The organism is Nonomuraea sp. B1E8 (genome assembly GCF_039871515.1).
In the GTDB taxonomy this organism is placed as follows: Bacteria; Actinomycetota; Actinomycetes; order Streptosporangiales; family Streptosporangiaceae; genus Nonomuraea.
In genome coordinates this window covers 518202-631283 of sequence record NZ_JBDPLS010000003.1, presented here as the reverse complement: position 1 = coordinate 631283, position 113082 = coordinate 518202, and the positions used below count along the sequence as shown (strand labels likewise).

Here is a 113082-nt window from a genome sequence, read left to right as displayed (position 1 = left end):
AGGCGGCCCGAGCGGCCCGAGTGCGCTGGCTTCCCAAGGAGGCCGTCCTCGACATCGACAGCGCACTCGAACGCGGACGAGTTCTGGGAACGCTCTCGGCGGGAGACTCCACAACGGCCGCGTTCGCCGCCTCGGACCTGGTGGTGTCAGAGCGGTTCTGGAACCCCGCCGCGCAACACATCTGCCTGGAGCCGCACGCCTGCGCGGCAGTTCCGGAGGACGGTGGTATCACGCTGTGGAGCAACACCCAGTCCCCCGCTCAGATCAGGCGGCTGTGCGCGGAGATCCTGGGCCTGCCCCAAGAGCGCATCCGGCTGCGCAAAGTAGCTGAGGGCGGCGGCTTCGGCGGGCGTCAGGAACTTTACGAGGAAGCGCTGATCTGCTGGCTGGCACTCCATCTCGGCCGGCCGGTCCGGCTGACCTACAGCCGCGATGAGGAGTTGACGGCCGGCCGAGGTCGTCACGGGGCGCGGCTCGACGTGCGGATCGGCTTGAGCGACTCCGGCCGGCTCCTCGCCTCGGAGATCGACGTCGTGCTCGACTCCGGTGCCTACGCATCGCACGCCCCCTATGTCCTCGGGGCCATGGCGACGGCCGTTCCCGCCCTGTATCCGTACGCGACCCACCGGTTCATCGGTACGGCCGTGCAGACCAACACCTTGCCGGGCGGTGCCTACCGGGGCTACGGCGGCGCCCAGGTCAATTTCGGGTTCGAGCAGGTCATGGACATCGCGGGGCGCCGGCTGGGCCTCACTCCCGTTGCGATCCGGCGCATCAACGTGCACCGCCCCGGCCACGACGGCGCTCCTGCCGCGGCGGGCGGTCGCAGCCGGACGGTGCTCGATCACGGCGAGCGGTTCATGAGCGCCGCGACCGCCGGGTCCGACGGCCGGCTGCGCGGAAACGGTGTCGCCATCGCCACGAAGTCCAGTGTGACCTCACCGGAGGAGGACACCAGTGAGGCACGCGTCCGCTGGAACGGCGACGGCAGCGTGACCCTATACACAGGCACCTGCGACAGCGGGACCGGCTCGAGCACCGTGCTCGCCCAGATCGTGGCCGAGGAGATCGGACTTCCGTTCGCCTGGGTGCAGGTGGTGGAGGGAGACACGGCCGCGGGCCCGACCGACGTGGGAAGCACCGCGCAACGCAGCGTCTTCGTCGGCGGAGAGGCCGCCCGCCTGGCCGCCGCGGCTGCCCGGCGTGGGCTCCTGCAACACTTGCTCGGCCGGTTGGACGTCGAGTCGGCAGAGCTGGATCTGGTGGCGGGAAGGATCATGTGCGCCCGGACGGGTGAAGAGATCCCGGTTGATCGTGCCGACCTGGCGAACGTGGCACTCGCGGACGGCATCGCCGTCCATGCCCCGAATTCCGGTACGCCCTCGTTCGCAGCTTGCTTCGTCCGTGTCGCCGTCGATCAGAACACCGGGGTCGTCGAGGTCGAGGACTGCCTCGCGGTGGTGGACTGCGGGCAACCGATCAATCCGCAGGGCGCGGCGGGGCAGGTCCACGGCGGCACCGTCCAGGGTCTCGGGCTGGCTCGCATGGACGCATGGCAGCCGGGAGAGGACGGGCGCGGCCCGGGGACCATCCAGGCGCACGGGGTGCCCGGTGCGCTGGATGTTCCTCTGGTGAAAGTCGTGTTCTCGGTCGTGCCGGTGGACGGAGGGCCGTTCGGCGGCAACGGAGTCGGCGAGGTGCCTATCACGCCCGTCGCCGCTGCGGTCGCCAACGCTCTCGCGGACGCCACAGGCGAGCGCTTCACCCGGTTGCCCTTGCGGCCGCAGGAGGTCTGGCAGGTACTTCGCCGTAAGAACGCGGGGCAGGAGGTGAGCTGTTCATGAACATCTCCGCGATCCACCGGGTACGCAGTGTTTCCGAGCTGGCTGCTCTGCTCCGGTCACGGCCCCAGGTTGTTCTGCTCGGGGGCGGCACGCTGGCGGTGCCCGCCTGGCAGGACCGGAAGGTGGAGATCGTCCCGTTGACCGCGATCGAGGAGCTGCACCGATGCGGCACGGGAGAGATCGGAGCCGCGACCACTCTGGCCAGGATCGCAGCGGACCTGGCGCTCCCAGCCGTGCTGCGCGAAGCGGCATCAAGCGTCGCAGGCCCCGCGGTGCGGAATCTGGCAACCGCGGGTGGCAACGTCGGGTCACGGCAGCCAGCCTGCCTGGCGGTGGCGCTTCTGGCTCTGGACGCCACCGTAGGCGAACTCGCCGTGCACGAGGGCGAGGTCGCCTGGCATCCCCTGGAGGCGGTTCTGCGCCGGCCGCCGGCCCCCGTCATCGCATTGCGCTGGTCGCCCCCGCCCATCTCCGCCTTCGAGAAGGTCGGTGTCCGGGCCGCGGGAGGGCCGAACCTCGCGACCGTGGCAGCGGGCTGGTGGGGTGCGGACGACCCGGCCCGGTGCTCGATCGCCGCCGGTTCCACGGGAACCGTGCCCCATCGGCTCAGGCATGCGGAGAGGACCTGGGCTCGTCACGCCGGTGACCTTCGCAAGGCGGCCAGAGCAAGCGGCGAAACCGCGGCGCGGGAGGTGGAGGTCGGCGTGCGCGACACCGGCGAGCGGGCCTACCAGCGGCATCTCGTGGCAAACCTGGTCGAACGTGCCCTGCTCAGATGCGTCGAAGCCACCCAGGGGAAGGCATGAACGAAGAGGTGTACGTCAACGGCGAACGAGTCCCTCTCCCCGCGACGGAGCGGCGGCTGGTCGACTGGCTCAGGGACGACCTGGCGCTTACCGGTACCAAGGAGCCGTGCGGTCGCGGACACTGCGGAGGGTGTTCAGTTCTCCTCGACGGGGACGTAGTGCTGGCCTGCTGCATGCTGACGTCCGGCGTGGCCGGCCGCCGCGTGCTGACCATCGAGGGTCTGGAGACCTTGGGTGACCCATTGCCCGCCGCGTTCGTCGCCCACGGTGCCGTCCAATGCGGATTCTGCACACCGGGGATGATCGTCGCGGCGCGTGCCCTGCTCTTCGGCGCGGACCGGACTGGGCAGCCGCTCGACCACAGCACGGTTCGGCGGTCGCTGGCCGGAAATCTTTGCCGCTGCACCGGATACAGCCAGCAAGTCTCCGCGATCCTCAGCACCGCGGCCCACGAAGGGCTGTCCGTGGTTCCGCACGACGTGGAACCGCTGCTTGTCCCACCGTTCGAAGCGGCATGTGAGGAGTCGCGGTGAACTGGTTGACCCATTACCTGGAGACGCTGCGAGACAGCCCGGCGTTCCGCACGTTCTGGCTGGGCGTGACCGTCTCCCGCACCGGCGACGCCATCACCGTTGTCGCCCTCTCCTGGCTGGTGGTGAACGAGGCAGGTGCCGCCGAACTCGGGCTTGCCCTGATGTTCTTCGGGCTGCCACGCGTGGTGAGTGGCCCGCTCAACGGCATGCTCATGGACCGGTACAGCCGACGCCTCGTCATCGCCCTTGACAACGCCGGCCGCGCCATCGCCATCGGCGTGCTCGCACTCATCCAGTGGTCGGGGGATCTGCAAATGTGGCACGTGTACGGGGCCGCGCTGGCTTGCGCGCTCCTGTCACCGGCCAGCGACATCGGAGAGCGCACGCTGACTCCCCATCTGGTGCCCGACTCCCGGCTCGACAGCGCGAACGGCCTGCTCTCGATCAGCTGGGAACTCTCGACCATAGCCGGGCCGGCCCTGGCCGGCGTCCTCATCCACGCGCTCGGCGTCGCGCCGACCCTGATCGTCGACGCGGGCACCTTCCTGGTCATGGCTCTCGTGGCGCTGAAGCTGCCGCGCGAAGGCGACCTGGCCAGGGACTCCTCGTCCCCGGCGGCAGCGCTGGGAGGCTTCCGCCTGCTGGTGACCAACCGCGCGATCCTCCTGCTCACGGTGGCCACCTTCGGCGTGCTCGTCACGGGGGGAACGATGGAAGTCCTGCTTCCGGTCTACAGCACGCAGGTGCTGCACACGGGCGTCGTCGAGTACAGCGCGCTCCTCACCGTCTGCGGGGCCGGAGCGTTGCTGGGACTGCTCGTGTACGCGCCGCGGCTCCGGGGTCGGCCGCCGCATCGGGCCCTGGCGTTCGTGCTGCTGGCTACGGGGATCTCGCAGGGCTTGCTCGTGCTCGCCGACACCGTTCTCGCGGCGGCCGTCATCCTGTTCGTCGCGAGCGTCGTGGGGGCGCCCTTCTACGCCATGGAACGGACGCTGATACAACGAACCGTTCCGGATCGCCTGCTCGGCAGAGTGGCCGGAGCTCAGAGTGCTTTCAGAACGCTCGGGTTCCCACTCGGGGCCGCGTTCGGGGGGACTGCGCTGGGGCTGGTTCCGGTGGCCGCGGTGCTGATCACCGTCTCCGCGATCCTTGTCACCCTCAGCTTGGTGCTCGCCAGAGCTCGATCAATACACGGGGCCGTGACGACGCCGTCGGCCCGCTGACACCCGTACGACAACGGACACACGCCAACGGAGGACAGATGAACGACATCAGCGCCCTGCTCTACCGCGGCCGGCCGCAATGGGTCACCGACGAGCTACTCGCTGGGCTTGTCGCCGAGTCGCAGGCTCTCCGTCCGCAAGCACAGCCGGGAGAGCGCCAGTTCTACCGGCGCGGGGGGGACGCGGCTGCGGCGGTCGCGTTCTCGGCCGACTTGCGTGGCCTGGTTGAGCAGCATGTCAAACCCGCCGCGCCGACGCACTTCTGCGACTACCTCTACTACGACCGCGAAGGCGACGGCATCGACCCCCATGTCGACACCGAGGAGTTCCCGCTCAACGTCCTCATGATGCTGGTGCACGAAGGCGAGGAGCGCGGTTCGAACCTGGTCCTCTTTCCTTCCGGCGGTCCGGAAACCGCGACTCCCGTTCCTCTACGGCCTGGAGAACTGGTCCTGTTCCGCGCGAACGAGATCATCCACGCCCGGTCCCGCCTCGCCGCGGGCGAGCGGGTACACCTGCTGACCTTCGGCTTCAAACGAGCGGCTGCATGATCCACGACTACCTGCTCGACAACGGGCTGAGAGTGATCCTGTCCGCGGATCGGCGAGCGCCCGTGGTGGCGGTCTGCGTGTGGTACTCGGTCGGCTGCCGCGACGAGGAACCGGGACGGACGGGGCTGGCGCACCTCTGCGAGCACCTGATGTTCCAGGGGTCGGCCAACGTGGCGCGCAACGAGCACGTCGAGCGAATCCACATGACGGGCGGGATTGCCAACGGCACCACCCATTTCGAGCATTCGCTCTACCTGGACGTGCTGCCTGCCGAGCAGCTCGACCTGGCGCTGGAACTCGAGGCCGACCGGATGGGGACGATCGCCGGGAGTTTGACTCGAGAGAAGGTCGACACGCAGCGGGACGTGGTGGCCAACGAATGGCGTGAGCGCTACGGCGGGCACGGTGACGGAGCACGGTGGCGGGAGCTGATGGCGCGGGCGCACCCGGAAGGGCACCCCTACGGCCATGTGCCCAGTGGAGAGATCCTGGACCTGCCGGCTCTCTCCTTGGAGATCTGCCGTGATTTCTTGCTGACCCACTACACCCCTGCCAACGCCGTGCTCTCGATCGCTGGAGGTTTCTCGCCGGCCAGGGCGGCCGAAAGCATCGAGCGGCACCTCGCAGTCCTGCCCTCGGGCGGGAGACGAGGTGGACGCGCTCGCTTCCCGTCGCCGACCGCCCACAACGGTCGCGGACGGCCGGCACTGCGAAGGGCCGATGCGCATGTCCTCTGGGGTTCGGTGTTGTCAGCATTCCGCCTCGCCGCTCCGAGAAGTGACTTCTTGGCTCACGAGCTCGCGCTCACGGCTCTGGGAAAGGGACCGGTCAGCCGCCTCTGGCGGCGGCTCATCCAGGAGAATCCGGTGGCCTCGCACGTCGGCATCGGATGCAGCAGGTTCAAGCACGCGCCCTCCGTCGCCTGGCTCGAACTGAAGGCCGCACCGCACGTGAGCATGGCGGCCCTGGAACACGCGGCTGCCACCGAGCTGCTGCGGTTCGCCGGCGAAGGGCCCGATGAGGAGGAACTGGAATACGCCCGGACGCATCTGATCCGCGGCTGGATGGAGAAGCTGAGCACGGTGGAAGGTCGCGCGGAGGAGCTGTGCCGGCAGGCCGCGCTCGACGACCGGCCTGAACTCGTCGACCAGGCCGAAGAACGTATTCGCCAGGTCCCGCCCGAAGCGGTCCGCGAAGCCGCTGCCGAGTTTCACCCGGGCAACCGGACGACCATCGTCTATGAACCAGCCGCCACCGCATCGTCCGGCGAGCCGTCATGACGTCGGCGTGGACGTTCCCCCAGCCGCGGCGTACGTGGCTCGACAACGGCGCGACCGTGCTTTCCTACGTAGCGCGCGGCTATGCGCTCTCTGCCGTTCATCTCATCCTGGACGTACCCAGGGAAGCCGAACCTCCCGGCTTGGACGGCATCGCCCTGATATGTGCGAGGGCTCTTGCACTCGGGGCCTGCCATGACGACCAGCGCCACCTCCTCGCCGAACTCGCGAGATTGGGGGCCTCGATGAGCGCGCGCTGCGACGACGTCTCCATCCGCGTGACATTGGAGGCTCCCAAGGAGCACATCTCCGCGGCTCTCGCACTGGTCGCGCCTTCCCTGCGTGCCCCCGTCTTCCCAGGTACGGAGATCGAGCGGCTCGTCCATCAGCGGCTCGAGGCGATCCACCGTAGCAACAACGACCCGGCCGCGCTGGCCGCGCGTGCCATGAACGACAAGCTCTTCGCTGGAGCAGGGCGGTTGTCCCGGCCCAGGGGCGGCACCGTGTCCACCGTGTCAGAGATCTCCGCGGATCGGGTCCGCGCGTTCTACGCGTCGAACGTCCGGCCGGAGAACTCGTCGATCGTTCTCGTCGGCGACCACGACCCCGCCGGGCTCCCGTCGGTCCTCACCCCGGCACTCGCGACATGGAGAGGGAACGGCGTCTCACCTGCCGTACGAAGCCCCGAGCCTCTTCGGCCAGGCGGACCGGCCTTGGTGCACATTCCAGGCGACCACGCGCAGACGCATGTCGCGATCGCGGGTTATGTCCCGGGCCAGAACGCTCCGGAGTGGCCCGCGGTCATGGTCGGCGGGTTCTGCCTGGGTGGGACCGTGACCTCCAGGCTCGACCAGCAGCTACGCGAAACGAACGGACACTCATTCGGGTTCCGGGCTCGAACCCGGCCGCTGCGGGCACAGGGCGTTCTCACCGTCACGGGGGCGGTCGCGCCCGCGGCGGCAGAGGCCGCGCTTGAAGACGTGGTGGCGATCACCGAACGGATCCGCGAGGAGGGCCTCACCGAGACCGAGTGCGAGGCGGCGATCCGCTATCTCAGGGGCTCGGCCCGAGTGCAGTTGCAGACCACGAGGTCCATCGCCGCGGCGCTGGCGGATCAGGCGGCTTACTCGCTGGCTGACGACCACCTCGCCCGCCTCCACGAATCGCTCCGCGAGGTCCGGGCGGACGACGCGTCCAGAGTCGTGGCGAACGCGCTCGACCTTTCGCGCTGTGTTCGGGTCGTGGTCGGCGGTGGCGAGCTGCCTGCCGCGCGCGTGCGAGAGGCGTCAGGAGGGGCAAGCAGGCTCTAGCCCCGGAGAATCTCCTGGTGCAGATGGCGGAGCTCCGGTCCCGGCTCCACGCCGAGTTCCCGGGTCATGGCCTGTCTCGCCTGTTGATACGCCATCAGAGCGGATGACCGATTGCCCGACCGGGACAGCGCGATCATCCGCTGCGCCCAGAACCGTTCGTGCAGCGGGTGCGTCTCGAGATGCAGCGAGAGTTCCTCCACCACCGTCTCGTAGTGGCCGAGTCCCAGCTCGGCCTCCATGAGGCTTTCGATCAGGAGCACCTTCTGGCTTTCCAGCCGGTTGGCCGGCCCACGCCAAGCCGCGTGGCTGGGGAGATCCGCCAGGAACGGCCCTCGCCACTGCGCCATGCCGCGGCGCAGCGCTGCGCAGGCATCCTGGAAATGACCCATGGTGACCAGCCGCCGCCCCTGCCTCAACTGCTGCTCGAAGACGTCCACGTCCCGCTCGTCCGGCGCGATCTTCAACGCGTAGCCGGTGGGCCGGCGCTCGATCCGCTCTCGGCCGAGCAGCATCCGCAGATGGCAGACGTGGGTCTGGATGTTCTTGATGAAAGTGGACGGTGGATCGTCGCCCCACAGGACGTCGGCCAAGCGCTCCTGGGTGACCAGATGCTCGCCCTCCACTATCAGGTCGGCCATAAGCATCCGGCGCAGCGGCGGACCGATGGGCACGTCACCGTCGGGGCCGGTGACCTCCAAAGGGCCAAGGATCTTGAATTGCATCCAGCCGTCACCTCGTCTCCGTACTGAGCGAACCACCTTGCGGTTGGAGGGCTGAGGTGAGCGTAAATAGGACGGCTTTCGGTTTGATTTAGGCCACTTCCGCTGGCGTGTGCCTGCCGCACTGCTCGATGCACATGGTCGCCCTTTCGCGGGCAAGCCGCGAAAGGGCGACCATGCTCAAGGCTTCCCGGCATCTCGGCCTGGCCCGGGGTGTCGGTGAGCCTTCTCTTCGATCTCGACGAGGCTGAACCGCCCCTCGGAAGCACAGGGCTGGTCGGGTAGGTCAGCTGGGCGGATCAGTGCGGTCCCAGTTCCCCGACATTGCAGTTGTTGCTGGAGACATTGCGGTATTCCTGGCCGTCGCGGTTTCCGTAGACTGCGCCGTTGAAAACGGAGGGGACCCGTTCCACTCCCGGTCCGCCCCATCCGGTCTTTCCGTCGCCGTTCTTGTCGTACCAGGTCTCGAAGTGCAGGTGAGGGGTATTGCCGTTCGTCCCCGTGCCGCCGACCTGTCCCAGGACGGAACCGCGGGTGAGCCGGTCGCCGACCTTGACGCTGCGGACCCGCAGATGGATGTAAACGGTGTACCACCCGCCACCGTGAGCGATCTTGACGCTGTGCCCGGCGCCGTTGCTCCACTTCGACATGACCACGGTCCCGGCAGCCGGCGCGATGAGCTTGGATCCGTTGGTCGCTCTTTGCGGTTCCCGCACCATGTCCAGTGCCGGGGCGTGGCCCCAGGTATTCAGACGCCACTTCTGCTCGCACGGGAACGGGAGCTGCATGGCTGGACGCGGCCCTCTTGCGTGCGAAGCGTCGGCGTGGGCGAGCTGAGCTGGCCCGGCCAGCCCGACGCCGGTGAGTACGGCCAGCGTGAGTGCGGCCAGCGGCTTGCGGATTTCCCCCGTCATGTGTATTGCCTCCTGCGCTTGATCACATCCGGTGGAACCAGTGTGAGACGAGGGGGTTATCGCGCCGCTTATGCGCAGGCTTTGGATTCGCTGCGTTCGATCTGGGGCTGGACACTTGAACGACAGTTGAGTACTCTCTTCCTAGTAAAGAATGTGACTTGGAGGAAACATGCCTGAACATGACGACTTGTCAGCGGAAGCCGCCCTGCGCGAAGTGAACCGCGCGCAGGGCGCCGTACGAAGGACGGGCCGACGGGGCGCGATCTTCTTCCTGTCGGTGTGGCTGATCACCACCGCCTACTGGCTGGCCGAGCTGTTCGGCCCCGAGGCGGTCCAGGACTACAGCGGCCTAGGGCTCCTCCTCGTCGTCGGCGTGGTGCTCGGCGCTCGCCTCGTCTTCCGCGAGCGGGTCTACAGTCGGCTGATGTCCCGGATCGTCTACCCTGTCACCTGGGCATTCGTGGGGACGGTCGTGCTCGCGTCGCTCTACAACATGTTCCTGCACCCGATGGAGCCGGGGCCGGAGTGGGTGGTGCCCGACGTCGTGGTCGCGCTGATCGCGGGCGCTCCCCTGCTGTACGGCGCGGTGCGCGTGTTCCGCTCGGGGGAGTGATCGGTGAGCCACCCCCGGCACGCGCTCGACGAGATCATCCACGCGCCGGTACGGCTGTCCATCATGGCCATGCTCGCGGCGGCGGAGACGGTCGAGTTCAGCTACCTCAGGGACACGATCGAGGTCAGCGACTCGCTGCTGTCCAAGCACATCCAAACGCTGGAGAAGGCGGGCTACGTGCGGGTGACGAAAGGCTTCGTCGGCAAGCGTCCTCGAACCTGGCTGGCGCTGACCGACGTCGGGCGCGACGCCTTCCAGAGCTACATAGCCACACTCCGGCAGATCACGGATGGCACCCCTCGCGCATGAACGCAGGAAGTGACTGATCATCCCGAAAGGTGGATCGATATATGCGCGGGGCATTGAGGTGGGTTCACGTCCCCGAATCCGCGGGTGACCGACTCGCCCGAGTTCGGGCGCGCCATCCGCGTGGCGCCGGGTGACGTAAGGGATGACCCTCCCGCTGTGGACCGGCTCAGAAGGCGTAGCGGATGCGGCAGTAGGGGAGCCTGGCGGTGATCAGGTCGGTGAGGGCGGCCACGTAGCGGCCCTTGAGGCCGGTGCGGTAGCGGACGTTCCAGCCGCCCGTCTGCGACCGTTTGGCCTGCTGCACGTCCGGCCGCCACAACACCTCCTCCGCCTGGGGATGCCAGCCCAGGTTGACCTCGTGGAGGCGTTCGTTGTGGGTGAGGAACACGATCTCGGCGGCGAGCTGCCGGCGTGCCTCGGCGTTGAGGGCGTCGTCGAGTTGCTCCAGCAGTTCGGCCCAGCTCTCCAGCCAGCCGCCGCGGACCACGACCGGGCTGAGGTTGACGTGCACTTCGTACCCGGCGGCGACGAAGTCGTTGATCGCCGCGATCCTGTCGGTAAGGGGTGAGGTGCGGATGTCGAGGAGCTTGGAGTCGGCGGCGGGCATGAGGCTGAAGCGGATCCTGGTGCTCGACCGAGGGTCCCAGTCGAGCAGGTCGCGGTTGACGTACTTGGTGGCGAAGCAGGCCTTGGCGCCGGGGAGGTCGCGGAACGTCTCCACCAGGTCGCGGACGTTCCGGGAGATCGTGGCGTCGACGGAGCAGTCGGAGTTCTCGCCGATGTCGTAGACCCAGTCGTGGGGGTCGACCTGGTTGGGCTCCGACTTGACGCCCTGCCGGGCGGCGTGACGCTGGACGTAGGCGATGATCTTGTCGATGTTGGCGAAGACGGTGATCGGGTTGCTGTATCCCTTGCGGCGCGGCACGTAGCAGTAGGCGCAGGCCATCGCGCAGCCGTTGGCCGTGGAAGGGGCGATGAAGTCGGCGGAGCGGCCGTTGGGGCGGGCCGTCAGCGACTTCTTCACCCCGAGCACCAGCGCCTCGGTCTTGATGCGCACCCATCGGGCGACGTTGCGCTCGTCGCCGTAGAGCTCGGGGATGCGGTGGTGGCCGGCGATCTCGATGTGTTCGGCGTCGGGATAGCGGGCGAGGATCTCCTGGCCCCGGGGCAGCTCGGCGGCCGCGGGCTCGAGGTAGATGCGCCGGATGTCCAGCAGGTGGTCACGTGTGGTGATGCTCATGTCACTCCTGCTGCCAGGCTACCCGGGCTGGTCCACCGGGCAGGCATACGCGGTTCTGGAGGCGAGTTGCCAGGTCCGTACGGCGGCCCCGCACCGGCGGCAACGTTCACGCTTGTAGACCCAGCGCTCGTCCGGGGCGTCCGGGTCGCTGACGACCTGCCCGGCGTCCCTGCCGAGCGGCATGTACGCGGTCGCCGCCTCCCACAGGCGGGCGGCGGCGTCGGGGCCGGTGTCGCGCGCCCCCGGGTGCAGGCCCGCCAGGAACAGCAGTTCCGCCCGCCACGCGTTGCCGATGCCCGCCCACACGCCCTGGTCGAGCACGGCGGCGCCGACGGGGCCGCGGAAGGCGGTGAGCCGTTCGACCGCTTCGGCGGGCGCGGCGTCCCCGCGCAGCGGGTCGGGGCCGAGCGAGGCGCGCAGGGCGGCGAGGGCCTGCGGGCCGAGCGGCTCGCACTGGAGGGGGGCGATGAGGTCGTACGCCACCTCGTCCGTGGCCAGCCGGAGCCGGGTGCCGCGTTTCGGGACGGCCGACGGGTCGGCGTGGCGCAGGAAGAGGCCGCGCATCCCGAGGTGCACGTGGATGGTGGGGGCGCCGTCGACGTGGTAGAGGAGGTGTTTGCCCAGGGCCTCCACCCCCGTGACGGCCCGCCCGTCGTAGGGGCGGGCGTCGAAGCGGCCCTGGGGGCTCGCGGCGCGCACCACGCGGCCGGACAGCGCCGCGTGCTGCTCGTCGGCGTGGCGATGGATGAGGTGACCTTCGGGCATACCCTGCCGTCTACCCGCTGAGCCGGGCCGAAGCGCTGGACAGCAGCATGTCGAGCGCCGTCGGGTAGGCGCTGTCGTTCATGCGGGCGACCAGGAGCGGCGCGGTGGCGGCGATGTTGGGGTGGGTGGTGGCGGGCAGCCGGGCGTACGTGTCGCGCCACACCTCCTCGTCGGCCTCCCGCGCCGCCTCGGGGAGGGCCAGGGTGGCGGCGTCGAGGATGGCGAAGGCCAGGCTCTGGTCGATGAACGCGTGGTAGATCCGGACGGCGTCGTCGTCGGGGAAGCCGGCGCCGCGCAGGATGCCGAGGATCGTCTCGTCGCCCGCCACCTCGTTCGGCCGGCCGGTGACGCGGCTGGCGGTCAGCAGGGCGGCCTGCGGGTGGGCGAGGTAGGCGTGGTGGATGCGCAGGCCGATTTCGCGCAGGTCGGCCCGCCAGTCGCCGGTGGCCGCCCAGCCGGCCATGGCGTGGCCGTACAGCTCGTCCGCGATCGCGAGGACGAGGTCGTCCATGCCGCGGAAGTAGCGGTAGACGGCGCTGGCGTCGGCCCCGAGCGCGAGGCCGAGCCGGCGGGCGGTGAGTCCCGCCGCGCCGTGCTCGCGCAACATCCGCAAGGCGGTCTCGACGATGAGCCGGTGGGTCAGGACCTGCCCCTGTTTGGTGGGGCGCCGCCGCCTGCGTGACGTCTCGCCGACCATCCGTCCGGCCATGGCACGCCCCTTATGTCAACGCCATTGACGTTGTTGAGCATACCGGCGTTGGATAGACGACACACCCCTCCAATCCACTCAAAAGGGGATTTATCGTCATGCGCATCCTTCTCGTGGGATCCGGCGGTGTGGGCACCGCCATCACCAGGATCGCGGCGCGCCGCCCGTTCTTCGAGCACATGGTCGTCGCCGACTACGACCTCCCCCGCACCGAGGCGGCCATCGCCGCCCTGGGCGAGCGGGCGGCCAGGTTCACCCCGGCCAGGGTCGACGCCGGCGACACCGCCGCCGTGACCGCGCTGCTCGCGGCGCACCGCTGCGACGTCCTGCTGAACGCCACCGACCCCCGGTTCGTGCTGCCGCTGTTCGAGGCGGCGCTCGCGGCCGGAGCCGACTATCTCGACATGGCGATGTCGATGTCGCGCCCGCACCCCGACCGGCCGTACGAGGAGGTGGGGGTGAAGCTGGGCGACGAGCAGTTCGCCCGCGCGGACGCGTGGTCGGCGTCCGGGCGGCTCGCCGTGGTCGGCATGGGCGTGGAGCCGGGTCTCGCCGACGTCTTCGCCAGGTACGCCGCCGACGAGCTCTTCGACGAGATCGAGGAGATCGGCGTCAGGGACGGCGGCGACCTGACCGTCGAGGGTTACACGTTCGCGCCCTCGTTCTCCATCTGGACCACCATCGAGGAATGCCTCAACCCGCCCGTCGTCTACGAGAAGGGCCGCTGGCACACCACGGAGCCGTTCAGCGAGCCGGAGGTCTTCGACTTCCCCGAGGGCATCGGCCCGGTCGAGTGCGTGAACGTCGAGCACGAGGAGGTCGTGCTGGTCCCGCGCTGGGTGGACGCCCGCCGCGTCACCTTCAAGTACGGCCTCGGCCAGGACTTCATCGACAAGCTCAAGACCCTGCACACCCTCGGCCTGACCGGCACCGAGCCGGTCGAGGTCAGATCCGGCCAGGGCACCGCCCTGGTGGCCCCGCGCGACGTGGTCGCCGCCGTGCTGCCCGATCCGGCGGGGCTGGGCGACCGTATGCGCGGCAGGACCTGCGCCGGGACCTGGGTGAAGGGTGTCAAGGACGGGCGGCCGCGCGAGGTGTACCTGTACCACGTGGTGGACAACGCCTGGTCGATGCGCGAGTACGGCTCCCAGGCCGTGGTCTGGCAGACCGCCGTCAACCCCGTCGTCGCCCTGGAACTGCTGGCCGGCGGGGTATGGAAGGGCACGGGCGTGCTGGGGCCGGAGGCGTTCGAGCCGCGCCCGTTCCTGGACTTGCTGGCGGCGTACGGCTCACCGTGGGGTTTGCGCGAGCAGTGAGGGGGCCGGAGGGAGCCGCCGGCAGCGGGCACAGGATCATTGAGGAGCGACGACCCGTACACCGGAGGTTGACCCCTTGAGCATCGCCGACGATCCCGACCGCGCACCCGCCCGCTCCCACCTCTACGCCATGGGCCTGTCGGACGAGGACATGCGCCGCCCCGTGGTGGGCATCGCCTCCACCTGGACCGGCACCATGCCGTGCAACCTGAACCACCGCGAGCTGGCCGCGCACGTGGCCGACGGCGTGCGCGCGGCGGGCGGGCTGCCGATGGAGTTCAACACCATCGCCGTCTCCGACAACCTCACCATGCACACGCCCGGCATGCGCGCCTCGCTGATCAGCCGCGAAGTGATCGCCGACTCGATCGAGCTCATGGGCCGGGCCCACTCCTTCGACGCCCTGGTGGCCATCGTCGGCTGCGACAAGACCGTGCCGGCCGCCATCATGGCCCTGGCCCGCCTCGACGTGCCCGCGGTCGTCCTCTACAGCGGCAGCATGCTGCCCGGCCGCTGGCGCGGACGCGACGTCACCATCCAGGACATGTGGGAAGCCCTCGGCGAACGCGCCGTCGGCCGCCTCGACCAGGCCGAACTCGACGACCTGGCCCGCCACGCCTGCCCAGGGGCCGGCACCTGCGCCGCCCAGTACACCGCCAACACCATGGGCAGCGTCGCCGACTTCCTCGGCCTGGCCCCCTTCGGCATCGGCGACATCCCCGCCGTGGCCCCGGACAAGCACGCCGCCGCCCGCCGCGCCGGCCAGATCGCCATGGAGGCGCTGGCCCGCGACGCCCGCCCCTCCCGCATCCTGACCGCCGACGCCCTGCACAACGCGATCGTCTCGGTCGCGGCCATGGGCGGCTCCACCAACGCCGTCCTGCACCTGCTCGCCATCGCCCGCGAAGCCGGACTCCCCCTCGCCATCGACACGATCGGCGAGGTCTGCCGCCAGGTCCCGATCATCACCGGGCTCAAACCGAGCGGCGGCCCCCACACCGCCGCCGACCTGTGGCGGGCGGGCGGCACCTCCCTCGTCGTCCGCCGCCTGCTCGAAGCCGGCCTGCTGCGCGAGAACGTCACCCTCATCGACGGCCGCACCCTCGCCGACGTCGCCGCCCAGGCCCAGGAGACACCGGGCCAGACCGTCGTGGCCGACGCGGAGCAGCCCTTCAAGGCCCGCGGCGCCCTGGCCATCCTGCGCGGCTCACTGGCCCCCGACGGATGCGTGCTCAAACTGGGCGGCAAGGACGACTTCCGCCACGAAGGCCCCGCCAAGGTCTTCGACTCCGAGGACGCGTGCATCGCCGCCATCGAGGCGGACCTCATCGTCCCCGGCGACGTCATCGTGGTCCGCTACGAAGGCCCGGCGGGCGGACCCGGCATGCGCGAGATGCTCTCGATCACCGGCCCGCTGGTCGGCCGGGGCCTCGGCACCTCGGTCGCCCTCGTGACCGACGGCCGTTTCAGCGGAGTCTCGCACGGGCGGGTGATCGGGCACGTGGCCCCCGAGGCCTACCACGGCGGGCCGATCGCGCTGGTACGCGACGGCGACCCGATCGTCATCGACAGCGCCGCCGCGACCCTCGACCTGCTCGTGCCCGAGGCCGAACTGGAACGCCGCCGCACCACCTGGCAGCGGCCCGAACGCGAGGTCGAACGCGGCGTGCTGACCAAGTACGTGGCCACCGTCCGCTCCGCCTCCGACGGCGCGGTCACCGCCTGAGCCCGGCGGCGATCTCCTGGACTCCGGCATGGCCGGCGGGCGGCTATGCTGCCCATTGACGTGTGGCCGCCCCGGAGAAGGAGATTCGCGCGATGTACAAGGAGTTCGCTGTCGAGGCCGTGATGTGGCTTGTCCCGGTCGTGGTGCTGATCGGGCTGGCGCTCCTCGTCACCGCGTAGGCCGGAGGGCCGGCTCGCGACGCGGCCGGCCCTCCCCCGTCGTCTAGCGGTAATACCTGTAGTAGGTCGTGGTGAAGACGTGCCGGTTGTAGTCGCTCCTACCGGCGAGATACCGGCTGTAGGCGCGGGAGAGGCTCCTGGACCGCACGGTGCACGAGGCCCAGCGGGTCTTGCCGGCCCTGATGGTGCCGACGTTGTCGTAGCACGTACCCACGTGCCTGCCGTTGACCTTGAGCCGGGCCTTGAGCCTGACCTTGAAGACGGTCGTACGCGAGACGTTCTTGATCCTGACCTGGACCCGGCAGGTGTGCCCGCACCGGCCGAAGGAGATCTTGCCGCGGATGAGATGAGGCTTGGCGGCGACCGCGACCGCGGACGCGCCGGCCGAGGACGATGTCGCGCTGGCGGGCGCGGCCATGAGCGAGGTAGCCGCAGCGGCGACTAAAAACGTTCCAACCAGACTTTTGACCATGATTCCCCCAGTGATGCAGTCGCCATCCCCCTGTGGCAGCGACTGGTATCCAGTCGATTACATCAAGAATCCGGAAGTATCAACATTTCACCAAGGCGATCTGATACGAAACAGTTATTCTTTTATGCCGGGCTTATACAAGGATGCCGGAGATGCCCAGCCGCTGAGCAGGGACGACACGGCAGACGGCCCCCTGGTGGGGGCCCTTGGCGGCACTCAGCCGGTGAAAGGCGGCGGATCGCCCGCTTCGTTGAGCTCGGCGATGGCCAGCTCGGCCGTGCTGCGGATGTCGAAGAACTTGTCGAGCGCGGTGATCGCGAACAGGTGCTTGCAGCGGCCGTTGAGCCCCGACAACAGCAGCCGGCCCCCTGAGGCGGTGACGGCCTTGTGCAGGTAGACCAGCACGGACAGGCCGGAGGAGTCGCAGACGCTGACCGCCTGCATGTCGATGACGAGCAGCGGAGGCTGTGTCAGGTCGAGAGCCTTGGTGACGCGGTCGCGAACCTCCGCGGCGGAGCCGAAGTCGAAATCCCCCGTCAACCGCGCGATGACACAGGGTCCCTGGAGTCCGAGGCTTATCGACAAGGCCTGCTCCGAAGTCACCCAGCTCCACCTACTTGCGTTGCTTGCCCGATCCGACCACTCTACGAGAAGTAGCGCTTCGGGTTGAACACCAGCATCTGCTCAATCTGGCCATCGGTCACACCCGAGTCGAGCAGTGCGGCCAACACGTCGTCGTGAATGTGATCGTAGCGCCAGTTGGGCGCGAGCGTGGCGCGGGCGTCATCCCAAGCACCGCCGAAGTAGTCCATGAAACAGGCGGTGTCATGACTGAGGACCATACGGTCGGCGTATCCGCGCTGGCACAGCTCCGCGATCGTGGCCACCCGCTGCGCGGTCGAGTTGTAGACGTCCAACCCGAATCGGTCCATTCCGAGGGTCGCGCCGGTGTCGGCCATGCGCATGAGGTAGTCGAGGTCGTTGCTGTCCCCCGCGTGCCCGACGATCACCTTCTCCAGGTCGGTTCCCTCCTCGGCGAACAGGTCGAGCGCGAGAAGTCCGCTCTGGGTGAACGCGTTGGTGTGGACGGTGATCGGCGCGCCGGTGCGGGCGTGTGCCCGCGCGACGGCCCGGCAGATGCGCTCGACGCCGGGCGTCAGGCCCTTGGCCTCGACGACGCACTTCAGGAACGCCGCCCTGACCCCGGTGTCGGCGATGCCGTCGGTGAGGTCGCGGACGAAGTCGTCGATCATCGGGTCGGGCCCGTCGAGGAACAGGCCCGGGCCCCGGTGCTCGTACTGGTGCGGCAGCTCCTCGAAGGCGTAGAGGCCGGTGGCGACGATGATGTTCAGGCCCGGCACCTGCTCGGCGACCCGCTGGATGCGCGGGATGTAGCGGCCCAGCCCCCACACCGTCGGGTCGACGAGCGTCCGCACGCCCTTCGCCGCCACCGCGTTGAGCTTCCCGACCGCGTCCGCCACCCGGAACTCCTCGTCCCACCACGCGCCCCTGCCGTAGTTGTCCAGGTGTTCGGCGGCCACGACGAAGATGTGCTCGTGCATGAGGGTCTGGCCGAGATCGTCCACGTCCACGGGACCGCGCAGGGTGTCGACGGTGGGCATGCGGCGCCTCCATACCGGCGGGTCTGATGCGCGCCAACCTAGGCTGGCGACCGGCCGCCGTCAACACCGGCTCGCAGGGCGTCACGGGGCCCGGCGGTCGACACGGCCAGCCGCCGGAACAACGGCTCCGGCCGGGGCAGCCGCCCGTCACCCGCGGCGGCCACCGCGGCGGCCACGCGCGCCGCCGCCGTGGGCAGGAACGGCTCCAGCTGTACGGCCAGCGTCCGGCACGCGTGCACCAGCGTGGCCAGGGCCACCTCCTGACCGGCCCGCGAGCGCGCCCACGGCCGGGTCCGCTCGACGTACTTGTTGGCCTCCTCGACGAGCGCCTGCACGGCCGTCGCGGCCCGCCGGAAGTCGAACGCCTCCAGCGCCTCGTGCACCGCCCCTGAAGCCTCGAACGGCCACTCCTCGGGACCGGCCGCCGGGACCCGGCCGTCCAGGAACCGGTGCACCATGGTGACGACCCGGTTGACCAGGTTGCCCAGCCCGTTGGCGAGGTCCTCGTCGGCACGGGCGACCAGCCGTCCCTCGGTGAAGTCGGCGTCGCCCACGCGCGGCACCTCGCGCAGCAGCCACCACCGCACGGCGTCGACCCCGTACGCGTCCACCAGCGCCACCGGGTCGGCGGCGCCACCGGACGACTTGCTGATCTTGCGGCCGCCCGCCGTGAGGTAGTCGTGCACGAAGATCCCCGTGGGCAGCGGCTTTCCCGCGGACAACAACATGGCGGGCCAGTAGACGGCGTGGAAGCGGATCACGCCCTTACCCATGAGGTGCACCTTGCGCGGCTCGGCCACCCACCAGCGGTCGTAGTCGCCGCCTTCGAGCGCGGTGACGTAGTTGGCGAGGGCGTCCCACCACACGTAGACGACCTGGCCGGGGTCGCCGGGAACCGGGATGCCCCACCCCCGGGCGCGGGCGGCGGACCGCGAGACGCTGATGTCGTCCAGCCCTGCCTCGACGAACGCCAGCACCTCGTTGCGCCGGGCCGCCGGCTCGATCCTGAGCCGCCCGCCGCGGAGGAGGTCGAGCAGGGCGTCCTGATAGCGGGAGAGCCGGAAGAACCAGTTCTGCTCGGAGACGAGCTGCAGCGGTGCCTCGTGGCCGTCGGGACAGGGCCCTGCCGGGTAGAACTGCTCGCAGCCCACGCAGTAGAGCCCCTCGTAGTGCCGCTGGTAGAGGTCGTGCCGGGTGGCCTCCCAGATCCGCTCGACGCCGGCGCGGTGCCCGGGGTGGCTGCTCGTCCTGATGAACGCGTCGAAGGACAGGTCCAGCGGCCCCCGCAGCGCCTCGAACGCGGCGGCGTTCCTGTCCACCAGCTCCCGCACCGGCACGCCCTCCGCCTCGGCGGCCAGCACGTTCTTCAAGGAGTTGTCGTCGGTGCCGGTCTGGAACCGCACGGGCTCGCCACGCCGCCGGTGGTGCCGGGCCAGCACGTCGGCCTGAACCAGCTCCAGGGCGTGCCCGAGATGGGGGCGGGCGTTGACGTAGGGGATGGTCGTCGTGATGTACATCGGATGCCTCCAAGGGGCCCCGGACACGACGAGAGGCCCCGCTCGCAGGGCCTCAACAAGACGTCGCCGATGAGCAGCCCCTAGGGGCTCATCATCACCAGGCACGTCGTCATGGCCCTCATGCTACAGGACCGTAGGCGAACGCACGGCCGCTCAGTCCTTCCGCTCCGGAGCGGGCACCACCAGCACCGGCCTGCCCGCGTGGTGCAGCACCCGGTCCGACGTGCTGCCGAGCAGCAGCGAGCGCACCCCGCCGTGCCCGCGCGTTCCGGTCACGACGAGCTCGGCGTCGATCTCGGTCGCGACGTCCACGATCGTCGACCAGACGGCCACGCTGTCCACGTCGCACTGGGGGACGGCGTTCAGCCCGCACTCCTTCGCCATGTCCGCACCGCGCCCCGCCAGCTCGCGCATCGCCTTGGCGATCGCCTCGTCCTCAAGGCCGGACTGGTCCATGGCCATCATCAGCCCGGCGGAGGCCCTGGCCGAGGTCACCGCCAGCCGCTCCCACACCGTCAGCACGACCGCGTCCGCGCCGCGGAACATCTCGGCCGCGAACGCGATCGCGGCCTTGGCGTCGTCGGAACCGTCGTACGCGATCAGAATCGTCATTCCAGCCACTCCTCAGGTGAATGCGGAACTCCCCCCTTTCCCGGGAGACGGCTTTCACTCCAACGGCTAGGCCATGATCGGCGAGACCTCGGAGCGCCGGGCCGAGGGCTTGAGCATCGACAGGCCGGCCAGCGCCAGCACACCCAGCTCCGTGATGACCACGACCCGCTGGGTCAGGCCGGCCGGGATGTCCTCGTTGGTCAGCGGGATGCCAAGCATGCGGACCACGTACGGGATCACGACCAGCAGCAGCGCGCCCAGCGCCACTCCGCTGAGGACCCGCACCACCCTGGCGAAGCGCACGTTCGCCCGGGCGAGCAACAGTCCTGCCGCGGGCATCACCAGGAAGGCGGCGAAGGCGGCGTAACGGTGGATGCCTCCCGACAGGGAGAGCGGCACTCCCGGCCGGTCCGTGGGGAAGGCGCCGACCAGGAACATGCTCACCCCCCACACCAGCAGCAGCGCGACGACCCAGCGGTTCGTCCCGGACCGGCGCAGTGCCTCGGCGATCAGCGCGGAGCCTGCCGCGAACAACGTCAGCGAGGCGGGCAGCAGCCATCCGGCGGACTGCCACGCGTACTCGCTGATCACGCTGTGCAGCGGGTCCAGGTCGGATCCCGCGTGCAAGGTGAGCATGGCGCCGCTTCCGGCGCCGATGGCTGCGAATCCCGTGGCGAGCAATCCCTTCATGCCTCCAAGCTCGTGGAACACGAGCTTGGCGACTATCGGAGATGGGCCCGAACCGGCCCTGAAGGATCCCCTAATACCTTGGTCGCGGCAGGGCCCGGCCGACCCCGGTGACCTGCCTGGACGTGACCCTGGGTAGGGCTTGCCCCCTCAGGGTGGGTGGAGCCGGCCGCAGTCCGGTGTGCGCGGCACGCGCTGTCCCAGCATGGCGGAGGTCGAAAGCTCTGACGCCGCCGTTCAGCGCTGCCGGGGGGCGTCGAAATAGGCCCGGATCGTGGTGCCCTCCGGCGTCGAGTGCACGCGTACGAGGTCGCTGAGCAGGTTGACGATGAGCAGCCCGCGCGAGCCCGCCTGGCGCGGGTCGACCGGGCTGCGCCCGGCCAGCGGGTCGGTGATGTGGCCGGCGTCGCTGACCTCGCACACCAGCCGCCCGTCCGCGAACCACACCTTGATCCTGCCGGAGCCGCCGCCGTGGTCGAGACTGTTGGCGCCCAGCTCGGCCACGACCAGCCGCACGTCGTCGAGCCGGTCGCCGGCGAAGCCCAGCGTGGCGGCCTCGCGTGCGGCCAGTGCCCGCGCCGCCGACAGGTTGCCGCTGTCGAACCGCAGCGAGGGGCACCCCGGGGGCTCGTCCAGCGGCCGGTTGTGCGCGTCGATCACCAGCTGGGGCGCGTAGGCGGGGCTGCGCCGTTCGCCGGAGGCGTCGCGCAGCACGGGATGGGTGCGCGACGCCTCCTCGATCACCGCCGGGGCCAGGGCTGCGACGTCGTAGGGGCACAGGATCGTGACGTGCCGGCCCGCGAACGACAGGTTGATCAGCGCCTCGTGCTGGGCGCACGCGGGATATTCCGTCGTGGTGCGGCCCGGCCAGACGGGCTCGCCGATGATGCGTACGTGGTCGTCGGCGTGCTGGTCGGCGAAGTCGCGCAGCACGGCCGGGATGATGCGGCCGGGGTTGCGCCCCGCCTCGCCCATGTCGAGCAGGCGGACCGCCTTGGCCTCCGGCCCCAGCGCGGCCTCGATGAGCGCGAGATTGCGGGCGGGGACGGCGACGGCGACGGGCTCGCCGGCCGCCAGGCCCGCACGGACGAAGGCGGTCGTGGCAGCGACGTATTCCGGCTCGCCTCGGTAGAGGAGAGCCGGATGCGAGAACGGTTCTGCCGACATCAGCCTTCACGCTACCCAAGGATCGCGACTTCACGGCGACCCGCTGGGTACCCAATAGATGTGAAGAGAATACAGGTCAGCCACCGCCCCCGGCCTGTGCGCCCGTCGCCGCCCCTCGATCTGCGCACCCCTTCCGGCCGACGTCTCCCGTTCTGAGCGTTGCGAACCTATGCTCAGGACATGTCGGAAATGCAGATGCGGGTCTCCGACGAAGATCGGGAACGCACCGCCCAGCAGCTTCAACGCGCGTTCACCGAGGGTCGTCTCACCCAGATGGAGCTCGAAGACCGGCTCGAGATCGCCCTGAGTGCGAAGACCTACGGCGACCTGCTGAGTCTGATCAACGATCTCCCCGTCGACCAGCCCCGGGTCAACGACGTGGTCGAGCTGGAGGCGAAGCACGGCCATCTCAAGCGCTCGGGCGACTGGGCCGTCCCCCGGCGCCTGCGGGTGTCCTCCAAGTACGGCAGCGCCGAGCTCGACCTCTCCCAGGCCGTCATCCCGCACCCGGTCGTCGACGTCGAGCTCGACCTCACCTACGGCTCCGCCAAGATCATCTTGCCCGAGGGCGCGGTGGTGAACGTGGACGCCTTCCAGAGCGACTGGGGCAACACCTCGACGAACCACGTCCCGAGCCGGCCCCGCCCGGGCGCCCTCCAGGTGGTGATCAGCGGCAGGGCGAAGTACGGAGGGCTGACCGTGCGCTATCCCCGCAAGCGCTGGTTCACCCACTGATGGAAGAGGGCGATGTGGTGCTCGCTCGGCACGAGCACCCCGCCCTCCACGTACGCCCTTGACGACATGCCGGGCTGGGTCCGCTCGCAGGCGTCGAAGTCCTGCTCGTTGACCCGGTGGAACAACTCGACGGACGTCGACAGGTCCGCCCCCGAGGCGATCACGTCGGGATGGTAGAGCCAGTCGCACTCGACGACCGTCCTGTCGGCGGCCATCGGGTACATCCGGTGCATGATCACGTGGTCGGGCACCAGGTTGACGAACACCTGCGGCCTGACGGTGATCGCGTAGTAGCGCCGGTCCTGTTCCTGTGACAACTCGGGCAACCGGCCGAAACCGGGGCCGCCGTCCACGGTGAAGCCCTCGGCCCTGGAGGCGAACTCGGCGCCGTGGCCCACGTAGTACTGGGCCGCGTAGCCGCCGGCGAACTCCGGCAGCACGGCCGTCAGCTCGGGATGGATGGTGGCGCAGTGGTAGCACTCCATGAAGTTCTCGACGATGAGCTTCCAGTTGGCCTTCACGTCGTAGCGGATCCTGCGGCCGAGCGCGAGATCCTCGACGTGGTAGCGGTCGATGGCGGCCGGGTCGCCGAGCCGTTCGGTGGCGGCGTTCAGCACCGTCTCCTCGAACGAGGGCGGCTCGGCGGCCAGGCACACCCACGCGTACCCCAGCCATTCCCGCAGGTGCACGGGCACCAGCCCGTACGCCACGCGGTCGATGTCGGGCATCTTCACCAGGTTGGGCGCGGCGGCGAGCCGGCCGTCGAGGTCGTAGGACCAGGCGTGGTAGGCGCACCTGATCGTCCGGCGCACCTCGCCCTGCTCCTCCACGCACAACCGGGCGCCGCGGTGCCTGCAGACGTTGAGGAAGGCGCGTAGCCGGTCGTCCCGGCCGCGGACCACGATCACGTTCTCCCTGCCGACCTGGACCGTCCTGAACGCGCCCGGCTTGGGCAGGTCCCCCGCCCTGACGGCGCAGAACCAGAGGTTCTCGAAGATCCTTGCCTGCTCGTGCGCGAACACCTCAGGGTCCGTGTAGGAGCTCCCCTGAAGGGTCGCGATCAAGCTTGACGTCGTCGCCAACCGTCACCTCTTGTTGCGTATTACGCACCGAGTTGCTCTATATGCGACATCGTCAGGTCGCGCTCACGACGCTGTCAAGAGGTAGGTGCTGACTCTCCGCAACCACTTGACATACAGCCAGGTCGCGAGCCGGTCGGGGATCAATCCGGCGAACGAGCCCTGCCTGTCGGTGATCTCCGTGGCGGCCAGCCGGGCGGGCAGGCGTACGACCTTCGACCTCGCCCGCTCGTACGCGCGCAGCGCGCCGGCCAGTTCCTCGCGACCGGACCCGGACCCCAGGCCGCCGATCGCCGTACTCAGCAGCCAGGCGTCCTCCAACGCCTGGTTGGCGCCCTGGGCCATGGTGGGCGGCATGGTGTGGGCGGAGTCGCCGGCCAGTGTGGTCGGCCCCTTGCCCCAGGCCGCGGTGAACGGCTGCTTGTGGTGCGGGAAGAAGTCGATCTCGGTGATCGTCTCCAGAATGTCCGGCACCGGGTCCGCCCATCCGCGGAACCGCTCGCGCAGCCGTCCGGCCACGTCGGGGTCGCCGTCCCAGAAGGGCCCGCCCGGCTCGGCCTTGACGTCGAACCACCACAGCAGCCGGCCCTCGGCCGCCGGGATCAGCCCGCACAACTCCCGCGCACCGGCGATCATCACGGCCCTGCGCTGCTCGGTGAGCGTGGTGGGCCTGGTGGTGAACCCCTGCCAGGTCACCCAGCCGCTCAGCGTCGCGCGGTCGCCGCCCCACAGGGCCTCGCGCACCGCCGAGCGCCGCCCGTCGGCCCCCACGAGCACGTCGCCGCGGACCGTGCGGCCGTCGGACAGGCGCACCTCGGCCCGCTCGGGCACCACGTGCTCGGCGGCCACCCCGTAGGTCACCGGCATGCCGTCGGCCAGCAGCTCGACCAGGTCGCGGCGGGCCACGTGCACGCTCGGGTGGCCGTAGCGGCGTTCGGCCTCGGTCAGGTCGACGGTGAACAGCCTGCGCCCGTCGACGGCCCAGGACTCCATGGTCTCCAGGCGCCGCCCGGTCCCGGAGTAGTCGACCTTGAGCTCGCGGAGGATGGCCGTAGCGGCCGGCCAGAGCGAGACCGAGCCGCCGGCCGTACGCAGCTCGGGGGCCTCCTCGTAGATCTCGACCTCGTGACCGGCGTTGAGCAGTCCGTGCGCCACGGCGAGCCCCGCGACGCCCGCTCCGACCACGATTACCCTCATAGCAACCCCTGATTTGTGAGACCGTTGATATCAGATACTTGGAGTATCATTATGTCTGCGCGTGGACGCAAGCCCGATCCCACGGTCGATCACCGCATCAGGCAGGCCGCGGCCGGGCTGGTGCTCTCCCGCGGCCTCGACTTCACCATGGACGACGTCGCGGCGGCGGCGGGCGTGGGCCGGGCCAGCGTGTTCCGCCGGTACGCCACCAAGCGCGACATGGTGCTCGAAACCATCGCCGGCATCATGAACGCGCACGTCGCCATCCCCGACACCGGCTCGTTCGAAGGCGACCTGCGCGTGGTGGTCTCCGACACCCTCGCCCTCTGGCACCAGCCCGACGTCGCGCGCATGGCCAGGCAGGTCTTCGGCGAGGCGGGCCGGGACCCGGCGGTCGCCGAGATCATCCGTACCGGGATGCGCACCCGGATGGAGCGCTCGTGGATCGTGTACGAGCGCGCGATCGAACGCGGCGAGCTGCCGCCGAATGCTGACCTTTGGATGCTTACTGAGATGTTTGTCGGTTTCGTCACTTACCGGGGGCTCCTGGATCTTCCCCTGCCCGAGCCGGAGCAGATCGTGCAGGTCCTGCTGCACGGCTTTACGCCCGCCTGACGCCCGTGGTGTTAGTGGGGTGCAAGTGACGGTCAAGTCGTGCTCCATAATGTTCCCTTCGTTCGCAAACCTACGAAGGGCACGGAAATGACTCCCCCACGCCGTCGTCTGGCCGTCGCGGCCGCGACGCTTACTCTTGCCGTCCTCACCACCGCCTGTGGTGCCCTGGGCAACGCCGTAGACTGCAACACCGCGGCCGGCGAGGCCAGCAAGATCGCCAGTGAGTGGAGCACCGCGGTCACGAAGAACGCCACCGACACCGACGCCATCGGCACCGCGTCGCAGACCGCGGCCGACAAGACCAAGGAGCTCGCGGGCAAGTACGACGGTGAGGTCGCCGCCGCGCTCAACGACCTCGCGGCCGGGTTCGACTCCATGAAGGGCGGCGACCTGAGCTCGGTCTCCGAGTTCAGCGGCAAGGTGAACGGCTTCACCAGCAAGATCACGGCCGCCTGCTCCTAGCCGGGCGCACGGTCGCCGCTCCGCCCGTGGGGGGCGGTAAGGGGCGGCGGCCGTGTCCGGGTTCGGGCTGATCCGTTCTAGTCTTGCTCCCCGTGACGGGACAGACGCTTGAGACGCCGGTGGGGGCCGGTGGCGCCGGCGTCCCGTCATGGAAGAGCCGGCTGCCGGGCCACCGCGTGCGGGTGGGCGCCGTCGCGCTCGTCGCCGGGGTGGCCTACGCCGTTCTCGGCCTGGTCAAGCTCGCCACCTTCAGGGCCACCACGTTCGACCTGGTGATCGTGGACCAGGCGGTACGCAACTACGCGGGCCTGCGGCCTCCGTACATCCCGGTGCGCGGCATGTTCGGCGGCCGGGGCATGGACTACGTCCAGCTCGCCGACCACTTCTCGCCCATCTACGCGGTGCTGGCGCCGTTCTACTGGATCCACGACGGCCCCGAGACGCTGATCGTCGCGCAGGCCGCGCTGTTCGCCGCCGCGATCCCGTTCGTCTGGCTGTTCACCCGGCGCGTCATCGGCACCTGGCCCGCCTACCTGGTCTGCGTGGCGTACGCGCTGTCGTGGCCGGTGGCGCAGGCGGTCGCGTTCGACGTGCACGAGGCCATGTTCGTCCCCGTGCTCACCGCGATCATGATCGAGCGTTACCACGCGGGGCGCATGGTGCCCGCGTTCCTGGCCATGGCCGCCCTCCTCCTCGTCAAGGAGGACATGGGGCTCATGGTGATCGGTGCGGGGGCCTGCCTGATCGCCCTCGGCGACCGGTGGCGCGGCGTGCTCAGCGCGCTGCTGGGCCTCGGCGCCGTGCTGCTCGTACGCGGGCTGACGATCACGGTCTTCGGCGGCGACGCCAAGGACTACTGGGCCTACGGGCATCTCGGTGACGACCTGCCCGGCGCCCTCCTCGGCATCCTGCGTGACCCTCTCTCCGCGGTGCTGCTCGCCTTCAGCGCGGAGGCCAAGGTCGACACCCTGCTCCTGATGGTGTGGCCGACGTTGTTGTTGTGCCTGCTCTCCCCGCTGTCGCTGGTCGCGCTGCCCCACGTGCTCGTCCGCATGCTGGGCGACCGGCCCCAGTGGTGGCAGGCGGACTTCCACTACAGCGCGTTCACCGTGGTGATCCTGCTCTGCGCGGGCGTCGACGGCCTGTCGAGGCTGTTACGGCTGATCAGACGCTCCGGCGACCGCTCGCTCAAGCTGGCCTGGGCGGCGGGCGCCTGTGCGGTCGCGCTCACCCTGGTGCCCCGGTTCGCCCTCGACCAGCTCTACCATCCGGGCTTCTACACCGAGCCCAGGGCGGCCGCCGCGGCCGAGGCCGTCGCCAAGGTGCCCTCGGGGGTCACCGTCGAGGCGGCCAACTCCGTCGGTCCCGCGCTGACCTCCAGGACCACCGTCCTGCTGTGGGGCGCCACGTCGCACGGCGCGCCGTGGGTGGTGGCCGACACCTCGCGCTGGGAGTTCCCCTTCGGCTCGCCCGAGCAGCAGCTCGCCGCGGTCGGCGAGCTGGAGGCCCAGGGTTACGTGAAGGTGTTCGAGCGCGACGGCTACGTGGTGCTGCGGCGCGGCTGACCGGGCCGCTGATCAGGCCGCTGACCGGGCCCCTGACCGGGCCGCTCACGGGGGCGGCGCATGGACCTCGCCTGCGCGTACGCCTGGTCGAAGCCCTCGATCACGGCCGGCCACGAGCCCGCGGCGGGCGGCGTGGCGCGGTTGTGCGCCGCGATGGACTCGCGCAGCCCTGCGTCGGCGCACAGCCGCGCCACCGCGCGTGCCAGGTCGCCCGGCGTGCGCCCGAGCAGCCCCTCCGTGCCGTCCTTGACGAAGTCGGCGACCCCGCTCTGCGCCCTGGCCACCACGGGCAGCCCCGCCGCCCGCGCCTCGAGCGCCGCGATGCCGAACGACTCGCGCGGCGCCGGAGCCACGAAGACGTCGGCCGACTCCAGAACCTTGGCGATCTGCTCACGGGTGCGCCGCCCGGGCAGCGAGACCCAGCCGGTCATGCCGTGTTCGGCGAGGAAACGTTCCATCCGGCCTCGTGCGGGCCCGTCGCCGACGATCGTGGCCCGCATGGGGATCTCGGCGGGGACCCGCGCGCGGGCCGCCTGCAACAGCTTCAGCAGGCGTACGGGATGCTTGCGCGGAGCCAGCCGGCCGACCGCGACGACATGCACCTCGTCGCGCGGGGCGGGCCGGCCGGGCGGCGGCGCCCACCCCGACAGGTCGAGCCCGTTGGGGACCACGCGCACCGGCACCCCGGGCCCCGCCACCTCGCGGATGGGGGCCGCGGCGGCGTTGCTGACCGTGGTCGCCACCAGCCGCCACCGCTGCCAGCCGAACGCGAGCCGCAGCAGCCGGTAGAGGCCCCGCGTGACCGGATCCCACATGCTGTGCACGGTCACCACGCACGGCACCCCGGCACGCACCGCGGCCCGCGCGCCCATCCAGGCGAACGGCGAGACCGCCCCCGCGTGCACGTGGACCACGTCGGGCCGGACCGAGGCGAGCCGCCGCGTGAGATGCCCCACTCCGAACGGGTGCACGGGAAGGTCGAACGGCATCCTGGCGACGATCCTTTGCACGCCCGGCAGCGGCTCGCCCCTGGTCGCCGTGGCCACGGAGACGTCGTGGCCGGCCTCCCGCTGCATCCGCACGAGATCGGCGACCTGGACCTCGATCCCCCCGAGTCGCGGCAGGTAACAGTCGCTCACGTGAAAGATCCGCACCCCTCCCAGACTAATCTGGGCGTGTGCCTCCACGTACCGCTGTGTTCTTTCATGCCCACCCCGATGACGAGGCCCTGCTGACGGCGGGCACCATGGCGATGCTCGCGGCCGAGGGGCACCGCGTGGTGCTCGTGGTGGCCACGGCGGGCGAGCGCGGCCTGGCCGAGATGGAGCCGGGAGAGGCGCTCGGCGAGACCAGGCTCAAGGAGCTCTACGCGTCGGCCGCGCTGCTCGGCTGCGCCCGCGTGGAATGCCTGGGTTACGGCGACTCGGGGCTGAGCCCTCAGGGCGGCAGCGCCGACGAGCGGCCCGACAACGCCTTCATCGACGCCGACACCGAGGAGGCGGCCAAGGCGCTGGCCGCGATCCTGCAGGAGGAGGAGGCCGAGCTGCTGGCGATCTACGACCCGGCGGGCGGTTACGGCCACCCCGACCACGTGCAGGTGCACCGGGTGGGCAAGCGGGCGTCGAAGATCGCGGGCACGCCGATCGTCCTGGAGGCGACGGTCAACCGCGATCCGCTCGTCAGGCTGCTGCGGCTGGCCGGCCGCTTCTACCGGTTCCCGCCGGAGTTCGACGTGCGGACGTTCGAGAGCGCGTACTCGGCGAGCGAGACGATCACCCACCGCGTCAATGTCCGGAAATATGCGAAACAGAAGCGGGCATCCATGGCCGCGCACGCCTCGCAGGCCAGCGGCGGTGACAGCGACCGCACCCTCGCCGTCATGCTGAAGGTCCCCCGCCCTCTCTACCGCCTGGTCTTCGGCACGGAGTGGTACGTTCGCCGTGACCTCCCTCCCGGCGCCCGCCTCACTCATCCGTTCGACCGGTGGCCGACCTAGCCCGCGTCAGACTGGATCCCGATGAAGAACAAGTGGCTCCAGATCGCCCTGTCCGTCCTGTCGCTCGGGCTGGCCGTGCTGCTCGTGGTCTACCTGCCTCAGATCGTGCGCGGGCTCACCGGCAAACCGGTCTCCTGGGCCGAGATCGGCGCCGTGTTTGGCGCGCTCGGCGCGGGCGAGATCGCGATCATGGCCGTGCTGTGGCTGCTGAGCCTGGTGGCCTACACGTTCGTGCTGACCAACTCCCTGCCGGGGCTGAACAACCTGCAGGGCCTCACGCTCAACGCGGCGGGCAGCGCGGTGAGCAACCTCCTGCCGTTCGGCGGGGCGGTCGGCGTGGCGGTGTCGTTCGCCATGACGAAGGGATGGGGCTTCTCCAACCGCTCGTTCGTGGTCATGACGCTGGTCAGCGGCATATGGAACACGTTGTTCAGGTTCATCCTGCCGGCCGTCGGGATCATCGCGCTGCTGATGGCGGACGAGGCCCCCAACGCGACCGTCGCCAGGGCGGGCTGGACGGGCGCGATCTCCATCCTCGTGCTCTGCGCGGTCGTGGCCGCGGCACTCTACTGGGAGCGCGCCGCCACGCTGCTCGGCCGGGCGCTCGACGGCCTCACCAGGCTGCTGCGGGTGAAGTTCCACGCCTCCGCGGCCTTCCACCGGTTGCGCGCCGACACCGCCGGGGTCGTCAGGACCCGGTGGCCCGGCCTGTCGCTCGGCATGATCTTCTTCCTCGGCTTCCAGTGGTCGATCATGGCCGCCTGCATGCAGGCCACCGGCGCCTGGCCCGGTCTGGCCGAGTCGATCGCCGTCTTCGCGCTGTCGAGGGTCCTGACCAGCGCCCTGATCACGCCCAGCGGCGCGGGGATCATGGAGAGCGGCGTGGCCGCCCTGCTGATCGCGTTCGGGGTGCCGGGCACTCCCGCGATCGCGACCGCACTGCTTTTCGGCTTCTGGACTTACACTATCGAGATCCCGTTCGGCGGCCTGGCACTGGGCGCATGGGCGCTCCTGCGCCGGCGAAACGGCCGAGACGCCGAGGCGGAGCCCCCGTCCACGATCTCGAAGGCCCCCTCTTGACCACCGTTCCGGCCAGCTCGGCCGAAGACGTTCCGCGACCCGGATCGAGCCGTCCGCCGCGCCCGGCGGCCGGTCGGCACGCGCTCCAGGTCACTGCACCACGACCACGAGGTGAACACCATGTCCTGGCACCCTGCAACGACTCGCCGCACCGGGGGACGCGGTTTCCAAGCGGAGGTAGATCGGTGACAATCCCAAACCCAACAAAGACCTTGTGCGTGATTCGCAGGCCCGCATAGCGTGGCGGCTGACATGGTGGCGTTCCGAGTTCTGGGGCCAGTCGAGGCGTACGAACACGACGACGAGCTCGACCTCGGCGGGTTGCGGCAGCGGGCCGTCCTCGCCCGGCTTCTCGTGGCCAGAGGCCAGGTCGTGCCCGTTGACACGCTTCTTTACGACTTGTGGGACGACGATGCGGCCAAGGGCGCGCAGTCGGGCCTGCAGGTCTACATCTCGCGCCTGCGCAGGGTGCTGGAGCCCGGCCGCCCGCGCGGCGGCCCCAACCGGCTGCTGGTGACGGTCGCCTCCGGCTACGCGCTGCGCGTGGCCTCCGACCAGGTCGACGCGCTCAGGTTCGAGCAGCTCGTACGCGCGGCCGGCGAGCACCTCGACGAGGGCGATCCGCAGGCCGCCCGCGGCCGCCTGGAAAAGGCGCTGGGCCTGTGGCGCGGCACCCCCTACTCCGACTTCGCCGACCAGCCGTGGGCGGAGGCCGAGGTCAACCGGCTGACCGAGCTGCGCCTCGTGGCGCGCGAGCGGCACGCCGACACCGGCCTGCGGCTCGGCATGCACGCCGAGACCGTGCCCGACCTCGAGGCGCTGACCACGGAACATCCGCTGCGCGAGGAGGGCTGGCGGCTGCTGGCGCTGGGCCTCTACCGCTGCGGCCGGCAGGGCGACGCGCTGGCCGCGCTGCGCAGGGCGCGCAACATCCTGGCCGACGAGCTGGGCATCGACCCGGGGCCGGCGCTGCGCAAGCTGGAGTCCGACATCCTGGCCCAGTCGCCCGAGCTGGAGCTGGCCGCTCCGGCGCGGCCCGCGCGGCCGGCGCCGGTCACCGACACCTGGCCGCCCCGTCCGGCCACGCCCGTCGACCCGCCGCCGCTGGAGCCGGAGCCGTTCGTCGGCCGCGACGCCGAGCTGACCAGGCTGACCACGGCGGCCTCCCGCACCGGCAGGTTCCAGGTCGCGATCGTGACCGGCGTCGCGGGCGCGGGCAAGACCACGCTGCTGCGCCAGGTGGAGACCCGGCTGGCCGGCGACGGCTGGATCGCCGCGTCCGGGGCCTGTCCCGACTCCAGCGCCACCCCGCCCGGCTGGGCGTGGGTCGAGATCCTGCGCGCCCTCATCGGCGTGACGGGCGCGGGCGAATACGCCCAGCTGCTCGCGCCGCTGCTCGACGACGCCGCCCCCGACCCCGACGAGGACGAGGTGTCCGGCGGCTTCCGGCTGCACCGCGCGGTCGGCGGCTACCTGGCGGGGGTCGCGCGCAGGTCGCCCGTGCTGCTGACGCTCGAAGACCTCCACTGGGCCGACGACCAGACGCTGGCCCTGCTGCGGGCGCTGCCCAGCCTGCTGGCCACCAGCCGGGTGCTGCTCGTGGTGACGTGCAGGGAGAGCGAGCTCGACGACCGCCAGTCCGACGTGCTGGCCGCCCTGGCCCGGCTCGGCCCGGTCCGCGTGGGCCTGTCGGGGCTCGACCCGAAGGCCGTGGCCGAGCTGGTCAAGGCCACCTGCGTGCGCGAGATCGACGACGACGCGGTCGAGTCGATCGTCGAGCGCACCGGCGGCAACCCGTTCTTCGTCCGCGAGACCGTGCGCCTGCTCGACTCCGAGGGCGCGGCCGACCGGGCGAGCGCGACCGAGGTGCTGTCGCAGGTGCCCTCCGGCGTGCGCGACGTGCTGCGGCGGCGCATCTCGCGGCTGCCGTCCGGCGCGCAGCAGATCCTGCTCCAGGCCGCCGTGATCGGCCGCGACGTCGACCTCGACGTGCTCATCGCCGTGGCGGGCGACGAGGACGCCGTCATCGAGGCCGTCGAGGCGGCGCTGCTGGCGGGCCTGGTGACCGAGCCGGGGCCCGGGCTGCTCAGGTTCGACCACGACCTGGTGCGCGACACGATCTACTCCGACGCCTCCCGGCTGCGCCGCACCCGGCTGCACGCGGCCGTGGCCGCGGTCATCGAGGAGCGCACTCCGTCCGACGTGGCCGCGCTCGCCCACCACTACTTCCTCGCCGACGCGGCCGAGAAGGCCGTCCACTACGCGGGGCTGGCGGCCGAGCAGGCCGAGCGGCGCTTCGCCCATCGCGAGGCGGCCACGCTGTGGGAGCAGGCCATCGCCGCGTTCGACCGTTCGCGCAACGACGAGCCGGGCGGCGCGCAGACGCCGGAGCGCACCAAGAAGCGGCTGGCGCTCATGCTGCGCCAGATCAGGGCCCTCGCGCTGTGCGGCGACATGTCGGCGGCCAGGGTGCTGCGCCGCCAGGCCATGGACACCGCGCTGCCGCTGGGCGACCTCGAGATCACCGCGAAGGTGGCCGCCTCGCTGGCCGTGCCGCACAAGGGCATGGCCCGCGACTTCACCCGCACCGCGTGGGAGATCGTCGACGTCACCGAGCGGGCGCTCATGGAGCTGCCCGAGGGCGAGCAGCGGCTGCGGGCCAGCCTCCTGACCACGCTCGCCCTGGAGCTGGAGGGCTCCTCCTCCCCCGAGCGAGGCCGGCAGGCGTCGCTGGAGGCGCTGGAGCTGGCCAGGCAGAGCGGCGACCCCGCGCTGATCGCGGCCGCGCTCAGCGGGCGGCTACGCCAGTCGTACGACATCCCCGCGGTCGACACGCGCGAGAGCATCGGCAGGGAGCTGCTGGAGGTCGCCCAGCGCTCCGGTCAGATGGCCACGCAGGCGCTGGCCCATCTGGTGTTGCTGGAGTGCGCGGCGGCCAGAGGCGAGTTCGCGACCGCCGACGAGCACGCCGCCGCCGCCGACCGCCTGGCCAAGCAGTACGACCTGTCGGCGCCGGCCGCGGTCGTCGTCTGGTACGCCGGCCAGCGGCTCATGATCGCCGGTGACTACGCCGGCGCCGGGCGGGCCTACCGCGACGCGGCCAGGATGACGGAGCGGGCCGGCATGCTGGAGGGCCGCCAGGACCTGCCGCTGATCACGACGTTCTGCCTGCACCTGGTCGACGGCCGGGCCGCCGGGATGGTCGACCAGCTCGCCGAGGCCCACCTGCGGGGCGCCAAGTGGACGCTCGACGCCTACGCCCTCGCCCTCGCCTCGGCGGGCCGTCTCGACGAGGCCAGGGCCGTGGCCGCCACCCGGCCTCCGGTCCGTCCCGACTTCCTCTACGAGCTGGTGATGACCTGGCGGGCGCTGGCCGGCATGTTGCTGGACGACCGGGAGCGGATGGTCGACTGCTACGACAAGCTCAAGCCGTTCGCCGACCGGGTGGCGGGCGCCGGCACCGGCGTGGTGGCGCTGTGGCCTGTCGCGCTGACGCTCGGCGATCTCGCCATCCGCCTGGGGCAGCCCGACGCCGCGCGCGACCACTACCACAAGGCTCTCGAGGTGGCCGGGCGGGTGGGCGTGCCGCGCTGGGTGGAGGCGGCGCGGCAGTCGGTCAGCAGCTGACCTGGAATCGCTCGCTCCTGATGGTCCTGGCGCCCTCGACGGCCAGCTCGACGCGGTACCACCCGGGATTGCCCGAGACGTGGGGCCGCCACTCGACGGTGCTCGCGGCGGAGGCGAAGCCGTCGTGGTCCACCAAGTAGGTGCGCCAGGTCCGGTTCGCGGGGCTCCAGCGGGCGAGCCGCCAGCCGTACGTCACGGCCTGGTCGGGGTCGGGGTTGACGACCACGCTGCGGGCCACGTACGGGTCGGCGCAGCCTGCGCCGCCGCCGACGGAGACCTCTCCCGCCCTGGCGGCGGGGGCCGTCTGCCTGATCGGAGCGGCGATGGGCCTCTCGCGGGCCGACAGGGTGATGGTCGTCACGGGCTCGGTCGCCGAGTTGGCGTTGTGGTAGGCGGAGAAGCCGACGTAGGCGCTGGTGAACGCGAGCGCGGCCACGAAGAGCTTGACCGTGTTCGCGGTGCCGCTGGCGAGGGCGGCCGCGCTTCTCGTCGTCATCGTCAACACCCCTTTCGCCTCCCTCATAGAGTGAGGCAGGGCGGTTGAGTTCCGCTTGTCGGCTGGTTGCACCCATTGCGGGAGACTTGCAGCCGGTATGGCAGGTAAGTAGGGCTTTGAATTAAGGTAAGGCTGACCTAAGGTTGGGAGGGGTGGCTGCGGATGATGCGTGCGATCGCCCCCGTCTCCGACGGCTTCACCGAGCCGTTCTGGCTCGGCCTCCCCTACTGGCTCGTCGGCGCCATCCTGATGCTCGCCCTGTTCGGAGCGTTCCAGGTCTACTACTGGGTCGGCCGCAAGCTCGGCGAGAAGCTCTACGAGTCCCGCGTCGGCGTCAAGCTGGGCCGCGAGCGCATCGCGAAGATCGAGCAGGTCGTCGAGAAGTGGGGCGCGCTGGCCGTCTACGGCTGTTTCTGGGTGCCCATGTTGCGCCACACGCTGCCGTGGGTGGCCGGGGCGCTGCGCGTGTCCTACCCCTGGTACGTCGTCGCCAGCGCGCTGGGCTGCCTGACCTGGGCGCCCCTGTGGTGGTTCGGCGGCACGGCGATCGTGTGGGGGTGGCTGCAACTCGCCGCCGCCTCGCCCCTCGCCGCGGCGGTCGTCGCCGTGACCGCCGTCGCGGGCGCGGCCTGGTTCGTGGTGCGTCGCCGCAGACGGCGCCGCGCCGCCGACGAAGAGACCGCGCCGGTCTCATAGGACCTCGAAATCCCGGCTTCATGCCGCCCTGACCCCCGCGGTGGTCACTGACGTGCTGGGTGCGGGACGTCTCGTCGGCGGCCAGGGGCAGCTGAGGTCGATCAGCGGCGGAGGACCACCGTGACGGCGGCCGCACCCGATGTGAGCACCCGCTCGGTCGAGGCCGTAGGCTGAAAAGCCCAGCTCAGCGCAGGATGATCCACTGGTCGAGGGCGACGTGAGGCGCGCATGAACACAGTCACGACCACACTTGCCAGCCGGCAGAGGCTGGGTACGCTGCCTGTCCAGGTGACCACTTTCGTGGGGCGCCGCCGGGAGGCGGCTGAGATCAAGCGGCTGCTGGGCGCGGCCCCCGTGGTGACCCTCACCGGCGTCGGCGGTGTCGGCAAGACCCGGCTGGCTCTCAAGGTCGCCGCCGAGGTCGAGCGGAATTTCAACGACGGCGTGTGGCTGATCGAGCTCGCCACACTCGAAGATCCGGACATGCTCGCCCTCACCGTGCTGAGCGCTCTGAACGTGCAGAACCACTCCTCCCTGCCGCCCACGGAGGCGCTGGTCAAGCATCTGTGTGACCGGCAGATACTGCTCGTCCTGGACAACTGCGAACATCTGTTGAACGACTGCGCCGTACTGGCCGCCACGCTGGTGCGCTCCGCAGCCGAGCTGCGGATCCTGGCCACCAGCAGGGAGGCGCTCGGCATCGCCGGCGAACGCGTGCTGGCCGTGCCGACGCTGTCGCTGCCCGACTCTGACGACTCGCAGCAGTCGGCCGAGGCTCCGGAGGAGGCGGTGCAGCTGCTCGCCGAGCGAGCCGCGGCCGTGCTGCCCGAATTCGTGATCACCGAGAGTAACCGGGGGGCCATTGAGCGGATCTGCCGCCAGTTGGACGGCCTGCCCCTCGCCATCGAGCTGGCGGCGGTGCGGCTGAGGATGTTGTCGCCGGAACAGCTGCTGGCCCGGCTGGAGAACCGCTTCCACCTGCTCACCACCGGGCCGCGGGCAGGTCCGCCCCGGCAGCGGACGTTGCGCGCGCTGGTCGACTGGAGCTACGCCCTGTGCACGGAGCCCGAGCGGCTGCTCTGGGCCCGCGCGTCGTTGTTCGCCGGCGGATTGGACCTGGAAGCGGCCGAGGAGGTCTGCTCTGGGGAGGGCGTCTCGCGCGAGGACGTCCTCGATCTGGTGACCTCGCTGGTGAACAAGTCGGTGCTGGTCCGGGAGGAGATCCAGGCGACGGCACGCTACCGGATGCTGGAGACGATCCGGCAGTACGGCCGCGAGCAGCTCCTCGCCTCCGGGGAGGAGCCGGCGATGCGGCGCAGGCACCACGACCACTACCGCGACCTGGTGGCACGGGCGCGCGCCAAGATGTTCGGCCCGGATCAGGTCGAATGGTTCGACAGGCTGCGGGTCGAGCACGCCAACCTGCGCCAGGCCCTGGACTACTGCTTCGCCGTGCCGGGCGAGATCGAAACCGGCCTCGGCATGGCCGCTGACCTCTTCCATCACTGGATGACCGGAAACTATCTGGGCGAGGGACGAGCCCGCCTGGACCATGGGCTGGCCGTCGTCACCGAGGCGAGCGAGATGCGCGGCCGGGCACTGTGGGTCAACGCCTGGCTGGCCATCACCCAGGCCGACGGCGCCACCGCTGAGACGGCGGTACGCCAGGCCCGGGAGCTGGGCGAGCAGCTGGGGCTGCAGCCGGTGCTGGCCTACGCGGCGCTTGTCTCCGGGATGATCGCCATGTATCGCGGAGACGCCGAAACCGCGGTCACGCATTACGAGGAAGCGGTCGCCCGTCACCGCGCCACCGGCGACCCGCAGGGCCTGACGATGACGCTGTTCCGGCTCTGCCTGACCCGCGCCCTGCTGGGGGACACCTCCCGCGCCGTGGCCGCCGGTGAGGAGTGCCTGGCCGTGTGTGAAGCGCACGGCGACAGGTGGATCAGGGCGTACGGGAAGACCGTGCTCGGCGTCGCGCTCTGGTTGCAGGGCGACGCCGCGCGCGCGACCGTTCTGGAGCGGGAGAGCCTGCGCTTCCAGCACTCCATCGATGACCTGCTCGGCAGCAACGTCAACATCGCGGTGCTGGCGTGGATCGCCGCTGGTCAGGAACGGCACCGCCACGCGGCCACGCTGCTGGGGTTCCTGCGGAGACACGACCAAGGCGTCCACAGGGTGCCGTTCAGGTACGAACTCATCCTTCGCCACCACGACGAGAGCGCGTCGCGTGCCCAAGAGGCTCTCGGCAAGCCGGCATTCGAAGCGGCCGCCAGGCAAGGCGCCGGGCTCTCCTACGACGAGGGGATCGCCTACGCCTTGGGCGAGATCGAGGCCACGGACGAACCGCTCGGCGGGAAAATGTCATGGTCGCCGCTGACGCGCAGGGAGACTGAGATAGCGCGCCTCGTCGCGCAGGGGATGAGCAACAAGGAGATCGCCGCCGCTCTGGTGATAGCCCAGCGCACCGCCGAGGGACATGTCGAGCACATCCTGAACAAGCTCGGCTTCAACTCCCGCACCCAGATCGCCGTCTGGGCCAAGCAGCGGGACACCCCCTCGGACGAACGGTAGCCCGCACGCCGCCTTAGACGCCCTGCTCGCTCCGGTCGTCGATGACGGCCTCGGGGGCGTTCCTGCGCACGGTCTCGATGCCGTTCACGCAGGCCACCTTGGTCGGGAATCCCCCGCCGACCGCGAGCGTCTGCCCGTTGTTCGCCACGAGCGCGAAGCGGTAACCCCCCTGTTCGTCCCTGCTGATGATGAACCTGCCTGCCATGGCCGCCGCCCCCCGTCATGTCGATCTATCAACCATTTACCCGTGCCTCATCCATACCTATGGCCGTGTCAGGCAAACGAACCCTTGATCTCCTGACACCATGATTGCCATGCGTATCGCCGGTTTCGTGGGTTCTGTCGTGGTCACTGTGCTGGTCGGGGTCTCCACCCCTGCCGTGGCGGCGGACGAGCCCGCCGTGGCGGCCAAGGCGGCGTACGTCATCGACTCGGCGGGGACGATCCACCTCGGCAAGCGCGAGACGCGCCGGATGCCGGTCGCCAGCCTCGTCAAGATCATGACCGCGTACGTCGTGCTGCGCGAGGCCCGCCTGAGCGACACGGTACGGATCTCCGCGACCGACGTGACGTACGCCGCACGCAACGGCGCCGCGACGGCGGGCCTGCGCAAGGGCGAGCGCTTCACGGTCAGGGACCTGCTGTACGCCCTCATGCTGCCCTCGGGCGCCGACGCGGCCAACGCACTGGCGCGGCGCTACGGCCCGGGCAAAACCGCCTTCGTCGCCAAGATGAACCGCACCGCCCGCTCGCTCGGCCTGGACGACACCCGCTACACCAACGCCGACGGCATGCCCACCCCGGGCAACGGCGGCTACTCGACGGCCGCCGACCAGGCGAGGCTGGCCCAGTGGGCGCTGGGCGACGACACGTTCACGACCGTGGTCGGGCACACGGTCCACAGGGTGGCCAAGACGAAGGTGCACCGGGCGCACACCTGGCACAACACCAACAAGCTGCTCACGCGCGCGGACGGGGTGCTGGGCGTGAAGACCGGCTACACGAGGGCCGCGGGATACTGCCTGTTGTTCGCGGGCGTACGCGGTGGCGAGCAGGTCGTGGGCGTGCTGCTGAACGACAGCTCGGCGGAGCGCCGCTTCACCACGGCCGAACGGCTCCTCGACCACGCGGGCGACCGGATCGCCCTCGGCTGACCGGCGCCGGCTGAACAACGACCGTACGTCTAGCAGCGCTAGGGGTGACCTGGGGCACAGCAACCTCGCGCCTGAGCGCAGTAGGGTGGGCCTTCAACCCTCGAAAAGGATGACCATGGCGGAATTCATCGAGGTCCGCGCGACGATCGAGGGCCACGAAAGAGCGGCCGTGCTGGCCGACGGCATCCTCCGCGCGGGACTGGCCACGTCGATCGACATAGCCGAGACGCCACGCCCGACCCCCCGCCACGACGAGATCAGCTGGGAGCTCACGCTCATCACGACCGCGTGGCAGGCTCCCGCGCTCGAACGCCACATCAGGGAGACGGGTCTCGACAGCACCGTCGTGAGCCGTCCGGTCGTCGCCGACCCCGGCAGTCACCCTGACTGGCACCCTGACTGGCTCAACGAAGAGCAGCCCTGACAGCCCCGGGCTCCTAGTCGCCGACCGTGATGACGACCTTTCCTGGGGCGTGCCCGGCCTCCTGGTAGGCGACGGCCTCCGGGATACGCTCGAACGGGAAGCTCCGGTCGATGACGGGCGAGACCTCGCCGCCCTCGATGAGCTCGGTCAGCGTCAGCAGGTTCCGCTTGGTCTCCTCGCACCTCACCACGTCCGCGGACGACACCCGCTGGGACACGAACGGCCCCGCGGCCAGCACCGAGAAGACGTGCCCGGCGGGCTGCAACCACCGGCCCGCCCGCCCGCCGACGGCGACGAGCGCCCCTTTCCCGGTCAGCACCCGCCGGCAGGCCGAGCCCGGGCGGCTTCCCGCGATGTCGACCAGCACGTCGTAGCGCTGCCCGTTCCGGGTGAAGTCCTGCCGGGTGTAGTCGATGACCTTGTCCGCGCCGATCGACCGCACCAGGTCCACGTTGCGCGAGCCGCAGACGCCGGTGACCTCGGCGCCGTACGCGCGGGCGAGCTGCACGGCGAACGTGCCGACGCCGCCCGAGGCCCCGTTGACGAGCACCTTGTGCCCCGGCTGCACCTGCCCGTGGTCGCGCACGGCCAGCAGGGCGGTGCCGGCCGCCAGGGGAACCGCCGCGGCCTCCTCGTACGACAGGTTCCTGGGCTTCGGCGCCAGCCCGCGCTCGGGAACGCAGACGTACTCGGCGAAGCCGCCCTGCAGGGGCATCCCGTACACCTCGTCGCCCGGGCTGAACTCCGTCACGTTCTTCCCCACCGCCGCCACCTCGCCGGCCACGTCGGCGCCCAGGATGCTGATCTTGGGTCGGCGCAGGCCGAGCTCGCCGATGAGGCGGGCGACGATCGGCTCGCCTCTCATCAGGTGCCAGTCGTAGGGCTGGACGGAGGTGGCCCGCACCCGGACCAGCACCTCGTCGTCGCCGGGCTCCGGCTTGCCGAGCTCCTTGAGCTCCAGGACGTCGGGTGAGCCGTACGAGCGCAGAACGAAAGCCTTCACGGGATGCTCCTCGTGCCGTCGGTGACGCCGGTCGCGTACCACCACGAACGTCAGTGTGAACAGCCCCGCACGAGGGCGTAACAGCCGAAAGTACGACCTCCCCGTCAGCCGTTCGGACGCCTGGGACCGGCCCTGAAAGGCGATGACCGTGACCGCTCGCGCGGCCACGATCGGGGCATGACCCACGAGAGCACGACGATCACGCGCCCCAGGCCGGGCAGGTCGACCTGGCTCGCGCGCACCGGCCTGATCGCGCTCGGCTTCGTCCCCCTCCTCGCGGGGGCGATCCGCCTGACCGAGCTGACCGGCGGCGCCGAGGCCACGCCGGACAACGCGCGGTTCTTCGCCGCGCCGCTCCCCGTGGCCCTGCACATCGTCGCCGCCTGCCTGTACAACCTGCTGGGCGCCTTCCAGTTCGGGGGGCGGTGGCGGCCGCGCCGGCATCGTGCGCTCGGCAGGATCCTCGTCCCGCTGGGGCTCTCGGCGGCGCTGACCGGCCTGTGGCTGACGCTGTTCTCCGCCCTGCCGCCCGGGGACGGCGGCCTGCTCGCCGCCTTCCGGCTCGTGTTCGGCACGCTCATGGCCGGATCCCTCGTGCTCGGCGTCGCCGCGATCCTGCGCCGGGACGTCGCCCGCCACCGCGCCTGGATGATGCGCGCGTACGCGCTCGGCCTGGGCGCGGGTTCGCAGGCGGTGACGCAGGCGCTCTGGTTCCTCTTCGTGGCCGCTCCTCCTGACGAGGTCGGCAGGGCACTGCTCGTGGGCGCCGGCTGGGTGATCAACCTCGCCGTGGCCGAGTGCATCATCAGGAGGCGGCGGGCAGGCCGTCCGGTCAGGGCCTGACGCGGCGGGTCTCGTAGGCCCACATGGCGATCTCGACGCGGTTGCGCACGCCGAGCTTGGTCATCAGGCTCGCGATGTGGCTCTTCACGGTGCTGAGCGAGATGTGGAGCTCGGCGGCGATCTCGCTGTTCGTCCGGCCGCGCGCCACGGTGAGCAGGATCTGCTCCTCGCGGTCCGTCAGCGCCTCGACGGGCTGCGCCGGCGGCGTGCCGCGCCCCGAGTCGGCGAAGGCGGCGAGCAGCCGGGCGGTGACGCTGGGGGCGATGAGGGCGTCGCCGCCCGCGGCGGCGCGTACGGCCTGGCCGAGCAGGTCGGGGCCGGCGTCCTTGAGCAGGAACCCGCGGGCGCCGGCCCTGAGCGCGGCGTAGACGTACTCGTCGAGGTCGAACGTGGTGATGACGACGACGGCCAGCGGGGCGTCCACGGCCGGCCCCGCGACGGAGCGGGTGGCCTCGATGCCGTCGAGGTGGGGCATGCGGATGTCGAACAGGCACACGTCCGGGCGTAACCGGCGCGCGAGCTCGACGGCCCGCCGCCCGTCGCCGGCCTCGCCGACGACCTCGATGTCCGGCTGGGCGTCCAGGATCATCCTGAGCCCGGTACGCGCGATCTCCTGGTCGTCGGCGACGATCACCCGGATGCTCACGTCGCCGCCCCGGCCCTGGGCAGGACGGCGGTCACGGTCCAGCCGCGTTCGGGGCCCGGGCCGGCCTCGCAGGTGCCGCCGAGCAGGTCGGCGCGCTCGATCATGCCGAGCAGCCCGTAGCCGGGCGAGTCCACCTGGCGCGGCGAGGCGGTGTCGCCGTCGTCGCTCACCCGTAAGCGCACCGACGTGTCGTCGGCGGCCACCAGGACGTCGATGCGGGTGGCGTGGCGGGCGTGCCGCCGCGCGTTGGTGATCGATTCCTGGGCGATGCGGTAGATCGCGGCCCCGACCGACGGGGAAAGGTCGTCGAGATCTCCGGCGAGCCGCACGTCCACGGACGGGCCGACGCGGCCCCTGCCGGCGAGTTGCCGCAGGTCGGAGATGTGCCGGCTGGGTGCCAGCTCCGCCGGCTCGTTCTTGCGCAGGACGCGCACCATGGCGCGCATCTCGGCGAGGGCGCGCGTCGCCTCGGCCTCGATCACGCGCAGCGCGTCGGTGGCGGCCTCCGGTCGGGTCACCGCCGTCGCAAGGCCCGCCTGGGCGCGGATCGCCATGGCCGAGACGTGGTGGGCGACGACGTCGTGCAGGTCGCGGGCCAGTTGTTCGCGTTCGAGCAGCTTGACCTGCTCGAGCTCGCGCATCCGCGCCCTCGCCCGGTAGCGCAGCGCCCCGCCGAGCGCCATGGCCGAGAAGAAGACCGCGAACGCGCCCACGGCGTCGGCGGGGGCGAGGGGCGCGCCGGCCAGCGAGAAGCGCACTCCGGGGAGCATGACCGCGAGCCCGATCACGACGTCGCGGCCGGATCCCCAGCGGAACAACGAATAGACCAGGATCAGCACGAACACCATCGTGTACGCGTCGGGGCGGCCGCCGTCCATGAACAGCGGGACGACGCTCGAGGTGGTGAAGGCGATCACGACCATCAGCAGCGGCCGCGTCCTGCGCCAGAGCAGCGTGGGCACCAGCACGACGGTGACGATCACCGAGACGGCCCGCCACGGCATGTCCGGCCGCACGGCTCCTTCGAGCAGGGCGAGCGACAAGAGCACCCCTACGAGCGCCCAGTCCCGCCGGCCCCGTGCGGGCGGGCCGGCGGGAGGGGGCTCGTTCCACACGGAACGAAGCACGCCCTCATCGTACGAGAGTCCGCCCCGCCGCGGACCGGGCCGGGAGCGTTCGTCAGGCCTTCGCGCGGCCCTGGATCGACCTGCGCCGGAACGTCTTCGCGCTCGCCCGGTGCACCATGGCCTTGATCAGGCCGAACAGCGCCCCGTGCAGGGCCGCGGCGACCAGGATCTCCGTCAGGTCGCGTTCGAGGTCCTCGGCGTCGGGCGAGTCGTCCTCGCCCGCGGCCCACTTCCACATCCGGCGGAACAACAGGGTCGCCAGCGCGCCGCTGAGCACGCCCATCCCCAGCGAGGTGGCCTTCTGTACAGGGTGCATCTCCGTCTCCTCACGACGGTTTCGCCGTGCCCCGTGTGCGTGTCTTAAACGCGTCTCAGCCGAGCCACCCGGGTGAGAGGTCAGGGGGACGAGCGCATCAGCCCGTGACAGGCGATGGCCGCGGCCGCCACGACGTTCAGGGAGTCGACCCCGGCGGCCATGGCCTCGGCGCTCATGGGGATGCACACCGCCTGGTCGGCCTCCTCCAGCCAGTGGGACGAGAGCCCGTCGCCCTCGGCGCCCAGCAGCAGCGCCACCCGGCCCGCGGCCTTGACCTCGTCTATGGGGACGGCGGTCTGGTCCGGGGTCAGGGCCAGGGTCTGGCAGCCCGCCTCCCGCAGGTGCGCGAGCCCTTCGAACCAGTCGTCCATCCGCGCGTACGGGATCGAGAAGACCGCACCCATCGACACCTTGACCGCCCTGCGGTAGAGCGGGTCCGCGCACCGGGGCGACAGGATGACGCCGTCCACGCCGAGCGCCGCCGCCGACCTGAAGATCGCCCCGACGTTGGAGTGGTCGACCAGGTCCTCCAGCACGAGCAGGCGCCGGCCGCCCCGCTTGAGCAGGGTTTCGACGCCGGGCAGTGGCAGGCGTCCCATCGAGGCCAGTGCCCCGCGGTGGACCTGGAAGCCGGCGATGCCGGACATGATCTCGTCGCTCACCACGTAGACGGTGGCGTCGCCGAGCACGTCCTCCAGCGGCGCCAGCCAGCGGCGGGTGGTCAGGACCGAGCGGATCGGGTAGCCGGCGCCGATGGCGCGCCTGATGACCTTTTCGCCTTCGGCGAGGAACAGCCCGCGCTCGGCCTCCAGGCTCTTGCGCAGTTCCACGTCCCTGAGCCGGGTGTAGTCGCTCAGGCGCGGGTCGTCGGGGTCGGTGACGTACTCAAGCACCTTCCGATACTGCCATGCGCCGTCTGACCTGCCAGACCGCCACGTAGCAGGTGAGGACGAGGCACAGGCCGATCAGGGTGCCCGTGCCCGTCTTGGTGAGCACGCTGGCAACGCCCAGTTCCGGGCTCGGTTCGTCCACGAGCGGCCACAGGAGGGCGCCCGCCACCGTGCCCGCCGCGCACGTGGTCAGGACCGCCCACCGCGTGCGCGGGGAGATCCGCAGGCGGCCGGGCACCGGTTCGGCGGGCATCCTGGACAGCCCGCGCCGGCCCCACCACACGACGACGGCCAGCCCGATCGCGGAGGAGACGTACTGCAGGAGGCGGAAGAGCGGGATCTCGCCGAAGAGGGGGTCTCCGAGCCGGCCGCCCCATTCCACGACCCCGGTGGAGTGGGTGAAGGAGTCCCAGAGCACGTGAGAGGCGGCGCCGATCACCGCGCCCGCGGCGATCGGCAGGAGCCTGAGCCGTTCGGGAGCCAGCAGCGCGGCGCGGCCGGCGAGCGCGGCGGGCAGGAGGGCGACCAGCGGGTCCCTGAACACGACGTGGAAGAGCGGCAGCAGCACGAGCACCGCGGCGAGGTCGAGAGTGACCACGCCCGACCAGGAGTGCCAGTCGGTGTAGTCGGGCAGGTACGGCAGGAACAGCGGCAGGTCGGGCACCATGGCACCCAGCGCGAGCGCCCACGGGTCGGCGAACCTGCGCACCCGGGACGATGCCAGCAGCGGCACCACCGCGGCCATGTGACTGGGCGTGAACGGCAATCGTCTCCCCCCATCTGACGATCTTCGTCCATTATGTGCCGATCCTTGAACATCCTTTGCCCCCACGATCTAAAGTTACCGAGAGTAGTGGGTACGGTACGTAGCGCTGTCGACGGCCGGATAGCCGGGAATTCGGGGGTTCATGGTGCCTGACCAGCGGATTCGTACGCATCCGGCCGCGTCAGCAGACTGGTTGCGCGCCGCTCGCGCGGCTCGCACACTCTCGGTGGCTACGCTCGTCTGGCTGGGCGTGGAAAGCACGCTCGGCCTGGCGGCGGGCCTCGTGGCACACTCCGTCGCGCTGATCGGGTGGGGCCTGTGCGCCGTCATGGAGGCGGCGGCCAGCATGATCGTGGTGTGGCGGTTCACCGGCGCCCGCACGCTGTCGCCGAGCGCGGAGACCACCGCCAGGCGGGCGGTGGCGGTGAGCTTCTGGCTGCTCGCGCCCTATCTGGTCATCCACGTGGCGTACGACCTGGGGGCGGGGCACCGGGCGGTGCCGAGCGTCCTGGGGATCGTGGTGACGGCGGTCAGCCTGGTCAGCATGCCGCTGCTGGGCATCGCCAAGCGGCGGCTCGGCGCGCGGCTGGCGTCGCCGTCGACGGCGGGCGAGGGCACGCAGAACCTCATCTGCGCCGCCATGGCGGCGGGCGTGCTCGCCGGATTGTGGCTCAACACGATCGGCTGGTGGTGGGTCGACCCGGCCGTCGCGGTCGCTCTGGCGGTGGTCGCCCTACGCGAGGGAAGGCGCGCCTGGCGCGGTCACGCATGCTGCCATTGATGGCAACACACCGTAATTGTCGCACCAAAAGGGCTGTTTAACCACACTGACCGCACCGAGTATCGTTCCCGGAGTATTGCGGAGCTTCTCCCGCTAGGGTCTCCGGAAGGTTCCTACACACCTAAGAGGGCATCGTGGGGCGACACCGCACAGACGATCTCGACGGCGGATACAGAGCCAGCGAACCTCCACCCCCGCGCAAACGCTCCGGCAACGGTCGCGGCAGGGTGCTCGTGCCGCTGGCGGGCGCCGTCGCGATGGCCGTGCTCCTCGGCGTCGCCGCGTTCGTCATCTTCAACAGGAACCACGACTGCTCCAGCGGCAAGCTGCCGCTGCGCGTCGTCGCGACCCCCGACATCCACCCCGCGCTCAACAAGATCGCCGGCAACTACAACAAGGCCATGCACTCGATCGACAGCAAGTGCGTCGAGGTGACGGTGGCCAAGCAGGCGGCGGCGAAGACCGCGAACGCGCTGGCCGCGGGCAAGGTGCCGGCCGACTTCTGGGTGGCCGACTCCAGCCTGCTGATGGAGAGCATGCGCCAGACCTCGGGAGGCAAGGCGCTGCCGCAGGTCGAGGGGTCGATCGCGACCTCACCCGTGGTGCTTGCGGCGGCCGAGTCGGCCGCGCAGAAGCTCACCGGCACCCTGCAGCCGAGCTGGAGCGCGATGATCGCGGCGGCGAACGTCGCGAACGTGGACGGGCCCGGCAAGAAGGTACGCGTGCTGGCCCTCGACCCCCAGAAGAACTCCGCCGGGCTGACCGCCCTGCTGGCCGCCGCCGGCACGGCCAGGGAGGCCAAGCAGGACAAGGCGCTCGTGGGCGCGCTGAAGGAGCTGTCCGGCCAGCTCGCGCCCGACTCGACGGCGCTGCTGGCCAGCCTCACGGTGAAGTCCACCAGGGTGCCCGTCGGGGTGACCTCCGAGCAGGCCATCCACGCCCACAACGCGAAGAGGCCGGAGGCGCCGGTGGTGGCGCTCTATCCGAAGGAGGGCACGCTCAGCCTCGACTACCCCGTCACGATCCTGGCCAAGGACCCGGCGGTGCTGAAGGCGGCGGCGGACTTCAAGCAGAACCTGACGACGGAGTCGGCCGGGAAGATCCTGCGCGCCGCCGGGTTCCGCGGCACCGACGGCAAGGCGGGCGACGCGCTGTCGGAGGAGAAGGGCTTCACCCCTGACCCGCCGACCGCGCTGGAGCCGCCCGACACCGCGACCGTGGCCAGGATGGTGCAGACCTGGTCGAGGCTGAACCTCGGCTCCCGGCTGCTCACCCTGCTCGACGTCTCGGGAACGATGGCGCTGCCCGTGCCCGGCACGAACATGACCCGCATGCAGGCCATCAACAAGATCGCGACCGAGGGGCTCGGGCTCTTCCCCGCCGACTCCGAGGTGGGTCTGTGGACGTTCTCCACGCATCTGGACGGACGGGACAAGGACTGGAAGGAACTCGTCTCCGTCGGGCCGCTCACCGAGTCGATCGACGGGGCGCTGCGCAAGGAGGCGCTGGCCACGACGTTCTCCCAGATCCAGGCGAAGCCCACGGGCGACACCGGGCTGAACGACACGATCAGGGCCGCCTACGCGGAGCTGACCAAGACGTTCCGGCATGACAAGATCAACACGCTGCTGATCCTCACGGACGGCGCCGGCAACGACGATCCCGACGGCGGCGTCGAGAACGCCGAGATCCTGCGGTACCTGAAGAAGACCTACAACCCGAAGCGGCCCATCAGCATCCTGCTCATCGCGTTCGGCCCGGAGGCCGAGAAGGGCAAGCGGCAGATGGACGCGCTGGCCAAGGCCACGGGTGGCGAGGCGTACATCGCCAAGGACATCCTGCAGGTCCGCGACTTCTTCCTGCAGGGCATGGAGCGCCGCCTCTGCTCCCCCAACTGCGACGGCTGAGCCCGCGAGGGAGTGCCGTCGTCTGGAGGAGCGGCGGGAGCGCAGCGACCAGAGCGGGGGAAGACGGCGGCATCAGGCGACCGAGCCCGCCGAACGGAGTGAGGCCATGAACCCGCGAGGGAGTGCCGTCGTCTGGAGGAGCGGCGGGAGCGCAGCGACCAGAGCGGGGGAAGACGGCGGCATCGGGCGACCGAGCCCGCCTCCACGAAGTGGAGGCCATAAGCACGCCCATAACCGTTCGGCATGGGGGGCGAACCGGGCTGAAGAGGGCGGCGTCCTCTCCGCGTGGGGCCGAGTGGCCCGTACGACCCGCGGGGAGGGAATCCGTGCCTGGATGGCCGAGCGTCGACCGTACCGACGATCAGGAGCTCGTTGAGGCTCTGCGGCGCGCGGACACCGATGCCCCCGCCAGGCTGTACGACTCCTACGGCGAGCGGCTGCACGACTACGCCTGCTCGCTCATCGAGGAGCGAGAGGTCGCCGGGGACGCCGTGCACGACGCGCTCGTCACCGCGCAGGGATGCGTGGACCGGCTGAAGGAGCCCGCCCGGCTGCGGGCCTGGCTGTACGCGCTGGCCCGGTTCCAGGCGCAGGCCAGGATGTCGCACCGGAGCGGCACCCCTGTGGAGGGCCTGCCGCTGCCGGAGCCCGGCGAGCATGACGACCCCGAACTGGCCGATCTGGTCCACGAGACGCTGGGCGAGCTGAGCAGGAACGAGCGCGAGGTCCTGGTGCTGTCGCTGCGCCACGGACTGACCCCGGCCGAGGTGGGCGCGGTGCTCGGGCTGACCTCGCGCCAGGTGACCGCCAGGCTGGGCCGCGCGCGCGACCACCTGGAGAACGCCGCCGCCGCCGTGGTGCTGGCGAGGACCGGGCGGGCGCACTGTCCTGACCTGTCGGCGATGGTGGACTCGTGGGAGGGGCCGCTCACCCCGCTGCTGCGCCGGCGGTTGTCGGGGCACATCGGCGGGTGCGAGGTGTGCACCGAGGGCCGGCACCGGCAGATCTCGGCCCTTCGGCTGCTGGACATGGTGCCGGTCGTGTTCGCGCCGCTGTCGCTGCGCCGCCGGGTGGTCGACACGTGCGTCAACCCGGAGCGCGACCAGACCCGTACGTTGATCACCGATCGCGGCGACAGCTTCGACCGGACGGGGTTCCCCGTGGGTGTGGAGGGCCGCTCGCGCCGGCGCAGGCCGCGCCGGTCGGCGCCGGTGGTGCTGGCCGGGGCCTGCCTGCTGGCCGCGACGGGCGCCGTGGTCGTGATCAACGGCCGGGACGTCTCCAGCGGCACCGTGCTGCCGCCGGCGCCCTCCCCCGCGCTCTCCGTGGCGCAGAGCCCCGCTCCTGAGCCCGTTCTGGAGGAGGACGAGGACGAGCCGACGCCCTCGCCGACGCCGACCCCGAGCGCGACCCGGCCGGACAGGCGCACGCCGAGCGGGCGGCCGGTCGCCGCGCGGCCCCGCACCAGGCCCGCGCCCGCTCCGACCGCCTCCCGGCGCAGGCCCGCGCCCGGCCCGCGGCTCGTCGCGTCGTGCCCGGACGGGACGGACGGCCTGGCCAGGATCGGGCTCAGTGCCCGCAACGCCCCGGTCTCCTGGGTGGCCACCGCCTCGCAGGGCCTGGATGTGCACCCGGCGAGCGGGTCCATCAAGGCGGGCGGCTCCGTGCGGGTGGTGGTGACGGCCATCGACCCGACGGTGTCCGGCAGCGGCCGCGTCGCCTTCACCTCGAACGGCGGCACCAGATCCTGCTCGATGTCCTGGGTGGCCGACCAGCGGCCGCCTGCCTCCGACGCGCCGGACGGCGATGTGCCCACGGACATCACCGAGCCTCCGGAGACGCCCACCGCCGGTGCGGAGAGCTCCTCCGTGGACACCATGGACGAGTGAACGGGTCATCGTCACGCCACGTGCTGGTAGATCGCCGATTACTCGACAATCGGGCATAATTCAGGCCCTGGCTCGAAGATCCCCGGCCTCATAGGGCATTCTGGTGTGCTTGGGAACCACTCCAGGGCCGATGAGCGCTTGACCATGTGCTGAAGTTCACATGAGAAATCTCAGCCTGCGGGTGAACCGGTCAGCGTCACCAAGCGTCGGCATTGACGTGCCAGGCGCCGATTGGTCCCATGAACTGCGATCAAACACGCTCCGACCAGGAAGATCAGGAGAAAACCAGGAGATGCTCAAGCACCGCAGAGCGCTGGCGTGGGTGCTGGCGTTCGCCTGCATAGCGGGGGCGATAGTCGCGTTGTTCGACATCGAGACACCGCTGCGCCCGTTCTTGATCTCCCTGTTCCTTCTGTTCGTTCCCGGGGCCGCAGTGGTGGGACTGTTGCGTGATCGTGATCCCCTTGCCGCACTATCAGTAGGGGCTGCCGCAAGTCTCGTACTCAACGTGCTTCTCGCGCAGGCCATGCTGCTGTTCAACGCATGGTCGCCGAGGGCCGGTGTGGCGACCGTCGCCGTGCTCGGAGGGTTCATGTACGTGCTTCGCGTGTTGTACCGGGGGAAGAGCATGCCGACCGAACAGGGGGCCAGGGCAAGGTGAACATCCAGGTAGTTCGGCCGGGAGACCTCGGAGACCCCGAACGCGCCCGGTGGCGGGAGCTGCAGAGGTCCGACCCGAGTCTGGACAACCCGTTCCTGTCCGTCGAGTTCGCCGTCGCGATGGACCGTTTGCGCGACTACGTGAGGGTGGCGGTCATCTCCGACGGCGCCGGCATCGCCGGCTTCTTCCCGTACGAACGGCACAGCTTCGGCATCGGCAAGCCGCTCGGCGGCTTCCTGACCACCTGCCACGGCCTGATCGCCACTCCGGAGCTGGAGCTCGACGCCAAGGCGCTGCTGCGAGCCTGCAAGCTCAGCGTGTTCGACTTCGACCATCTGGTGGCGGGGCAGCCCACCTTCGCCCCCTACGAGCAGGATGTCCGGCCCGCCCCGGTCATGGACTTCACCTCGGGATTCGAGGCCTGGATCGACCAGGTCAAGGCCAACTCGCCGAAGAACCTCAAGACCGTCCGCTACAAGGAGCGCAAGCTCGGCAGGGACCAGGGAGAGCTGCGCTTCGCGTGGACCTCCCCCGACCCCGAGGTGCTGCGCACCCTGCTGGCCTGGAAGTCGGACCAATACCGCAGGACCGGCCGGGTCGACAGGTTCGCCCAGCCGTGGATCGTCGAGCTGACCGAAATGATGCATGCCGAAAAGTCATCTGATTTCGGAGGCGTGCTCACCATGCTTTATGCGGGCGACGTTCCAGTTGCCGGACATTTCGGCCTCCGTACGGCCACCACGCTTGTAGGGTGGTTCCCCGCCTACGACACCGAGTTCGCCCGCTATTCGCCGGGCATCGTCCATCATCTCCAGATGGCCGAGGCCGCCGCGAACGACGGGCTGCACATGGTCGACATGGGCAAGGGCGGCAAGGAGTACAAAGACTGGCTCAAGAGCGGGGTCCTGTACGTCGCCGAAGGCCGCATCTCGAGACCGTCCGCGACCGCGGCGGTGCACTGGATCGGCCGAACTCCTTTCAACAAGGCCCGAACAATTGTCATGGACCGACCGTCTCTTTATAAGGCGGCCGACCGTGTCCTCAAGGGCTTTGGTCGGGTGCGCACCTCAGTGCAACAGCAGGAGTCACCCAATGTAGTCAAGGAAGCATCGGGAGCGGGCTGACCGCTCCCACCCCCGGCACCAGCACATACACCCTCACTCTCCACAGGACCCCCGATGCACCGCCCACCGGTTTCGTCATTCCCGCAGCACCCGGGGATGGCCTCGTCCGGTTCGCACGACGGGGTCCCGGCCGGAAGGATTTCCTCGCCATGAGTCCCGAGATAACCAAGCACAACGGCAAGATCCAGGCCGGACCCCTGCGGTCGATGCCGCCACCGTCGAGCTTCACGCCCGTGACGCCGCACCTGGCCATCTCCCCGACGGTCAGCGTGGTCGTGCCGGCGATGAACGAAGCCGAGAACCTGCCGCACGTCTTCGCCACCATCCCGCAGTGGGTCGACGAGATCGTGCTGGTCGACGGCAACTCCGTCGACGACACGGTCGCCGTGGCCAGGCGGCTGCGGCCCAACGTGAAGGTCGTGACCCAGACGGGCAAGGGCAAGGGCGACGCCCTGGCCGCCGGTTTCGCGGCGTGCACCTGCGACATCATCGTGATGATCGACGCCGACGGCTCGACCGACGGCCGCGAGATCATCAACTTCGTGGGCGCGCTGGTGACCGGCGCCGACTTCGTCAAGGGCTCGCGCTACGCCGCCGGCGGCGGCAGCGACGACCTGACGCTCAACCGCCGTCTGGGCAACAAGGTCCTCACGGGCATCGTCAACGTGATGTACCGCACCCAGTACACCGACCTGTGCTACGGCTACAACGCCTTCTGGGCGCGCCACCTCGACGTGCTCGACCTCGACTGCGACGGCTTCGAGGTGGAGACGCTGATGAACGTGCGCGCGGCCAAGGCCGGGCTGAAGGTGCACGAGGTGCCGAGTCACGAACGTAACCGCATCCACGGCGAGAGCAACCTGCACGTCGTACGAGATGGCTTCCGTGTGCTCAGGACCATCCTGAAGGAGTGGCGCCGCCAGCCCTCTCCGCCCCAGCCTGAGCCCACCGCCACTCCTGCCGCTGACCGAGGCGTCGCATAAAAAGGACCGTTGTGAACACGTCTGTTGTCATCTGCGTCTACACCGAGGACCGGTGGGAGGACATCAGGCAGGCAGTCGAGTCGGTCGAGAACCAGACCCGCCCGGCCCACGAGCTGATCCTGGTGGTCGACCACAACCCCGACCTGCACCTTAAGCTCAAGCGCGAATATCCACAGGCCATCGTGGTGGAGAACACGCACGAGCAGGGGTTGTCCGGAGGCAAGAACACCGGGGCGGCCACGGCCAACGGTGAGATCGTCGCGTTCCTCGACGACGACGCCGTCGCCGACGCCGGGTGGCTGGAGGCTTTGGAGGAGGGCTTCCAGGAACCCGGCGTGGTGGGCGTGGGCGGTCGCACCGACCCCCTGTGGGCGTCCGGCAGGCGGCCGCGGTGGTTCCCGTACGAGTTCGACTGGACGGTCGGCTGCACCTACCGCGGCATGCCCGCGGTCAGGGCGCCGATCCGCAACGTGATGGGCGGCAACGCCGCCTTCCTGCGCGACGTCGTGTCCGAGGTGGGCGGCTTCCACAGCGGCATCGGGCGCAGCGTGCAAGGGCGCAAGTCACGGCCGCTGGGCTGCGAGGAGACCGAGTTCTGCATCCGGCTCACCCAGCGCAGGCCCGGCTCCGTCATGTTGTTCGAACCGCGCGCGGTGATCGGGCACAAGGTGTCGAAGCAGCGCGAGGGCTTCGCCTACTTCCGGTCCAGGTGCTACGCGGAGGGCCTGTCGAAGGCCCTGGTGACGCAGGAGGTCGGCACCCAGGACGGGCTCGCCAGCGAGCGGGCGCACGCGATCAAGACGCTGCCGCTCGGCGCGCTGCGCGGGGTGGGCGAAGCCCTGCGGGGCGACCTGGGCGGGCTCGGCCGGGCCGCCGCGATCGTGATCGGGCTGGCCTGGACGACCTGGGGCTACGTGGTGGGCACGGCACGGCTGAAGGTGGCACGCTCATGATCCGCGTCCCGATCCTGATGTACCACTCGGTCACCGACAGCCCCAACGACGACACCAGGCCGCACGCGGTGCGGCCCTCCGACCTGGCCGAGCAGCTGGCCTACCTGTCGGAGAACGGCTTCACCCCGCTCACGCTCGGCGACCTGGTGGCCTCGCTCAACAAGAACAACGGCCGCTCGATGCCCGACAAGCCGGTCGTCGTGACCTTCGACGACGGCTACGCCGACTTCCACAGCCACGCGCTGCCGCTGCTCGAGCGCTACAACTTCCCCGCCACGGTCTTCCTGACCAGCGGCTGGGTGTCCGACGCGGGCGACGACGCGGCGGGCAGGCCGCTCGACGACATGTTGTCCTGGGGCCAGGCCCGCGAGGCCGCGCAGACCGGCATCGAGATCGGCGGCCACAGCCACAGCCACCCCCAGCTCGACCAGCTCCGCACCGAGGATCTTCGGCAGGAGCTGCGCAGGAACAAGGGCCTGCTGGAGGAGAAGATCGGCGCGCCGGTCGCCACCATGGCCTACCCCTACGGCTACTCCAGCGCCCGCGTACGCCGCGAGGTGCGCAAGGCCGGCTACTTCGCCGCCTGCGCCGTCAGCAACACGATCGCCGCGGACCGGCACGACATGCTGGCCATCCCCCGGTTGACGGTCGGCAAGGGCACGACCATCAACATGTTCAAGCGCGCCGTCGAAGGCACCGCCGTACCTCTCATCTACATGCGCGAGCGCATCCTCACCAAGGGCTACGCCGTCGTGCGCAGGACGAGGTACGGGCTGCAACGGGTGCGCGGCAATGTCTAGGGTCTGGGGACGGATCCTCGTCGACCTGCGCAACCCGCTGTTCCGGCAGGGTTACGCGCTCATGGCGAACACCGTCATCACCGGTGTGCTCGGCATGGGCTACTGGCTGCTGGCCGCCCACTACTACACCCCCGACGAGTTCGGCCGCGGCCAGGCGGTGATCACGGCGATGCGGTTGTTCGCGTCGCTGGTCGCGCTCGGGTTCGTCGGAGCGCTCGCCCGCTACCTGCCGGTGGCCGGCCGCCGCACGCCCGAGCTCATCCTGCGCGGGTACGGCCTGGCCGCCGCCACGGGCGGGGTCGCCGCGGTCGGTTTCCTGCTGACGCTCCCCCTGTGGGGCGAGACCTATTCGGTGCTGGCCGGGTTCGGGCCGGGGCTGTTCTTCCTGGGGTCCGTGGTGGTGTGGGCGGTGTTCACCCTCCAGGACGTCGTGCTGACCGGCCTGCGCAGGGCCCCGTTCGTCCCGCTGAACAACCTGATCTTCGGCCTGGTCAAGATGGGGCTGCTGGTCGCGCTCGCCGGCGCGCTGCCCTCCGGCGGCATCTTCGTCTCCTGGGTCGTCCCGACCGCCCTCGCACTGATCCCGATCAACTTCCTGATCTTCGGCGTCGTGGTGCCCCGGCACACCAGGCAGGCCGGCGCGGAGCTGCAGCCTCCTCGTCTGCGCGAAATTGGAAGGTTCCTGGCGGGCGACTTCCCCGGGACGCTGTCGATCCTGGCCATCGTCTACCTGGTGCCCGTGGTGATCGCCACCCAGGTGGGCGAGGCCACGTTCGGGCGTTTCTCGATGGCGCACACCCTGGCCAGCATGATCGAGCTGCTGGCCATGAACATGGCGGTGTCGCTGACCGTCGAGGGCTCGTTCGACCGGTCCCAGCTGGCGGAGAACTGCCGGCGGGCGTTGCGGCGCGCCTTCATGATCGTCATTCCGATCATCACGGTGGCGATCGCCGGGGCGCCGCTCATCCTGACCATCTTCGGGCCCGCCTTCGCCGAGGAGGGCACGACGCTGCTGCGGCTCATGGCGCTCGCCGTACTGCCCCGGGTGCTGATCGAGGTCTATCTGAGCGCGCTGCGCGCCCAGAGCAGGGCGCGCACGCTGGCCGTCGTCCAGATCGGGCTGGCCGTCCTGGTGCTGGTGTCCACGCTCGCGCTGTTCCCCTTCGCCGGGGTGAACGCGGTGGGATACGGTCTGCTGGCCAGCGAGCTCCTCGTTGCGCTGTTGATCTTCGGAAATCTGCGTAAGATTCTCGGATTCGGCGATACAGGTCGACCGGCTGTCACTCAGGGGTCGTCCGGGACCGCATGATGGTCAACGCGAGACAACGGGACAGCAATGGCGTGACACCGGGGACCACGGGCTCCCCGGATGCGCGCGGGGACAAGGAGGACTCAGACGTGCCCTTCGATCCGGAGGCTACCGGGATCATCCCGAAGCTGACGTTCGAGCCCCCTGGTGAGGGCTCCGGCACGTCTGAGGAGACCGAGGCGGAAGCCGCTGAGGGCGCCGCCGAGCCCGGCTCCGAGCGCACCACGGCCATCCGCCTCCCGGTGACACCTCCGCCGGGGAAGGGCGACGGGGGCTCCTCACCGGAGACCGCCCCGACCAGCCCGGGGCTCCGCCCCCCACCCGCCGCCGACACCCAGCCACCCGGCGGCTCCCAACCGTCCGGAGCGCAACCCTCCGGAGGAACGCAACCGTCCGCGGGTTCGCAGTCGTCCGCGGGTTCGCAGTCGTCCGGCGGTTCCCAGTCGTCCGGCGGTTCCCAGTCGTCCGGCGGTTCCCAGTCGTCCGGCGGTTCCCAGTCGTCCGGCGGTTCCCAGTCGTCCGGCGGTTCCCAGTCGTCCGGCGGTTCCCAGTCGTCCGGCGGTTCGCAGGCTTCCGGAGGGACGAAACCGACCGGCGGCGCACGGGCCTCCGGGGGGACCCGACCGGCCGGCACGGCGCAGGCCGCCGCCCCACCGGCCGGTGGGGCTAAGCCCGGAACTCACGGCGGAAACCCGGGTAGCACAGCGCCGCCCGTCACAGACGGCCCTCACACCGGCAACCCGAACAGCGGAGCACCGCCCACAGCCGGAAGCCCTCACACCGGCAACCCGAGCACCGCAGCGCCGCCCGCCACTGGCCCTGCCATGGGAAGTCCTCACCCCGGGAATACGAACAGCGGAGCACCGCCCGCGGCGGGGAACTCTCGCACCGGCAACCCGAACATCGCAGGGCCGCCCGCGGCGGGGAGTCCACCCGGCGGGAATCCGAACGCTGGAGCGCCGCCCGCTGCGGGGAGCCCACACGCCGGAGGGCCCGGCGGGGGGCCGCCGTACGGGCACGGGGGCGTGGCGCAGGAGGCGCCGCCGCAGGGTCCGGCTGGAGGGCCGGTCGCGCAGTTGCAGGCGCCGACGGGACCGCAGTCGCTGAGAACCCGGGTCAGAGCTCTGATCGCCAGCGCGCCCCGGTGGCTGCCCGTGGTGCTGGTCCTCGAGGGCCTGCTCATGTTCGTCCTCGCCGTCAAGGTGTCCCCGGGGCCGCTGCGGGGTGTGGACCCGGCCGACATCGACGGTCTCGGGCTGATCTCGGCGCTCCCGGTCACCGCGTTCCTGGCGATCCTGATCATGATCGTGTCGTTCTTCGTCACGGTCGCCCAGAGCACCGACCGCAAGTTCCTGCTGCTGTTCCAGATCGCCGCGATCGCGTTCGCCCTGCACGGCGTCGGGTCGCTCGTGGCGGACGAGCCGCGGTTCCCCACGGCGTACATCCATGCCGGTTTCGTGGAGTTCATCAGCAGGACGGGCGAGACGGCGATCGGCATCGACGCCCGCATGGGCTGGCCGGGCTTCTTCGCGTTGTTCGCGTTCGTGACGAAGGCCGCCGGCATCAGCGACATGACGACGATCCTGCAGTGGACGCCGCTCCTGTCGAACCTGCTCTACCTGCTGCCGTTCGTGCTGATCCTGCGCCAGGTGGTGGCGACCACGCGGGCGCGGTGGTTCGCGGCGCTGCTGTTCGTGCTGGTGCAGTGGATCGGGCAGGACTACTTCTCGCCGCAGGGCTTCACGTTCGCCCTGTATCTGGCGTACGTGGCGATCCTGCTGCGATGGTTCGGGCGGGTGGAGCCGCGGACCAGGCCGATCGCCCCGAAGGGCGTGCGCAAGCTGCTCGGCAGGCTGGACGCGATGACGCCGGGCGAGCTGGCCAACACCGGCACCTACCGGGCCGACAAGCTGCTCATGCTGATGATGTTGATGGCGCTGTTCATCGCGTCGGTGGCCTCGCACCAGATCACGCCGTTCATGATGCTCGGCGTGCTGACGGCGTTCCTGCTGGTGAAGCGGACCTCGCTGACGTGGGGGCTGCCGTTCTTCCTCGGGCTCGTGGTGGCGGCCTGGATCAGCTACATGACGGTGGGCTTCTGGGCGAGCCAGATCGACACGATCTTCGGTGGTCTGGGCAACGTCCTGTCCAACCTGCGCAGCAACACCGGCGACCGGATCGAGGGCACCGATCCCGCCCACGCGATGGTGCTGCAGGCCCGCCTCGGCATCCTGGTGGTGATCCTCGGGCTGGCGGCGGCCGGGTTGTTCCGAAGGCTGCGGCGCGGGGTGTTCGACAGGTCGGCGCTGATCCTGCTCTGCGTGCCCGTGCTGGCGCTGGGGCTGCAGAACTACGGCGGCGAGATCGGGCTGCGCATCTACATGTTCGCGCTGCCCGGCGCGTGCCTGCTGGCCGCGTACGCGTTCTTCCCCAACCTGCCGGCCGACAGCGCCGACGTGCGCGAGGAGACCGTGCCGCTGCGCAAGCGGAACGTGCGCTTCAACCCCGAGCTGACCAGGAAGATCTCGGTCGTGCTCGCGGCGTGCTTCGCGGTGTTGTTCGCGATGGCGTTCCTGCTGGCGAGGTACGGCAACGAGAAGTTCGAGCGGGTGACCACCGGCGAGGTGGCGGCCCTGCACTACGTCTACGACCACGACAAGCCCAGCGCGCGGGTGCTCTATCTGGTGCCCAAGCTGGGGCCGGAGGTCACGCCGACCCTGCCGTGGGGCGAGCGCGACGTCGAGTTGGTCGCCTTCAACGAGCAGGCGCTCGTGCACAAGGATCCGACGAAGATCGCCGACGCGGTGAAGGCGCTGCAGGGGCAGCCGCGTAACTCGTACCTGATAGTGAGCACCGGCCAGGTGAGCTACCTGCAGCTCAACGAGGGTTATCCGGCGGACTGGGGAGAGAAGTTCCGCGCGGCGCTGGACGCCTCGCCCCATCTGAAACGGGTGTACTCCAACGACGACGCGGCGCTCTACACCTGGAAGAAGTTCGTCAGGGGGACGGAGATCCCCGAGCCGAACCCCTACAAGGGCCGCGGCGACCCCACCTCGCCGTGGACGCCGGTGGGCATCGGGGCGCTGATCGTGACGTGGGTGGCGCTGCTCGGCTACGAGATCATCCGCCTGAACGGCCCCAACCGGGCGCGCAGGACGCGCAAACGGCTGTTGTTCCTGGCGGTCCCGGCGTTCGTGGTGGCCATCGCGGTGATCATCGAACGGTTCATCCACATCGCACAAAATAACTAACTTCCCAGGAAACTCTCAGGTTCTACGGGATGATGCCCTCAATGAGGGCACAGAGGGCACTTCCCGTCGGACCGGACGCACGTACCGCTGCGGCACGGATCATCTCCATCGACGCGTTGCGGGGCTTCTCGCTCCTGGGCATCCTCGTCGTCAACATCGCCTTCCTGGCCTCCGGATACCGGATGGCCGGGATGGCGGAGCCCGCCTTCGACTCGCCGTTCGACTGGGCCGTGCGGTGGTTCGTCACGATATTCGTCGAGAACAAGTTCTACCTGCTGTTCTCGTTCCTGTTCGGCTACAACTTCACGCTCCAGCTCGACTCGGCGGCGCGGCAGGGGCGCGCGTTCCGGCCGATGTTCCTGCGGCGGCTGGCCGGGCTGCTCCTGATCGGGCTGGCGCACGCCGTGCTGCTGTTCCCCGGAGACATCCTGACGACGTACGCCGCCGTGGGCCTGGTCCTGCTGTTCCTCCACCGGGTCAGGCCCAGGACGGCCGTGCTGCTGGCCGTCGCGCTGACGGCGGTGCTGGCGCTCGGCTTCGTGCTGGCGGCCGTGCTGGCCACCCTGGGGCTGGATCTGGCGGGCACGATGACGGACGGCGCGGCCGAGGCCGCCAGGTCGGACACGGCGCTGGGCGGGAGCTTCTGGCAGATCGTGTCGGAGCACCTGAGGAAGCTGTCGCTGATCATCGTGCTGCGCGCCCTGTTCCAGGGGCCGGCGGTGCTGGCCGCGTGCCTGCTCGGGCTGGCGGCCGGCAAGTCAGGCGTCCTCCGCGACCTGTCCGCGCACACGAGAACGCTGCGCAGGCTGCAGTGGACGGGCTTCACCGCCGGTCTGGCGGGGGCGTCTTTCGCCGCGCTGTCCGCCTGGACCGGCGTGGTGCACAAGTTCTGGGGCGAGGCGGTGGACCTGGCGACGGCGCCGCTGCTGGCGGCCGCGTACGCGGCGACGTTCCTGCGGCTGCTGCCGCGCGTGCCGCGCATCGGGCGAGCCCTGGCCGCGCCCGGCCGGATGGCGCTGTCCAACTACCTGGCGCAGTCGCTGATCTGCGCGCTGATCTTCACGGGGTACGGGCTGGCGCTCGTGGACCGGGTCAGCCCGCCGATGGAGCTGCTGATCGTCGCGGGCGTCTTCGCCGCCCAGGTCCTCTACAGCCGCCGGTGGCTCAGCGGGCACCGGTACGGGCCGGTGGAGTGGCTGCTGCGTTACCTGACGTACGGGACCAGGCCGGCCCGCCCGATCGGAGCGAGCCGTCGCCTTCCCGGTCACCGATGAGGAACCCGGGAGAGGAACACAGCAGGCGCCGGCATGCTCACATGCCTCTGCCGGACCACCTGATCTCGTACGGCCGCAGGGTGACCTGCCTGCCGTCGACGGTCGCGGTGACGTCCTCGCCGGACGTGTTCACCATGACGCTCTGGCGCTGCTGGCCGATGGCCTTGATCCGCTGGTCGGAGGTCCGGACCTTGGAGACCTCGACCCCGGCGGGGAACCACTTGGCGAATCCGCTCAGCAGGCCCGCCATCGGCATCTCGCCGCCCACCTTCGGCGCCCACAGGCAGCCGGGGCACTCGCCTTCGTCCTTCATCTGCGGGTTCCAGTAGAGCGCCGTGGTGACGCCGCTGGCGGCGAACTCCATGAGCGCAGTCGCCTGCACCGCGGTGCGCTGCTCCTCCGTCCACCCGGAGTTCTCCGGCTCGACGTACCACTCCGCCCACCACACCGGCAGGTCGCCGCTCTTCTGCCGCAGCCACGAGGTGACGGCGCCGAACTTGGCCTGGGCGGCGAAGTCGTTGGGGATGTTGCCCTTGTCGTTGGTCATCGACGCGCCGTCGACCACGATGAAGTCGGCGCCCTGCTTGTTGTCGATCCAGTACTGGATCGCGTCGAGCGCGCGCTGGTCGACGGTCCCCCAGGATCCGCTGAGCTCGGAGGGCTCCTGGCTTCTCGCGTTGCTCTCGATCGGGATGTACGGCCCGCCGATCTTGATGTCGCTGTTCACCTTCTTCAGAGCCGTGTAGACCTTGTTGTACAGCTCGGTGTATCCCCTGGCGTCCCACTTGTTGGTGGCCGGATCCCAGAAGCCCTTGAACTCGTTCCAGACCATGTAGTGCTTGACGGTCGGATACTGCTTGGCGACCCTGACGGCGAGCTTGGCGAAGTCGTCGAAGTGCTCGGGTTCGGGGGCGACGGTGTGGTTCTTGCTCCAGTCCGTACGCCCGGCCTTGCCGCCCTTCATCCAGTCGGGCGCGCAGCACAGCGTGATCACCGGCAGCCCTCGCGACGACGACATGAAGGTCAGCCGCCGGTCGAGGTCGCGGAAGTTGAACTGCCCCGGGCTCGGCTCGGGGTTGCCGACGCCCCACCCCATGATGTGCTGGTTCTGGACCATGGGCACCCGGCCGAGCACGCCCCTGGCCTGCTCGATGACGTGTTCCGGCTCGTTGTCGGCGCTGAACTGCGTGTGCGTGACGCCCCAGCGCGGCCAGTTGGCCAGCGCGGGCGGCTCCTCCAGCTGGGGAGCCGGCTCCGTGGGCGCCTTCGTGGCGGCCTGGCCGCTGAACTCGCTGCGCTCCTGCGACCTGAGCGAGGCGTAGACCATGATGCCCGCCACGAGGACGACCGCGAGGATGCCGGCTCCAAGGGCTATGGGCCAGGGCGATCGTCGGCGTGCATGACGGCCATCGGTCGGGATCACTGAACGCTCCTCATTCCTCACGAGCCCACACGGGGACGAACATACAGAAAGGCCGGGTTTAGGCCAGCCTTAATGACGCTAATCGTCCCACTTGCGGATCGCTAACCGTCAATCCACACGTGGTGGCCGCTGGCCGCCCGCGGGGCCGGGCACCCCGGCATAACGGTACGGCACCGGCTGCCTACCGGGCTGGACGATGAGGAGGGTGCCCGGGGTTTCAGCGTAGAAGGCGGACTCGACGGCGGCGGCCACGTCGTCGGCGGTGAGCAGCGGGAAGCCCGCGTTGACGAACATCTCCCGCGACTCCGCGACCAGCGGCGTGTCGGTGAAGCCGGGGCACACGGCGCCGATGCGGATGTTCTGGGCGGCCAGCGGCTCGGCCAGCGCCCTGACCAGGCCGACGACGGCGTGTTTGGTCATCGTGTAGACGGGGTCGCCGGAGAAGGCCACGAGCCCGGCCAGCGACGAGGTGGCCACGATGGCGCCGCCGCCGGAACGGGCGAGGAGCGGGACACTGGCCCGGACGCCGAAGACGACGCCGTCCACGTTCACGCCGACCACCTGGCGGTAGCGCTCGACGTCGAAGTCGGCCAGGTCCACCCGCCCGCTGACGCCGGCGTTGAGGTGGACCAGGTCGAGCCGGCCGTACCGCTGCTCGGCCAGCGCGACGGCCTCGAGCGAGGCCTGCTCCTCGCTGACGTCGGCGGCCAGCCACGCGCCGTCGACCTCCTTGCCCAGCCGTTCCACGCCCTCGCCGTCGCGGTCGACGAGCACGCATTTGACCCCGCCGGCCGAGAGCCGGCGTGCCACGGCGGCCCCGATGCCGCTGGCCGCTCCGGTGATCAGTGCAACTGTGCTCATGGCGCTCCTTGCGGGGTCGAGGCCCGGGGTCCAGGCTGGTCGAGCGTCTCAGCGGCGGTCGGGTGCCGGTCGATCGCCGGCCGAGCTTCTTCAGTGCTGGTCGAGCATGCGGTGGGCGCGGGCGATCAGCGTGGGTACGGCGGACCCGATGTGGTCGAATCCCTCTCCCACGGTCTTACCTTGCCGGAAGCGGGCGTGGATACCCTCCACGATGACCGCCAGCTTGAAGTTACCGAAAGCCACATAGAACCCAAGATCCGAAATATCACGACCTGACGTTTTGATGTAGTGGCTCGCGAACTCGGCGGCGTTCATGAACCCGGGCGCCACCGTCACGTCTCCCGCCACCGGGATCCCCGCCCGCTCGTCGTCCCCCGCGTCGTGCCAGTACGTCAGCGTGAGCCCCAGGTCGGCCAGCGGGTCGCCGAGGGTGGACATCTCCCAGTCGACCACGGCCGCGATCTCGAGCTCCCCCAGCCTGATCAGCGTGTTGTCGAGCCGGTAGTCGCCGTGCACCAGCGTGCCGGCGGACTCGGCGGGCAGCCGCTCCCGCAGCCGGCCGACGAGCCGGTAATATTCCGGCGACTCCGACGTCTTCGACCGCTCCCACTGCTGGCACCACCGGTCGAGCTGCCTGGCCATGTAGCCCTCCGGCCGCCCGAAGTCCGCGAGCCCGACGGCGCGGTAGTCGACGGCGTGGATGGCCGCCAGCACCTCGGCCAGCCGCTCCGACAGCCGCCGCGCCTGCTCAGGCGTGTGGTCGCCGAGCTGTTCCCCGGTCCGCACGGCGGCGCCGGCGACGTACTCCATGAGGTAGAACGGCGCCCCGATCACGTCCTCGTCGGCGCAGAACGCGACAGGACCCGGCACCGGCACGGGCGTCGGCGCGAGGGCGGAGATGACCCGGAACTCGCGCCGCATGTCGTGGGCGGTGGGCAGCACATGGCCGAGCGGGGGCCGGCGCAGCACCAGCCGGCGGTCGCGGGCCTCGACCAGGTACGTCAGGTTCGACCGCCCACCCGAGATCAGCGAGACGGACAGGGGCTCGCCCGCGTCGGGCACGTTCCGGCCCATCCACGCGACGAGACTGGGGTGGTCGATGCCAGGTACGGTCATGAACACACATTAGAACCTCATTCTGTGCTGAATGCCAGCTGGCAGTTGCGTAACGTTCCAGACCAGCGGCGATTCGCATGGCGCGAGATCCTTTAGTCTGGGGGGTATACGTCTGCCCGGATGCTGGACAGAGAGTGGCTGCACACAGTAGGAGCCCATGCGCGTCACCCTTGCCCTGCCTCGTGAGCTGGGAGAGCCCGAGATCGCTCGGTGGCGGAGCCTGCAGGAGCCCGGCACCGTCTTCGACAACCCGTTCCTGTCCCCCGAGTTCACGATCACGGTGGGCGAGGTCCGCGATGTCGTCCGCGTGGCCGTGATTCACGACGGTCCGGAGATCGTCGGGTTCTTCCCCTTCGAGCGGCATCCGCTGGGCATCGGCAAGCCTGTCGCCGCCGGGCTCACCGACGCGCAGGGCATCGTCCACATCAAGGACCTCGACCTCGACCCCCGCCGGCTGATCAGGGACTGCGGGCTGTCGGTCTACGAGTTCGACCACCTGGTGGCCGGGCAGCCGTTGCTCGAACCCCGGCACGAGCGGCACCCGTCGCCGATCATCGACCTGAGCGACGGCTATGGCCGCTACACCGAGTTCCTGAGGCAGCACTCCGGCAAGACGTACAAATCAACCCTGGCCAAGGCGCGCAAGCTGGAGCGCGAGGCCGGGAAGGTCCGCCACGACTACGCGAGCGCCGACATGGCGCCGCTGCGCACGCTGCTCGGCTGGAAGACCGACCAATACCGCCGCACGGGCCGCACCGACCGGTTCTCCCACCGGTGGATCGTGGAGCTGGTCGAGCGGCTGCTGGCCACCCGGTCGGAGAGCTTCGCCGGGGTGCTGGACATGGTCTACGCCGACGACCGGCCGGTGGCCGGGCACTTCGGGCTGCGCACCGGCACCACGCTGGTCGGCTGGTTCCCCGCCTACGACCCCCGCTTCGCGAAATACTCCCCCGGCCTCATCCACCATCTCGCGATGGCCGAGCGAGCCGCCGAGGCGGGCATCCGCGTCATCGACATGGGCCGGGGCCAGAAGGAGTACAAAGACAAGCTCAAGACCGGCGAGCTGCAGGTGGCCGAGGGCCGGGTGGCCAGGGTCGGCGCGGCGGCGGGGCTGCACTGGATGATGCGGGTGCCCGCGCGCAAGACGCGCGCCACGGTGATGGCCAATCCGATCTTGCTCAGGACGGCCGACAAGGCGTTGAAAACGTATGGAAAGCTGCGTACTGTCCTACAGGGATGAACGTGATCGCAGAGCACACGGGCCGTCACTGTCTGTCGCTTCCGTCCAACCGGCTCGGCCTCTACCTGGCGTTACGCCACTGGTGCCTGCCCGGCCAGCGGCTGCTCATGTCGCCCATCTCCGCCGACGAGATCCTGTTCCTGGTGCTGGCGGCCGGGCTGCGGCCGGTGATCGCGCCGCTCTCCCCCCGTGACGGCAACATCGACGTCTCCCGGGTGGACCTCGACGGTGTGGACGCGGTCCTGACCACCAACCTGTACGGCCTGCCCGACCGCGTCTCCGCCCTCACCGGCAAGATCCTCATCGAGGACGTGGCCCACGCCCTGGAGAGCCACGTCGACGGCCGGCCGCTGGGAACCTTCGGCCAGGCGGGCGTCTTCAGCCTCTCCAAACACGCCGGGGCCGGCTCGGGCGGCGTGCTCGCCGTCGAGAACGCGTCGGACATGGAGGCGCTGGCCCGCGCCCGCGACGAGCTGCTGGCCCCCGGCTCTTCGCGCGCCGACCTGATGAGCGTGGCCACGTCCATGGCCCGCCAGGCGGCGCTCCGCTCCAACCTCGTACGCCCCGCGCTCGCCCTCTCCAGGGCCCTCGGCCTGCACGAGTCGCGCGAGGGCTACCGGATCCCGCTCGACCCCGACGGGCTGCGGGCGGCGCTCAAGCAGGCGCCCGCGCTGCCGCCCTTCGACCCCTGGGTCCGCGCCGACCTGCACGACTACCGCCGTCACCGGGGCCGGCTCGTCCGCTGGTACCGGTCAAGGCGGCTGGCCCAGGTGCCCAGGACGCGGGACCGCCGCCTGGCGGGCGTCCGGCGGCTGGCCGAGCTGCCCACGGTCGCTCCCGCCGTGCGCGACAACCTGGACCAGCCGTTGTTCCGCGTGCCGCTGCTGGTGCGCGACAGGGACGCGGCCATCGCCGAACTGGAGCGGCACGGGGTGGCGACGGGCTACCTGTACGACCCGCCGTACGACGACTACGCGCCCGGCTATGTCGAGGCGTCACCGCACCCCGGCCCCGCGCGCTGGTGGGCCAGGAACGTGCTGCCCGTCGACCCGTTGTACGCCGCCCGCGCCCTGCCCGTCCTGCGCCGTCTGGAGCCCCCGGAGGGCCCGGTCAGCCGGTCGTCCGCCTGATCAGGCCGGCCAGGACGTGGCAGCCGCGCCGTACGTCGGCGAGCGAGGCGGAGCCGTACCCGATCACCAGGCCGTGCAGGCGGGAACGGCCGTGGTGGTGGTGCTCGATGGAGTCGACCAGGACGCCGTGTTCCCTGGCCCGCGCGACGACCGCGGGCGCGGCGGCCTCGGGCAGCTCGGCCAGCACGTGCAACCCTGCCGTGTCGCCCCGCAGCCTGCAGACGGGCCCGAGCAGGTCGACGACCAGCGCCCGGCGGCGCGCGTATTCCAGGCGCATCCTGCGCAGGTGCCGGTCGAGGTCGCCGCGCTCCAGCAGGGTGGCGACGGCCTGCTGCACGGGGCCGCTGGTACGGTCGGCCACCGTGTCGCGCAGCCCGGCGATCCGCTCGACGAGCGCGGGGTCGCCGACCAGCCAGCCGACGCCGACGTCAGGGGCGAGGATCTTGGAGAGCGTGCCCAGGAGCACCACCCGCGCGGGGTCGAGGCCGTAGAGGGCGGGCAGCGGGGCGACGTCGTAGCGGAACTCGGCGTCGTAGTCGTCCTCGACGATCGTCGCGCCGGTGCTCCTGGCCCAGGCCAGCAGGCGTTCCCTGCGCGGGATCGGCAGCCGGCCGCCCAGCGGATACTGGTGGGCGGGCGTGGTGTAGAGCACGCGCAGGTCACGGGGCAGCCCGTCGACGACGACGCCGTCGGCGTCCACCGGGCACGGCACCACCTCCGCGCCCCTGGCCGCGAAGACCGTGCGCGCCACGTGATAGCCGGGGTCCTCGACCCCCGCTCTGGCGCCCGTGCCGAGCAGCGCCATCGCGCACAGGTCGAGCCCGTTGCCGGTGCCCCGGGTGACCAGGACGTTCTCCGGGCCGACGGCCATCCCTCTGGCGCGGCGCAGATGGTCGGCGAGCAGCTCCCTCAGCCGCGGCAGGCCGCAGGGGTCGGGCGAGCCGCCGGGCGGCAGGTCGGCCGCCTTGCGCCAGGCCCGCTTCCACGCCGCCCTGTCGTAGTCGCGCACCCAGGGCCGGCCCGGCCTGAGGTCGATCCCGCCGTCCGGGAGCGGCGGCCCGGCGGGCACGCGCGCCTCCTGTGACGGCCTCTCCTGGGATGGCCGCGGCGTCTCGATGTCGGCCACGTACGTGCCGGAGCCGTGCCGCCCGTCCAGCCAGCCCTCGGCGTAGAGCTGCTGGTAGGCCTCGGTGACCACGGTCCTGCTCACCGCCAGCTGCACCGCCAGCGCCCGCGTGGACGGCAACCGCTCGCCGGGCGCCAGGGCGCCGTCCAGCATGGCGCGGCGCAGCCAGCCGGCGAGCTGCGCCGTGAGCGGCTCGGCCGAGTCGCGCGACAGGGATACGGGCAGGTCGACGTGGGTGCGGGCGGAAGGCTGCGGCCGACGGCCCGCGGTGGACGGCGGAGTGTGCACCGGCGGAAGTGGTCTCTACGAAGGGGCCGATAGTGGCCCTACAGGATAGGTCCACTTCGCCCGTACGGTCGAACCATGCTCTCCACCACTTCGCGCACCACGCTCGGCCGTGCCAAAGAGCGCGGCAGCACCGACAGGAACGATCTCTACGAGGTGCTGGACACCGGGCTGGTCTGCCACCTGGGGGTGGTCGTCGACGGCCATCCCATGGTCGTGCCGACCGGCTACGGGCGCATCGGCGAGACCCTCTACCTGCACGGCTCCACCGGCGCGCGGTCCCTGCGGGCCGGCGACGGGAGCGAGGTGTGCGTCACGGTGACCCACCTGGACGGCATCGTGCTCGCCCGCTCGATCTTCAACCACTCCTTCAACTACCGCTCGGCGATCATCTACGGCCGTCCCAGGCTGGTGACCGACCCAGACGAGCGCATGGAGGCGCTGCGGGCGCTGTCCGAGCAGCTCGCGCCCGGCCAGTGGGACTACGCCCGCCTGCCCTCGCGCAAGGAGCTGGCCGCCACGGCCGTGCTCGCGCTGTCGCTGGAGGAGGCGTCGGTCAAGATCCGGCGCGGCGCGCCCAAGGACGAACCCGAGGACTACGAGCTGCCCGTGTGGGCGGGAGTGGTGCCCCTGGTCACGTCCTGGGGCGAGCCGGAGCCCGATCCGGTGCTCCCAGAAGGTATCGCCGCACCTGTTCACGTCCTCTCTCGGGAGTAGTTCCATAAAGCCAGGCGCACCTGGAAAACCTGACTGCTTGATCACACGTCTCATCAGGTGGGCCGACCCTGATGGGAGAGGCATATGCAGTGGAGCGCCCCCGGTTACACGGAGATCAAGCAGCTCGGGCAGGGTGCCAGCGGGCGGGTGACGCTGGCCGTCCATGACGAGACGGGCGTCGAGGTCGCCGTCAAATACCTGTCGACGCGGCTGCTGCACGATCCCGCCGCCCTGGCCAGGTTCCAGTCGGAGGCGCGGCTGCTGATCACGCTGCGCGACCCGCACATCGCCACGCTGTGGGAGTACATCCAGGACCATCACGGCGCGGCCATCGTGATGGAGCTGGTCAACGGCGTCTCGCTGCGGGCGCTGTTGCGCGAGAACGGCACGACCGGGCCGGAGGCGGCGCTCGTCGTGCTGAAGGGCTCGCTGCTCGGCCTGGCCAAGGCGCACGCCCACGGCCTGGTGCACCGGGACTACAAGCCGGAGAACGTGATCGTCCGCGACGACGGGGTGAGCAAGCTCGTCGACTTCGGCATCGCGGTGCGCCAGGGCACGGTCGCGCGCACCGAGGGCACGCCTCCCTACATGGCGCCCGAGTTGTGGGAGGAGCGGCCCGCCTCCCCCGCCACCGACGTGTACGCGGCCACGGCGGTCTTCTTCGAGTGCCTGACCGGGCACCGGCCGTACCGGTCCACCGAGCCCAGCGTGCTCGGCTACCAGCACCTGTACGCCCCGGTGCCCGCCCACGACGTCGCCGAGCCGGTACGCGGGCTGATCACCCGCGGCCTGGCCAAGGACCCGGCGCTGCGGCCGGCGAGCGCGTCGGCGTTCGTGGCCGAGGTGGAGGCCGTCGCGAGGGCGGCGTACGGGGACGACTGGGAGGAGCGCGGCAGGCGGCGGCTGGCGGCGCTCGTCGCGCTGCTCGCCCTGCTGCTGCCCCGGCCGGAAACGCCCGCCCCTGAGGTCGGCACGTCGCTGGCCAGGACGGTGTTCCGCGGCTCGAAAGCGAGCCGCGTGCGGACGCGGTCGGGAGCGGCCCGTGCAAGGGTGCTCCGCGGGATGCGCTCGAAGGCGGCCCGCGTGGTGGTGACCGCCGGCGTGGCCGCCGCGACGGCCGTGACGGTGGCGGTCGTGCTGGTCGACCGGCAGCCGCCACCCGCGCAGATCGGCGCGGCCGCGGCGGTGCCGCCGACGGAACTCTCGACGGCACCGGTCTCCGGCGGGCCGGAGACGACGCCCGCGACGACCCCGGGGACGCCCCCGGAAAGCACGACCGGCACACCGCCGGAGGGCACGCCGACGAGCTCGGCGGAGGCGAGCACGCCCGAGGAGAGCGGCGCCCCGCCGCGCGCGACCACCGGCCCGGCGCGGACACCCCGCGCCACCGCGCCAAGACGAACCCCCGGCGCGACCGTGCCCCCCGTGACGCCCGTGCGCAGTCCCGGCGCGACCACCACGCCGGTACGGACCCCGGACCCGTCCGGGCCCACGCCGGGCGGGCTCACCGGCACCTCCACGCCGACGCCCTCACCGGCCACGTCGGTGCTGCGGGTCGGCGTGGGCGCTCTCACGGTGGATGGGAAGGGGGTCGCCCGCGGCACGGTCACCCTGCGCACCAGCGGAACCGCCCCCGTCGCCGCCGTCGCGACCTGGCGGGCCCCCGGCACGGACGGCCATGTCCAGCGCGTACGCCTGAGCGGCGCCACGTCGTACACCCGCACGCTCACCTGGGCCATGGGAGAGCGCCCGTGCGGCGGCACGCTCCGGCTGGCCGTCACCACGTCACCCGCCGCGGCCGGTGGCGCCGGGTCGGGCACGTTCTCCCTGCCGCCCTGCCGGACCGAGGTGACGGGCCTGCGCGTCTCGCTCGGCCTGCCGGCCGCGCCAGGCCGCACCGCGACCGCCCGGCTGCGGGTGAGCGCGAGCGGCACGGCGGAGATCCCCGTACGGGCCGAGTTCGCGGTCAACGGGGACCAGGTCGCCACCCGCTCCGCGAACCTGTCCGGCCGGACCTCGTACACCCGCTCGCTCGCCCACACCTTCCGCTCACGCCCGTGTGGCGCGACGTTGTCGGTGACCGTGCGCGCGGGCGGCAGGACGGCCACCGCGCGGACCCAGGTCTCGTGCCCTCCGGCCGTGCGGCGGGTGTCGGTCCAGCGGGCCGCGGCGTCCGAGGGCGGGCTGGCCGCGACGGTCGCGGTGACCACGTCGGACACCCAGCGGGTACGCCTGGCCGTCTCGTTCGCGGCCGGCGGCGAACGCCTGGGCACCCGGACGGTCACCCTGTCCGGTGACACGTCGTACACGAGAACGCTGCGCTTCCCCGCCAAGCTGGGCTGCGGCTCGACGTGGACGGTGACGGCCGCCACCGTGCCCGCGGCGGGCAACGGCGGCTCCAGCGCCTCCGGGAGCACGCCGGACTGCCCCAAGGAGGAGCCGGAGAACGAGCCGAGCCGGAGCCCGAGCGCGGAGTCGCCCGGCACCATCAGGTGACAATGCTGACATCTAGCGATATCAGTAGCGGGATCATGCTTCCCTCTGGTTAAGCTACGGACCGTTTGATGAGGTGGGGGCCCGTACGACTCCGGAGGAAACCGCTATGCATGGTGATGGACAGTGGGGGGTCCCTGGCTATGCCGCGGTTCGTGAGCTCGGGTCGGGCGCCGCCGGTCGCGTGGTTCTGGCCCGGCGCGACTACGACGGCGCCGAGGTGGCCATCAAATACCTCAGCGACGAGCTCCGCTCCGACGTCGGGTTCGTCGCCCGCTTCCGGCACGAGGCCCGGCTGCTCGCCACGCTGCAGAGCGCCTATCACGCCCGCCTCATCGACTACGTCGAGAGCGGCCAGGGCGCGGCGATCATCATGGAGCTCGTCAACGGGGTCTCCCTGCGCGAGCTCATCAGGTCCGAGGGCCCCACGGGCCCCGAGGCGGCGCTGACCGTGCTCAAGGGCTCGCTCAGGGGCCTGGCCTCGGCCCACGCGATCGGCGTCGTGCACCGGGACTTCAAGCCCGAGAACGTCATGGTCCAGAGCGACGGCACCAGCAAGCTGGTGGACTTCGGCATCGCGGTCAGGACGGGCCAGGGTGCGAGCCCCGCGGGGACGCCCCCGTACATGGCTCCTGAGCAGTGGTCGGGCGCGCCGGCGGGGCCCGCCACCGACGTCTATGCCGCCACCGTCGTCTTCTTCGAGTGCCTGACCGGCTCCCGCCCCTTCCGCGCGGCCAACCTGGCCGCGCTGGCCCACCAGCACCAGAAAGCCACCCCGCCGGTCGGCGACGTGCCCGAGCACCTGCGCGGCCTGGTCGCACGCGGCCTCGCCAAGGACGCGGCCGAGCGCCCGTCGTCGGCCGAGGCGTTCCTGGCCGAGCTGGAGACCGTCGCGGCCGGGGCGTACGGCCCCGACTGGGAAGAGCGCGGACGCCGCCGCCTGGCCGCCCTGGCCGGCATGCTGGTGCTGTTCTTCCCGACCGGGCTCGACGAGCCGGCCGAGACGGGCACGACGGTGGTCGAGACCCGCTTCCGCGACCCGTCGCGCCTCCTGCGCACGTTGCCCGCCAAGCTCGCCATCGGCGCCACCGCCGCCGTCGTGCTGGTCGCCGCGATCGTGCTCCTCGTCAACGCGGCCGAGGACAAGCCGGTGTTGCAGGCGCAGCTCACCCGGATCACGCCGGCCACGACGGAGCCGGGGGCACCGGAACCCGCGATGACGGAGGTGGAGGCGGCGCCCTCGCCGGAGGAGACCGGCCGGACGCCGGAGCCCACGCCGTCCACGCCGGCTCCCACGGTGAGCGACACGGCGCCGCCCGCGTCACCGAGCAGCCGCCCGGCCACGCGGACGCGCACCCCGAAGCCCCGGCCCACGCCGACCCGGGTCAGGACTCCCCGGCAGAGCACGAAGCCGACCGCGACCCCGACGCCGACCCCCGAGCGGCCGCGGCTCAGCGGCGACGTCCACGTGCCCGACGGTGACCGTCCGCCGTCGACGTCCCCCGACCCCACCCCGACGTCCGCGCCCACCTTCACCATCCCGACGAACCGGCCGACCGAGCCCACGCAACCGCCCGCCTCCGACGGGCCGGGAGGCGAGCAATCGCCACAGCCCGGGACACCGCCGCGCAGCGAGCCGGAAGACGACCGGCCCACCAGTGATCTGCCGACCGCCGGGGAGCAGCCCCGGCAGGACGCCTCGGGTTAGGCGCAGGCCTTGCTGTTCGCGACCGGACTCGTGACGACGGGCACGCTTCCGGTCACACTTGCGGTGCGGCGCCGCAAGGCGCGGCGCCACAGAGGCAAGCGCTAGACACTCACAGGCGGGGGGGTAACGGCGATGGACGACCCTGCGAACGGCCCCGGTAACACAATCGCCGGCTTCCGGCTCACCCAGCACACCTGGGTGACCGAGGTCGGCAACTGGATCGACGCCATCTCCCCCGACGGCCGCAGGGCCGGGGCGCTGCTGTTCGATCCCAAGATCATCGTACTGCCCGGCGTCCGCGACCGGGTCGTCCAGTCGGTGATGACCGACCAGCGGCTCGTGCTCGCCGGCCTGACCGGGCTGATCCCGGTGGCCGACGTCGTGGCCACCGGCGACCAGGTGTGGCTGCTCACCGCGCAGGCGGCCGGCCCCACCGTGGCCGACCTGCTCGCCTCGGGACCGATCCCCGCCGACGGCGCGGCGGCCGTACTGGTGGAGACCGCCCAGACCCTGCTCGCGCTGCACGCGTCCGGGGTCACGCACGGCTCCGTGCATCCGCGCACGGTGGTGATCACGGCAGAGGGCGCCGCGCTGCTGTCGGAACGCGGCCTGTCCGACGCCGTCCGCGGCCAGGCCTCCCCGCCCGAGCGGGACGCGACCGGCTGGGCGTCCCTGGCGCGCGTGCTGGCCGCCTCCTGCGAGCAGGGCACGCCGGAGGCCGCCGGGCTGTTCACCCGCGCCGCCACCTCGGCCACCACCCTCGGCCTGGCCGCCGCCAGGGATACGCTGGTCACCGAGCGGTCGGCGCTGCCCGGCGGCACGATCAGCAGGGACGCGCTGGCCCGGGCGGCCCGCGGCAGGTCGGCGTTCGCGCAGCCGCCCGCCTACGCGCAGCCGCCCGCCTACGCGCGGCCGCCGGTCGAGCCGCGGGACGAGGGCGACGTCGTCACGCTGCTGCACGTGCCAGGCCGTTCCCCTGGGCCCGTGCAGTTCGGGCCGGGGGTGGGCACGGAGCCGCAGCGCCCGCAGACCACGGCCGAGCGGATCTGGCGGGACGGGCGCGGCGAACCCGCCGCACGCCCGCACAAGGCGGCCAGGGCCTCGCGAGCCCGGCGCCGGCGTACGATCCTGTCCGCCGCGGTGTTCGCCGCCGTCATGGCGGGGGCGATCCTGGCCTGGTTAAGGCTGGGCGGAACGCCCGAGCTGGCGATCACGTCGGTCGAGGTGACGGCGCCGGAGAAGACCCAGGGCTGCGGCAGCTCCGTCCTGATCACCGGCACGGTGGTCACCAACGGGGCGCCCGGCGAGATCGCCTTCGAATGGCGCAAGAGCCTGGACGAGGAGGTCGTCAAGGGGACGCTGCGGACCAGGGCCGACCAGACGTCGTACGCGCTGCCGCTGCGCTGGAAACTGCAGGGGAAGAGCACCGTCAAGGCCACGGCGACGCTGCGCGTCCTCACGCCGGGCCCTGTGCGATCGGGCAGGGCGACCTTCACCTACAAGTGCTGAGCGCAGGGGCCGGCTGCCAGGGGAGCTCTCGCTCCCGTGTCCGGCACGAAGGGGTCCCGGGCCGGCCGCCGTACCAGGAAGTCCGAGTTTCGCGCGAGAGAGGACTAATCTGGCGAACATGACCACGCAGACCCCCGCGGGGTGGTACCCGGACCCCTATGGAGAGCCCCGGCTGCGCTGGTGGGACGGCAGCCAGTGGACCGACGCCACCCACGCGCAGGAGCCGGCCGCCGGCGCCCCCCGGCAGCCGGTCACCGGGCCCCAGGCGCACGGCCCCGATCTCCAGCCGCCCGGTTTCGAGCCCCCGTCGCAGGGTCCGGGACCCCGGTCACCCGGTTCCGGACCGCAGCCGGACCCTGGCTGGCCGGCGACGCCGGCCAACCCCACGCTGCAGTACGGCCGGCCGACGTACGGGCAGTCGGCCTACGGCCAGCCCCCACCGCCCGCGCAGGAGTGGGGCGGCGTTCCGCTGCCGGGGCCCGGCCAGGGCCCGCCGCCCAAGCAGGGCAACCCGATGCCGTGGGTGTTCGGCGGGCTGGCGGCGCTCGTGGTGGTCGCGCTGATCGTCGTCGGAGGCGTCGTCTTCGTCAACCGCGGCGGCACCGAACCCATGGCCGGCCCGTCGCCGACCGACACGTTCCAGCCGGAGCCGCCCACCAACGATCCCCCGTCGAACCAGCCGCCGCCCAGCCAGGGCGCCGTCGAGCTCCCGCAGCCGGTGGGCGGCCGCGTCACCGACCCGCAGGCCGGGGTCTCCTTCGAGGTGCCCGACGACTGGACGGTGCCCGAGTCCGGCGCCATCAACGGCCCCGACCCCACCCAGCAGAAGTGGTCGAGCGGGGTGCAGAAGGTCTCGCACGAGGACTATGAGGGCGACGGCGACTGGATCGGCAACGTCTACGCGGGCGTGCTCAACCCGATCTACCCCTACACCGGCGCCTCCGGTCTGGGTGACACGGCCAAGACCGTCTTCATGAACTTCGGCAGGTACTACCGGCTCACGCACGAGAGCAAGATCGTCGAGGACAAGGCGATGAAGATCGGCGACAGTGACGCCTGGATCCTGCAGTTCGAGCTCGACTTCAGCAAGGTGTCGGAGGAGAACGGCTACAAGTGGAAGAAGGAGAACGGCGCTATCGTGCTCATGGACCGCGGCGACGGCCGGCGGCCGGCCATCGTCTACGTCTCCGTCCCCGACAATCTGGGCACCGATGTGGTGGGTGACGTCGTCGACTCGCTCAAGCCCGCATGACCGGTGGCACTAGGCTGGTGGAGGTAACAAGCGGGCGGATTGCTCCGAGCCGCTGTGCGAGGAGAGCGAATGAGTGACTTGCTGGTCTGGATCGACTGCGAGATGACCGGGCTCGACCTCGGGCGCGACGCGCTCGTCGAGGTGGCGTGCGTCATCACCGACAGCGAGCTCCGGCAGCTGGACGAAGGCGTCGACGTGGTCATCAAGCCGCCGCCCGAGTCGCTGGAGCAGATGTCGGAGGTCGTGCGCGAGATGCACACCGCCTCCGGGCTGCTGCCCGAGCTGCCGGGCGGCGTGACGCTGGCGGAGGCCGAGTCGCTCGTGCTCGACTACATCCGCCGCCACGTGCCCGAGCCGAAGAAGGCGCCGCTGTGCGGCAACTCGATCGGCACGGACCGCACGTTCATCGCCCGCGACATGCCCGGGGTCGATGCCTATTTGCACTACCGGATGGTGGACGTTTCGTCGATCAAGGAACTGGTCCGCCGGTGGTATCCCCGGGTCTACTTCGCCGCCCCGGAAAAGCAGGGCGGACACCGTGCTCTGGCGGATATCAAGGAGAGCATCAGGGAGCTTCGCTACTACCGCGCCGCGATCTTCGTGGCCCAGCCGGGGCCCGATTCGGCCACCGCCAGATCGCTTGCCGAGCGTGTCGGCGACTAAACCAGTGGCGTAAAGACTCCCGAACACCGCTACACTTTTCTTGTGCCACCGCGCAGCGGCGGCCATGGTGGGTGTAGCTCAGCTGGTAGAGCGCCAGGTTGTGGTCCTGGATGTCGAGGGTTCAAGTCCCTTCACTCACCCTGTGCGAACGGCCGGTCCTTCGGGACCGGCCGTTGTCGTTTTCTTCCAACAACGCCCCCAAATCCTGACAATGCGAGTTATGCTCGCTGTCTACCGCTAACGCCGGAAGCACGGGGGCCATCGGCGATCTGACCGTCTGCGCGCCCCCGGAGGCCGGATGAGAGTCGACGACGCAGCGTTCGATAGCGTGTTCACGTCCTTGAGCAAACGCGAAGCCGAGGTCATGGACCTGATCGCCACTGGCCAGTCCAACGGGCAGATCGCGCAGCGCCTGTTCCTCAGCGAGAAAACGGTGAAAAACCACGTCAACCGTATCTACGCGAAGCTCGGCGTCAGCTCACGCGTCACCGCCATCGGATTGTGGCAGTCACGCCGGAAATAGCCGCCCGCGCCCGGGAACGCCCACCGGAACGGGTTCACCGGTGGGCCGTTCCCCCGCGCCCGTGACCTCCTGACCGGGCGCGTCGCAGGGCTGCGGGGCGCCCATGGTCGTGCGCTCCCCGGCCGGGTTCGGCGAACCCGCCCTTGGCCGATCCGTCCCTTGAGGCCACGTCCCGAGGGTCGGCGGGAGGGAGCGCTCTTCTCCCCGTGGTGGTTTAAAAGCCGCTGTCGGTGCCATAGGGATGCATGACGCCGTTCGTTCGCGGGGAGAGGACCCGTCATGACGAGGAGACCACGAGTCATCGTCGTAGGAGCCGGCTTCGCCGGGCTGAATGCGACCCGGGAACTGGCCAAGGGCGGCGCGCTGGTGACGCTCGTCGACCGCAACCCCTACTCCACCTTCCAGCCGCTGCTCTACCAGGTGGCCACGGCGGGAATGGGCACGGCCGACGTGTCCTATCCGATCAGGACGTTCGCGGCCAGGTGGCCGAACGTGCGGGCCCGCCGGGCGGCGGTGAGCAAGGTGCTGCCCGCGGAGCGCCGGGTGGAGTTCGAGGACGGCAGCGGGCTCGACTACGACTACCTCGTGCTGGCCACGGGCGTCACCACCAACTGGCTGAACGTGCCGGGCGCGGAGGAGAACGCGCTGCCGATCTACTCCCTCGCTGACGCGGCGGTGCTGCGCCGGCGGCTCCAGCACTACCTGGAGGACACCGCTGCGGGCCGGCGCCAGAGCACGCACGTCGTGGTGGTGGGCGCGGGCGCGACCGGCGTCGAGATGGCGGGCACGCTGGCCGAGCTGCGCCGGCACACGACGCCGCTGACGCATCCGGAGGTCCGCCCCGACCAGACCAGCGTGACGCTCGTCGAGCGGTTCGACTTCGTGTTGTCGCCGTACAAACCGCGGCTGCGCGACGCGGCGGCCGAGGCGCTGCGCAGGAGAGGGGTGCAACTGCGGCTGGGGGCGACGGTGGCGTCCGTGGAACCGGACGCGGTGGTGCTGGAGGACGGCACGCGGCTGCCGAGCGACGTGACCGTGTGGGCGCTCGGCGTCGCCGCGCCCAAGCAGGTGTCCGACTGGGGCCTGCCGCAGGGCAAGGGCGGCCGGGTCACGCTGACGGAGGCGCTGAACGTACGCGACCACCCCGAGATCTTCGTGGCCGGCGACCTGTCGGGGCAGCCGGACCCGCTGCCCCAGCTCGCCCAGCCGGCGATCCAGATGGGCAGGCACGTGGGCCGGCAGATCCTGGCCGCCGCGCACGGCAGGCCGCTGCGGCGCTTCTCCTACCGTGACCCGGGCATCATGGCCACCGTCGGCAAGGCGGAGGCGGTGCTCCAGCTGTCCAACGGGATGACCATGCGCGGGCTGCCCGCCTGGCTGGTGTGGATCTTCGTGCACGTGGCGTACCTGCTGGGCGGGCGCAACCGGGTCAACGTGCTGATCAACTTCTTCTGGCGCTACTTCGGGCCGCGCCGCACCGCCACCAGCGTCACGCAGTGACCGCGTTCAGAGCGCCGCGGCCAGGGCCGCCATGCCGTGGTCGATGTCGCTCTCCAGAATGTTCAGCGCCGGCCGGAGGCGTACGGAGCGGGGGCCGCACGGCAGCACCACCACCCCCTGCTCCTCCCTGAGCCTGGCCACCAGGGCGTCGCGGGCGGCCCTGTCGGGCAGGTCGAACGCGCACATGAGGCCCCGGCCGCGCACGTTCGCCATGGTCTCGGGGTGCTCGGCCTCCAGCTTGGTGAGGCGTTCGAGCAGCACGGTGCCCAGGGTAGCGGCGCGCTGGATCAGGCCGTCGCGCTCGACGATCTCAAGGATGCCCCGGCTGCGCACCATGTCCACCAGGCCGCCGCCCCAGGTGGAGTTGATGCGGCCGCTCAGCTGGAACACGTTGTCCGGCACCGCGTCCACCCTGCGACCGGCCATGATCCCGCCGACCTGGACCTTCTTGGCGAACGCCACCACGTCGGGCTCCAGCCCGAGCTGCTGGTAGGCCCACGGCGTCCCGGTCGTCCCGCCGCCGGTCTGCACCTCGTCGAGGATGAACAGGGCGTCGTACTCGTGGCACAGGCGCTGCATGGCCTGGAGGAACTCCGGTCGCATGTGGTTGTCGCCGCCTTCGCCCTGGATGGGCTCGGCGATGAAGCAGGCGATGTCGTGGGGGTGGCGTTCGAACGCCTCCCTGGCCTGGGCGAGGGCGCGCTGCTCGGCCGCCTCGACGTCGCCGAAGTGGATGGCGGGCACGTCGATGCGCGGCCAGTCGAACATGGGGAACCTGTCGGTCTTGCCGGGCTCGGTGTTGGTCAGGCTCAGGGTGTAGCCGCTGCGGCCGTGGAAGGCCTTGGTCAGGTGCAGGACCTTGGTGCCGAGGTCGCGTGAGCGGCCCTCGGCCTCGTTGCGGCGGCTCTTCCAGTCGAAGGCGGTCTTGAGCGCGTTCTCGACGGCGAGGGCGCCGCCCTCGACGAAGAACAGGTGCGGGAGCGCGGGGTCGCCGAGCACGCGGACGAAGGTGTCGACGAAGTCGGCGAGGTGCTCGGTGTAGATGTCGGGGTTGGCCGGCTTGTTGCGGGCGACCTGGCCGAGGAGCTGGGTGAAGTCGGCGTCGAAGGGCGGGTTCACGCCGAGGGGGGCGGAGGCGAAGAAGGTGTAGAAGTCGAGGTAGCGGCGGCCGTCGCGGGCGTCGACGAGCCAGGAGCCGCGGCTGAGCTCCAGGTCGAGCACCAGGCGGTAACCGTCGACGAGCAGGTGGTGGGCAAGGCGGGTGTGCACGTCCATGGCGCCTCCACGTAGGGTCGTACGTTCCTTTCGAGGAACGCCTTCTCACGCATAAAATTTACGGCACACGTGGACTGGAAGTGAAGTTCTTCACGCGAAGCGCCAGAGCGATCTCGGCGATGCCATACAGGATGGCGAAGACGCCGAGCAGCCAGACGAGGCTGAGCAGGCCCGCCCCCGGCCAGATCAGCAGCAGGACGCCGAAGATCACCGACAGGATGCCGCCGACGATGAGCATCCACTCGTTGTCGATGTCCTTGCGCAGCTGGATCCCGGCGATGACCTCGGCTACGCCGGAGACGATGGCCCAGAAGGCCACGACGTAGAGCAGGGCGATGGAGGTGATCCCCGGCCAGGCGAACGCCACGACGCCGGCCAGGATCCCGACGATTCCGGAGATGAGCAGCCAGACCCGCGACCTGGCGCCGTGACGGAAGGCGGACAACAGCGCGAACACCCCGTTCACCAGGACGTACGCGGCGAAGAAGACCACCAGCACGAGCAGCGTCATGCCCGGCCAGATGAGCGCCAGGAAGCCGAAGACGACGGCCGCGAGACCACGGATCAGCAACATCCACCACGAACTTGCGATATCACCCATGCTGTTCTGTTTTCCGGGAAACACCCGAGAACAGACCAGCACCGGGTCAAATGTCAGTGACCCGGCCGCCGGCGGCGGCCACGGGTCGCCGCCGCGTTCACCTGTGCGAGTAGACCACGATCGAGACCGCGATGTACTGCACCAGGTAGGCGGCGATGGTGCAGGCGTGGAAGACCTCGTGGAAGCCGAACCAGCGGGGCGCCGGGTCTGGGCGGCGCAGGCCGTACACGATCGCTCCGGCCGAGTAGAACACGCCGCCGACGGCCACCAGCACGACGGCGGCCACGCCCGCGCCCTGCAGCAACTGCGGCATCACGAAGATCGCGGTCCAGCCCAGCGCCAGGTAGAGGACCGTGTAGAGCCAGCGCGGGGCGTTCATCCAGAACACCCGGAACAGCACGCCGGCCAGCGCGCCGCCCCAGATGACGGAGAGCACCGCGACCCTGGCCGCCCCGTCGAGCGCCAGCAGGGCGAAGGGCGTGTAGGTGCCGGCGATGATCAGGTAGATGTTGGCGTGGTCGAACCTGCGCAGGAGCTCCGCCAGGCGGGGGCCCAGCGTGCCGCGGTGGTAGGTGGCCGAGATGCCGAACAGCAGGGCCGAGGTGATCGCGTAGACGGCGGAGGCCAGGCGGGCCTGCAGGGTCGGGCCGAGCGCCACGAGCACGAACCCCGCGACCAGCGTGACGGGCAATGCTCCGGTGTGCAACCAGCCCCGCAGCCGTGGCTTGACGGTGAGGGTCGTCATGGAAACCTACGGTACCGTAGGTTTGTTCCCTCGCGCGGCCGGCCCCGCACGAGCCCCAGAGGTCACAGGCCGTTGAGGAACCGGGCCGCTATGGGGACGGCCGCCCGGCGCCCCGATCCCCCATGCCGGACGAACACGCAGAAGGCCAGGTCATCGCGGTAACCGATGAACCATCCGTGCGATCCCTCGTCGTCCAGGGCCTCGGCCGTGCCTGTCTTGCCCGCCACGCCCTCGGGCAGTCCGGCCTCGCTGGCCGTGCCGTGATCGACCACGGCGGCCATCATGTCGCGCAGCGCGCTCACGACCGCCTGGTCCATGGGCACGTCGTCGTGCGGCGGACCGTCGATGCGGCGTACCAGCTCCTTCGACAGCAGTCTGGGCGAGCGCCAGACGCCGCTCTGCACGGCGGCGGCCAGCGTGGCCATGCACAGCGGGGTGGCGACCACCTCTCCCTGGCCGATCGCGTCCGCCGCGAGCATGTCGGGATCGTCGGTGTCGGGCATGGCGCCGCAGGTCCCGCCGATGCCGGTCGCGATGGGCCGGCCGAACCCCCACAGGTCCGCGGTCTCGCGCAGCGCGCCGGCGTCGATCCTGGTGGTGGCCTGCTGGACGAAGGTCGTGTTGCAGGAGTGGGCGAACGCGTCGGTGAAGCTGACGACGCCGCGGCCCACCTGGCCGTCGTTCTGGAAGGTGCGGTGGAACGGGATGGTGTACGTGCCGGGGCACTCGACCTGGGCCGACGGGTCGAGCCCCGACTTCAGCAGCGCGGCGGCGGTGATCGTCTTGAAGGCGGAGCCGGGCGGGAAGACGTCCCGCACGGCGCTGTAGTTGTTCCTGAGGCGGTCGGCCAGCGCCAGGATCTCGCCGGTGCTCGGCCGGATGACGATGACCGCCGAGTCGTCCACCCCGTCCAGGGCCCTGGCGGCCGCCGCCTGGACCGGGCGCGACAGGGTGGTGCGCTCGACGTTCGCCTCGGGCGCCCGGGCCAGCAGCCGCCTGGCGGGCCGGCCCGGGGCCCTGGACACCAGCTCCCAGCCGTGGCCGGCGGTCTCGAACTCGGGTTTGAGCGGATCGAGGTACGCCTCCGCGTAGCTGTCGTTGGGGATCTTGTGGCCCTCTCTGGTGACCAGCTCGGCCGCCGAGGCCTCGATCTCGCCCAGCTCCAGCGTGCCGCCGTCCTTGAGCAGGGGGTGCAGCGTCTCGGGCGCCCACAACACCTTCCAGGCCCGCTCGCGTACGCCGAGCCGTAACACGCCGGTGAACGGCCACGCCCCGAGCTCGGCGAGCCGGCGCACCCCCGAGAACGGCACTTCGGCGCTCTCGCCTCCCGCGCTCTTCACCTGGCCGGGAGTGAGCTGGATGGACTCGACGTGCAACTCCTCCGTCAGCGCGTAGTGCCGCTGGGAGAAGTCGGGGGGCGGCTGGTGCACCAGGCGGACCATGCCCAGGACGTCACCCTCGCGCCACGCCGCGAAATACGCCGCGGCGGTCTCGGACGCGCTTCCTCTGACCCGGCTCGACGCCATCACGGCGAATGCACCCGCACCAAAGACCGCGACAAGAGCGACAACGAGCACCATCAGTCTTCTTCGTCGCATACGGTTCTCCCAGGAGGGATCAGCGTGGCACGTGGACAGCGGGAACCGATGCCCGGCCTTTATCCGGTGACGTTCGGCGAGATCGAACTTCTCCGGGATCTGGACAGGCAGGACGGCTGGGTGCTGTCCAAGGATGGCGTACCTCAGTCGTACGTAGACCTACAAGACCCGACATTTCTGGAATTCGAGTATGTCCGGCTCATGGCGGACGTGATCGACCTCCTGGCGGAAGGGCCGCTCAGCTGCCTGCACGTGGGCGGCGGCGCCTGCACGATCCCCCGTTACGTCGCCGCCACCCGCCCCGGCTCCCGCCACATCGTGATCGAGCCCGACAGCCTGCTGGTCAACCTCGTACGCGAGCAGCTGAACCTCCGGTCCGTCCCCAAACTGAAGGTCATCGTCGACGGAGGCCGCGAGGGCACCGCCAAGATCTGGGACGCCTCGGCCGACCTGGTGGTGCTCGACGCCTTCTCCGGCGCGACGATGCCGGTGGAGCTGGCCACGGCCGAGTACATGGGCGACATCGCGCGCGTCCTCCGCCCGTCGGGCACCCTGCTGATCAACCTGGCCGACGGCAAGGGGCTGGCGTTCGCCCGGCGCCTGCTGGCCACCGTGACGGCCGCCTTCGGCCACGTGGCCCTGATGGCCGAGCCGGGGATCATGCGCGGCCGCCGCTTCGGCAACCTCATCGTGGCCGCGTCCCGCACCGGGCTCCCGCTCGACCTGCTGAGCCGGAGGGCGGCGGGGGGCCTGACCCAGGCGCGCTGCGTGCACGGCGAGGCGCTCACCAACTTCGTCGCCGGGGCCGCCCCCATCCACGACGGCGACCCCGTTCTGGCGCCCGTCCCCCCACCCGCGGTCTTCGGCTGACCCTCGGACCACCCCGCCGCGTAAGCACGCCCCGCTTCGGGGGTGGCCGACCTGTGCCCGGACAATCCCTCTCGCCCTCTTGCCGAAAAAGTGATATCACTTAGATAGCAACGTGAAATCGGCAGAGGAGGAGACAGGTCATGACCGACACAACAGGCGGGGTCGCGGTCGAAGGGGCCGTCATCGACATGCCGGCGCCGCGCACGAGCGAGCGCCCGGTCCGGGCGGCCAACGGGTTCGTGATGGTCGGCGTGTCCGCGCTGGGCACGCTCTCGGGGGTGGCCCTGCTCATCGTGGCGATCGCCATGCTCGCCTCGGGGGCCGGGCAGGGCGGCGTGTGGCTGCTCGTGGCGTCCGCGCTGGTGATCCTCATCGGCATCGTGCTGTCCTTCGGGCTCACCGCGGTGGCCCCGGGCGAGGCCAGGGTCGTGCAGCTGCTCGGCCGCTACGTCGGCACCCTGCGCACGCCCGGCCTGCAGTGGGTCAACCCGATCACCCTGCGGCGGCGGGTGTCCACCAGGATCCGCAACCATGAGACGGACGTGACGAAGGTCAACGACGCCGACGGCAGCCCCATCCAGATCGCGACCGTGGTGGTCTGGCAGGTGGAGGACACGGCGCAGGCGGTCTTCGAGGTGGACGACTTCGTGGAGTTCGTCGCCATCCAGGCGGAGACGGCGGTGCGCCACATCGCGGGCAGCTACCCGTACGACTCGCACGGCGAGCCGCGGTTGTCCCTGCGCGACAACGCCGACGAGATCAACGAGAAGCTGTCCGCGGAGATCTCGGTCAGGGTGGCCGCGGCCGGGGTGAAGGTCATCGAGTCCCGCATCATCCACCTGGCCTACGCGCCGGAGATCGCCCACGCGATGTTGCGCCGCCAGCAGGCCGGCGCGGTGGTGGCGGCCCGCCAGCGGATCGTCGAAGGAGCGGTCGGCATGGTCGAGACGGCGCTGGCCAAGCTCGCCGAGCACGACGTGGTCGAGCTGGACGAGGAGCGCAAGGCCGCCATGGTGAGCAACCTGCTCGTGGTGCTGGTCGGCGATCGTGACACGCAGCCGATCGTGAACACCGGAACGCTTTACCAGTAAACGTCGTGGAACGGAAGAAGATCCTCCTGCGGCTCGACCCGGTGGTCCACGACGCGCTGGCCAGGTGGGCTTCCGACGAGCTGCGCAGCACCAACTCGCAGATCGAGTTCCTGCTGCGCAGGGCCCTGTCGGAGGCCGGGCGCCTGCCCGACGGCGTGGGGCGGATGCGGCCCCGCGGACGGCCCCGGAAGACCCAGGAGAGCCAGGAGGAAACCCAGGAGGACAAGGAGCCGGCGGATGAAGACGGAGATACGGGTGAAGCGGGATGAGTCGCTGCCGAGGTCGGCGTTCCTGCTCGCCTTCGACCTGCGCAAGGAACGACTGGCCAACCGCGGCGAGCTGGGCTACCTGCTGCGCGCGGCGGCGCTGGCCGAGCTGCTGGTGGCAGGCAACCTGACGGACGACGCGGGCATGGCGCGGGCGGTCATCGCCCCCGTCGATCCCGGCCCGCTCCAGGCGGCCGTGTGGGAGCAGATCTCGAACTCCCCGCCCCGGTCGTGGCGGCAGTGGATCCGCAAGGACCGCGCGGACGCGTTCCGCCTCGTCCGCGACGAGCTGGAGGCCGCCCGGCTCATCCGGGTGGAGCGGCGGCGGGTGCTGCTGTTCCCCGTCGAGCGGATCACGCCGCGCCGGCCGTACCTGTCGCGCAAACTCGCCGAGCGCGTCAGCCGGGCCGCGCTCGGCGGCCGGCCCGTGGGCCGCCTCGACCAGGACGTCCGGATCCTGGCGGCCCTCGCGGCGGCGGCCAGGCTGAAGATCATGCCGCCGGAGCGGGAGCCACGCCACCACGGCAGGAGACGGATCGAGCAGCTGTCGGAGCCGGTCGAACCGGTGGCCACCGCGCTGCGCAAGGCCGTGCAGGCCGCTCAGGCCAGCAGTGAGGGCTGATGGCAGGACGCTAGGACGGGTCGGGCCCCAGGTAGGCGAGGACGGCGGCCACCCTGCGGTGCACGTCCCCGCTGTTCTCCAGGCCGAGTTTGGTGAAGATGGCGTTGACGTTCTTCTCCACCGACGAGATCGACAGGTGCAGGGCCCGGGCGATGGCCGAGTTCGAGCGGCCGTGCGCCATCTCGCGCAGCACGTCGCGCTCGCGGCCGGTCAGCTCCTCCCGCTGGCCGCGCACGTCACGCCTGGCCAGCAGGCCCTCCACCACCTTCGGGTCGATGACCGAGCCGCCCGAGGCCACCGCGTTGATCGCGCCGAGCAGCTCGTCCAGATCCCCCACCCGGTCCTTCAGGAGATAGGCGTAGCCCTCGGTGCCGTGCTTGAACAGCTCGAACGCGAACAACGCGTCCGCGAACTGCGACAGCACCACCACCCCGACCCCCGGGTGGGCGGAGCGGATGCGGTGGGCGGCGTCGATGCCCTCGAAGCCCGGCCGCCACTCCCCTCCCGGCATCCGGATGTCGGTGATCACTACGTCGGGACCGAGCCGGCGTACGGCGTCGAGGAGTTCGTCGGCGTTGCCCACCGCGCCCACGACCGCCACCTCGCCCGACATCTCGAGCAGCCGGCGGGTGCCCTCACGCACCAGATAGTGGTCGTCGGCCACGACCGTGCGGATCGGCTCACCCATCGACCGGCACCCACGCGTTCACCCGTGTCCCCTTCCCCGGCTCGCTGCCGACGGTGAGGCCGCCGCCGAGGGCGTCCAGCCGGTCCGACAACGTCGCCAGTCCCCTGCGCCGCGTGAGCGCGGCGTCGAAGCCCTTCCCGTCGTCGGTGACGGCGGCGGTCAGGCGGCCGCCCGCCCGCGACAGGCGTACGTCTATGGTGGCGGCCTTCGCGTGCTTGAGAGCGTTGGCCACGGCCTCGCTCACGGTGAAGTACATCGCACCTTCTATCTCGTCGGTGAAGCGCCTCGACCGCAGGTCCGGGGACGAGGTCACCGTCGTGCGCACGGGCAGGCGCGAGCAGCGCTCCTCGACGGCCTCCACCAGGCCGCCCTGGCTGAGGGACGACGGGTGGATTCCGGCCGCCAGCTCGCGCAGGTCGGCGAGCGTCTGGCGGGCCTGCTCGCGAAGGTGGGTGAGCATGTCGGCGCCCGCTCCCGTGGCGCGGGCCAGCTCGATGCCGGCGATGAGGGCGACGAGCTGCTGCTGGACGCCGTCATGGATGTTGCGTTCGATGCGGCGGCGTTCGGCCTCCTGGGCGTTGACCAGCCGGGTGACCAGCCCGGCGCTCTGGATCGCCAGGCCCGCGGGCACGGCCAGCGCCTCCAGGAGCCGCCGGTCCTGGCCGGTCAGCGGTCCGGCGTCCCTGGGGCCGCATTCGATGTGCCCGAGGCCGCCGCGTACCGGCATCGTCAGCGCGGCCGGGCCCTCCGCCCGGCCCGCCACCACGCGTGTCCCGTCGGCGAGCGTCACGGCCGCCCATCTGAGCTCCAGCCCGGCGCGCACCGCGGCGGCCAGCCGGCCGAGCTGCTCCACCGGCTCGGGTGTGTCCTCCAGCGCGGTGCCCAGGTCCGACAGCACCTCGCCGACCGTCGGCCGCACGTCGAACACCAGGTGCAGGCGCGACCCCCTGATGGCGAACCGGATGTCGAGCAACCGGTGCCGCACGATCGCCACCCCGAGGGCGGCGGGAAGGGAGCTGACCAGCGCCAGCCCGGCTATCGCCGTGAGGGTCGGCGTGCTGAGCCCGAGGAGGAAGAGCAGCGTCATTAAGCCGCCCGCCGCGCTCGCGGCGACACCCGCGACCATGCACGCGTACTGCCCGCGCTCGGGCGGCCGGCTGCGCCGCCAGCGGAGCACCAGGCCGCAGAACACCACCCCCGCGATGACCCACGTGACGAACTGCCCGAAGCCGCCCGCCGCTGCCGCGACCAGCCGGTCAGCCGGCAAGGACGTCATCGCCGGGCTGCTGGGATCCACCCCTGCGATCGCTGTACCGACGCCGTGCACGGCGATCGCGATGCCCGAGATCCACGGGACGGCCCGCCAGCGCCTCGAGGGCAGCCGGCCGTCGGGGAACAGCAGCGGGACGAAGATCCAGGCCAGCCCGTAGAACAGCGCGTACCCGACGGTGGACACGTAGGTGAATCCCGCGTGGGCGCCGGAAGCGGTCAGCCCCACGCCGAGCGTGCCGGCCCCCAGCGACAGGGCGGCCGCGAGCAGGACCCAGCCGTAGCGGATCTCCGGACGTCTGAACGCCAGCAACCAGCCCACGGCGGGCAGCAGCAGGAAGAGCACCATGGACACCAGCGCCACCAGTGAGGAGGGCCAGCCTCCCACCAGCGACATGCCCACCACGATCCCCGTGGCCGAGGCCACCGCGAGCAGCCCGGCCACCAGCCTGGATGTCATAAGCCTCCATCGTGATGGGGGATCGGGAGGGCGTCTATGAGGTTATCCGCATATTTCCTACGGACAGCCCCACCTGCGAGAACGGCGGTCCACTTGGTGGCTCGCTCACCCGCGCTCCGGTTCGCTGGTGGTACACGACATCGAGCCGAAGGAGCCTGTCCATGCATACACCGTCGAAGCCCGCCCTGGCCCTGGCGGCGGCCGCGGTGGCGGCCACCATGACGGCGTGCGTGAGCCAGCCGGTTCCCGCCCAGGCCGCGGCGGCCCTCTCCACCGCCACCTCCGCTCCCGAGATCCCCGCGACGCCGGCGGGCAAGCAGCTCGGCTGGCTGATCGACGCCAGCAGCCGCCCCCCGATCCCCGAGGAGGAGCTGAAGAAGCACTTCGCTGCCTCCTTCCTCAAGAACATCCCCGCCGACCAGATCAACCAGGTCCTGGCCGGGTTCAAGGACATGCGGCTGACGGAGATCGTCCAGTCGCAGGACAACGCCCTCATCGCCCTGGTGCAGGTGGGCGGCTCGGCGTCGGAGGTCGTGCTCTCCGTTGACGGCTCGGGCCTGATCGACGGCCTGCAGTTCCGCGCGCCCGCCCCGAAGAGCTGGTCCGAGCTCGACAGGCGGCTGCGCAAGGCCGCGCCCCAAGTCGGGTTCCTGGCGGCGGAGGTGAAGAAGAACGGCGACTGCCGCCCCCTGCACGCCGTCGCCGGGGTCACGGCGCGCCCGCTGGGCTCGATGGTCAAGCTGTATGTGCTGGGCGCGGTGGCACAGCGCATCAAGAGTGGCGCGTTCGGCTGGGACACCAAGCTCACCATCACGCCCGAGTCGAAGAGCCTGCCGTCCGGCCGGCTCCAGGACCGGCCGGACGGCAGCAAGGTCACCGTGCTGGAGGCCGCCAAGCTGATGATCTCCATCAGTGACAACACGGCCACCGACCTGCTGATCCGCAAGGTGGGCCGCAAGACGGTCGAGCGTACGATGCGGGCCTGGGGCAACCACGACAAGCGCAACGCCCCGCTCCTCACCACGCGGGAGCTGTTCGTGCTGAAGGGCGCCGACTACCCCCGCCACGCCAAGCGGTACCTGTCGCTGAGCACCGCGAAGAAGCGGGACTACTTGGAGAAGGTCGTCGCCAAGGTGCCCCTGGACACCATCGCCGCGTGGGACAAGCCGCGTGAGCTGGACACGATCGAGTATTTCGGCTCGCCCTCCGACATCTGCCAGGCCTACGCGCGGCTGGCGAAGATGCCCGACAAGCACGTGAACGAAGCGATGTCGATCAACGACGCCGGGCTCGGGCTGCCGGCGAAGCAGTGGCCGAGGGTGTGGTTCAAGGGCGGCTCGGAGCCGGGCGTGCACGACCAGAGCTTCCTCGCCCGCACGTCCGGCGGGAAGACGTACGTCGTGACGGCGATGGCGGTCAACCCGAAGGCGCTCTTCGACGACGCGGCGCTTGGCGTGGAGCTGACCGCCCTGGCCCGCGGCGCCTTCTCTCTGGCCAACGGCTCCTGAGCAGGCGGCCGCAGAACCGGACCGGGACCTCACGCGCATCGGCGTGGGCCCCGGTCCGGCGACTTCGCGCAGGCGGGCGGCTTACAGGAAGCCGTCTCCGTCGAAGAGGTCTCCCATTTCGACGGTGTTGCCGAGGTCGACGGAGGGACCCTCCTGGTCGGCCACGGTGGAGTTGGACACGATGACGGCGGCGCTGGAGCCCGTTCCGATGCTGTTGCCGACCTCGGTCGCGGTGTTGCCGACAATCTGGGAGTTCCTGACCGAGATGCTGCCCTGGGTGTAGACGGCGCCTCCCTTGGCGGCGGAGCTGCCGGTGATGACGCTGTCCTGCAACGTCAGGGCACCCCCGGAGTCGACGAGGACCGCGCCGCCGTTCGCGCCGTCGACCCGGCCGTTACGGAGAGTGACCCGGTTGAGGGTGAGCTTGCCTCCGTGCTTCACCTGGAAGATGCGGAAGGCCGAGGCGTACGCCGCCCTTTCGATGGTCGCACCGTTGCCGTTGACCGTGACATCCGCCCTGATCACCGGCAGCCCGTTGGCGCCGTTGTCGGCGTTCACCAAGCGATAGACGCAGCCGGCCTGCAGGTCGAGAGTCCCGCCGGCGGTGTTGACCCTCTCGATCGCGCGCTTCAGCGCGGCAGCGGAGCAGGTGACGGGGGCCGCGACGGCGGGAGTGGCGACGGGCCCGAGAGCCGCCCCCGCCAGGGCGACGACCGTGCAGACTTTGGAGGTGAATCGCATGTGGACTCCTGTGTTAACGGGAAGCCTGGTGGCTGTGACCGGCTCGGACAGGAACCAGGGGGCCTGACGCGCTCTTCACGCCCACCGTCGGCCCAGGTCGGGTCGCGCAGGAGCACGGCCCATGAGCCGACCGCATGGGCATGCGGTGTGTGCCGGCGGGCGGGTGAGAGGGTACGACTCGCCGGTTCCATCACCGAACGTAATCGACCGCGCCGACCGTGTAACGCTACGACGCGCATCACTCCGCCAAGGACTCGTCACCCTACGGGAAAGCGACCGGCACACGGCGTCGGCCCGCCTCCTGAACGTTCGGGAGGCGGGCCGGCAGAGGAACGGGACGTGTCACACCTTCCCGAGCGTGAGGCAGGCGACGCGGTCACCCGCCATGCCGACCTCGGGCCCCTTGGGTGTGGTGGGCTTGGAGTGGATGACCAGCGAGGCCGGCAGCCTGTCGGGGTCGAGCGCCCAGTCGTTGCGGGCCGTCGAGCGGCCGGCCCCTTCGTCGTCGGTGCGGATGTCGAGCCAGACCTCGCTCTCCGGATTGATCTTGCCCGGGTTGTGCTGGAAGTGCGGACCGGAGTCGTCGGGCTTCTTCCCGCACGGCTTGGTGTGCAGGTGGACGCCGTAGCGCCGGTCGGGCAGCAGGCCCTCCGCGACGAGCGAGGTCGTGGTCTCGTCTCCTGACGACTCGGCGGTGACGCTGGCCTGGGCGCCCTTCGGGGCGAGCTTGCGGTCGTAGGCGATGGCCGAGGTGTCGCCGTCGGTGAACTCGCCGGAACCGGACAACGTGATCGCGCTCTCCGGGCTCTTGGCGACCTCGGGACCGGCCGCGTTCTGCACGGGGGCGGGCGGCCCCGCACAGGCTCCGGCACAGGCGACGGCGAGCAGGACGAGCGGAAGTTTGGACACGCGCATGAGACCCCCATGATTCGAGCCCCTCCGGCATGAGGGCTCCGAGAGGCACCCACTCTAACGAGTGACCGGCCGATCACATAACGTGTTGGGGGAACCGGTGCCAGGTTGCAGGGCGCCGTCAGCCGACGTGGGCGCGGGTCTCCGCGAACGCCCGGTCCGTGCCTTCCAGGGCCTTGGCGACGTCGCCCTCCGTGTGCGCCGCCGACATGAACCAGTTGTGCCACGGGTGCAGGTAGACGCCGTGCCGCAGGCAGGCGTCGCTCCAGTACATCGCCACGGACAGGTCGGCGTCGCCGTCGAAGCTGAGCCACGGGATCGTCACCGGTCCCGTCTGGTTCACGGTGAACCCGTGCGACGTGGCCTGCGCGTGGAGCCCCTCGCGCAGTTGGGCGCCCGCCCTCTCCATGGCGGCGATGCCGTCCGTGTCGCGCAGGGTCTCGATGGTGGCCTTGGCCGCCGCCATGGCGACCGCCGAGAACCAGAACGACCCCGTCGAGTACAGCGTCTGCGCCGGTCCGCGGAGCGCGTCCGTGCCGGTCACGGCGGCGATCGGGTAGCCGTTGGCCATCGCCTTGGACCAGGCCGTCAGGTCGGGGCGCACCCCGTACGGCTCCCATGAGCCGCGCAGGTCGACGCGGAACCCGGCCCGCACGTCGTCGATCACCAGGGCGGCCCCGAGGCGGTCCGCCAGGGCGCGGGCGCCGCGGGCGAAGGCCGGCTCCACCAGCTCCTGGTCCTCGAAGGAGTCGTGTTTGAAGGGGGTCACGATGATCGCTGCCACGTCCCCTCCCACGGTCGCCGCCGCCGACTCCAGCGACTCCAGCGAGTTGTAGGTGAACTCCACCAGGTCGGCCCGCTCGTTCGGCGTCGTGCCCGCGGGTGACGGCGTGCACCAGGGGTCGGCCCCGTGGTAGGCGCCGTGCGCCATCAGCACCTTCGTCCGCCCGGTGGCGGCCCTGGCGACCATGAGCGCCTGCGTGGTGGCGTCGGTGCCGTTCTTGGAGAACATCGCCCAGTCGGCGCTCGGCACGGTGTCCACCAGCAGCTCGGCCAGCTCCACCATGATCGGCCCGGGCCCGTTGAGGCAGTCGCCGAGCGCGGCCTGGCGGGCGGCGGCCTCCTCCACGCGGGGGTGCCGGTGCCCGAGCACGACGGGGCCCCAGCTGCACATGAAGTCGATGTACTCCCTGCCGTCGACGTCCCACTGCCGGCAGCCCTCGCCGCGTTCGAAGAACTGCGGGAAGCCGGGGGCGAAGAGGGCGGCGTTGAGGTGGCCGTACATGCCGCCGGGGACGACCTTCGAGGCCCTGCGGCGGAGTTCTGCGTCGGTCATCTTGTGGTCCTTAGGGGAGGCTGAGGGGTACTTAGAGGAGGCTGAGGGTGGATGCGAGGTCGGTGAGGCCGGCGTCCGAGCCGAGGCCGGTGGCCACGCGGGCGGCGGCGGCCGTGCCCCAGCGGGCGGCGGCCTGCGCGTCCTGGCCGTGCAGCAGGCCCGTGAGGAAGCCGGCGCAGTAGGCGTCGCCGCAGCCGGTCGTGTCGGCCACCTCCGCCTCGATCGCGGGCACCCGCTCCGCGCCGTCCGCCGTCACGACGAGGCTGCCCGCCGCGCCGAGGGTGACGAGCACGCCGCGCGGCCCGCGTGCCAGCAGGGCGTCCGCGGCCGCCGCGACGTCGGTGGCGCCCGTCATGAGGAGGGCCTGCGACTCGTTGGGCAGGACGTAGTCCACGTGGGGCAGGAACGCCGTGGCCATGCCCAGCAGGTCGGGCAGCTCCGACAGCAGGTCCATCGTGACGATCGTTCCGGCGGCGCGTACCTCGTCCAGGAGCGCGAAGAAGGCCGGGTCGCCGAGGCCGAACGTGACGTCCATCCCGCCGAGGTGGATCGCCCGCGCGCCCCGCAGCACGTCGGCGTCCAGGTCGGCGTACGTCACCCCGAGGTTCGCGCCGGGCACGTGGAAGCTGGGCCGTCCGCCGTCGGGCCTGATGGGCAGGATCGACGCGGCGGTCTGCTCCCCCGCCCTGCGTACGAGGCGCGAGACGTCCACGCCGCGCTTGGTGAGCACCGCCAGCAGGAAGTCGCCCAGCTCGTCGTCGCCGACGGCGCCCATGGTGACCACGGAGTTGCCCAGCTTGACCAGGTCGACCGCCGTTCCCGCGGCGGCGCCGGCGGCGGTGAGGCGGATCTGGTCGACCAGCACGGTGTCCTGGCCGTCGGGGATGTGCTCGACGGGCCTGGCGAGGATGTCGACGATGTGCACGCCGACGGTGGCGACGGTCATGGTCTCAATAGACAGACGTCCGAATAAAAAGTCAATATGGTGAAGTACGCCTACGAGAGGGGCAGCCCGATGCCGAAAATCGTGGACCACGACGAGCGCAGGCGCGAGGTCATGGCGGCGGCCGGCCGGGTGATCGTCAGGGACGGCATCGACGCCGCCACCACGCGGGCCATCGCCAAGGAGGCCGGCTACTCCAACGGGGTCCTCGCCCACTACTTCGCCGACAAGGACGAGATCCTGCTGTCGGCGCTGCGCCAGTCGCACCAGCGCATCCGTGCCCGGCTGACCGCCAAGGTCGAGGGCGCGACGGGGCTGGCCGCGCTGCGCGAGCTGCTGCTCGACAACCTGCCGCTGGACGACGAGCGCGGCCGGGAGACCCGGCTGGAGGTCAGCTTCTGGAGCCGCAGCCTGACCTCGGAACGCCTGGCCGAGGTCCAGCGGGCGGAGGCGGCCGAGCTGCGCGCCGCCGTACGCCACCTGCTCGGGCAGGCCCGCGCGGCCGGCGAGCTGGCCCGGGACGTGGACGAGGACCTGGACGACCTCGCCGAGCACCTGCTCGCCCTGGTGGACGGCCTCAGCCTGCACCTGCTGCTCTACCCCGGCCGGATCACCCGGGAGGGCGCGGAACGCATCATGCTGGGCGCCCTCGACCCCCGCTAATTGCCGCTTTTCGGACGACCCGCTACATTCGACGCACATGAGCCTCCGCGAGCAGCTGTGCGAATACGGGCGGCGGGCCGTCGAGCTCGGCCTGGTCATCGGCACCTCGGGCAACCTGAGCGTGCGCCAGGGCGACCTGGTGGCGGTCACGCCCTCAGGGGTGGCGCTCGACCGGCTGACGCCCGAGGTGTGCCCGATCGTGGACGTCTCGGGCCACCTCGTCGAAGGCGACACCCAGCCGTCCAGCGAGACCCCCATGCACCTGGCCGTCTACGAGGCCACGGACGCGCTGGCCGTGGTGCATACGCACTCCGTGTTCGGGACGGTCGTGGCCACCACGATGACAGAGCTGCCGCCGGTGCACTACAACGCGCTGGCGCTCGGCGGCGTGGTCAAGGTCGCCGAATACGCCACGTACGGCACCCCCGAGCTGGCCGCCAACGTACGGGCGGCGCTGGAGGGCAAGCAGGCGGCCCTGATGGCCAACCACGGCGGGGTGACCATCGGGCCGACGCTGGAGCAGGCGTTCGAGGCGACCCGCCTGCTGGAGTGGTTGTGCGAGGTGTACGTCAGAGGGCTCGGCGTCGGCAAGCCGGCCATCCTCACGGACGAGCAGCTCGCCGCCGTCGTCGACCGCGCCCTCAACCCGCCGGCCTTCCCCCGCCGCCCCTGACCCGTACGGCCCGCCGTACGGGTCGAGCGCGGCCGGGGGCCGGTCAGGCGAGCGCGGCCTGCTCGGCCAGGCCCAGGGGCAGGCCCCCGGACCCGGCGATCCGGTCGTGGAACTCCTTCGGCGTGCCGCGGAACGACTCCCGGATCCGGTCGATCTCGATCGCGCCCGTGAGGTAGGACGGCGCCTGCGTGGGCCAGGCGCAGTAGCGGTTCACCTCGCCCTGGGCGGTCCCCGGCGACAGCGACGCCTTCGTGGCCATGAACGTCTCGGCCTCCTCGACGGACATGTCCTCGCAGTGCAGCGCGGTGTCCACCACGATCCGGGCGGCGCGGAAGATCCGGCAGTCGAGGTGGGCCAGCTCGGTGGCGGGGGTGTCGAAGTAGCCCTGCTCGTGCAGGACCTTCTCGACGTACAGGGCCCAGCCCTCGGTGAAGTACGGGGTGCGGAAGACCTTCCTGACCGCGCGCGGATTGCCCGCCATGTACGACAGATGCCAGTGGTGCCCCGGGTAGGCCTCGTGGACGGCGATCGACGGCATCTGGGCCCGCGAGTTGGTGCGCAGGCGCTGGCGTACCTGCTCGGGGGTGAAGTCGTCGGGCGTGTAGGGGACGAAGAAGACGCCCGTGCGTGAGGCGCTCAGCGGCGGCGGCGACAGGTAGTGGGCGACGGACAGGACGGGCCGCGTGTACTCGGCCGACGGCAGCACGTGGCACTCCTCGCCGTCGGCGAACGTGACCAGGTCGTGCTCCCTGACGAACGCGCGGGCCCGCCGGGTCTCCTCCTCGTATTCGGCGCGCATGTCGGCCAGCGTCGGCGGGTGGTCGTCCATGAGGGACTCCATGGCCGCCCGCCAGTCCTCGGTGCCGTTGACCCCGAGCGCGACCCTGCGCATCCGCGCGTCCAGCTCCGCCCAGGCGGCCTTGCCCTTCTCGTGCAGCTCGGCGGCGCCGTACGCGAGCATCTCGCGCTCGCGCAGCAGCGTGGAGTAGAGCTTCTCCCCCATCCGCCAGCTGCCGCCGCACTCGAAGCCCTCCAGGAAGGTGACGAGCTCGTCGAACGCCCGGGCGGCGGGCTCGGCGGCCTCGGCGAGCGTCGCGCGCAGGCCCTCGTCCTGGACCATGGACGGGATCGTGCGGGTGAGGAAGTTGCGGCCGGTGCGGGCCTGGCCGAGCCCGCGCTGGACCAGCAGCGGGGCCGCCAGGTCGGGGTCCAGGTTGGCGCGGCAGGCGGCCAGCACGCCGGGCACCTCGGCGAGACGGGAGACGGCGGCCGTCACCAGCTCGGGCTCCGGCTTGAGGCGGTGCTGGAACGGCGCGAACATCGAGGCGAAGATCGCGGACAGGTAGGTGGCGGGGTCGCGCCGCCATGCGGGCCAGGACGCGAGCGCGATCGAGCCTCTCAGCTGGGAGAGGACCAGATCTCTGTCGATCGTGTCGTCGAGCGACGTGGTCTCGAGTGCCGACAGGCGGTCGTGCCAGCGGACCTCCTCCTGCTCGCGGGCGGTCCAGGCGGTGGCGGTGAAATCGCCGAGGGTGTGATCGTAGCCGTCCGCCCCCAATGTGCTGGCGATGACGGGACGGTCGGAAAAGTACCACTTGAGAAACTCGTCCACCGGTGCACCATATCCTGATGAAATGCCCCTGCAGATCACCGGCGCGCTAGGCGACCCTGACCTGATCCGCCTCCCCTGGGAGGTGCCCCTCCAAGACTGGCCGCAGCGTCACCTGGTCGATCTGCCCCGCGGCATCTCGCGCCACGTGGTGCGGTTCGCCAGGCTGTCCGGCAAGGTGTACGCGATCAAGGAGATCAGCGAGCGGTACGCCAGGCGCGAATACCAGTTGTTGTGGGACCTCGCCCGGCTCGACGCACCCTCCGTGGAGCCCGTCGCGTACGTCACCGGCCGCGAGAACGGGCTCGACGCGGCACTGATCACCAGGCACCTGCAGTTCTCCCTCCCCTACCGCGCGGTCATGTCGGGCACCCTGCGCCCCGACACGCTCACCCGCCTGCTGGACGCGCTGGCCGTGCTGCTGGTCAGGCTGCACCTGAACGGCTTCTACTGGGGCGACTGCTCGCTGTCCAACACGTTGTTCCGCAGGGACGCGGGGGCGTTCGCGGCCTACCTCGTGGACGCCGAGACCGGCGAGATGCACCCGATGATCAGCGAGGGTCAGCGGCGCGGCGACATCGACGTGGCGCACACGAACATCTTCGGCGAGATGCTCGACCTGGAGGCCGGCGGGCTGCTGCACCCGTCGATCGACCCCATGGACACCGCCGAGGACATCCTCGCCCGCTACCACCGCCTGTGGGACGAGATCACCCAGAGCGAGATCATCGAGGAGGTCGACTGGCACCGGGTGGAGCAGCGGATCAGGCGGCTCAACCTGCTCGGCTTCGACGTGGCCGAGATGATGGTGCGGCGCAAGGTCGGCACCGGACGGCTGATCGTACGGCCCAAGGTCGTGGACGCGGGGCACCACCAGCGGCGGCTGCTCAGGCTGACCGGGCTCGATGTGGAGGAGAACCAGGCGCGGCGGCTGCTCAACGACCTCGACGGCTTCCGGGTCGCCAAGGGCCTGCGGCACGAGGACGAGGCCATCGTGGCGCACCGGTGGCTGGCGGAGGTGTTCCAGCCCACGGTCGAGGCGATCCCCGCCGGGCTGCGCGGGAAGCTGGAGCCCGCGCAGCTCTTCCACGAGATCCTCGACCATCGCTGGTATCTGTCGGAGGGCGCGAACGCCGACGTGGGGCTGGCCACGGCCGTGAAGTCGTACGTGGACAACGTGCTCGTGCACAAGCCCGACGAGAAGGCGCTGCTCCCCGACGAGGACGCCCAGACCCCCGGCGGGGACACTCCGCAGGCCCCCGGCGAGGCGGCCCGGCCGGTCGGCGGCGAGGACGCTCAGGCTCAGTAGGCGGGCGGAGGCGGAGCGCCTCACGCGCGGCCCGCGTAGTCAGGCGGAGGTCAGCTTGGCGATCTCGCGGGCGATCTCCGGCCAGAGCGGCTCGGGCAGGTCGTGGCCCATACCCGGATAGGTCACCAGCCGGGCGCCGGGAATGGCCGCCGCCGTGGCCCGGCCGCCCTCGACCGGAACGAGCGGGTCGTCCTCCCCGTGCAACACCAGCGCCGGCACGGTCAGGCTCGCCAGCAGGTCCGTACGGTCGCCCGACGCCATGATCGCGGCCAGCTGCCGGCCCGTGCCCGCCGGGTCGAAGCAGCGGTCGAACGCGCGTCCGGCCCTCTGGACGACCCGCTCCCGGTCCATCGCGTAACCGGGCGAGCCGATCACCGCGTACGTCTCCAGCGCCTGCGCCAGGACGGCCGCGCGGTCGGCGGCGGGGCGGGCGGTCAGGGCCGCGAACGCGGCCTCCGTCGGCGGAGCGACCGTGGGGCCGGGCGTCGACATGATCGAGGTCAGGGTCAGCACCCGTGCCGGATGCCGGATGGCCAGGGACTGGGCGATCATCCCGCCCATGGAGGCGCCGACCACGTGGGCGGCCGGCCAGCCGATGGCGTCCATGAAGCCCGCGGTGTCGTCGGCCAGGTCGTCCAGCAGGTACGCCGAAGGCGCCCCCGTCGTGGGAACGCCCAGGTCGTGGAGGTGGGTCGACAGGCCCGCGTCGCGGTTGTCGAACCGGACGACGTGGTGCCCCTGTTCCACCAGGAGCTCGCAGAACCCGTCGTCCCAGTGGGTGAGCTGCGCGCCGAGCCCCATGATGAGAAGCAGAGGCCGTCCGTCGGGGGAGCCGATGCGTTCGTAGGCGATGTCGATGCCGTTCGCGGCTACGCGGAGGGTCACGGTGACCAGAATGTCATTCTGGCGCCGCGTTCGTAAAGTCAGCCTCGCCGGGCGTAGGCGCCGGTCGAGAAGGGCACCGGCCGCCCCTTCTTGCCCAGGCCGTCACCCCACTTGGTGATGACGTAGTCGATCTCGATGTGCCCCTTGCCGCCGTTGCCGTTGACCATCAGCGTGCGGGGGTTGAAGGTGCCGCCGGTCAGGTCGGCGAACGTCTTGGCGTCGAGATCCAGCATGATGCCGCGGCTGGAGGGCTCCCCCGGCCCTCTGTCCCCGACGAAGAAGGGCATCTTCTTGCCCTTGTAGATCACGTACCCCTCGGTCAGCAACGGCCAGCTCGGGCTGGCGGCCATGCCTTTCTGCATCGGCTTGCCGCTGGCGGGCAGGCCGGTGTCGCCGGCCCTGCCCGAGCCGTCGTCCCAGAAGTACGACGCCGTGGTGGAGCCCTTGTACAGGGCCTTCTTCTCGGACCCTGGATCGGCGTGTGCCGCCGTGCAGGCGACGCTCATCGAGCCGACGGCGGAGGCGGTGAGCAGGACAAGGGAACGCAGGCTGAACAGGGGAGACATGAAAAAGTGAAGTCCTTCGCGAGGGGACGAGGGGGAGGCACGCCGGCAGGAGGGCACGGCGCTGCGGCACGCCCGAGCGACTACATCGGGCGAGGCAAAGAAAGGGGGGAAGGCGGGCCGCTCAGGCGGCGGCCGGCACGACGCGATTCGGGGGTACGACGCGGTAATACATGCGTTATGTCCTCTCCATCACACCTGCCGGGTTAGCTGACGGGTTCGGGCGTGGAGATGCCCTACCGGCGCGAGCCGGATTCACCCCAGTGAGGTGGGTCCCCGGTTCCCGATCGGGTCGGGATTCGGCGCCAGCCGGAGGCCCTCTCTTGGGTAAGGGCCAGGTCACCGGCTGGTAATGGCGGCAACTCTAGCAGCGAATCGGACATACGCAAACGATTCGCCATTAACCGGGCAAAGATCTACCTGACGCGGGAATACAAAAGGGGGTACGGCATGCCGTACCCCCTCAGTTCCTTCCGGCTCAGCCGCCGCTCTTGCGCCTGAACGATCTCTTACTCGCAGCCGGGCCGTGCGCCCCGTGGATCTTCGATGGGTCGACGCCCCTGCCACCAGCGCCAGAGCCCGCGTGCTGGTTGCGCTTGCGCTCCAGCGCTTCGCGGAACTTGCGCTTCATCTCGTCCTCGGGAGTTTCGCTGACTTCCGGCTCCGGTGATTCCGCCATGAGGACCTCCATGGTGTTGGGGACAACCACAGCTTCGCACGGCGTCGCTTTCGATGCGAAACCGACCTCGCCCTGTCACCCGTCGCGGGTGAACGCCAGCAGCCGGAACACCGGGTCCGGCCCGTCCCGCCCCTGCCCGTGACCCACGAACGTGCTCTCACCGGCCTGGCGCAGACCGTGCCGGGCCGCCTCCGACACGACCAGCTCCCGGTCGTCGGCGGGACGGCGCCGGCCTCCGGACCCGTGGGCGGCGCGCTTGTCGACCGTCGTGACGTACATCCCGCCCGGCCGCACCACGCGCGCGGCCTCGGCGATCACCGGACGGGCGTCGTCGAGCAGGTGCAGCAGCCAGATCGTGGTGACCGCGTCGACCGACCCGTCGCGTACGGGTAACGCGCGGCCGTCACCCAGGACCACGTGCACGCGCCCCGCGGCGACCCGCGCCATGCCGGCGGAGGCGTCCACGCCGAGCACCCGCAGGCCGCGCCCGGCCAGTTCCCTGCTCACCAGCCCGGTGCCGCACGCGACGTCGAGCAGCGTGCCCCCGGGCAGCAGAGCGCGCACGGCCGCGGCGGCGGCCTCGGCCCGCGGCAGACCGCCACGGGTCTCGTCGTAATGTGCGGCTTCGAGATCGTAGTCGAGCACGACCGAATCGTACGCCGCCGGGTAAAGGGAGACCGTTCGGTTCCTGGTGTTGTGTTGGAGTGCCCCAGGAAATACACCCCGCATGTTGGTCGACGCCCCAGGCGCCACGATGGACGTGCCGCGATGAACGTGCTCGGTCATGACCTGGCGATGGATCTGGGTGCCGCGAGCACCCGGATCTACGTCAAGGGCAAGGGCATCGTGCTCGACGAACCCTCCGCCGTCATGCTGGACAGCCGCACGGGCCGGGTCGTCGGATACGGCGCCGAGGCCGCCCAGGGCGAGCGGGGAGAGACACGCTGGCCGGTCAGCGGCGGCCTCCCGGTCGACGACGAACTCGCCCGGCACCTGATCAGATACTTCCTGCGCAAGGTGCACGGGCATCCGTTCTCCAGGCCGCGCGTCGTGCTGGCGCTGCCGAACAACTCCACCCCGATCGAGCGCGCGGCGCTGCGCGACATCGCGTTCGAGGCGGAGGCCAGGGGGATCCTGCTGATCCCGCACGCGCTGGCGGCGGCGCTGGGCGTGGGCCTGCCGGTCAGGGACTCCGCCGGGCGCATGGTGATCGACGTCGGGCGCGACACCACCCGGATCGCCGTGCTCTCCCACGGCTCCGTGGTCGCGGCCGCCACGGTCCCCGGCGGAGGCGACGGCATGAACCGGGCCATCATCCGCCAGGTCGAACGCGACCACGGCCTGCAACTCGACGAGGAGGAGGCCGAGTCGGCCAAGCGGCGCGCCGGCACCGCGTGGAAGCCGCTGTACCGGCAGGTCACGGTGCGCGGACGCGAGAGCGACACCGGCCGCGAGCGCTCGGTGCCGCTGCCCGTGCAGCGGATCTACGAGGCGACCAGGCAGCCGATCGAGTCCATCGTGCGGGCCGCGATCGAGACCGTCGAACAGTGCCCGCCCGAGATCTCCGTGGATCTCGCCGACCGCGGCGCGGTGGTGGTGGGCGGCGGCGCGCTGCTGCGCGGGCTCGGCCGGCGGTTGCGGGCGGCGCTGGGCATTCCGGTGAGCAGGGCGGAACGGCCGCTGGAGTCCGTGGCGCTCGGGCTCGGCCGCTGCGCGGAGGACCTGGGGCTGATCTCCAAGCTCCGCGGCCGGTGACGCCGGCGCGAGAGAGGACGGCGCGACGACGGCAGGACGACGATGGCTCGACGACGGATCGGCAGCGGCCCGGCGGCGGTGAGGGGAGACAGTCCATGACCGTGCACGGCATCGACCACGTCGGGGTGACGGTGCCCGACCTCGACGAGGCGACGAAGTTCTTCGCCCGCGCGTTCGGGGCCGAGGTGCTCTACGACACCCTGCCCAAGGAGCGGGGACCGAAGGGAGGATGGGCGGTCGAGCGGCGCCTCGGGGTGCCCCAGGGAACGGTCGAGGTGGCGATCCGCATGCTGCGGCTGCCCAACGGGCCCGGGATCGAGCTGTTCGAGTTCGGCGGGCCGCGGCAGGCCGACCCGGTCCTCATGTGCGATCTGGGGTGGCAGCACGTCGCCCTGTACGTGGACGACGTGGACGCGGCGGTCCAGCGGGTGACCGAGGCCGGCGGGTCGCCGATGGGCGAGCCGGTGCCGCTGCCGGGACCGGAGTCGGGCGGGCGCAACCGGTTCGTCCACTGCCGCACCCCCTGGGGCAGCGTGGTGGAGCTGGTCACCTACCCGGACGCGCAGCCGTACGAGCAGGACACCGGGCTGCGCCGCTGGCGCCCCTGACGCGCGCCGGCCCCGCCACCCGCGCCGTGCCCGGCCCTCCGGTGAACGCCGCTCCAGCCGTGCCGGCCTCTCACAGGGATGGGCAGGTCACGGGGTGGACAGGGCCTCCGTCGGTGACAGCCGGGAGGCGCGGATGGCCGGGTAGAGGCCGGCCACGGCGCCGATGAGCAGGGTGGCCACCAGGCCGCCCACCGTGGCCCAGGCCGGCACCACGGACGGCCAGCCGCTGTAGAGCGCGTACCCCATGGTGACGCCCATGCCGAGCAGGATCCCGCCGCTCCCGCCCATCGCGGACAGCAGCAGCGACTCGGCGAGGAACTGCGTGCGGATCTGGCCGCGCGTGGCGCCCAGGGACCGCCGCAGGCCGATCTCCGCACGGCGTTCCAGCACCGAGATGACCATGGTGTTGGCCACGCCGACGCCGCCGACGAGCAGGGCCACCGCGCCGACGCCCAGCAGGAGGTTGGCGAACGCCTGGCTCGTCGCCTGCTTGGCGGCCAGCGCGTCGGACGGGCGCGAGACGTCCACCTCGTTCGGCGCCTCGGGGTTGGCCGTGCCGGCCAGCACCTGCCGTACCGACTCCAGCTTGGCCTCCTCCGACCGGGTGTAGAGCGTGGTCGGGTGACCGTCGAAGTCCAGCCTCGACTCCGCCACCGGCCAGCCGATCAGGACACCGCTGTCCAGGTCGGTGGCGAGCGCCACCGGGTTCAGGATGCCGACGACCGTGAACCGCACGCCGCCGACGACGATCTGGGTGTCCGCTCCCGCGGCGCCGATGCCGAGCCGCTGGGCGGTGACGGAGCCGAGCACGGCGGCGGGGTAACGTTCGGTGGCCGCGTTCAGCCAGGTGCCGCTGCTCAGGGTCGCGCCCACCGTGGCGGGCAGGTCGAGGCTCGCGGCGTACGCGCTGATGCCGCCCGTCTGTGCCTCGGGGATCTGCTCCGACCGGTACACCTTGGCCTCGGAGACCTTCCCGACCGACGACGCCCGCTCGACGGGGCCGATGCGTTCGATCATCATCTCCGCGTCCTTCGGCATCTGCGCCGCCTCGCCCATGAGTGTGGTGCCCGACGACACGGTGAGCAGGTTGGTTCCGAGCGCCGACAGCGTACGGTCGAGTTCGGCGCCCGACGAGGACGAGAGCCCGACGACGCCGACCATGGCGGCGATGCCGATCGCGATGCCCAGCGCCGACAGGAACGCCCGCAGCGGTCGCGTGCGCAACCCGACCGCGCCCACCCGCAGGACGTCGCCCGGCCGCATCCTGGCCGGCGACGGCTTGAGCCGCGCCACCTCGATGCCCGCCATCACGCCACCCCTGATCCGGCGTGCCGGGGCCAGGGCTCGCCGTGCGGGGCGGCGGCGGAGTCGGAGACGATCCGGCCGTCGCGCATCCGCACCTGCCTGGGCAGGCCGGCCGCGATCTCCCGGTCGTGCGTGATGATCAGGATGGTCGTGCCGCTCGCGTTCAGCTCGTGCAGCAATTCCATCACCCCCGTTCCCGACACCGAGTCCAGCGCCCCGGTGGGTTCGTCGGCCAGCACCAGCGGCGGGTCGCCCGCCACGGCCCTGGCGATGGCCACGCGCTGCCGTTCACCGCCGGACAACTCGTGCGGCTCGTGGTCCATCCGGTGCCCCAGCCCCACCCGCTCCAGCGCGGCCGCCGCGCGGCGGCGCCGCTCCTGCCTGCTCAGGCCCGTGTAAACGAGCCCGTCGGCCACGTTGTCCAGCGCGGGGATCTTCGCGGCGAGGTGGAACGACTGGAAGACGAAGCCGATCGTGGTGGCCCGCAGCGCCGACAGCTGCCCGTCCGACAACGTCGAGACGTCGTAACCGTCGATGTGGACGGTCCCCGAGGTGGGCCGGTCGAGGGTGCCGACGACGTTGAGCATGGTCGACTTCCCCGAACCCGACGGCCCGACGATGGCGGCCAGCTCGCCGTGCCGGATCCGCAGCGACACCGACCGCAGCGCCGCCACGCCGCCGGGATAGGTCCTGGACACGTCCGTGAGTTCGATCATGGGGTACGTCATGACGTCGGCATCCCCACGGTCATGCCCTCGGCGAGCCCGTCGCCGCTGACCTCGACCCGGCCTCCGGCGAACAACCCCGTCTCCACCGCGACGTACCGGGACCGGCCTCCCTCGATGACCTCGAGGCCGAACCCGCCCTCCTGCAGCGCCACGAGCGCCGCGACCGGCACGGTCAGGACGTCCTCGCGCTTGGAGGCCGTGAACGTCACGTCCACCGCCGCCTTGTCGAGACCCTTGGCGGCCTTCGAGTCGCCGATCGAGACGAGCGCCTCCAGCCGGGTCTCCGGCTCGGCGTCCTGGCTCTCTCCGGGCTGGATGACGGTGGCGACCTCGGTCACCTTGCCGTCCACGCTCTTGCCGTCAGGCAGCGTGACCTCCACCTTGGAGCCCTTCTTGGCCATCCGCTGGTCCTCGGCGTCCAGCTCGACCGTGATCACCTTGGACGTGCCGGTGTAGGTCAGCACCTTCTGCCCGGGCGCGGTCGGCTGGCCCTCCTCGGTCTCCAGGCTCTCCACCCGCACCTTGCCGGGCGCGAAGACGATCCGGCCCAGCTCGACCACGCCGGTCTCGTCCAGCCCTCGATCCTCCTGCCACTCCATGACGGCCTCGGCCGTGTCGTAGGTGTACTCGTCGTCGACGGTGAAGCCGTCGTAGCCGAGCTTGCTGAGGTTGCTTTCCAGCGCCTCGACGTCGTCGCCCTCCAGGCCGGCCTTCAGGTCGCGGTACGCGGGCGTCTTGCCGTACATGAGCATGACCGGCTCGTTGTCGACCCGGTAGAGGGACTTGCCGCGGGTGACCTGCCGGCCGCTGTCGGGCAGCCAGGTGATCGTGCCCGGTCTCCTGCTCACCGCCGTGGTCACAGGGCCGTAGCCCAGCTCGCCGTCGGCGTCCCTGGTGTCGTTCAGGGTCTGCTCGGTCACCTCGGTGGTGGCCGGGGGCAGCGCGCCGGCCGGCTGCGTCGGCCCGGCCTTCCCGTCCAGCAGGCCGGCGCCGTTCACCGCGATCAGCCCGCCGCCGGCGACGGCCACGGCGACCAGCAGGCCGGCGACCAGCTTGCCCCGCCCGCCACGTCGGCGGCGGGCGGGCGTCGCGCCGGGCTCCGCCTTCCCGTCGAGGGGCGTGGCCCGGTCCGTCGCCGGAGTCATCAGGAATCTCCCATACCGGCGTCGGCGGACTCCTTCTGGCACTTGGCCTGCGCGTCCTTGAAGTCGGGGTCCTTGCCGACCTCGCCCGTGATGCGCATCATGCCGCCCTCGGGGTCGGGGTAGTTCTCGACGCCGTTGTCACGCATGCACTGCGCGAGCTTGCGCAGGTTCTCGCCCATCTTGGGGTCGCCCTGGCCCGACTTCTGCCCGCTCGGAGCGAACTCCTTGCAGGCCTCCTGGGCCTTCTCGATCCGCTCCCGATCCTCCGGGCCCTTCACTTCCATCTTCATCCTGACGCCCTTGCCCGGCTCCGGGTCGGGGACGTCCACGCCGTTCTCGCGCATGCACTGCGCGAACTTGAGGCCCTGCTCCTGCGGATCCACGCTGGGCTTGCCGGTGGCCGCTGCCTGGTTGCCGGTGCCGCCGCTCACCGACGCCACATCGGAACCGCTGCTGTCGGACCCGCATCCGGTCAGGAACAGGGTGAACGCGACCGGCGCCACGGCCAGCGCGCTGAGGACTCGTCCTCGCATCGAAACTCTCCTCCGTCGAACTGTCGTCGAAGGGAGATGCAACAGAGCCGGCTGTTTCCTCACCGTTTCCATTTCGGCTTACTTCGAGCGAATATCTCCTGCGCCACAATCGGCCTCGGTAAGCGGATGAAAGGGGCTTGGACACGCCATGCGAGTGCTGGTGGTGGAAGACGAGCGCATCCTCGCCGACGCGATCGCCGAATGGCTGCGGGACGAGACCCACGCGGTCGACCTTGCGCACGACGGCGAGAGCGCGCTGGAGCGGATCGCGGTCAACGACTACGACGTCGTCGTGCTGGACCGCGACCTGCCGCGCGTGCACGGCGACGACGTGTGCAAGCAACTCGTGGCGTCGGAATCCGACGCGCGGGTGCTGATGCTGACGGCCGCCGCGCAGCTCGACGACCGGGTGACCGGGCTGTCCATCGGCGCCGACGACTACTTACCGAAACCGTTCGCCTTCCCCGAGCTGGCCGCCCGCGTGCTGGCGCTGGGCCGGCGCTCCCGCCCCGCGACGCCGCCCGTGCTGCGACGAGCCGGGATCACGCTGGACCCGGCGCGGCGGGAGGTGTACCGGAAGGGGCGGTTCGTGCCGCTGTCGAAGAAGGAGTTCGCCGTCCTGGCCGAGCTGATGCGGGCGAACGGGGCCGTCGTCTCGGCCGAGCAGCTGCTGGAGAAGGCGTGGGACGAGCACGCCGACCCCTTCACCGGCGCGGTCCGGCTCACCATCCTGAAGCTGCGCCGCAAGCTCGCCGACCCGCCGGTCGTGGAGACCGTGCCCGGAGTGGGGTATCGCATCGCATGATCTTCTCGCGCCTGCCACGCCCGCAGCCGACGCTCCGGCTGCGGCTCACCCTCGTCTACGGCGCCCTGTTCATGGTCGCCGGGCTGACGCTGCTCGGCGTCACCTATCTCCTGTTCAACCAGCAGCTCAGCCAGTACTTCGAGAGCCGGTTCGCGCCGGAGCCCGGCAAGCTCAAGAAAACCTTCGTTCTCCGCGACGGGGTCGAACTCTCGGGCGAGGCCGCGAGGGAGTTCGCAGAGCAGCAGGAGATGGAGTTGCGCAGCGTCGCCGTCACGTCGCTGATCACCCAGGGAGTCATCGCGCTGATCGTGGTCGGGTCCGCCGCAGTGGTGCTCGGATGGGTGGTGGCGGGCCGGGTGCTGGCGCCGCTGCACCAGGTGACCGCCACGGCGCGCAGGATCGCCGCCGCCCCGATGGCCGAACGCGGCCTGCACGAACGGATCTCCCTGGACGGGCCCGACGACGAGGTCAAGGAGCTCGCCGACACCTTCGACACCATGGTCGAGCGGCTCGACCACTCCTTCGACGGGCAGCGCAGGTTCGTCGCGAACGCCTCCCACGAGCTGCGCACCCCCCTGACCCTGAACCGGGCCCTGGTCGAGCTGGCCATGCACCGGCGTACGGCCACGCCCGACGTCAAGGAACTGGGCGAGAGCCTGCTGGAGATCAACGCCCGCCACGAACGCCTCATCTCCGGACTGCTGCTGCTGGCCAGATCGGACCAGCACATCGCGGACCGGTCGCCGGTCGACCTGGCCGACGTGGTGACCCACGTGGTCGCCCACACCTCGTCCGACGCCTTCGAAGCCAAGGTCGCCATGTACGAGGTCGCCGAGCAGGCCCCCACCACCGGCGACGCGCTGCTGCTCGAACGGCTCGTGCACAACCTCGTGGAGAACGGCATCCGGTACAACCTCGACGACGGCACCGGATGGGTGCGGGTGGTGAGCCGTACCGTGTCGGACGGGAAGGTCGAGGTGGAGGTCAGCAACACCGGGCCGAGCGTGCCGCCGTACGACGTCCCCCTGCTCTTCAAGCCCTTCCACCGGCTCGGGACCGAACGGACGGTCACGGGGAAGAGCGCCGGGCTGGGCCTGTCGATCGTGCGGTCGGTGGCGCTCGCGCACGGTGGCGAGGTGCGGGCGCGGCCGCGCGACGGCGGCGGCCTGGTCGTGATCGCCTCCCTCCCCCGCCCCCGCGCCTAGCTCGTGCGCGCCGGTGCCGGCAGCGCGCAGATCGGCGTGCAGCCCGCCCGGCTCGACGGTGACGATGTCGTACGTGGCCACGCCCCCGACGGCGAGAGCTCTGTTCAGTTGACGCACTCCTGCGTGTTCAGCCCGAACGCCAACTCCTTGACCGTGCCCTTCTTCGAGGCGATGAAGGCGTAGTAGGCCTTCTTGTTGCCCGGCACGGCGGCGAGGAGGAAGCCGCTCGCGGCGGTCTTCCAGCGCGGGTATGCCTTCTTGACCTGCTTCGTCGTGGAGCCGATGCCGATGCCCTCCGGTGTCCTGACCCCCTTCGGGGCGAAGATCACGGCCACGCCGCGCCGCTTGGAGATGTACAGGCCTACGCTGTTCTTGCCGGTGGGGTGCTCCTTCAGGTCCCAGCCCGAGCACGAGCCGCCCCCCAGCGGGGCTCCGGCACGGAATCTTGGACGGCGGCGGGCTCTCCCCGGACCCGCCACACCGCCGGCGCGATCAACGTGGCGGCCGTCAGGAGCACGGGGCGGTGAGGGCGGGGCGGGGGTTCGCCGGTGAAGGCTGGACAACACCTGCGGCGGTTCTACGGGCGGTCGCGGACGTAGTAGTCGCCGAGCGTGTCGTCATAGCGGCCGGTCGGACGGCAGCAGCGGCGGAAAGCGCCGCCCTGAGCCGCAGGGGCACGGGTCCTTGCCGCCGAGCTTCTCGATCAGCTCCTTGTCGCGGCCGACGCGCCGGTCGCCGCGCTTGACGTGCGTCTCGCTAGAGGGAACCCCCGGCGGCGCTTGCTGGTGGGCTCAAAAGGACATCTCGTCGCGGTGCATGGCGGGCCTCCTTGGTCCGTGTACGGCGCTGTCACGATAGGCGCCCGTACGCGGATCCGCGACCGAGTTTCCTGGCTGCGGCGGCGATTTCCTACAGGCCAGTAACATCGCTACAAAACTTCTTTCGTGTGGGTATCGTACGTAAAGATCTACTGCCCCCGTCTCAGGAGTCATTTCTCTCATGGCGCACGTCGAACCGCTGCGGGAGGACGACCCGACGGCGGTAGGGACATACCGCTTGCTCGGCCGGCTGGGCTCGGGCGGCCAGGGGACCGTCTACCTCGGGCAGGCGCCTGACGGCACGCGGGTGGCGGTCAAGGTGCTGCGTTCGAGGGCCGGGTTCGACGACAGGTTCGCCAAGGAGATCGAGAACGCGCGGCGGGTGGAGCCGTTCTGCATCGCGCAGGTGCTGGACGCCTCGCTGGGGCGGCAGCCGTACATCGTGACGGAGTACGTTGAGGGCCCCTCGCTACACGAGGCCGGCCGGCACGCCGGGGCCGATCTGCAACGGCTGGCGGTCGCCACGGCCACCGCGCTGGCCGCCATCCACGCGGCGGGCGTCGTGCACCGCGACTTCAAGCCCGCGAACGTGCTGCTCGGCCCAGGCGGCCCCCGCGTCATCGACTTCGGCATCGCCCGCGCCATGGACGACGCGGCCACCCACACCAGCGGCATCGTGGGGACGCCCGCGTACATGGCGCCCGAGCAGCTGGCGGGACAGCCGGTGGGGCCGCCGGCGGACGTGTTCGCCTGGGCGTCGGTGATGGTGTGGGCGGCCACGGACACGCCGCCGTTCGGGCAGGACACGCTGCCCGCGATCATCAACCGGATCCTGAACAACGAGCCGCAGCTCGGCGACCTGCCGCATCCGCTGCGCTCGGTCGTGTACGACTGCCTGGCCAAGGATCCGCGGGCCCGGCCGACCATGCGGGAGGTGCTGCTGCGGCTGCTGAGCGGGAACAACCCGCCCGTGCCGCACGCGGGCGGCTCCGGCCCGATGCACCTGCCCCCGCACGCGCCGGGAACCGGTCCAGCACACGTACCGGGAACCGGTCCAGCACACATGCCGGGAGCCGGCCGGCCTGGGAGCGGTCCTCTGCCTCCGAACGGGCGGCACGCGGGCGGGCCCGGCGTGGGGAGGACTGGCGGCCGTAGAGGGCTGGTGGTGCCCTTGGTGGCGGGTGTCTCGGGTGTTGTCGTGGCGGCGCTGATCGGCGGGATCATCTGGATCGCCCCGGGATGGGGTACGCAGGAGAAGAAGCCGGTCGCCGCGCCCTCCCCCAGCATCACCACCCCCACCGCGAAGCCCACGCCGTCGACCACCCCGAAGCGCACCCCCAAGAAGACCAAGCCTCCCGCCCGCCGTACCACCAAGCCCGCCGGCACTCCCAAGCACACGCCCACGGCGACGCCCGAGCGGACCACGGCGCGGCCGACGCCGTCCCGCACCCGTACCACCAAGAGGCCGGTCACGAACGCCACGGCCAGCATTCTCGCGCTCGAGCTGATGGGCGGCCCCGGCCAGTCAGAGTCCGGAGGCTGCTACATGCCGCCGGTGCACGTCCAGACTTACGTGGAGTCGACCAGGCGCGAGGTGTGGGTCTCCTACGCGTGGCTGGTCGACGGCAAAACCAAGGAAAGCGGCAAGTCCTGGGTGCCCGAGGACGACTACACCGCGTTCGTGACCGCCAGGCAGTGGAACCTGCCCGCGGGACGCCACACCGTGACCCTGAAGGTCAGCTCGCCGTCCTCGGCGCGGAAGAGCATGTCGTTCAGCGTCTGCGCGCTGGAAACCTGGTGACGCCGGAGGCCATCGGCCCGTACCGGGTCGTCAGGCCGCTCGGCGAGGGCGGCCAGGGAGTGGTCTACCTCGGCACGGCCCCCGACGGGACGCAGGTCGCCATCAAGGTGCTGCGCGAGGGCGTGCCGGGCGACGGCCGCTTCGCCAAGGAGATCGCGGCGGCGCGGCGGGTGGAGCCGTTCTGCATCGCGCAGGTGCTGGACGCCTCGCTGGGCGCGCGGCCGTACATCGTGACCGAGTACGTCGAAGGGCCCTCGCTCCAGCGGGCCGGCCTCCACACGGGGGCCGACCTGCAGCGGCTGGCGGTCGCCACGGCCACCGCGCTGGCCGCCATCCACCGGGCCGGCGTCGTGCACCGCGACTTCAAACCGGCGAACGTCCTGCTCGGACGGGACGGCCCGCGCGTCATCGACTTCGGCATCGCCCGTGCGATGGACGCCGCGGTGACGCGTACCAGCAGCATCGTGGGGACGCCCGCGTACATGGCGCCCGAGCAGTTCCTCGGCGCGGTCGCCGGGCCCGCCGCCGACGTGTTCGCCTGGGGTTCGGTCATCGTGTACGCCGCCACGGGCGCGCCGCCGTTCGGCAACGACTCGCTGCCCGCGGTGCTCAGAAGGATCCAGTACGACGAGCCGAACCTCGGTGACGTGCCCGAACCGCTGCGCTCGATCGTGTACGGCTGCCTGGCCAAGGATCCGGCCGCCAGGCCGGCCATGCAGGACGTACTGTTCCAGCTCATCAGCGGCCGGCCCCAGGCCAGGGCGTCCGCCCCTGACGACCGGCACCCTCCCGGCGGCGGCCCGATGCCGTCCCCGGCTCCTTTCCCCGGCGGCCCGGCCCAAGCTCCCTTCCCCGGCGGCCCGGCCCAGGCTCCCTTTGCTGGTGGTCCGCCGGTCGCGCCGTTTCCGGCGGGAGGGCGCGGGTGGCCGTCACCGGAGGGGTTGCACGGCCGGACCGGTCCCACCCGCCCGGTGTCCCGTAACCGGCTCGGCATGGCCCTTCTCGCCGGTGCGACCGCGCTGGTCGTGACGGGCGGGCTGGCGGCCGCCTGGGTCTGGCTTCCCACGCCGCCCGGCGACGCCGGCGCCGCCACCGCCACCGTCGCCGCGCCCTCCTCCCCCACCGGCTCGCGTACGGTCGCGGACACGAAGCAGTCGCCCAGGCCGCTGGACCCGTCGGCCGGCCGACGCCCCGGCAGGAAGACCCCCAAACCCACCAGGACCCGGACCACGCCGGCGCCTGCGAAGAGCACGAGGACCACGCCGAAGCCGTCCGCCCGGCCCACCACCGCGCAACCCACCAGGACGAGGCAGGCGGGCGGGGTGACCTCGGTGTCGTTCGACTACGAGGGCATCCGGATCGGAGACTGCTGGCGCTACGACATGAACATCTGGGCGAAGGTGTCGGCGACCGGCTCCTACAGTTACCGGTGGCTGCTCAACGGCCGGAGCCAGGGCGCGAAGGTGGGCAACGCGTCGTCGAAGCCGCTTCTGCCGTCGATCGTGTGGAAGAAGGAAGGCACGTACAGCGTCGTCTTCGAGGTCTTCGAGCCGACGCGCACCAGACAGAGCGCCACGGTGAAGATCTGCGATTTCGACGAGGGCTGGTAGGCGGGCGCTGGCGTCGAGGGGCGGCGGAGGGGCAGGGTGGGCGTGTGATCGTGCCACTATCGGAAGGCAGGCGTTCCCGATGCCCATGATTCCCCGCTTCCACCTGGCCGTGCCCGTCGACGACCTGGACAAGGCCCGCCACTTCTACGGCGAGCTCATCGGCTGTGCCCAGGGCCGCAGCTCCGGCACCTGGATCGACTGGAACCTGCATGGCCACCAGTTCGTCACGCACCTGGCGCCCGCGCGTTCGGAGCGGGTGCACAACCCGGTGGACGGCCACGACGTGCCGGTCCCGCACTTCGGGCTGATCCTGACAATTCCGGAATTTCAGGAGCTGGCGGACCGGTTCCGCGCCGCGGGCACCGCCTTCGTCATCGAGCCGTACCTGCGGTTCGAGGGGCTGCCCGGCGAGCAGTGGACGATGTTCCTGCTCGACCCGGCGGGCAACGCCCTGGAGTTCAAGGCGTTCGCCGACGACGCGCAGGTGTTCGCGGCCGACTGAGCGGCCGACTGAGCGACCGGCTGAGCGACCGGCTGAGCGACCAGGGCTGAGCGGCCGGCTGAGGGCGGGCGCTAACCGCGGGCGGCGTTGCGCAGCGCGCGGTAGAGCAGGCGCGCGTCGCCCAGGTGGTGGCGGAGCAGCTTCTCCAGGCCGCCGATCGGCACCAGGTTCTGAGGCGCGCGCGGGTCCTTGTAGTCGACCCCGGCCAGCGGTGGCAGGGCCAGGGTGAGCGCGTCGGCGAGCCGCACCACCTGCGCGGGGTCCAGGTCGGCGCCGGCCTCGCAGCGCGCCACGCCCGCCCAGGGGGCGGTCGATCTGACGGGCAGGCGTACGTACCAGGCGTGCCGCCGCCAGCTCGTGCCCATGAGGAACACCGGCGTACGCTGCCCCGGCGCGAGCGCGGCGACCACCGCCGACTGAGGCGACGGCAGGTAGGCGGTGTGGTGGGTCTTGATGTAGCCGACCGTGCGCGGCAGGTGGGTGCGCCCCCGCAGCGGCCCGTCCACCAGCAGCAGGTCGTCGCTCGCCGACCGGTGCCGGACGGCGAGGTCGACCTCCAGCTGGGTGACCTGGCGCTGCAGCGCCAGCGACAGCTCCTCGAAGCTGGAGTCGGCGGCCTTGCTCGGGCGGTAGAGGGCGTGGCCGGTCTTCACCTCAGGAGTGTCCGGCGACGCGGAGATCAGCGTACGGTTGACCTGGATCTCCGCCAGGTCGGCGCCGTCCTGCTCGCACCTGACGATGCCCGCGGCGTAGGAGGCGGCGATGCCGGGCACGGGCATCGGCGAGCCGGGGTCGTGCACCCACACGCGGGCGTCGATCCTGCGGACGCCGTCGGCGACCAGCAGGGTGCGCGGCGGGTCGGCGTCGGGCCCCGGCGTGACGGGTTTCCAGTCGGCGGCCGGGCGTTCGACGTCGAGCACCAGCTCGGCGCTGGTGGAGCCCAGCTCGGACAGGGCCTCGACGGCGAGGGCCGCGGCGTAGCCGGGATCCCACGGGTCGACGGTGAAACCGGTCACGTGGCCGCCTTCCGCACGTGGGAGCCCTTGGCGTCGCGCCTGACTTCGAAGCGTACCGGCACCCG

Annotated in this window: 108 protein-coding genes, 1 tRNA gene and 1 riboswitch (2 of these 110 running past the window's edge); of the genes, 60 read left to right on the top strand and 49 right to left on the bottom strand. The window is 71.0% G+C overall.

The window, feature by feature from the left end; translation table 11 throughout:
- The 7 genes in view from ABGA98_RS14800 to ABGA98_RS14770 are tightly spaced (at most 38 nt apart) and all read left to right on the top strand, a layout consistent with a single transcriptional unit that may run on beyond the window.
- Positions 1–1844, top strand: partial view of a molybdopterin cofactor-binding domain-containing protein gene (locus ABGA98_RS14800; RefSeq protein ID WP_347618872.1) — the 3' portion only. It extends 352 nt beyond the left edge of the window; 1844 of the gene's 2196 nt are visible here — the last part of the coding sequence; its start codon lies beyond the left edge, outside the window; it ends in the stop codon at positions 1842–1844.
- Entirely contained in the window at positions 1841–2650 is an 810-nt protein-coding gene (locus ABGA98_RS14795; protein WP_347618830.1) for an FAD binding domain-containing protein, read from the top strand. The genes ABGA98_RS14800 and ABGA98_RS14795 overlap by 4 nt, the downstream gene beginning before the upstream one ends.
- Positions 2647–3183: a 2Fe-2S iron-sulfur cluster-binding protein gene (locus ABGA98_RS14790; RefSeq protein ID WP_347618829.1), complete on the top strand. Its 537-nt coding sequence runs from the start codon at positions 2647–2649 to the stop codon at positions 3181–3183. Before ABGA98_RS14795 ends, ABGA98_RS14790 begins: the two co-directional genes overlap by 4 nt.
- Positions 3180–4406, top strand: a complete 1227-nt coding sequence (locus ABGA98_RS14785) for an MFS transporter (protein WP_347618828.1) — start codon at positions 3180–3182, stop codon at positions 4404–4406. The genes ABGA98_RS14790 and ABGA98_RS14785 overlap by 4 nt, the downstream gene beginning before the upstream one ends.
- 38 nt (positions 4407–4444) lie before the next feature.
- On the top strand, positions 4445–4957 hold the full coding sequence (locus ABGA98_RS14780) for a hypothetical protein (RefSeq protein ID WP_347618827.1): 513 nt from the start codon (positions 4445–4447) through the stop codon (positions 4955–4957).
- On the top strand, positions 4954–6237 hold the full coding sequence (locus ABGA98_RS14775) for a pitrilysin family protein (protein WP_347618826.1): 1284 nt from the start codon (positions 4954–4956) through the stop codon (positions 6235–6237). The genes ABGA98_RS14780 and ABGA98_RS14775 overlap by 4 nt, the downstream gene beginning before the upstream one ends.
- Positions 6234–7544, top strand: a complete 1311-nt coding sequence (locus ABGA98_RS14770; RefSeq protein ID WP_347618825.1) for a pitrilysin family protein — start codon at positions 6234–6236, stop codon at positions 7542–7544. The genes ABGA98_RS14775 and ABGA98_RS14770 overlap by 4 nt, the downstream gene beginning before the upstream one ends.
- Here ABGA98_RS14770 and ABGA98_RS14765 read toward each other — a convergent pair.
- Both ABGA98_RS14765 and ABGA98_RS14760 read right to left on the bottom strand, forming a co-directional pair.
- Positions 7541–8266 carry an AfsR/SARP family transcriptional regulator gene (locus tag ABGA98_RS14765; RefSeq protein ID WP_347618824.1) on the bottom strand — a complete coding sequence of 242 codons (726 nt, stop codon included), beginning with the start codon at positions 8264–8266 and terminating at the stop codon, positions 7541–7543. The two genes, ABGA98_RS14770 and ABGA98_RS14765, sit on opposite strands and share 4 nt — an antisense overlap.
- A 296-nt stretch (positions 8267–8562) precedes the next feature.
- Positions 8563–9177, bottom strand: a complete 615-nt coding sequence (locus ABGA98_RS14760) for a M23 family metallopeptidase (protein WP_347618823.1) — start codon at positions 9175–9177, stop codon at positions 8563–8565.
- A gap of 169 nt (positions 9178–9346) precedes the next feature.
- Here ABGA98_RS14760 and ABGA98_RS14755 point away from each other — a divergent pair, with 169 nt between their 5' ends.
- Together ABGA98_RS14755 and ABGA98_RS14750 are read left to right on the top strand one after the other, a co-directional pair.
- Positions 9347–9790, top strand: a complete 444-nt coding sequence (locus tag ABGA98_RS14755; protein ID WP_347618822.1) for a hypothetical protein — start codon at positions 9347–9349, stop codon at positions 9788–9790.
- Between the two features lie 3 nt (positions 9791–9793).
- Complete coding sequence (locus ABGA98_RS14750; RefSeq protein ID WP_347618821.1) at positions 9794–10099, top strand: transcriptional regulator; 306 nt, start codon at positions 9794–9796, stop codon at positions 10097–10099.
- A 166-nt stretch (positions 10100–10265) separates the two neighbouring features.
- Here the strand turns inward: ABGA98_RS14750 and ABGA98_RS14745 are convergent, their stop codons facing one another.
- Genes ABGA98_RS14745 through ABGA98_RS14735 form a run of 3 tightly spaced genes read right to left on the bottom strand, consistent with a single transcriptional unit; the run spans position 10266 to position 12813 of the window.
- On the bottom strand, positions 10266–11339 hold the full coding sequence (locus tag ABGA98_RS14745; protein WP_347618820.1) for a spore photoproduct lyase family protein: 1074 nt from the start codon (positions 11337–11339) through the stop codon (positions 10266–10268).
- Between the two features lie 18 nt (positions 11340–11357).
- On the bottom strand, positions 11358–12104 hold the full coding sequence (locus ABGA98_RS14740) for a DNA-formamidopyrimidine glycosylase family protein (RefSeq protein ID WP_347618819.1): 747 nt from the start codon (positions 12102–12104) through the stop codon (positions 11358–11360).
- Between the two features lie 10 nt (positions 12105–12114).
- Complete coding sequence (locus tag ABGA98_RS14735) at positions 12115–12813, bottom strand: TetR/AcrR family transcriptional regulator (protein WP_347618818.1); 699 nt, start codon at positions 12811–12813, stop codon at positions 12115–12117.
- 98 nt (positions 12814–12911) lie between these two features.
- Between ABGA98_RS14735 and ABGA98_RS14730 the strand changes: the two genes are divergently transcribed.
- A complete protein-coding gene (locus ABGA98_RS14730; protein WP_347618817.1) occupies positions 12912–14129 on the top strand; it encodes a saccharopine dehydrogenase C-terminal domain-containing protein in 1218 nt (405 codons plus the stop codon).
- Between the two features lie 76 nt (positions 14130–14205).
- Positions 14206–15855 (top strand): dihydroxy-acid dehydratase, encoded by a 1650-nt coding sequence (gene ilvD / locus ABGA98_RS14725; RefSeq protein WP_347618816.1) that lies wholly within the window; start codon positions 14206–14208, stop codon positions 15853–15855.
- A gap of 222 nt (positions 15856–16077) precedes the next feature.
- Here ilvD and ABGA98_RS14720 read toward each other — a convergent pair whose 3' ends face one another.
- From ABGA98_RS14720 to ABGA98_RS14690, 7 genes are all read right to left on the bottom strand, one after another.
- Positions 16078–16452 (bottom strand): hypothetical protein, encoded by a 375-nt coding sequence (locus ABGA98_RS14720; protein WP_347618815.1) that lies wholly within the window; start codon positions 16450–16452, stop codon positions 16078–16080.
- 270 nt (positions 16453–16722) lie between these two features.
- A complete protein-coding gene (locus ABGA98_RS14715; protein WP_347618814.1) occupies positions 16723–17109 on the bottom strand; it encodes an STAS domain-containing protein in 387 nt (128 codons plus the stop codon).
- A 41-nt stretch (positions 17110–17150) separates the two neighbouring features.
- The gene (locus ABGA98_RS14710; RefSeq protein ID WP_347618813.1) at positions 17151–18128 is read right to left on the bottom strand and encodes a phosphotriesterase-related protein; all 978 of its coding nucleotides are present in this window, start codon (positions 18126–18128) and stop codon (positions 17151–17153) included.
- Positions 18129–18166: 38 nt separating this feature from the next.
- On the bottom strand, positions 18167–19645 hold the full coding sequence (gene metG / locus ABGA98_RS14705) for a methionine--tRNA ligase (protein WP_347618812.1): 1479 nt from the start codon (positions 19643–19645) through the stop codon (positions 18167–18169).
- 153 nt (positions 19646–19798) lie between these two features.
- Complete coding sequence (locus tag ABGA98_RS14700) at positions 19799–20257, bottom strand: universal stress protein (RefSeq protein WP_347618811.1); 459 nt, start codon at positions 20255–20257, stop codon at positions 19799–19801.
- Between the two features lie 66 nt (positions 20258–20323).
- A complete protein-coding gene (locus ABGA98_RS14695) occupies positions 20324–20947 on the bottom strand; it encodes a DUF998 domain-containing protein (protein ID WP_347618810.1) in 624 nt (207 codons plus the stop codon).
- 234 nt (positions 20948–21181) lie between these two features.
- On the bottom strand, positions 21182–22111 hold the full coding sequence (locus tag ABGA98_RS14690) for an anti-sigma factor RsbA family regulatory protein (protein WP_347618809.1): 930 nt from the start codon (positions 22109–22111) through the stop codon (positions 21182–21184).
- A gap of 180 nt (positions 22112–22291) precedes the next feature.
- On the opposite strand from ABGA98_RS14690, the gene ABGA98_RS14685 reads away from it, so the two are divergent.
- On the top strand, positions 22292–22846 hold the full coding sequence (locus ABGA98_RS14685) for a DUF1707 domain-containing protein (RefSeq protein WP_347618808.1): 555 nt from the start codon (positions 22292–22294) through the stop codon (positions 22844–22846).
- On the opposite strand, the gene ABGA98_RS14680 is transcribed toward ABGA98_RS14685, so the two are convergent.
- On the bottom strand, positions 22816–23910 hold the full coding sequence (locus ABGA98_RS14680; protein ID WP_347618807.1) for an aromatic ring-hydroxylating dioxygenase subunit alpha: 1095 nt from the start codon (positions 23908–23910) through the stop codon (positions 22816–22818). The genes ABGA98_RS14685 and ABGA98_RS14680 overlap by 31 nt on opposite strands.
- Positions 23911–23991: 81 nt before the next feature.
- On the bottom strand, positions 23992–25122 hold the full coding sequence (locus ABGA98_RS14675) for an NAD(P)/FAD-dependent oxidoreductase (RefSeq protein WP_347618806.1): 1131 nt from the start codon (positions 25120–25122) through the stop codon (positions 23992–23994).
- 51 nt (positions 25123–25173) lie between these two features.
- Here ABGA98_RS14675 and ABGA98_RS14670 point away from each other — a divergent pair, with 51 nt between their 5' ends.
- The 3 genes from ABGA98_RS14670 to ABGA98_RS14660 all read left to right on the top strand — a co-directional run bounded on the left by ABGA98_RS14670 (position 25174) and on the right by ABGA98_RS14660 (position 27764).
- The gene (locus ABGA98_RS14670; protein WP_347618805.1) at positions 25174–25737 is read left to right on the top strand and encodes a TetR-like C-terminal domain-containing protein; all 564 of its coding nucleotides are present in this window, start codon (positions 25174–25176) and stop codon (positions 25735–25737) included.
- Between the two features lie 87 nt (positions 25738–25824).
- The gene (locus tag ABGA98_RS14665) at positions 25825–26199 is read left to right on the top strand and encodes a hypothetical protein (RefSeq protein WP_347618804.1); all 375 of its coding nucleotides are present in this window, start codon (positions 25825–25827) and stop codon (positions 26197–26199) included.
- A 92-nt stretch (positions 26200–26291) separates the two neighbouring features.
- Positions 26292–27764: a DUF2079 domain-containing protein gene (locus ABGA98_RS14660; protein ID WP_347618803.1), complete on the top strand. Its 1473-nt coding sequence runs from the start codon at positions 26292–26294 to the stop codon at positions 27762–27764.
- On the opposite strand, the gene ABGA98_RS14655 is transcribed toward ABGA98_RS14660, so the two are convergent.
- Positions 27740–28918: a glycosyltransferase family 4 protein gene (locus tag ABGA98_RS14655; RefSeq protein WP_347618802.1), complete on the bottom strand. Its 1179-nt coding sequence runs from the start codon at positions 28916–28918 to the stop codon at positions 27740–27742. The genes ABGA98_RS14660 and ABGA98_RS14655 overlap by 25 nt on opposite strands.
- 23 nt (positions 28919–28941) lie before the next feature.
- Between ABGA98_RS14655 and ABGA98_RS14650 the strand changes: the two genes are divergently transcribed.
- The 3 genes from ABGA98_RS14650 to ABGA98_RS14640 all read left to right on the top strand — a co-directional run bounded on the left by ABGA98_RS14650 (position 28942) and on the right by ABGA98_RS14640 (position 34467).
- Positions 28942–29760 (top strand): PIG-L family deacetylase, encoded by an 819-nt coding sequence (locus ABGA98_RS14650; protein WP_347618801.1) that lies wholly within the window; start codon positions 28942–28944, stop codon positions 29758–29760.
- A gap of 21 nt (positions 29761–29781) precedes the next feature.
- Complete coding sequence (locus ABGA98_RS14645; protein ID WP_347618800.1) at positions 29782–30840, top strand: lysylphosphatidylglycerol synthase domain-containing protein; 1059 nt, start codon at positions 29782–29784, stop codon at positions 30838–30840.
- A gap of 252 nt (positions 30841–31092) precedes the next feature.
- The gene (locus ABGA98_RS14640; protein WP_347618799.1) at positions 31093–34467 is read left to right on the top strand and encodes a BTAD domain-containing putative transcriptional regulator; all 3375 of its coding nucleotides are present in this window, start codon (positions 31093–31095) and stop codon (positions 34465–34467) included.
- Here the strand turns inward: ABGA98_RS14640 and ABGA98_RS14635 are convergent.
- Positions 34457–34963, bottom strand: coding sequence for a hypothetical protein (locus tag ABGA98_RS14635; RefSeq protein WP_347618798.1), 507 nt, complete (start codon positions 34961–34963; stop codon positions 34457–34459). The genes ABGA98_RS14640 and ABGA98_RS14635 overlap by 11 nt on opposite strands.
- Positions 34964–35125: 162 nt before the next feature.
- Between ABGA98_RS14635 and ABGA98_RS14630 the strand changes: the two genes are divergently transcribed.
- Positions 35126–35659 (top strand): VTT domain-containing protein, encoded by a 534-nt coding sequence (locus ABGA98_RS14630; protein ID WP_347618797.1) that lies wholly within the window; start codon positions 35126–35128, stop codon positions 35657–35659.
- Between the two features lie 288 nt (positions 35660–35947).
- Complete coding sequence (locus ABGA98_RS14625) at positions 35948–38233, top strand: LuxR C-terminal-related transcriptional regulator (protein ID WP_347618796.1); 2286 nt, start codon at positions 35948–35950, stop codon at positions 38231–38233.
- Positions 38234–38246: 13 nt separating this feature from the next.
- On the opposite strand, the gene ABGA98_RS14620 is transcribed toward ABGA98_RS14625, so the two are convergent.
- Positions 38247–38438, bottom strand: coding sequence for a DUF1508 domain-containing protein (locus ABGA98_RS14620; protein ID WP_347618795.1), 192 nt, complete (start codon positions 38436–38438; stop codon positions 38247–38249).
- Between the two features lie 109 nt (positions 38439–38547).
- On the opposite strand from ABGA98_RS14620, the gene ABGA98_RS14615 reads away from it, so the two are divergent.
- On the top strand, positions 38548–39387 hold the full coding sequence (locus ABGA98_RS14615; RefSeq protein WP_347618794.1) for a serine hydrolase: 840 nt from the start codon (positions 38548–38550) through the stop codon (positions 39385–39387).
- Positions 39388–39502: 115 nt separating this feature from the next.
- Positions 39503–39811: a hypothetical protein gene (locus tag ABGA98_RS14610; RefSeq protein WP_347618793.1), complete on the top strand. Its 309-nt coding sequence runs from the start codon at positions 39503–39505 to the stop codon at positions 39809–39811.
- 13 nt (positions 39812–39824) lie between these two features.
- Here the strand turns inward: ABGA98_RS14610 and ABGA98_RS14605 are convergent, their stop codons facing one another.
- The gene (locus ABGA98_RS14605) at positions 39825–40814 is read right to left on the bottom strand and encodes an NAD(P)-dependent alcohol dehydrogenase (protein ID WP_347618792.1); all 990 of its coding nucleotides are present in this window, start codon (positions 40812–40814) and stop codon (positions 39825–39827) included.
- A 177-nt stretch (positions 40815–40991) separates the two neighbouring features.
- Here ABGA98_RS14605 and ABGA98_RS14600 point away from each other — a divergent pair, with 177 nt between their 5' ends.
- Positions 40992–41657: a DUF2306 domain-containing protein gene (locus tag ABGA98_RS14600; protein ID WP_347618791.1), complete on the top strand. Its 666-nt coding sequence runs from the start codon at positions 40992–40994 to the stop codon at positions 41655–41657.
- Here the strand turns inward: ABGA98_RS14600 and ABGA98_RS14595 are convergent.
- The 5 genes from ABGA98_RS14595 to ABGA98_RS14575 form a co-directional block, all read right to left on the bottom strand.
- A complete protein-coding gene (locus ABGA98_RS14595; RefSeq protein WP_347618790.1) occupies positions 41647–42303 on the bottom strand; it encodes a response regulator transcription factor in 657 nt (218 codons plus the stop codon). The two genes, ABGA98_RS14600 and ABGA98_RS14595, sit on opposite strands and share 11 nt — an antisense overlap.
- Complete coding sequence (locus tag ABGA98_RS14590) at positions 42300–43430, bottom strand: histidine kinase (protein WP_347618789.1); 1131 nt, start codon at positions 43428–43430, stop codon at positions 42300–42302. The genes ABGA98_RS14595 and ABGA98_RS14590 overlap by 4 nt, the downstream gene beginning before the upstream one ends.
- 52 nt (positions 43431–43482) lie before the next feature.
- Positions 43483–43746: a DUF4235 domain-containing protein gene (locus ABGA98_RS14585; RefSeq protein ID WP_347618788.1), complete on the bottom strand. Its 264-nt coding sequence runs from the start codon at positions 43744–43746 to the stop codon at positions 43483–43485.
- 80 nt (positions 43747–43826) lie between these two features.
- Positions 43827–44639 (bottom strand): RNA methyltransferase, encoded by an 813-nt coding sequence (locus ABGA98_RS14580; RefSeq protein ID WP_347618787.1) that lies wholly within the window; start codon positions 44637–44639, stop codon positions 43827–43829.
- Positions 44632–45402 carry a DUF4184 family protein gene (locus tag ABGA98_RS14575; RefSeq protein WP_347618786.1) on the bottom strand — a complete coding sequence of 257 codons (771 nt, stop codon included), beginning with the start codon at positions 45400–45402 and terminating at the stop codon, positions 44632–44634. Before ABGA98_RS14575 ends, ABGA98_RS14580 begins: the two co-directional genes overlap by 8 nt.
- Positions 45403–45628: 226 nt before the next feature.
- On the opposite strand from ABGA98_RS14575, the gene ABGA98_RS14570 reads away from it, so the two are divergent.
- From ABGA98_RS14570 to ABGA98_RS14520, 11 genes are all read left to right on the top strand, one after another.
- Positions 45629–46183, top strand: a complete 555-nt coding sequence (locus ABGA98_RS14570; protein WP_347618785.1) for a cation transporter — start codon at positions 45629–45631, stop codon at positions 46181–46183.
- Positions 46184–46317: 134 nt separating this feature from the next.
- Entirely contained in the window at positions 46318–48090 is a 1773-nt protein-coding gene (locus tag ABGA98_RS14565) for a substrate-binding domain-containing protein (RefSeq protein ID WP_347618784.1), read from the top strand.
- 326 nt (positions 48091–48416) lie between these two features.
- The gene (locus tag ABGA98_RS14560; RefSeq protein WP_347618783.1) at positions 48417–49979 is read left to right on the top strand and encodes a sigma-70 family RNA polymerase sigma factor; all 1563 of its coding nucleotides are present in this window, start codon (positions 48417–48419) and stop codon (positions 49977–49979) included.
- Positions 49980–50271: 292 nt separating this feature from the next.
- Positions 50272–50640, top strand: coding sequence for a hypothetical protein (locus tag ABGA98_RS14555; RefSeq protein WP_347618782.1), 369 nt, complete (start codon positions 50272–50274; stop codon positions 50638–50640).
- Complete coding sequence (locus tag ABGA98_RS14550) at positions 50637–51764, top strand: GNAT family N-acetyltransferase (RefSeq protein WP_347618781.1); 1128 nt, start codon at positions 50637–50639, stop codon at positions 51762–51764. The genes ABGA98_RS14555 and ABGA98_RS14550 overlap by 4 nt, the downstream gene beginning before the upstream one ends.
- 149 nt (positions 51765–51913) lie before the next feature.
- Positions 51914–52747 (top strand): glycosyltransferase family 2 protein, encoded by an 834-nt coding sequence (locus ABGA98_RS14545; RefSeq protein WP_347618779.1) that lies wholly within the window; start codon positions 51914–51916, stop codon positions 52745–52747.
- An 11-nt stretch (positions 52748–52758) separates the two neighbouring features.
- The gene (locus ABGA98_RS14540; RefSeq protein WP_347618778.1) at positions 52759–53700 is read left to right on the top strand and encodes a glycosyltransferase family 2 protein; all 942 of its coding nucleotides are present in this window, start codon (positions 52759–52761) and stop codon (positions 53698–53700) included.
- Positions 53697–54500, top strand: coding sequence for a polysaccharide deacetylase family protein (locus tag ABGA98_RS14535; protein WP_347618777.1), 804 nt, complete (start codon positions 53697–53699; stop codon positions 54498–54500). Before ABGA98_RS14540 ends, ABGA98_RS14535 begins: the two co-directional genes overlap by 4 nt.
- Positions 54493–55809 (top strand): hypothetical protein, encoded by a 1317-nt coding sequence (locus ABGA98_RS14530; protein ID WP_347618776.1) that lies wholly within the window; start codon positions 54493–54495, stop codon positions 55807–55809. Before ABGA98_RS14535 ends, ABGA98_RS14530 begins: the two co-directional genes overlap by 8 nt.
- 1025 nt (positions 55810–56834) lie before the next feature.
- Positions 56835–59060: a hypothetical protein gene (locus tag ABGA98_RS14525; RefSeq protein ID WP_347618775.1), complete on the top strand. Its 2226-nt coding sequence runs from the start codon at positions 56835–56837 to the stop codon at positions 59058–59060.
- Positions 59061–59101: 41 nt separating this feature from the next.
- The gene (locus ABGA98_RS14520; RefSeq protein ID WP_347618774.1) at positions 59102–60334 is read left to right on the top strand and encodes a DUF418 domain-containing protein; all 1233 of its coding nucleotides are present in this window, start codon (positions 59102–59104) and stop codon (positions 60332–60334) included.
- A 37-nt stretch (positions 60335–60371) separates the two neighbouring features.
- Here the strand turns inward: ABGA98_RS14520 and ABGA98_RS14515 are convergent, their stop codons facing one another.
- From ABGA98_RS14515 to ABGA98_RS14505, 3 genes are all read right to left on the bottom strand, one after another.
- Complete coding sequence (locus ABGA98_RS14515) at positions 60372–61757, bottom strand: xylan 1,4-beta-xylosidase (RefSeq protein WP_347618773.1); 1386 nt, start codon at positions 61755–61757, stop codon at positions 60372–60374.
- Positions 61758–61865: 108 nt separating this feature from the next.
- Complete coding sequence (locus tag ABGA98_RS14510) at positions 61866–62618, bottom strand: SDR family NAD(P)-dependent oxidoreductase (protein WP_347618772.1); 753 nt, start codon at positions 62616–62618, stop codon at positions 61866–61868.
- A gap of 90 nt (positions 62619–62708) precedes the next feature.
- Complete coding sequence (locus ABGA98_RS14505; RefSeq protein WP_347618771.1) at positions 62709–63734, bottom strand: phosphotransferase family protein; 1026 nt, start codon at positions 63732–63734, stop codon at positions 62709–62711.
- Positions 63735–63891: 157 nt separating this feature from the next.
- Here ABGA98_RS14505 and ABGA98_RS14500 point away from each other — a divergent pair, with 157 nt between their 5' ends.
- Positions 63892–64974 (top strand): GNAT family N-acetyltransferase, encoded by a 1083-nt coding sequence (locus ABGA98_RS14500; RefSeq protein WP_347618770.1) that lies wholly within the window; start codon positions 63892–63894, stop codon positions 64972–64974.
- Entirely contained in the window at positions 64971–66104 is a 1134-nt protein-coding gene (locus ABGA98_RS14495; RefSeq protein WP_347618769.1) for a DegT/DnrJ/EryC1/StrS family aminotransferase, read from the top strand. The genes ABGA98_RS14500 and ABGA98_RS14495 overlap by 4 nt, the downstream gene beginning before the upstream one ends.
- Here the strand turns inward: ABGA98_RS14495 and ABGA98_RS14490 are convergent.
- Complete coding sequence (locus ABGA98_RS14490) at positions 66085–67455, bottom strand: PLP-dependent aminotransferase family protein (protein ID WP_347618871.1); 1371 nt, start codon at positions 67453–67455, stop codon at positions 66085–66087. The two genes, ABGA98_RS14495 and ABGA98_RS14490, sit on opposite strands and share 20 nt — an antisense overlap.
- A gap of 138 nt (positions 67456–67593) precedes the next feature.
- Between ABGA98_RS14490 and ABGA98_RS14485 the strand changes: the two genes are divergently transcribed.
- The 9 genes from ABGA98_RS14485 to ABGA98_RS14445 all read left to right on the top strand — a co-directional run bounded on the left by ABGA98_RS14485 (position 67594) and on the right by ABGA98_RS14445 (position 77880).
- A complete protein-coding gene (locus tag ABGA98_RS14485; protein ID WP_347618768.1) occupies positions 67594–68232 on the top strand; it encodes a pyridoxamine 5'-phosphate oxidase family protein in 639 nt (212 codons plus the stop codon).
- An 84-nt stretch (positions 68233–68316) separates the two neighbouring features.
- Positions 68317–70728, top strand: coding sequence for a protein kinase (locus ABGA98_RS14480; RefSeq protein ID WP_347618767.1), 2412 nt, complete (start codon positions 68317–68319; stop codon positions 70726–70728).
- 106 nt (positions 70729–70834) lie between these two features.
- Positions 70835–72433, top strand: coding sequence for a protein kinase (locus ABGA98_RS14475; protein WP_347618766.1), 1599 nt, complete (start codon positions 70835–70837; stop codon positions 72431–72433).
- 132 nt (positions 72434–72565) lie between these two features.
- Positions 72566–73942, top strand: coding sequence for a hypothetical protein (locus tag ABGA98_RS14470; RefSeq protein ID WP_347618765.1), 1377 nt, complete (start codon positions 72566–72568; stop codon positions 73940–73942).
- 118 nt (positions 73943–74060) lie between these two features.
- Positions 74061–75194 carry a DUF2510 domain-containing protein gene (locus ABGA98_RS14465; RefSeq protein ID WP_347618764.1) on the top strand — a complete coding sequence of 378 codons (1134 nt, stop codon included), beginning with the start codon at positions 74061–74063 and terminating at the stop codon, positions 75192–75194.
- 69 nt (positions 75195–75263) lie between these two features.
- A complete protein-coding gene (gene orn / locus ABGA98_RS14460; protein ID WP_347618763.1) occupies positions 75264–75857 on the top strand; it encodes an oligoribonuclease in 594 nt (197 codons plus the stop codon).
- Between the two features lie 67 nt (positions 75858–75924).
- Positions 75925–75997, top strand: a tRNA-His gene (locus tag ABGA98_RS14455).
- Between the two features lie 158 nt (positions 75998–76155).
- Positions 76156–76380, top strand: coding sequence for a helix-turn-helix transcriptional regulator (locus ABGA98_RS14450; RefSeq protein ID WP_347618762.1), 225 nt, complete (start codon positions 76156–76158; stop codon positions 76378–76380).
- Between the two features lie 279 nt (positions 76381–76659).
- The gene (locus ABGA98_RS14445) at positions 76660–77880 is read left to right on the top strand and encodes an NAD(P)/FAD-dependent oxidoreductase (RefSeq protein ID WP_347618761.1); all 1221 of its coding nucleotides are present in this window, start codon (positions 76660–76662) and stop codon (positions 77878–77880) included.
- 6 nt (positions 77881–77886) lie between these two features.
- Here ABGA98_RS14445 and lat read toward each other — a convergent pair whose 3' ends face one another.
- From lat to ABGA98_RS14425, 4 genes are all read right to left on the bottom strand, one after another.
- Positions 77887–79155: an L-lysine 6-transaminase gene (lat, locus tag ABGA98_RS14440; protein WP_347618760.1), complete on the bottom strand. Its 1269-nt coding sequence runs from the start codon at positions 79153–79155 to the stop codon at positions 77887–77889.
- Positions 79156–79213: 58 nt separating this feature from the next.
- On the bottom strand, positions 79214–79756 hold the full coding sequence (locus ABGA98_RS14435; protein ID WP_347618759.1) for an HdeD family acid-resistance protein: 543 nt from the start codon (positions 79754–79756) through the stop codon (positions 79214–79216).
- Between the two features lie 97 nt (positions 79757–79853).
- Positions 79854–80501, bottom strand: a complete 648-nt coding sequence (locus ABGA98_RS14430) for a hemolysin III family protein (RefSeq protein ID WP_347618758.1) — start codon at positions 80499–80501, stop codon at positions 79854–79856.
- A 62-nt stretch (positions 80502–80563) separates the two neighbouring features.
- Positions 80564–82081 (bottom strand): penicillin-binding transpeptidase domain-containing protein, encoded by a 1518-nt coding sequence (locus tag ABGA98_RS14425; protein ID WP_347618757.1) that lies wholly within the window; start codon positions 82079–82081, stop codon positions 80564–80566.
- A 42-nt stretch (positions 82082–82123) separates the two neighbouring features.
- Between ABGA98_RS14425 and ABGA98_RS14420 the strand changes: the two genes are divergently transcribed.
- From ABGA98_RS14420 to ABGA98_RS14405, 4 genes are all read left to right on the top strand, one after another.
- Positions 82124–82969 (top strand): fused MFS/spermidine synthase, encoded by an 846-nt coding sequence (locus tag ABGA98_RS14420; RefSeq protein WP_347618756.1) that lies wholly within the window; start codon positions 82124–82126, stop codon positions 82967–82969.
- 140 nt (positions 82970–83109) lie between these two features.
- On the top strand, positions 83110–84060 hold the full coding sequence (locus ABGA98_RS14415; protein WP_347618755.1) for an SPFH domain-containing protein: 951 nt from the start codon (positions 83110–83112) through the stop codon (positions 84058–84060).
- 5 nt (positions 84061–84065) lie between these two features.
- Complete coding sequence (locus tag ABGA98_RS14410; protein WP_347618754.1) at positions 84066–84329, top strand: hypothetical protein; 264 nt, start codon at positions 84066–84068, stop codon at positions 84327–84329.
- Entirely contained in the window at positions 84298–84948 is a 651-nt protein-coding gene (locus ABGA98_RS14405) for a GPP34 family phosphoprotein (RefSeq protein WP_347618753.1), read from the top strand. The genes ABGA98_RS14410 and ABGA98_RS14405 overlap by 32 nt, the downstream gene beginning before the upstream one ends.
- A gap of 10 nt (positions 84949–84958) precedes the next feature.
- On the opposite strand, the gene ABGA98_RS14400 is transcribed toward ABGA98_RS14405, so the two are convergent.
- Positions 84959–85636, bottom strand: coding sequence for a response regulator transcription factor (locus ABGA98_RS14400; protein WP_347618752.1), 678 nt, complete (start codon positions 85634–85636; stop codon positions 84959–84961).
- Positions 85629–87365, bottom strand: a complete 1737-nt coding sequence (locus tag ABGA98_RS14395) for a sensor histidine kinase (RefSeq protein ID WP_347618751.1) — start codon at positions 87363–87365, stop codon at positions 85629–85631. The genes ABGA98_RS14400 and ABGA98_RS14395 overlap by 8 nt, the downstream gene beginning before the upstream one ends.
- Before the next feature lie 161 nt (positions 87366–87526).
- On the opposite strand from ABGA98_RS14395, the gene ABGA98_RS14390 reads away from it, so the two are divergent.
- Positions 87527–88873 (top strand): serine hydrolase, encoded by a 1347-nt coding sequence (locus ABGA98_RS14390; RefSeq protein WP_347618750.1) that lies wholly within the window; start codon positions 87527–87529, stop codon positions 88871–88873.
- An 81-nt stretch (positions 88874–88954) separates the two neighbouring features.
- Here ABGA98_RS14390 and ABGA98_RS14385 read toward each other — a convergent pair whose 3' ends face one another.
- The 4 genes from ABGA98_RS14385 to ABGA98_RS14370 all read right to left on the bottom strand — a co-directional run bounded on the left by ABGA98_RS14385 (position 88955) and on the right by ABGA98_RS14370 (position 92808).
- Complete coding sequence (locus ABGA98_RS14385; protein WP_347618749.1) at positions 88955–89614, bottom strand: right-handed parallel beta-helix repeat-containing protein; 660 nt, start codon at positions 89612–89614, stop codon at positions 88955–88957.
- A gap of 342 nt (positions 89615–89956) precedes the next feature.
- Positions 89957–90529, bottom strand: a complete 573-nt coding sequence (locus ABGA98_RS14380; RefSeq protein WP_347618748.1) for a hypothetical protein — start codon at positions 90527–90529, stop codon at positions 89957–89959.
- Between the two features lie 118 nt (positions 90530–90647).
- On the bottom strand, positions 90648–91862 hold the full coding sequence (locus ABGA98_RS14375; RefSeq protein ID WP_347618747.1) for an aminotransferase class III-fold pyridoxal phosphate-dependent enzyme: 1215 nt from the start codon (positions 91860–91862) through the stop codon (positions 90648–90650).
- Between the two features lie 31 nt (positions 91863–91893).
- Positions 91894–92808 (bottom strand): carbohydrate kinase family protein, encoded by a 915-nt coding sequence (locus ABGA98_RS14370; RefSeq protein WP_347618746.1) that lies wholly within the window; start codon positions 92806–92808, stop codon positions 91894–91896.
- Positions 92809–92877: 69 nt separating this feature from the next.
- On the opposite strand from ABGA98_RS14370, the gene ABGA98_RS14365 reads away from it, so the two are divergent.
- Both ABGA98_RS14365 and ABGA98_RS14360 read left to right on the top strand, forming a co-directional pair.
- Positions 92878–93468 carry a TetR family transcriptional regulator C-terminal domain-containing protein gene (locus tag ABGA98_RS14365; protein WP_347618745.1) on the top strand — a complete coding sequence of 197 codons (591 nt, stop codon included), beginning with the start codon at positions 92878–92880 and terminating at the stop codon, positions 93466–93468.
- Between the two features lie 37 nt (positions 93469–93505).
- Positions 93506–94141: a class II aldolase/adducin family protein gene (locus ABGA98_RS14360; protein ID WP_347618744.1), complete on the top strand. Its 636-nt coding sequence runs from the start codon at positions 93506–93508 to the stop codon at positions 94139–94141.
- 43 nt (positions 94142–94184) lie between these two features.
- Here ABGA98_RS14360 and ABGA98_RS14355 read toward each other — a convergent pair whose 3' ends face one another.
- Positions 94185–95753 (bottom strand): DUF885 domain-containing protein, encoded by a 1569-nt coding sequence (locus ABGA98_RS14355; RefSeq protein WP_347618743.1) that lies wholly within the window; start codon positions 95751–95753, stop codon positions 94185–94187.
- A gap of 22 nt (positions 95754–95775) precedes the next feature.
- Here ABGA98_RS14355 and ABGA98_RS14350 point away from each other — a divergent pair, with 22 nt between their 5' ends.
- Positions 95776–97059, top strand: coding sequence for a DUF4032 domain-containing protein (locus ABGA98_RS14350; RefSeq protein ID WP_347618742.1), 1284 nt, complete (start codon positions 95776–95778; stop codon positions 97057–97059).
- 39 nt (positions 97060–97098) lie between these two features.
- Here the strand turns inward: ABGA98_RS14350 and ABGA98_RS14345 are convergent, their stop codons facing one another.
- The 4 genes from ABGA98_RS14345 to ABGA98_RS14330 all read right to left on the bottom strand — a co-directional run bounded on the left by ABGA98_RS14345 (position 97099) and on the right by ABGA98_RS14330 (position 99831).
- Complete coding sequence (locus tag ABGA98_RS14345; RefSeq protein ID WP_347618741.1) at positions 97099–97944, bottom strand: alpha/beta hydrolase; 846 nt, start codon at positions 97942–97944, stop codon at positions 97099–97101.
- 38 nt (positions 97945–97982) lie between these two features.
- Positions 97983–98510: a hypothetical protein gene (locus ABGA98_RS14340; protein WP_347618740.1), complete on the bottom strand. Its 528-nt coding sequence runs from the start codon at positions 98508–98510 to the stop codon at positions 97983–97985.
- A gap of 177 nt (positions 98511–98687) precedes the next feature.
- Positions 98688–98822, bottom strand: a riboswitch (cyclic di-AMP (ydaO/yuaA leader).
- Between the two features lie 163 nt (positions 98823–98985).
- On the bottom strand, positions 98986–99186 hold the full coding sequence (locus tag ABGA98_RS14335) for a DUF5302 domain-containing protein (RefSeq protein ID WP_132601313.1): 201 nt from the start codon (positions 99184–99186) through the stop codon (positions 98986–98988).
- Between the two features lie 75 nt (positions 99187–99261).
- A complete protein-coding gene (locus tag ABGA98_RS14330) occupies positions 99262–99831 on the bottom strand; it encodes a class I SAM-dependent methyltransferase (protein WP_347618739.1) in 570 nt (189 codons plus the stop codon).
- A 123-nt stretch (positions 99832–99954) separates the two neighbouring features.
- On the opposite strand from ABGA98_RS14330, the gene ABGA98_RS14325 reads away from it, so the two are divergent.
- Both ABGA98_RS14325 and ABGA98_RS14320 read left to right on the top strand, forming a co-directional pair.
- A complete protein-coding gene (locus tag ABGA98_RS14325) occupies positions 99955–100941 on the top strand; it encodes a rod shape-determining protein (protein ID WP_347618738.1) in 987 nt (328 codons plus the stop codon).
- 95 nt (positions 100942–101036) lie between these two features.
- Positions 101037–101549: a VOC family protein gene (locus ABGA98_RS14320; protein ID WP_347618737.1), complete on the top strand. Its 513-nt coding sequence runs from the start codon at positions 101037–101039 to the stop codon at positions 101547–101549.
- A gap of 87 nt (positions 101550–101636) precedes the next feature.
- Here the strand turns inward: ABGA98_RS14320 and ABGA98_RS14315 are convergent, their stop codons facing one another.
- Genes ABGA98_RS14315 through ABGA98_RS14300 form a run of 4 tightly spaced genes read right to left on the bottom strand, consistent with a single transcriptional unit; the run spans position 101637 to position 105260 of the window.
- Positions 101637–102857, bottom strand: a complete 1221-nt coding sequence (locus ABGA98_RS14315; protein WP_347618736.1) for an ABC transporter permease — start codon at positions 102855–102857, stop codon at positions 101637–101639.
- Positions 102857–103570, bottom strand: coding sequence for an ABC transporter ATP-binding protein (locus ABGA98_RS14310; protein WP_347618735.1), 714 nt, complete (start codon positions 103568–103570; stop codon positions 102857–102859). Before ABGA98_RS14310 ends, ABGA98_RS14315 begins: the two co-directional genes overlap by 1 nt.
- Before the next feature lie 8 nt (positions 103571–103578).
- Positions 103579–104727 carry a peptidoglycan-binding protein gene (locus ABGA98_RS14305; protein WP_347618734.1) on the bottom strand — a complete coding sequence of 383 codons (1149 nt, stop codon included), beginning with the start codon at positions 104725–104727 and terminating at the stop codon, positions 103579–103581.
- Positions 104727–105260, bottom strand: coding sequence for a hypothetical protein (locus tag ABGA98_RS14300; protein WP_347618733.1), 534 nt, complete (start codon positions 105258–105260; stop codon positions 104727–104729). The genes ABGA98_RS14305 and ABGA98_RS14300 overlap by 1 nt, the downstream gene beginning before the upstream one ends.
- Positions 105261–105408: 148 nt before the next feature.
- Here ABGA98_RS14300 and ABGA98_RS14295 point away from each other — a divergent pair, with 148 nt between their 5' ends.
- Together ABGA98_RS14295 and ABGA98_RS14290 are read left to right on the top strand one after the other, a co-directional pair.
- Positions 105409–106065 (top strand): response regulator transcription factor, encoded by a 657-nt coding sequence (locus ABGA98_RS14295; protein WP_347618732.1) that lies wholly within the window; start codon positions 105409–105411, stop codon positions 106063–106065.
- Positions 106062–107270: a HAMP domain-containing sensor histidine kinase gene (locus ABGA98_RS14290; protein WP_347618731.1), complete on the top strand. Its 1209-nt coding sequence runs from the start codon at positions 106062–106064 to the stop codon at positions 107268–107270. Before ABGA98_RS14295 ends, ABGA98_RS14290 begins: the two co-directional genes overlap by 4 nt.
- Before the next feature lie 104 nt (positions 107271–107374).
- On the opposite strand, the gene ABGA98_RS14285 is transcribed toward ABGA98_RS14290, so the two are convergent.
- Positions 107375–107749, bottom strand: a complete 375-nt coding sequence (locus ABGA98_RS14285) for a hypothetical protein (RefSeq protein WP_347618730.1) — start codon at positions 107747–107749, stop codon at positions 107375–107377.
- Positions 107750–108269: 520 nt separating this feature from the next.
- Here ABGA98_RS14285 and ABGA98_RS14280 point away from each other — a divergent pair.
- The 3 genes from ABGA98_RS14280 (at position 108270) to ABGA98_RS14270 (ending at position 112001) form a co-directional block, all read left to right on the top strand.
- Positions 108270–109889: a protein kinase gene (locus tag ABGA98_RS14280; RefSeq protein ID WP_347618729.1), complete on the top strand. Its 1620-nt coding sequence runs from the start codon at positions 108270–108272 to the stop codon at positions 109887–109889.
- Complete coding sequence (locus ABGA98_RS14275) at positions 109886–111499, top strand: protein kinase (RefSeq protein WP_347618728.1); 1614 nt, start codon at positions 109886–109888, stop codon at positions 111497–111499. The genes ABGA98_RS14280 and ABGA98_RS14275 overlap by 4 nt, the downstream gene beginning before the upstream one ends.
- Before the next feature lie 79 nt (positions 111500–111578).
- On the top strand, positions 111579–112001 hold the full coding sequence (locus ABGA98_RS14270) for a VOC family protein (protein ID WP_347618727.1): 423 nt from the start codon (positions 111579–111581) through the stop codon (positions 111999–112001).
- A 71-nt stretch (positions 112002–112072) separates the two neighbouring features.
- On the opposite strand, the gene ABGA98_RS14265 is transcribed toward ABGA98_RS14270, so the two are convergent.
- Together ABGA98_RS14265 and ABGA98_RS14260 are read right to left on the bottom strand one after the other, a co-directional pair.
- Positions 112073–113017 (bottom strand): hypothetical protein, encoded by a 945-nt coding sequence (locus tag ABGA98_RS14265; protein ID WP_347618726.1) that lies wholly within the window; start codon positions 113015–113017, stop codon positions 112073–112075.
- On the bottom strand, positions 113014–113082 hold the 3' portion of the coding sequence (locus ABGA98_RS14260; RefSeq protein ID WP_347618725.1) for an SMC family ATPase. Its footprint extends 2352 nt past the window's final position; 69 of the gene's 2421 nt are visible here — the last part of the coding sequence; its start codon lies off the right edge, out of view; the stop codon is at positions 113014–113016. Before ABGA98_RS14260 ends, ABGA98_RS14265 begins: the two co-directional genes overlap by 4 nt.

Coding starts and splice junctions, on each gene's coding strand:
- ABGA98_RS14795 (WP_347618830.1), top strand. CDS start 1,841: ATGAACATCTCCGCGATCCACCGGGTACGCAGTGTTTCCGAGCTGGCT.
- ABGA98_RS14790 (WP_347618829.1), top strand. CDS start 2,647: ATGAACGAAGAGGTGTACGTCAACGGCGAACGAGTCCCTCTCCCCGCG.
- ABGA98_RS14780 (WP_347618827.1), top strand. CDS start 4,445: ATGAACGACATCAGCGCCCTGCTCTACCGCGGCCGGCCGCAATGGGTC.
- ABGA98_RS14775 (WP_347618826.1), top strand. CDS start 4,954: ATGATCCACGACTACCTGCTCGACAACGGGCTGAGAGTGATCCTGTCC.
- ABGA98_RS14770 (WP_347618825.1), top strand. CDS start 6,234: ATGACGTCGGCGTGGACGTTCCCCCAGCCGCGGCGTACGTGGCTCGAC.
- ABGA98_RS14765 (WP_347618824.1), bottom strand. CDS start 8,266: ATGCAATTCAAGATCCTTGGCCCTTTGGAGGTCACCGGCCCCGACGGT.
- ABGA98_RS14760 (WP_347618823.1), bottom strand. CDS start 9,177: ATGACGGGGGAAATCCGCAAGCCGCTGGCCGCACTCACGCTGGCCGTA.
- ABGA98_RS14755 (WP_347618822.1), top strand. CDS start 9,347: ATGCCTGAACATGACGACTTGTCAGCGGAAGCCGCCCTGCGCGAAGTG.
- ABGA98_RS14745 (WP_347618820.1), bottom strand. CDS start 11,339: ATGAGCATCACCACACGTGACCACCTGCTGGACATCCGGCGCATCTAC.
- ABGA98_RS14740 (WP_347618819.1), bottom strand. CDS start 12,104: ATGCCCGAAGGTCACCTCATCCATCGCCACGCCGACGAGCAGCACGCG.
- ABGA98_RS14735 (WP_347618818.1), bottom strand. CDS start 12,813: ATGGCCGGACGGATGGTCGGCGAGACGTCACGCAGGCGGCGGCGCCCC.
- ABGA98_RS14730 (WP_347618817.1), top strand. CDS start 12,912: ATGCGCATCCTTCTCGTGGGATCCGGCGGTGTGGGCACCGCCATCACC.
- ABGA98_RS14720 (WP_347618815.1), bottom strand. CDS start 16,452: ATGGCCGCGCCCGCCAGCGCGACATCGTCCTCGGCCGGCGCGTCCGCG.
- ABGA98_RS14710 (WP_347618813.1), bottom strand. CDS start 18,128: ATGCCCACCGTCGACACCCTGCGCGGTCCCGTGGACGTGGACGATCTC.
- metG (WP_347618812.1), bottom strand. CDS start 19,645: ATGTACATCACGACGACCATCCCCTACGTCAACGCCCGCCCCCATCTC.
- ABGA98_RS14700 (WP_347618811.1), bottom strand. CDS start 20,257: ATGACGATTCTGATCGCGTACGACGGTTCCGACGACGCCAAGGCCGCG.
- ABGA98_RS14695 (WP_347618810.1), bottom strand. CDS start 20,947: ATGAAGGGATTGCTCGCCACGGGATTCGCAGCCATCGGCGCCGGAAGC.
- ABGA98_RS14690 (WP_347618809.1), bottom strand. CDS start 22,111: ATGTCGGCAGAACCGTTCTCGCATCCGGCTCTCCTCTACCGAGGCGAG.
- ABGA98_RS14685 (WP_347618808.1), top strand. CDS start 22,292: ATGTCGGAAATGCAGATGCGGGTCTCCGACGAAGATCGGGAACGCACC.
- ABGA98_RS14675 (WP_347618806.1), bottom strand. CDS start 25,122: ATGAGGGTAATCGTGGTCGGAGCGGGCGTCGCGGGGCTCGCCGTGGCG.
- ABGA98_RS14670 (WP_347618805.1), top strand. CDS start 25,174: ATGTCTGCGCGTGGACGCAAGCCCGATCCCACGGTCGATCACCGCATC.
- ABGA98_RS14665 (WP_347618804.1), top strand. CDS start 25,825: ATGACTCCCCCACGCCGTCGTCTGGCCGTCGCGGCCGCGACGCTTACT.
- ABGA98_RS14645 (WP_347618800.1), top strand. CDS start 29,782: ATGAAGAACAAGTGGCTCCAGATCGCCCTGTCCGTCCTGTCGCTCGGG.
- ABGA98_RS14640 (WP_347618799.1), top strand. CDS start 31,093: ATGGTGGCGTTCCGAGTTCTGGGGCCAGTCGAGGCGTACGAACACGAC.
- ABGA98_RS14635 (WP_347618798.1), bottom strand. CDS start 34,963: ATGACGACGAGAAGCGCGGCCGCCCTCGCCAGCGGCACCGCGAACACG.
- ABGA98_RS14630 (WP_347618797.1), top strand. CDS start 35,126: ATGATGCGTGCGATCGCCCCCGTCTCCGACGGCTTCACCGAGCCGTTC.
- ABGA98_RS14620 (WP_347618795.1), bottom strand. CDS start 38,438: ATGGCAGGCAGGTTCATCATCAGCAGGGACGAACAGGGGGGTTACCGC.
- ABGA98_RS14615 (WP_347618794.1), top strand. CDS start 38,548: ATGCGTATCGCCGGTTTCGTGGGTTCTGTCGTGGTCACTGTGCTGGTC.
- ABGA98_RS14610 (WP_347618793.1), top strand. CDS start 39,503: ATGGCGGAATTCATCGAGGTCCGCGCGACGATCGAGGGCCACGAAAGA.
- ABGA98_RS14600 (WP_347618791.1), top strand. CDS start 40,992: ATGACCCACGAGAGCACGACGATCACGCGCCCCAGGCCGGGCAGGTCG.
- ABGA98_RS14585 (WP_347618788.1), bottom strand. CDS start 43,746: ATGCACCCTGTACAGAAGGCCACCTCGCTGGGGATGGGCGTGCTCAGC.
- ABGA98_RS14555 (WP_347618782.1), top strand. CDS start 50,272: ATGCTCAAGCACCGCAGAGCGCTGGCGTGGGTGCTGGCGTTCGCCTGC.
- ABGA98_RS14545 (WP_347618779.1), top strand. CDS start 51,914: ATGAGTCCCGAGATAACCAAGCACAACGGCAAGATCCAGGCCGGACCC.
- ABGA98_RS14535 (WP_347618777.1), top strand. CDS start 53,697: ATGATCCGCGTCCCGATCCTGATGTACCACTCGGTCACCGACAGCCCC.
- ABGA98_RS14530 (WP_347618776.1), top strand. CDS start 54,493: ATGTCTAGGGTCTGGGGACGGATCCTCGTCGACCTGCGCAACCCGCTG.
- ABGA98_RS14520 (WP_347618774.1), top strand. CDS start 59,102: ATGAGGGCACAGAGGGCACTTCCCGTCGGACCGGACGCACGTACCGCT.
- ABGA98_RS14510 (WP_347618772.1), bottom strand. CDS start 62,618: ATGAGCACAGTTGCACTGATCACCGGAGCGGCCAGCGGCATCGGGGCC.
- ABGA98_RS14505 (WP_347618771.1), bottom strand. CDS start 63,734: ATGACCGTACCTGGCATCGACCACCCCAGTCTCGTCGCGTGGATGGGC.
- ABGA98_RS14500 (WP_347618770.1), top strand. CDS start 63,892: ATGCGCGTCACCCTTGCCCTGCCTCGTGAGCTGGGAGAGCCCGAGATC.
- ABGA98_RS14495 (WP_347618769.1), top strand. CDS start 64,971: ATGAACGTGATCGCAGAGCACACGGGCCGTCACTGTCTGTCGCTTCCG.
- ABGA98_RS14485 (WP_347618768.1), top strand. CDS start 67,594: ATGCTCTCCACCACTTCGCGCACCACGCTCGGCCGTGCCAAAGAGCGC.
- ABGA98_RS14480 (WP_347618767.1), top strand. CDS start 68,317: ATGCAGTGGAGCGCCCCCGGTTACACGGAGATCAAGCAGCTCGGGCAG.
- ABGA98_RS14475 (WP_347618766.1), top strand. CDS start 70,835: ATGCATGGTGATGGACAGTGGGGGGTCCCTGGCTATGCCGCGGTTCGT.
- ABGA98_RS14470 (WP_347618765.1), top strand. CDS start 72,566: ATGGACGACCCTGCGAACGGCCCCGGTAACACAATCGCCGGCTTCCGG.
- ABGA98_RS14465 (WP_347618764.1), top strand. CDS start 74,061: ATGACCACGCAGACCCCCGCGGGGTGGTACCCGGACCCCTATGGAGAG.
- orn (WP_347618763.1), top strand. CDS start 75,264: ATGAGTGACTTGCTGGTCTGGATCGACTGCGAGATGACCGGGCTCGAC.
- ABGA98_RS14450 (WP_347618762.1), top strand. CDS start 76,156: ATGAGAGTCGACGACGCAGCGTTCGATAGCGTGTTCACGTCCTTGAGC.
- ABGA98_RS14445 (WP_347618761.1), top strand. CDS start 76,660: ATGACGAGGAGACCACGAGTCATCGTCGTAGGAGCCGGCTTCGCCGGG.
- lat (WP_347618760.1), bottom strand. CDS start 79,155: ATGGACGTGCACACCCGCCTTGCCCACCACCTGCTCGTCGACGGTTAC.
- ABGA98_RS14435 (WP_347618759.1), bottom strand. CDS start 79,756: ATGGGTGATATCGCAAGTTCGTGGTGGATGTTGCTGATCCGTGGTCTC.
- ABGA98_RS14430 (WP_347618758.1), bottom strand. CDS start 80,501: ATGACGACCCTCACCGTCAAGCCACGGCTGCGGGGCTGGTTGCACACC.
- ABGA98_RS14425 (WP_347618757.1), bottom strand. CDS start 82,081: ATGGTGCTCGTTGTCGCTCTTGTCGCGGTCTTTGGTGCGGGTGCATTC.
- ABGA98_RS14415 (WP_347618755.1), top strand. CDS start 83,110: ATGACCGACACAACAGGCGGGGTCGCGGTCGAAGGGGCCGTCATCGAC.
- ABGA98_RS14405 (WP_347618753.1), top strand. CDS start 84,298: ATGAAGACGGAGATACGGGTGAAGCGGGATGAGTCGCTGCCGAGGTCG.
- ABGA98_RS14400 (WP_347618752.1), bottom strand. CDS start 85,636: ATGGGTGAGCCGATCCGCACGGTCGTGGCCGACGACCACTATCTGGTG.
- ABGA98_RS14395 (WP_347618751.1), bottom strand. CDS start 87,365: ATGACATCCAGGCTGGTGGCCGGGCTGCTCGCGGTGGCCTCGGCCACG.
- ABGA98_RS14390 (WP_347618750.1), top strand. CDS start 87,527: ATGCATACACCGTCGAAGCCCGCCCTGGCCCTGGCGGCGGCCGCGGTG.
- ABGA98_RS14385 (WP_347618749.1), bottom strand. CDS start 89,614: ATGCGATTCACCTCCAAAGTCTGCACGGTCGTCGCCCTGGCGGGGGCG.
- ABGA98_RS14380 (WP_347618748.1), bottom strand. CDS start 90,529: ATGCGCGTGTCCAAACTTCCGCTCGTCCTGCTCGCCGTCGCCTGTGCC.
- ABGA98_RS14375 (WP_347618747.1), bottom strand. CDS start 91,862: ATGACCGACGCAGAACTCCGCCGCAGGGCCTCGAAGGTCGTCCCCGGC.
- ABGA98_RS14370 (WP_347618746.1), bottom strand. CDS start 92,808: ATGACCGTCGCCACCGTCGGCGTGCACATCGTCGACATCCTCGCCAGG.
- ABGA98_RS14365 (WP_347618745.1), top strand. CDS start 92,878: ATGCCGAAAATCGTGGACCACGACGAGCGCAGGCGCGAGGTCATGGCG.
- ABGA98_RS14360 (WP_347618744.1), top strand. CDS start 93,506: ATGAGCCTCCGCGAGCAGCTGTGCGAATACGGGCGGCGGGCCGTCGAG.
- ABGA98_RS14350 (WP_347618742.1), top strand. CDS start 95,776: ATGCCCCTGCAGATCACCGGCGCGCTAGGCGACCCTGACCTGATCCGC.
- ABGA98_RS14340 (WP_347618740.1), bottom strand. CDS start 98,510: ATGTCTCCCCTGTTCAGCCTGCGTTCCCTTGTCCTGCTCACCGCCTCC.
- ABGA98_RS14335 (WP_132601313.1), bottom strand. CDS start 99,186: ATGGCGGAATCACCGGAGCCGGAAGTCAGCGAAACTCCCGAGGACGAG.
- ABGA98_RS14325 (WP_347618738.1), top strand. CDS start 99,955: ATGAACGTGCTCGGTCATGACCTGGCGATGGATCTGGGTGCCGCGAGC.
- ABGA98_RS14320 (WP_347618737.1), top strand. CDS start 101,037: ATGACCGTGCACGGCATCGACCACGTCGGGGTGACGGTGCCCGACCTC.
- ABGA98_RS14315 (WP_347618736.1), bottom strand. CDS start 102,857: ATGGCGGGCATCGAGGTGGCGCGGCTCAAGCCGTCGCCGGCCAGGATG.
- ABGA98_RS14310 (WP_347618735.1), bottom strand. CDS start 103,570: ATGATCGAACTCACGGACGTGTCCAGGACCTATCCCGGCGGCGTGGCG.
- ABGA98_RS14305 (WP_347618734.1), bottom strand. CDS start 104,727: ATGACTCCGGCGACGGACCGGGCCACGCCCCTCGACGGGAAGGCGGAG.
- ABGA98_RS14300 (WP_347618733.1), bottom strand. CDS start 105,260: ATGCGAGGACGAGTCCTCAGCGCGCTGGCCGTGGCGCCGGTCGCGTTC.
- ABGA98_RS14295 (WP_347618732.1), top strand. CDS start 105,409: ATGCGAGTGCTGGTGGTGGAAGACGAGCGCATCCTCGCCGACGCGATC.
- ABGA98_RS14290 (WP_347618731.1), top strand. CDS start 106,062: ATGATCTTCTCGCGCCTGCCACGCCCGCAGCCGACGCTCCGGCTGCGG.
- ABGA98_RS14280 (WP_347618729.1), top strand. CDS start 108,270: ATGGCGCACGTCGAACCGCTGCGGGAGGACGACCCGACGGCGGTAGGG.
- ABGA98_RS14270 (WP_347618727.1), top strand. CDS start 111,579: ATGCCCATGATTCCCCGCTTCCACCTGGCCGTGCCCGTCGACGACCTG.